Below are 109,328 nucleotides of genomic sequence, written 5' to 3'. Positions count from 1 at the left end.
CTCGATCTCGAAGCCGACGTGCTGGTAGAAGTCGATGGCCCCCTGGTTGGTCGTCCGTGCGTGGCAGGTCACCGAGGAGTGGTCGTCGGCGACGGCGGCGACGAGCTGTTCGCCGAACCCCTCGCCCTGCCAGTCCGGGTCGACGGCGAGGAAGAGGACGTAGCCATCGCGACGGGTCGCGGCGAACCCGACGAGTTCCTCGTCCGGCCCGGACGCGATGAGGGCGTACACCGTCGAGCGACGGTAGGCGTCGACGAAGAACCCCCGGCGCTGTTTGAGCACGCCGTGTCGAGCGCGGATGCGCTCTTTCAGCTCCCACGCGTCCCCCGAGAGGTCGTCCTTGCCAGGGCCGACGACACGGAGCTCGATATTGACGCTCACTACCACTTCCATAGGTTCTCGACCGGATATAATTCCACCGCCAACACGCGCCGCCCGGGGCCACCGCCCGCGGGCGGTCCGGCTAGGGCGCCGCCCAACGGCCACGACGGGCGGCGAGCGCCCCGGGCCACAACCCCTTAGGTGCGTGGCCACGCAGTCGGCAGCAATGAGCGCGCTCGACCCCGACGACGCAGAGATCGTCGGGCGGCGGCAGTCTCCGAAGGAGGTGCTCCGGAAGTCACTCGTCACCGGCGCGGCCATCATCCTCCCGCTGGCCGTCACGCTACTGGTCCTCAGCTTCGTCGTCAACTTCCTCTCGAACGCCCTGAGCCCCATCTCGCAGACGGCCGTCTCGCAACTCCCCTTCAACAACGAGAACATCGTGCGGGCCATCACGGTCGTGGTACTGCTGGTCGTGATGCTGGTCGTCGGATTCCTCGCGGAGTTCACCGAGGGCGGCTCCTCCATCGGCAACCGGTTCGACCACTTCATGGAGTCCATCCCGGGAATCGGTTCCGTCTACACCAGCTTCAACGAGATGTCCGAGCTCCTGCTCGACTCGGACACGGAGTCGTTCCAGGACGTGAAGCTGGTCCAGTACCCCGTCGAGGGGTCGTACACGGTCGCGTTCAAGACCGCCGACACGCCCGCGACGCTGGAATCGGATACGGGCCACGACGAGATGATAACCCTGTTCATGCCGATGGCCCCCAACCCCGTCATGGGTGGGTTCGTCATCCACGTCTCCACCGACCGGGTCGTGGACACGGACATGACCGTCGAGGAGGGGATCCGCAGCATCGTCACCAGCGGGGTCGCCATCGGCGAGACCAGCCCGACGATGCGGGGCCTGAGCGAGGAGCAACTCGAGGAACTGGGCCGTCTCCGCCGGGTCGAGGACGGCAGCCAGCCCGAATCCACCGGCTCCGTCGACGCCAGCCGGGACAAGCAGGCCCAGTACGAGCGCGACGTGGCCCCGGAGTTCTCCGATACGCCGGACAAGATCGAGCGACGCACGGAGGGCGCCGGCAGCGACGCGAGTACGCCCGCCGACCTGGAGCGTGGCGAGGGCTCCATCGGTGACACCGCCGGGACCCCGGCGGAGGCTAGCCGCGCCGACGAGCGGACCCGTGGAACGACCCCCCAGCCGCCGGCCGAACGGGCCGGGCACCGCCGGGGTGACAGCGCGGGGAGTGCCGACGTACCCGACGATATCGCCGACGACAGGGACGCCGGCGACGACCCCGGCGGGAGCGGCGACCGGAACGGAGGTGACGCCGGCGAGGGGAAGACGACCGAAGGAGACACCGGGGGAGAGGAGACGACCGAAGGTGGCACCGACGGGGACGCCGACGGTGGTGAGAGCGAAAGCGAGAGCGACGAGGTGTTCCCGACCGACAGCGACGAGTGGACCGACGAGGAGGACCCGTGAGCTTCGAACTCCGCGACCACACCGCCGACGTGGCGGTGGCGGCCGAGGGCGAGAGCCTGGGTGAGACGTTCGCCGCGGTCGCCGACGGGCTCGCCGCCGCGATGTGCGACGAGGTACCGGCCGGCGGCGAGCAGTACCCCGTCGGCGTCCACAGCGAGGGCAAGGAGTCGCTCCTGTTCGACTACCTGGACGACCTCATCTACCAGCGCGACATCGAGCACGTCCTGCCCGTCGACAACGCCTGCGAGGTGTTCTTCAAGCGCGGCAAGTGGGTCCTGCGTGGGTCGTTCCGCGGCGTGCCGCTCGACCGCGTGAGTGCCCGCGAGGTGAAGGCGGTCACCTACTCGGACATGCGGGTCGAGCGGACCGCCGACGGCTACGAGGCGTACGTCGTGCTGGACGTCTGAGGGGCCGGTGGCGAACGTGGAGGCGAGCCGCGGCGGCCGCGTCGCTTATTCGCTCCCGCGACGTACCCCGGGTGATGTTCGTGGGCCACGGACTGCTGGCGTTCGCGCTGGTCGCGGCGCTCGCACGCGCACGCGGCTGGTCGGCCGAGCGTGCGCTCTCGCTTGGCCTGCTCGCGGGCGCGTTCGGCCTCGCGCCCGATGTCGACATCCTCTACGCCCCCGTCGGGGTCCTCGGGGCGAGTGGCCCGCTCGACGCCGCGGCGGGCTTCTGGATGGCCGGCAACGAGGTCCACCGCGCGGTGACCCACTCGCTGGTCGTCGCCGCCGTCGCGAGCCTCGCCGCCGGCGCCTGGGCGACCGGCACCCGACGGGGGCGCCTCGGCGCGACCTTCGGGGTCGCGGGGCTCGTCGCCGTCGCGTTCCTCGTCTCCGGGGCGCTGGGGGCGGTCGTGCTGGCCGCGTTCGGCGTGGCCGTGTTCGGCCTCGCCCGGGTCGGGCGGGTCCGCCTCCGTCACACACCGCTCGCCATCGCGGCCGCGGCGGCGGTCGGAACGCTCACGCACCCGTTCGGCGACCTGTTCACCGGCGAGCCGCCCGCGCTGGCCTACCCGTTCGACGTGACCCTCCTCACCGAGCGCGTCGTGCTCTCGCCGGACCCGACGCTACATCTCCTCGGAGCCCTGTTCGTCGAACTCGGGACCGCCTGGCTCGCAGCGCTCGTGCTGGTGTGGCTCCGCGACGACGCGCTCCCGACCTGGCCCGCGCCGGGGGCGCTCGCCGCGCGCATCGACCGCCGGGCCGGCCTCGGCCTGGGGTACGCCGGCGCGGCCGCCCTCGTCCCGGCGCCGACGCTCGATGTCTCCTACCACTTCGTCTTCCCGCTGCTCGGGATCGGCCTCCTCGTGACGGCCGCCTCGGCAGTCCGGGAGGTCCGTACCGCTCCGGACCGCTGGCACGGGGTCGAGCGGGCGGCGCTCTCGGGGCTCGCGGCCGTCACGCTCGCAGCCGTCGCGTACACGGCGGGCTACCTGCTGCTGGGTTGAGGCAACTGGATGGACGCCCCCGACTGCCAACGATGCAGCGTCGGGAACAGGCAGTCCTCGGGCAGCCGGTGGACGACGAGCAGAGACGAGTTCAGGGAAGCGTATCCAGACGCTCGCTTTCGGCTCGGATGTCCGAGTACCGTTGTTCCAGCCAGCGGGTGGCGTCTGGGGCTCCAGTCACGATACATCCGAGGAGTTCCCGCTCCGTGGAGTGAACGATGACAGCACCTTCCGCTCCCGATTCGGTGTCGACAACGATGAGTGAGTAGTCGGGCCCGTCCGTCGTCTCGTAGCCCGTGAACTTCTCCAGTTGTGACAGCGTCTCGACCTCGTCGGGGATATCGGAGCGCAGTTCCCTGACCAGTTCCCGGTCGAAGATGATCTCGACGTCGAATTCCGCCGAGAGCCGCGTCGCCAGTTCGATACCACGCGGGTTCGTGAACGTCGGTACGTACACTCGCACCTGCCCGCTGGCGCGCTCCAGCAGTGCCTCGATGGCATGGTAGGGCTCGTACGGGCTCGAACCCCTGGGCACACTCACCTCTGCGTCCGCCAGTACCTTCGGGGAGAACTCCGCGTCCAGCGGGAACGAGGCGAGCAACTGCCGATGCGTCAGGACGTCGGCAACCCCTCGTACGTACGCATCGTACTGCTCGGCCAGGAGCGAACCGACGACGGTCGCCTGACAGCCGCCTGGAGCGTCGTCGACCAGTCCCGCATCCGTGAGCGCCGTAATCGTTCGGTTGACCGTCGATCGGGAGTAGTCGAGTTCCTCCGCTATCGTCCGCTTCCGTACGCGCTCACCGTCCAGAAGCCTGAGAACGTCGATCCGCTTCGCGACGAGGTCGAGTACCGCTTCGACGTCCGAATCCGACGACATACTCGTGCCTACACGATGGGTCGGCCTTTTATTTGCTCATGTCGTGAGCAGATCTCCAGCCAGTAGTAATATCTCGCCTGTCCCGGCGTTAGGTGACAGGGCATGCGACCAAAGTCGCGGAACCGGTCTGTGAGAGGAGCATCGACCCGACAGCAGCCGACGACCGGCACCGTGGGTGGTGCAGTGTGACCGAGGAGAGTCCCAGGCGCCGGGTGCTGGCGTGTCTCGGGACCGGTCTCGTGGTCGGTCTCGCCGGCTGTTCGAGTGGCGGAGACGGGACGACCGACGATGGCGGTCCCGACGACTCCGGGGACGGCAGCGACGAGACGACGGATAGCCAGACGGGGGCGTCCCCGTCCGACACCACCGGCCAGGGAAGTGGGCTCACAGCGACCGGGGAAAGTGCAGTCGAGGGACTCGAGATAGTCGACCTCGAACGACAGGGAGGGAACAGCAACAAGATCCTCATGTTCACCACGGTCCGCAACACGGGAGACCAGACCACGGACCTCTCGGAGTACAACTACGAGATGTCGTTGTACGACAGCGAAGGGGACACGATTCAGGGCAGCAGGGGGTACGCCAAGGGCGACGAGGTCGCGCCGGGGGACTCGGGCACGATCAACGTCAGCCACTCCGTCGAGGGCGATGTAGCCGACGTTGCTCGCGCCGAGGTCTCGATCAACTGTAACGGTGCGCTGATCGACGGCGCGTACTGCCAGTCGTGACGGGGGGCGCAGGGGGATGCACGCAGGCGGCTCTAGGGGATGCACCGACAGCTCTGGGGGATGCACGCAGGCGGCTCTAGGGGATGCACCAGCAGCTGGGGGATACACAGAGGGTTCCGAGAGAGACGCCACTCCGTGACTCCGGACGGTGAATCGCTCCCGGTCCGTTCCAGTCGACCATCCGAACGCCGCCCGGCCGGTTCCCCCGAACGCTTTGTGCGCTCGGGGCGGAGTACCGCTGATGGCTACAGAGCTGGACCGGTTCGTCGAGGACGAACGCCTGAACGCGTTGCTCGCGTGGGCGCTCGTCGGATTCGTCCTGCTGGTCGCGGTCGGGAACGCCGTTATCGGCGAGTTGGCGTGGGCAGCCTTCGCCGCGTCGGTTGCGATACTCGCGCTGCAGCCACCCGTCCGGTTCAAGAACCCGCTGGCGATGCTGCCGTGGGAGGTCCTGGCGCTGGCGGCGCTGCCGCTGCTCGCCAGACCGTTCACCATCCTCGCGGGTATCGGGACGGGCGCGCTGGCGACGTACCTCGCGGTCGCGGCGGTCGCGCTCATCGTCGCCGTCAACCTCCACGTCTTCACGCCGGTCGAGATGAACGCTGCATTCGCCGTCGTCTTCGTCGCCATCGCGACGATGGCCGCGGCGGGCGTCTGGGCGGTCGTCCGGTTCGGCGTCGATACGCTGCTCGGAACGACGTTCCTCCTGAAGCCGGGGCTCGACGAGCACGTCATCGAGCGGAACGTGATGCTGGAGTTCGTCTACTCGACGGTCGCGGGCGTCGGTGCCGGCGTCATCTTCGACCTGTACTTCCGGCGCCGGCGGGCCCGCCACGAGCGGCTGCCGGCCGACGTGGAGGCCGAGCTGCGGGCCGACAAGGAGTCCTTCGAGCAGACCGTCGCCGAGCAATCCGTCGACTCGCCTCTCACCCGAGCCCGGAACCGTGACGGGCGCCAGGGGGGAGACCAGTGAGACTCCGCGACCACCTCGGCATCGACACCGACACGCAGGCGCGCCTCGCCTGGGCGATGGAACTCGTCCTCGTGGGCATCCTGCTCGTCGGCATCTGGGACCGCGACACCGGCATCATCGTCAACACGGCGGTCGGCCTCGCCGTGACACAGCTCGTCCCGCTGCTGGAGCGGGACTACGGCATCCCGATGGACCCCGCGCTGACGCTGTGGATCACCGGCGCGGTGTTCCTCCACGCCGTCGGGGTCGTCGGCTTCCCCGGCTCGCCACAGAACCTCTACGCCAGCGTCTGGTGGTACGACCACGTCACGCACGCGCTCTCCGCGTCGGTCGTGGCCGCGGCCGGCTACGCGACCGCGCGGGCGGTCGACCTGCACACCGACGAGATACGGCTTCCCCCACGCTTCATGTTCGTCTTCATCCTGCTCGTGACGCTCGCGTTCGGCGTCCTCTGGGAGGTCATCGAGTTCACCATCGGCGAGGCCGCCGCGCTGACCGGCAGCGACGCCGTCCTCACACAGTACGGGCTCGGCGACTCGATGCTCGACCTCGTCTTCGACAGCGTCGGCGCGGTCGTCGTGGCGGGCTGGGGAACCGCCTACCTCTCGGATGTCGCTGGCGCCATCGCGCGGCGGCTCGGCGGATAGAGCCCGGACCACGGTTCGGGCGGCTGAAGCACGACGCTGCCTGGAACCGAGACACGAGAGCGGGTTCCTTCCGCGCCCGGCACACACCTTTAATTAGGAGCCGCCGAAACCAATCGCTCGGACATGAGCGTCTACAAGAAGATAGTACTCATCGGGACCAGCGAGAAGAGCTTCGAAGCCGCCGTCGACAACGCGCTGGACCGCGCGGACTACACCATCGAGAACATCCACTGGGCCGAGGTGCAGGACATGGGCGTCGAGATGGCCAGCGTCAGCGGCCGGGAATACCAGGTCGAGGTCGAGGTCGCCTTCGAGCTGGAATAGAGCTTTTTTCCGCGGCGGGTTCGCTTGTGCGCCGGCCTGCGGCCGGCGCTCTGCGCGAACCACTTGCGCAAAGAACGTTCAGAAAAAAGGCTCGTCCTCGGCGTCGGGTTCGCCGGCCTACGGCCGGCTCACCACGCACCTCGGACGAGTGAAATCGCGCCTGCGGCGCGGTATGCACAGCATCCGAACGGACTACCGTACCACCACTATATATTGAGTTAGAGATATATTCCAGACACAAACGTGCGATTTTATATTTTATATGGGATTTTTGCATATAAGGCGAGACGTAATAGATGAAGAGGAACCCATTTTGAGATGCCAGGTTCGCTGCATACGCGCGAGCGGAGTCCTCGCGAACGAAGTGAGCGAGCGCGTTTCACCGGCCCGAGCAGAGTGAGGGCCGGCTTTTTTCTGAACGTTCTTTGCCGTGAGCGGTTCCGCGCCTCCGGCGTCCTCAGAAATCTTCGATTTCTGATGGGCTGCGGGAGAGCGAAGCTCTCCCGAACGCGGAACCCGAACGGGAAGAAAGCTCGAGTCTCAGGTCCGGAACGACTCGCCACAGCCACATTCGGAGACAACGTTCGGGTTCTCGACGGTGAAGCCCGCGCCCTGCAGGCCACCCTCGAAGTCGAGCACGGAGCCCTCGATGTAGTTCATGCTCGCGGGGTCGACGAACACGCGCAGGTCGTGATGTTCGTAGACGGTGTCGTCGTCCTCGGGCGCGTCGTCGAAGCGCATCCCGTACGAGAGGCCCGCACATCCGCCCTGCTGGACGAACAACCGGAGTCCGGCCACGTCCGTGTCCAGGTCCTCGCCGGTCAGGAGGCCGAGCGCCTGCTCGGCGGCCTCCTCGGTGACGCGGATCTCGGGGCGCTGCTCGGCCGTCTCGCCGGGGTCGGCGCCTCCCTCGTCGGCGGTGCTGCTCATATCCATCCTATTCGCGGCCGTCGGGGTAACACTTACGCCGGCGCGTGTTCCTCGGACCGACTGGACACGCGTCGACCCGGCACCCGGCTATGCCCGGTTCCGGTACAACTAACTCGCCGTCACGGGAAGGCCCGTGCGTCAGATGAAACTCCACGAGTACCAGGCGAAGGGTGTCTTCGCCGACGCCGGGATTCCGACGCCGGCCTCGCAGCTCGCCGAGACCGCCGACGAGGCGGTCGCTGCAGCCGACGACATCGGCTACCCGGTCGCCATCAAGGCACAGGTGCAGGTCGGCGGCCGCGGCAAGGCCGGCGGCATCGAACTGGTCGAGAACGCCGACGAGGCCCGCGAGGCGGCCGAGCGCATCATCGGGATGGACCTCAAGGGGCTCCACGTCGACAGCGTCCTCGTCGAGGAGGCCGTCGACTTCGTCAACGAGCTGTACATCGGCGTCACGATGGACCGCAACGAGGGCCGACCCGTCGCGATGGTCTCGACGAAGGGTGGCGTCGACATCGAGGAGGTCGCCGCCGAGAACCCCGACGCCATCGCCCGCGAGCACGTCGACCCGGCGTTCGGCCTGCACCCGTACCAGGCCCGCCGCGCGGTCTACGACGCCGGCGTCGACCGCGACGTGGCCGGCGACGTGGCCTCGGTGCTCACGACGCTGTACAGCCTCTGGGACGACCGCGACGCCACGGAGACGGAGATCAACCCGCTGATGGTCACGGCCGACGACGAGGTCATCGCCGCGGACGCGGTCATGAACATCGACGAGGACGCCCTGTTCCGGCATCCGGACCTCGCCGAGATGGAGGACGAGACCGCCGGCGACGAGCTGGAGGCCAAGGCCAACGAGTACGGCTTCGACTACGTCCGGCTCTCGGGCAACGTCGGCATCATCGGCAACGGTGCGGGGCTGGTGATGACGACGCTTGACCTCGTGGACTACTACGGCGGCGAACCCGCCAACTTCCTCGACATCGGGGGCGGCGCGAAGGCCGAACGCGTCGCGAACGCGCTGGACATGGTGTTCTCCGACGAGAACGTCGATTCGGTCGTGTTCAACATCTTCGGCGGCATCACCCGCGGTGACGAGGTCGCGAAGGGCATCAACGCGGCACTCGAACAGTTCGACGAGATCCCCAAGCCCGTCGTCGTCCGCCTCGCGGGGACGAACGCCGAGGAGGGGATGGAGATCCTGAACACGGATCTGGTCGAGGTACAGGGCACGCTCGAGGACGCGGTGCAGCGTGCCGTGGCGCGGGCCGAGGAGGTGGACCAATGAGTATCCTAGTCGACGACGAGACGCGCGTGGTGGTACAGGGCATCACCGGCGGGGAGGGCAAGTTCCACGCCGAGCAGATGATCGAGTACGGAACGAACGTCGTGGCCGGCGCCGTCCCCGGGAAGGGCGGCCAGGAGGTCGCCGGCGTTCCGGTGTACGACACGGTCGCGGGCGCGGCCCGCGAGGAGGACGCCGACGCGGCCGTCGTCTTCGTCCCGCCGGCGTTCGCCGCGGACGCGCTGTTCGAGGCGCTGGACTCCCCGGTCGACCTCGTCGTGGCCATCACGGAGGGCATCCCGCAGCAGGACATGGCCTCCGTCTACAAGCGGCTCGGCGAGACGGACACCGCCCTGGTGGGCCCGAACTGCCCCGGCGTCATCACGCCCGGGGAGGCCAAACTCGGTATCCTGCCGGGCAACATCTTCTCCGAGGGCGACGTGGGTCTCGTCTCACGCTCGGGCACCCTGACCTACCAGGTCGTCGATAGCCTCACCCAGCGCGGCATCGGCCAGACCACCGCGGTCGGCATCGGTGGCGACCCCATCATCGGGACGGACTTCGTCGACGCCCTCGAACGGTTCGAGGCCGACACCGACACCGAGGCTGTCGTGATGTGCGGCGAGATCGGCGGCGAGGACGAGGAGGAGGCCGCCCGCTACATCTCGCAGTACATGGACACGCCCGTCGCCGGCTTCATCGCCGGCCGCACGGCGCCGCCGGGCAAGCGGATGGGCCACGCCGGCGCCATCGTCGGCAGTTCCGGCACCGGAACGGCCGAATCGAAGATCAACGCGCTCAACGACGCCGGCGTCCCGGTCGGGGACACGCCCGAGGAGGTCGCCGACCACATCGAGGACTTCCTGTAGGTCATCAGAAGAGGCCCTGAATTTCCAGTATATTCGTCCATATCTCTTCAGACCATACAATATATGAATTGTAGGGTGTAGAAGCCATCTGCAAAGCGCTCTCTCCCCATCCTGGAGGAAGCACCGTAGCGTGAGCGAAGCGAGCACGAGGAGCACAGTGAACCGCGGCCGGGGCGAGCGGGCGGAGGCTTGCAGGGCACTCCGGCGTAGCTGTCGTCGGTACAGGAGCGCCCGTGGACGCACAACAGGACCGGGAGAAGTGGCGGGACGCCGGCAGAAACGTCTAGTGCGACTTGGCGATCTCGGAGAGCATCCGGGCCTCGATCTTCCGGAGGTGTTCACCGACGGTCGTCGTCGAGAGGTCCAGTGCCTCGGCGATGTCCTCGTGGGTCGCACGGCGCGGCACCTCGTAGTAGCCGACATCGACGGCCGTATCGAGGATCTCCTTCTGGCGCTCGGTGAGCATCGCGGAGAGTTCCTGTGACTCGGGGCTGTACTCCGAGAGCTGTTCGAGTTCGAGGCGGATGTTCTCGGGGACGCTCTCGATGGCGCGCTGGACCGTGTCGTCGTCGCCGATGAGCCCCACACGGACGGCGCCGCTGTCGTCGGCATCCCATCGGATGGGCGTGTCGATGACGAACTCGTACTCGCGGGTGAGCCGGAGCAGGGCCTCGGTCGTCTCGTTGGGCGTGAAGTGGATGTAGGTCTGGATGCCGTCGTCGGTGTCCAGTACCTCGAAGTCGAGCACGTCCCCGCTCCCGCCGAGGATCTCCCGGAGTCGCTCGGAGTCCCCGCGGTGGGTCGCGAGCGACACGGCCGTGCCGTCGTCGAGCAGGTTCAGGTGGAGGATGGCCTCCTCCTGGATATCCGGGTCGTTCCTGAGCCGCTCTTCTGCCGGGTGGAGCCCGCCGGACTCCGGGATGAGGACGATCTTGACGTACCGCATGGCCGAGAGGTACGGTGCGTCTCACAAATAACTACCGTGTGAAATGGTGATATGTTTTATATGCTGTTAAGTGGGGTCGAGTGTGTAATCATCCACATATCGCCCGACGGCCGGCGGATGGCTGTCGGACAGCCGGCAGACGGCCGGAGTCAGTGGACGGGCGGAGAGAGGGTCGACGGACGGCAGGACCGGGACGATCCCGGTGCCGGCACTTGAATCCGGGGACACACCCGGGACAACCGTTTTGGGTGGGTCACCGGGAGTCACGGTTGTGACTGGCACGCACACACGTCAGGTCGTCTCCCTCGCCGTCGTGGCGGTCGCACTGGCCGCGGTGGCGGGGGGACCGGTGTCCGGGGCGGCAGGAGGACCAGCGCCCGGGACGACGGGGGGACAGGCCGCGACGACGGGGCACGGGGGAGACGGCAACCTGACGTGGGTGATGCTGACGCCCCAGCCGGGGCTGGAGGACGGGGACATGGAGAACTACGGCGTCCCGCCGCGGGGCTTCCGGACGGTCGACTACGTCAGCGTCACCTGGATCGACGGCGGGTTCGCCGGGTGTGGTGCCAGCAACGCCGAGGTGTTCGGCATCGACCGGGGGAACGACGACCCCGGCACGGAGGTCGACCAGAGCCTCTTCGCCAGCATCAAATCCACGAAGGTGAACGAGGACGAGTTCAAGGCGGATTTCTACGACGAGGGGGACTTCGGCGGCTCCCCGCCCACGTTCAACGAGGGGGACCAGCTGGTGGGGAAGACGACCAGCTGTATCGACACGCCCCGCGCCCCCGGCTGGTACCAGGTCAGGTCGACCATCGCCTCGAAGAACGGCAACTTCGAGGCGAGATCGCACTACTTCTACGTCTGTGACTGCGCGAACGAGCAGGAGGCCCGCCAACAGCTTGGTCCGCCGCCCTCCGAGCCCACGCCGACATCCACGACAAGCCCGACCCCGACGGCAACGCCCACCCCCACCCCCGAACCCACACCGACCCGGACGCCACCGGCGGAGGGCACGCCGTTCCCCTCCCCCACACCCACGGCGACCACGACACCCACGCCCGAACCCACGCCCACGTCGACTGCCGCAGCCACAGACGCAGCGACCGCGGCCGGGGCGGGCGCCTCGAGTGGGGGCGGCGGTGGGGGATCGGGTGCAGGCAGCAGCGCGGGCGACGGTGAGAGTGGTGGGGTCGCCGCGACCCCGACGGCGACGAATCCGGGCGACTGGTCGGCCATCGTCGAGCGCTCGCCGACGGCCTCCAGCGGCCCCGGATTCGGGGCGGTCGCCGCGGTCGCGGGCATCCTCGCCGCCGGGATACTCGCACGGCGCGAGCGGTGAGCCGGTGGCAGACGGCGGAATCACTCGGTCCGGTCCCCCTCGGAGCCCAGGCTGGCCGGCGCACTGACCTCCGGCGTCAGCTCCTCACCCGCGACGAGCTCCGGGAGGACGATACGGGACGTATGTACCACCAGCACGAGCACCAGTGGCCCGAGGAAGATGCCGTACCAGCCGAAGACGGTGGCACCGAGGACGTACGAGAGCATCGTCGCGCCGGTGTGAAGCTCCCGTCCGGCGAGATACGGCCGGATGACGGTCTGCGGGAGGATATCGAGGAAGATGAGCGCCACGACGAACAGCGCGGCGGGGTAGACGAGGAGCCCGGTGTCGTTCCCGAGCGCGGATATCACCAGCGCACCCGTCAGCGGAACGTAGACGAGTTTGCCCACGACGATGGGGACGAAGCTCGCGAGCCCGGTCGCGAGTGCGAGTGCCGTCGGAATCGGTATCTCGACGGGCGCAGGCACGAGGAAGTTGTACCCGTTGTAGACGACGGCGGCGCCGACGGCGACCAGCGCGACCGTGAAGACGTTGCCGAGGTAGACCGTCTCGAGGTCGTGGTCGACGGTCCGGAGGAAGGCGTCGAGCGTCGACTCCTCGGCGAACAGGTTCGCCCGCGACCAGCGGTAGAGCCGGTCACCGTCCTGCAGGAGGAAGTACGCGACCGCCGCCGCCACCAGCAGGACGAACAGGATGCCGCTCGCGGCCCCGACCAGTGCGAGGGCGGCGTCGGCGACCTCGCGGGCCGTCCCGGCGTTGCTGGTCAGGAAGGATATCGGCTGGTTCAGGACGGTTCGCACGGTCGTTTCGCGGGGCTCTGCGACCGAGCTGTCCAGATACGGGGCCAGCAGCGCACTCACGGTGAGCGACCGGCCCGCGAACGCCGCGAACAGTTCACGCACCGCCACGACCACGATGTAGGCCACCACCGCGACCAGCGGGAGGATGACACCCAGGAAGGTCACCGTCGCGGCCGTGTCGGAGGGTAGATGGCGGTCGACACGCTCGTTGAGCGGACGGACGACGTAGTAGATGAACAGCCCGAGGACGAGGGTCCCGAGGACGTTGAGCGCGACGAAGGCCAGGAGGGCAGCCAGCATGCCGACGGCCAGCCACCAGGCCAGCCGGTCGCGCTGCTGGTCGGCAGCGAGGTCCATGTCGGGGGCGAACACCGGCTCCCTCAAAACGAACGGGGGCAGCCACGGCGACGGGGAGCGTCGCGTGGTCACGGGGGCAGAACCGTCCGCACTTTCAACTTCCCCTCGATACAGGGGACAACCCATACCCGGGAATAGCCCCACCATCCAGCCAAGCGAGACGAACATGGACAGGACTCAACCGCTCGCGGTACTGGTGCTGGTGGCCGTCGTGGCATCGGGGGTCGTCGGACCGACGCTCCTCGGCACGTCGCTCGACGGGACCGGTGGCGTCGTCGCGGCCGGCCACGGCATCGAGGAGGGGAACTTCACCGTCCGACCGAGCCCCCAGCCCGGCCTCGAAGATGGGGAGATGAAGAGCTTCGGCGTCCCGAACCGGGACGTCCCGCAGGTCGACTTCCTCAGGGCCACCTGGAAGGAGGGTGGCTTCGCGGGCTGTGGCACCAGCAACGCCGAGGCGTTCGGCATCGACCGGGGGAACGACGACCCCGGGACGGAGATCGACGAGAGCCTGACGAAGAACGTCAAGTCCACGACGATCACCGAGGACGTGTTCAAGGCGGACTTCTACGACGAGGGGGACTTCGGCGGTTCCCCGCCCACGCTCAACGAGGGCGACGAGTTCGTCAACTACGTCACCGGGTGCATCGACACGCCCGACGAACCCGGCTGGTACCAGCTCACGTCGACCATCGCCGGGACCGAGGAGCAGACCAAGGTGAAATCCCACTACTTCTACATCTGCGACTGCGCGAACGAGCAGGAGGCCCGCGAGAAACTGGGCCCGCCGCCGTCCGAACCCACACCGACGCCGACACCGACGGCGACTCCCACCCCGACGGCAACGCCCACTCCCACGCCCGAGCCGACACCGACCCGGACGCCGCCGGACGAGGGCACGCCGTTCCCCTCCCCCACACCCACGGCGACGCCCACGCCGACGCCAGAACCGACCCCGACGCCGACCGCCGCGGCGACCGCCACCGCGACGGCCGCCGCCGGAAGCGGTGACGACGGCGAGAGTGCGAGCGCCGGGAGCGGGTCGGCCGCGGCCGCGACGCCCACGCCGACGACAGCGGGCAACTGGTCGGACGTGGTCAGGCGGTCACCGACCGCCGCCGAGGGTCCCGGCTTCGGCGCACCAGGCGCGCTACTCGGCGCGCTGCTGGCCGGCGCGCTGCTGGTGATCCGGCGGCGTGACTGACCGCTGTACGCCTGCCAGGAGTGACCTATATAACGAACCACCGTCGCCCTGATGATATATTCCCAGAATGTTTCAGTAATGTGTGGTTCTGAGAGATTCTCCGGGACGTTCACTCGTGGCCGGAGACTGGCACCGGCCGGTACGGCTCCTCGAGATGTTCGATGTCGGAGTCCGACAGCGAGATGTCCAGCGCGGCGACGGCCTCCTCGAGGTGTTCGATGCTGGAGGTCCCGATGATGGGCGCGTCGACCCGGTCCTTGTGGAGCAGCCACGCCAGCGCGATCTGTGCCATGGAGGCGTCCTTCTCGTCGGCCAGTTCCTCGACGCGCTCGTTGACCTCCCGGCCGCCGTTGTCGGCGTAGGGGTGGGCCTGGGCGTAGTCGTCCGTCTCGGCGCGGGTCGTGGTGAGGTACTCCTCGTGGGGGCGCGCGAGGAAACCACGTGCCAGCGGCGACCACGGCATGACACCGATGCCCTCACGTTCACAGAGCGGGAGCATCTCGCGCTCCTCCTCGCGGTACGCGAGGTTGTAGTGGTTCTGCATGGTGGCGAACCGCTCCAGCCCGAGCCGGTCGCTCATGTGGAGCATGTCGGCGAACTGGTGGGCCCACATCGAGGACGCGCCGAGGTAGCGGACCTTCTCGCGGCGAACGGCGTCGTCCAGCGCGCGCATCGTCTCCTCGACGGGCGTCTTGTAGTCGTAGCGGTGCGTCTGGTAGAAGTCGATGGTGTCGACGCCGAGGCGCTCGCGCGAGGCGTCGAGCTCCTGCTCGATGGACTTGCGGGAGAGCCCACCCGAGTTCGGGTCGTCGTCGTCCATCTGGAAGAAGCCCTTCGTCGCGATGACCTGCTCGTCGATGTCCTCGCCGAGCGCGTCGCCGAGGATGCGCTCGGACTCGCCCCGCGAGTACATGTTGGCGGTGTCGAAGAAGTTGATGCCGAGGTCGCGGGCGCGCTCGACGAGTTCGTGGCCGAACTCCTCGCCCCGGACCCACTCGCGCCAGTCCGAGTCGCCGAAGCTCATGCAACCGAGGCAGAGTCGCGAGACGGTGACACCGGTGTCGCCGAGGGTGGTGTATTCCATGGCGGTCGGACTCGTGGGCGCGGCAAAAATGTAGCCCGCCGATCAGACGGCCGTCCGTGTCACGACGGTGCGTTCCCGGCGCCCACCCGCGGGTCGGGCACGATGTCGACGCCGGCGAGGGCCTCGAACGCCGGAACGCCCCCGAAAGCGTAGCCGAACACCAGCAGCGCCGGAACGGCGCCCGCAGCCACGGCCCGGACGACGGTGGTGTCGTGGACGACCACCAGCCCCAGCACGAGGAGCGTGGCGCCGTAGAGCGCGGCCGCGAGCCGGATGCCGGGCACCGGCAGGGCGGCGAACACGCCCGGCGCGGCGGCGTAGGCGACCACCTGCACGGTCGCGGAGACGCCGGCACGCTCGGGGACGAACGGCCGGAGCAGGACGGTCTGGATGGCCGCGGTGAGATGCAGCAGCACCGGCGCGACGAACAGCCCCGCGACGACGAAGGTGAACACCGCCGAGAGGACCGGCCGGCCGCCGTAGACGGGGAAGAAGCCGGGCGTGAACACCCCTCGGAGCGCGACGTGGACCAGCGTGACCACGATAGCGAAGACGAGGCCGGGCGCCTGGTCACCGGGTGCGACGCCGTTCTCGAAGAACCGGCGCGGCCGCACCAGCACCTCGCCCCACGCCCGCGCGAGGCCGACAGGCCCGCGTGCGCGCCCACCCTCCGGGTTCTCGACCCAGGTTGTCACGTCCGAGGGTAGGCGCGACCGCCGTTTGAGGGTTCCGGGGTCCGGCGCGCGGACGCGGGGGACGGGGGGCGGGGCGTCATCACGAGAACCGGCAGCGGGCAGCGTCGTGGCTGATAAGTGTGCGTGTTATGCCGTGCCAACAACTACCGGCGGTAGGGCCGTTCGTTCTCCATGGCCGAGACGACCGACGGCGTCATCGAGCGTGAACTGCTGGACGAACCACACGTAGCCGGCCGTCGGGTCCCGGTCCGGGCGCTGTACACGGCGGTCGAGGAGTCGGGCGCGTCGCCGTCGGCTGTAGCCGCGCAGTTCGACATCGAACCGGCGACGGTCCACCGGGCGCTCGCGTACGCCCACGACCACCCGGAAGAGATGGCAAGCGTCCGCGCCGAGCGCGAGGCCGCCTTCGAGGCGTTCCGCGAGGAGCGCGCCGCGGCGGCCAACGGCGCGGACTGACCCGGCTCAGTCCCCGGCGCCCTTGTTCTGCACGGCCTCCGCACACCGCGGGTCCGGTTCGATGTTGGCGTACTCGACGACACGCCGACCCAGCACGTCGACGCGCTCGGCCAGCCCCTCGTCGACCAGTTCCCCGCCCTCGTACTTGCCCGAGACACGGGGGAGTCCGACCTGATGCGGGACGACCCAGGCGTTGAGCGCGCGACAGACCGACCGCAGGTGCTCCAGCGGCGTCGTCGGGAACGACCCGCCCGCCACGCAGAGTAGCCCGACGGTCGTGTCCTCGAACTCGTCGAAACCACAGTAGTCGAGCGCCGTCTTCAGCACCGAGGAGTACGACCCGTGGTAGGAGGGCGTCCCGAGGACGACCGAGTCGGCCCGCTGGACGGCGGCGGCCAACTGGGCTGCGTCGCCGGGTTCGTCCGCGTCGGCATCGTAGACAGGCAGGTCGAACTCCCGGAGGTCGAGCAGTTCGGTGGTGGCGCCGCGCCGGTCTGCCTCCCGGAGGGTACGCTCGACCGACAGGCGGGTGTAACTGTGGTCCCGGAGACTCCCGGCGATACCGACGACGTGTGGCTGCTGACTCATGACCGGGCTTACGACGGAGGTGAACTTATCTCTCAGGTGATATCGGTTTCACGAGACTCGTTGTCACCGCGCGTCCTCAATCTCCTCGATGGCGCCGGGGTTCTCGATGGACGAGAGGTCGCCCAGGTCCTCGCCGACGTGGGTGGCCTGGATGACACGCCGGACGATTTTCCCGGACTGTGTCATCGGGAAGTCGTCGACGAACAGGAGTTCGCGGGGGCGGAACGGCTTGCCCAGCTCCTCGCCGACGTGGTCGCGCAGCTCCTCGCGAAGGCCGTCGGACTCCTCGTAGCCGGACTCGAGCTGGACGAACGTCACGACCGCGGTGCCGGTCGTGTCGTCGGGGACGCCGATGGCGGCGGCGGCGTTGACGGCGTCGTGGTCGATGAGTGCGCCCTCCACCTCGGCGGGGCCGACCTTCCGGCCGGCCACGTTGAGCGCGTCGTCCGCACGGCCGTGGAGGAACCAGAAGCCGTCCTCGTCCTCCTGGGCCCAGTCGCCGTGGTCCCACATATCGTCGAATCGACTCCAGTACTCCTCGAGGTAGCGCTCGTCGCCCGACCAGAGCGATTTGGTCATCGAGGGGCACGAATCGCGCGCGACGAGGTAGCCCCGTTCGTGGCTGTCGCGGATGGACTCGCCTTTCGCGTTCACGATGTCGATATCCATCCCCAGCCCCGGCGAGCCCAGCGTACAGGGCTTGAGCGACTGACCGGGCAACGGCATCAGGAAGCAGCCGAAGATCTCCGTGCCGCCGGAGATGTTGATGATGGGGCACTCCCCGCCGCCGACGTGCTCGTGGAACCAGAGCCAGGACTCGGGGTCCCAGGGCTCGCCGGTCGAGCCGAGCAGGCGGAGGCTGGAGAGGTCGTGGTCCTCGACCCATTCGTCGCCCTTCTTGCGCAGTGCCCGGATGGCCGTCGGGGAGATGCCGAAGACGGTGAGGTCGTGCCGGTCGATCATCTCCCAGAAGCGGTCGGGTTCGGGGTGGTCGGGCGCACCCTCGTACATGAAGATGTTCCCGGCGAACGTGTGGTTCCCGATGAGGGTCCACGGGCCCATCATCCAGCCGATGTCGCTGACCCAGAAGAAGCGGTCCGAGTCCTGATGGTCGAAGCCGAAGTAGATCTCCTTCGCCGCCTGCATCTGCGCACCGGCGTGCGTGTGGACGATGCCCTTCGGCTTGCCCGTCGTCCCCGACGAGTAGAGCAGCATGCACTCGTCCGAGGCGTCGGTCTCGACCGTCTCGAACTCGTCGTCCTGCCGACCGACGGCGTCGCTCCAGAACTCGTCGCGGCCGTCGGTCATCGCCGGGTCCGAGTCCTCGAACCGTCGGTAGACGACGACGCTCCCCACGTCGGTGTCGGCCTCCTCGATGGCCTCGTCAGCGGGGTCCTTCAGACCGACCTCGCTCCCACGGCGGTAGAACCCGTCTGCGGTGAACAGCAGGTCCACCTCGGGGTCCTCGAGACGGGTGGCCGTAGCGTCCACCCCGAATCCGGAGAAGATGGGGACCGCGATGGCGCCGGCCATGAAGATGCCGTACATGATGCTGGCCACCTCCGGCACCATCGGCATGTACAGGCCCACCGTGTCGCCCTTCTCGATACCACGCTCGCGGAGGCAGTTGGCGACCTGGTTGGACTGCCGTGCGAGTTCGTGGTAGGTCGTCTCCCGGACCTCGCCGTCCTCGCCCTCCCAGGTGATGGCGACGCGGTTGCGTTCGGGGGCGTCGAGTTCGGCCCAGCGGTCCACGGTGTTGTGCGCGACGTTGATGGACCCGCCGGGGTACCACTCGGTGAACTGCGGGCCGTCGCTGTCGTCCCGGACCTCGTCGTACGCCTCGTACCACTCGACGCCGAGATGCTCCGGGAGCGCATCCCAGAACCACTCCACGTCGTCGGCCGAGGCCGCGATGAGGTCGTCGAGCGAGTCGTAGCCGTGTTCCTGTGCGAACTCGTAGGCGTTCGTCTCCTCGACGTACCCCTCGGGCGGTTCGTAGACCACCCGGTCGGTCTCCTCCAGTGTGGTGTCGGGTGCCATCGTGTCCGGTGGTGGGACCGGCCCCGACAAGAAACCTTCCGAACCGGACAACAGACAACTCGTTTAGCGTGTACCCGGCGCCGGCACCGCCGTGCCGCCGGGGACCGTGCCAGTGTGGCCCCTGCGGCCTGCACACTTTAACCATGCAGGCGTCAAGGGTCGGGCATGTACGTTCGGGACGCGCGCAACCGGGACGAGGCGTGGCTGCTGGACGGAATCGAGGCTATGGGGCTCGACGAGACCGCGTTCCGGTCACGGGACTACGTCATCGCGGTCGACGACGAGTCCGACACGCGAGCCGGGTTCGGGCGCCTGCGCTACCACCCGACCCCGAGCGACCCGGAGGTAGCCGAACTGACCAGTATCGGCGTGATGGACGGCTGGCGGAACCAGGGCGTCGGTGCCCACGTCATCGAGCGCCTCGTCGACACCGCGGAGATGGAGGGGTTCGACCGGGTGTACTCGCTGACCTCCCAGCACGAGTACCTCTCGCAGTTCGGCTTCCGCCCCGTCGAGACCGAGGACCTGCCCGACCTGCTCCGGGACCGACTCGAGGCCAAGCGCGAGGAACTCGACCCCGAGGCCATCCCGATGGCCATCGACCCCGACCGGTTCCGGATGCCCGAGGAACTGCGCGAGCGGTTCAAGCAGGCCGCCGAGGCCGTCGACGAACCCGAGGAACCGGAGGAGACCGCCGAGGACTTCGGCATCGACCCGGACGAGGCGACGTACAAGTACGACACGGGGTCGTAGCGGGGCGGCTCGTCGGTACGGTTTAGTTACCCCGGTCAGAGTGTGGGAACATGCCCTCTCGACGGCAGTTCCTGCTGAGTAGCGCAGCACTCGGCGCGGCGACCCTCCCAGGCACCGCCGCCGCCAGCCCCAGTCGCCCGACCGCCGACGTGGACGCCGCCCTGAACGCGTTCGGTTCCGGTGCCGTCAGTGGTCGCATCGCGCCCCGTTCGCTCCCGCGAATCGGTGCAGCCGCCGACCGCGTCGCGGCCGAGGCACCAGCGGTGGCCGACAACGTCGCCGGGCGACTTCCATCGACCGCCGACACGCTCGCGGCGCGTGACGGCGCACTCGGTTCGCTCGCGGACGCGCCCCTGCACGTGGAGACGGTCGCCCCGACCATCGACGGCGTCGCCACGTTCGCCGTCGGCGTCGATTTCACCACACGAGGACCCGTCGTCCGTGCGCGGGTGACGGGCTCCGAGGGCGCACCCGCCCGGGCGGAGGCGCTGGACGCGCTCGCGGCGGCCGGACTCCCGGTCGCCGCGCTGGACCCGTTCGCCGTCCGGGACGGCGACGACCTCGCGCTGTACGCCGGCGTCGCGGACCGGGACGACGAGCAACCGTTCGTCCTCGCGCTGTTACTGGTCGTCCTCGCGGCCGTCGTCGGGACGTTCGTGCTGGGGCTGGGCAGCAGTACGAGTGGCAGCAGCAGCGGGGGTGGTAGCGCGAGAGAGGTCCCACAGGTCGCGTTCTCGTTCGAGTACAGCGCCGACACCCAGCGCGTGACCATCACCCACGACGGCGGCGACAGCGTTGAGGCGAACGAACTGCAGGTGGTCTACGAGAGCGACGGGAGCAGGGCGGTCGAACGATGGCAGGACGACGACGGCAGGGTCACCGCGGGTGACTCGTTCACCACGAGCCGACCCATCGCCTCGGGCGCGACGCTCCGGGTCGTCTGGCAGAGCAGCGACGGGAACAGCGGTGCCGTGCTGGGCGAGTTCACGGCCCCGTAGGCGCGCCGACGCGATGGCTCCCGTGGCCGATGGGAGTCGGCAGCGGTCCCGACCATTCAAGCGGCCCGCCGTGGTAGGGCGGTGCATGTTCGACGAGGAGGACCTCGAGGCGATACAGGAGGGCCACGAGGAGTGGAAGGAGGAGACGTACGGCCCGACGGTCGACCGCTTCGGGGAGCGCAAGGAGACGTTCACCACCGACACCGGCGGGACCGAGGTGGACCCGCTGTACACGCCCGCCGACGTGGGCGACCTCGACTACGAGGAGGACCTGGGCAATCCCGCCGAGGAACCCTACACACGCGGCGTCTACTCCACGATGTACCGCGGGCGCCTGTGGACCATGCGCCAGTACGCCGGGATGGGGACCGCCCGGGAGACCAACGAGCGGTTCCACTACCTCATGGACGAGGGGCAGACCGGCCTCTCCATGGCGTTCGACCTGCCGACCCAGATGGGGTACGATTCGGACGCGGCGATGGCGGAGGGCGAGGTCGGCAAGTCGGGTGTCGCCATCGACTCGCTCGACGACTTCGAGACCGTCTTCGACGGCATCCCGCTCGACGAGGTTTCCACGAGCATGACCATCAACGCGCCCGCATCGGTCCTGCTCGCGATGTACATCGCCGTCGGGGACAAGCAGGGCGTGCCGCGCGAGGAACTCCGCGGGACCATCCAGAACGACGTACTGAAGGAGTACATCGCGCGGAACACCTTCATCTACCCGCCGGAGCCGTCGATGCGACTCATCACGGATATCTTCGAGTTCTGCGCCGACGAGGTGCCCAACTTCAACACCATCTCCATCTCGGGGTACCACATCCGCGAGGCCGGCTCCACGGCTGCACAGGAGATCGCCTTCACGCTCGGCGACGGTATCGAGTACGTCGAGGCCGCGGTCGAGGCCGGGCAGGACGTCGACGAGTTCGCCCCGCAGCTCTCCTTCTTCTTCGCCTCCTACAACAACATCCTCGAGGAGGTCGCGAAGTTCCGCGCCGCCCGCCGGATGTGGTACAAGATCATGGAGGAGCGCTTCGACGTCGAGAAGGACGCCTCGAAGCAACTCAAGTTCCACACCCAGACCGCCGGGTCGACACTCACCGCCCAGCAGATCGAGAACAACGTCGTCCGCGTGGCGTACCAGGCACTCGCGGCCGTGCTCGGCGGCACGCAGAGCCTCCACACGAACGGGAAGGACGAGGCGCTCTCGCTGCCGACGGAGAAGTCCGTGCGGACGGCGCTGCGCACCCAGCAGATCCTCGCCCACGAATCCGGCGCGGCCGACACCATCGACCCGCTCGCCGGGAGCTACTACGTGGAGTCGCTGACGGACGAACTCGAGCAGGAGGCGTTCGCCATCCTCGACGAGGTCGACGAGCGTGGCGGCATGCGCCAAGCCGTCGAGGCCGGCTGGGTCCAGCGGCAGATCCAGGACACGGCCTTCGAGCGCCAGCGCGAGATCGAGGCCGGCGAGCGGACCATCGTCGGCGTCAACGACTACCGGGTCGAGGACGAGGAGAAATCCGAGGACATCGAGCAGGTCTCCGAGGAGGACCAGCAGCGCCAGCGCGAGAACGTCCAGCAGCTCCGTGACGACCGCGACGACGCGGCCGTCGAGGACGCGCTCGACGACCTCCGGGCGGCCTGCGAGGGCGACGAGAACGTGATGCCCTACATCGTCTCGGCGGTGAAGGCATACGCGACGACGGGCGAGATCTGCGACGCGATGCGCGATGTCTTCGGGGAGTACCGGGGCGCGACGGTCTGACGGTTCCCGGACCGCCGGTGTCGCCGACGGTAGGGATTAGTGGCCACCCCCGGAACGGCCGGTATGCATATCGACCACGCCGGTATCGCGACCGACGACGCGGCCGGGCTCGCCGACCTGTACGCCGACCTCCTCGACTGTGAACACGTCCACAGCGAGACGTTCGACGGGATGGATGTCCACTTCCTCGACTGCGGGAACGGCTACCTCGAACTGCTGGAACCGCTGGAAGAGGAGGGTGCCATCGCGCGCTATCTCGAGAACAACGGCCCCGGCATCCAGCACCTCGCATTCGGGACCGACGACGCCGCGGACGCGCTGGACCGCGCGCGCGGCCTGGGCATCGAGTGTATCGACGAGGAACCACGCCCGGGGGCGTGGGGCCACGAGGTCGCCTTCCTCCACCCGCGGGATACGGGCGGCGTGCTGGTGGAGTTCGTCGAGCACTGAGCCGGGCTACAGCACGCTGTCGGCCGACAGGGTCCGAGCCTCGGGCACACCGTCCGCGGTCCGGTCGGGCCCGAGGACGGCACAGTCGCCCGATACCTCCTCGTCGGGGAGCAGTATCTCGCCGCCGGCCAGCAGCGGTGCCGCGGTGCCGGCCGCGACGACCCCCGGGTGCGTCAGCGGCCCCCGGACGGCGACCGTGTCGTCCGCATCGAGACCCAGCGCCTCGACTGCCTCGCGGGCCGCGTCCATGACGGCGCCGTGGCTCACGGTCCGCCCCTTGACGGCCAACAGGGCCGTTTCGGGACGGACGATATCGGGCGGCGCGGTCGGGTTCTCGCTCCAGACCTCCCGCTCGAAGTAAGCGTACGAGGGGTCGGCCGGTTCCTCACCGTACGCGACGTAGCGGGTCCCGGGGGGGTAGTCGTAGTCGTCGACCCGCGCCGTCGGCACGACCAGAGCCTTCAGCGACCCCTGCTCGCCAGTCAGCGGCGGGGCGAACTGCACGGTCGCGCCGAGCATCGACGCTCCGAGCAGCGTCAGCACGGACTCCGGAACCGGGTCCGCCGCGAGCCCGACGGTGGCGCCCTCGCGGACGCCCTCGTTCCGGAGGTAGTTGCCGACCTTCCAGGATGTGGTGCAGCAGCGCCGCCAGTCGTACGCCCGCCCGGACGAGGGATGCCGGAGCGCGGGCCTGTCACTCCGGCGCTCGCGGGCCACGCAGTCCCCGAGAACGGCGTACTCGTCGGTCATGCAGCAGGCTACGAACGGCCGGGCGAAAAGACGTGCGACGGCGGCGATGTGTCGCGTCGCTAGCGAACAGGCGGCACCGCTCCCGCGCGCCGGACCGTGGTGCCGCGCTGGCGGAACCGACCGAGGAGTGGCGTTCTCCCCGCTCGAGCCGGCGGCCCGGCGATAGCTCGTCAGGTCACGGGGGCGCTGGTCGCGGGTTCGTACTTGAATCTACGTGCCGAAGATATAAACACCAAATCAACGACCTGTTTGGCTAATATCGATACTTCATCAGAAATATGCGATCATATGAGGAAAATACCGAGGAGACTGACAATCAATAGGTTGCATCCGCGCGAGCAGGGCGGGGTTCAGTCCCGCTTGCAGTCGGACGCAGTCCGACGACGCAGCGAGCGCGGTTCACCGCTCCGAGCGGCCGGAGGCCGCGAGGAGCGGCTTTTTGGTGCAGATTTTTTCGAGGGGGGTCGCCGACGGCGACCCCTCGAAAAAAGGTGCGTTAGAAGAAAACGGTCCCGTGGTGTCGCGGCCGTTCCTCGCGGCGCTTGTTGCCACAGTAGGTGTCGAGTCGTCGTTCGAGCTGCTTGCGGAGGTCCCCGGCCGGGAGGAGTTCGTCGACCTCCATCTGACTGGCCTGCGCGCGGATATCGATGTACTTGTCGAACTCCTCCTTGGCCGATTCGATGAAGGCGTCCTTCGCGTCGCCCTCCATATCCTCGATGGTGTCGGCGAACAGGGCGTTGACAGCCGCATCGGGTCCCATGACACTGATCTCGGCCGACGGGAGCGCGAGGGTGGCGTCCGGTCCGAAGGAGGGGCCGGCCATCGCGTAGATACCCGCGCCGTACGCCTTCCGCGTGATGACGCAGAACTTCGGGACCTGCGCGTTGGAGGTGGCGTAGATGAACTTCCGGCCCTTCCGGAGGACGCCCTCCTTCTCGACCGCCGAGCCGATCATGAAGCCGGGCGTGTCACAGAGGTAGATGAGCGGGATGTTGTAGGCGTCGCAGGTCCAGACGAAGCCCGCGCCCTTGTCGGCCGAATCGGGGAAGATGGCGCCGGAGACGTGGTTGGGCTGGTTGGCGACGATACCGACCGTGCGGCCGTCGATGCGGCCGAGACCCGTGACCAGTTCCGGACGGAAGTCGGGTTTGAGTTCGAGGAAGGAATCGCGGTCGACGACACGGTCGATGACATCGTGGACGTTGTAGGCCTTGTTCGGCTCGTCCGGGATGACCTGGTCGAGTCCCTTCGGGTTCTTCTTGGGCGGCTGGCCGGGCACCCGCGGGGGCTGCTCGGCGTAGTTCTGCGGGATGAGTCCGAGGACGTCCTTGACCTTCTCGGCGGCCGTCTCCTCGTCGGGGACGACGATGTCGCAGGAGCCGGAGTGCTGGGCGTGCAGGTGGGGCCCGCCGAGTTCCTGCATCCCGGAGACGTTCTCGCCGGTCATCGCGCGGACGATGCGCGGCGAGGCGATAGCCATCCCGGAGATGTCCTCGACCATGATGAGGTAGTCACAGAAGACCGGAGTGTAGGCCGACCCCGCCACGTCCGGGCCGTAGAGGACGCCGATCTGCGGGATCTGCCCGGACATGATGCACTGGTTGTAGAACATCTTGCCGCCCCGGTAGCGGTCCATGTGGGTGTCGCCGGGCTCGCGCTCGTCGGCGTTGAGTCGGGCGCCCGTCGAGTCGACCAGCCGGAGCATCGGGATGTTCAGGTCCATCGCGCGCTCCTGGATGCGGATGACCTTCTCGACGCCCATCTGCCCGAGCGACCCGGCCTTGACGGTGTAGTCGTTGGCCGTGAACGCGACCTTCCGGCCGTCGATGGTGCCGATGCCGGTGAGGAGGCCGTCACCGGGCAGGTCGTCGTCGTCCGTGTGGCGCGCGAAGGTGCCGTCCTCGTACTCGATACGGTCGAAGATCATCTCCAGACGGTCCCGGACGAACACCTTGCCCAGTTCGTCGATCTTGTCGAAGCCGCGGTCCGGGCCGCCGGACATGATGGCCTCGATCTCCTCGCGGATGCGCTCCTCGCGCTCGGTGACGACGGCCGCCTCCTCGTCCCAGTTCTCGCCCGCGGCTGCCAGGTCGCCCCCGCCGCGGTCCCGCAGTTCGACGGGGACCCCGAGATGCTCGGAGACGGCCGTCGCGATGGCCTGTGCGATCTCCTCGTCCGTCTCGTCGTCGATGGTTATCTCCATGGGTGGATACGTCGGGCAACTGTACGCGAGTTCAAAGTTGCACCGATTCGTGTGAACAGCTACCCCCCGCGCCGGCAAATAGGTACTGGTGGGGGCGGGTTCTCGGGGGCCGACCCCCGCTGTCGGGAGCGGCCGGGATATGAACAGGGCGGCGGTTGCCGGTGTTCGGCGGGTATAGGCACTTAAATCGATAGTATTACCCGGGGAAAGAGTTAGGGCCCCATGCTAGCCTGTGAAACTATGGCATTCTCCACGCGGCCGAGCCTGCGACCCGAATCGTACCGGTGGGGTGTCCTCGGGGTCGCCTTCCTCGTCCACGCCACCTGTATCGCACTCATCTGGCAGGCCGTCCCGCCGCTGAAGAAGGCGATGGCGCCCACGCTCGGAACGGAGTGGGGCGCGGTCGTCGTCGTGTACGCCGCCTTCAGTTTCGGGATGATGCTGACCCAGTTGCCCGGCGGCACGCTGGGCGACAAGTATCCGCTCCGGTACGTAGTCGGGGCCGGGGCCGTCTTCGCCGGCGTCGCCACGGCCATCCGCGCGCTCGCCCCGACGCTGACCGGGCAGATCGTCCTGAGTCTCGTCGCCACCGTCGGGATGGGCCTGGTCAACCCGAACCTCATCAAGATCGTGACGGAGTGGTTCCCACCCGAGCAGCTCGGGCTCGGGCAGGGGATCCTCATGTCGGGCAACACGCTCGCCTCCGGCCTCGCGTTCTCGCTGTCGGCCGGCGTCATCCTCGGCGCGGTCGGGTCGTGGCAGTACGTCTTCGTCCTCTACGGCGGCCTCACGGTCGTCGCCGGCGTTCTCTGGTTGCTCACGGTTCGCTCACCGCGCGACACCGAACGCCCCACGAATCCCGAGACGGGGCTGCCGTTCCAGACCGACAGCGGTGTGCCCCTGCGCGAGTCGCTGGGGGCCGTGGCGCGCTCGCCCTCGACGCCGTGGGTCGTGCTCCTCTCTATCCTCTCGTTCTGGGCCATCATCGGCTCGCTCTCGGTCCTCCCGGAGTTCGCCGACGCGATGCCGTACGCCGTGCCCGAACTCATCCTCGGGACGCCGCTGTTCCTCGCGACGCTGGGTGCGCTCACGCTCCCGGTGCTGTCGGACCGCTTCGGCCGCGGCCCGGTCCTCCGGGTCGCCGTCGTCGGCCTCGCGACGGGCATCCTGCTCACCGGCTTCGCGCCGTCGCTCCCCGTCTTCGTCCTCGGGATGGTCGTGGCCGGCCTGTTCGGCGGCGGCCTCAACGCGATGTTCTACCTCCTCCCCGGCGCGCTCGCCGACATCGACAACGCCCACGTCGGGACGATGGCCGGCGTCATCCTCTCGCTCGGACAGATCGGCGCCACCGTCGCCTCCGTCCTCGGCGCGCAGGTGCTCGAGAACGCGGACTTCATTCCCGGCATCCCCGCGGTCGCCGAGTCCGCGATGACGGTCGCCATCCCGGTCCTGCTGGGGCTGCTGTGCGTGGGTCGCCTCCGGCTGCAGGAGGCCGTACTGGACGAGGACGGCACCGACGCGGCCGTCGACGAGGACGCCGCCGTCGAGGGGTAGGCGGCACCGCGTCCCGGCCCTGCTTCTATCCGGCACGTCGCGCCGCTCGTCAGTCGACCGGGCGCGCGCTGGCGGCTGTGCCGCAGGCCAGCCGCCGCCAGCGCGCGAGGGCCGAGGAGCGCAGTGGAGGGAGCGTAGCGACCGAAGCGAGCACCGCAGGCGGTTGGGGAGGCGTGAGGTCGACAGCTGCCGACTGACGGATACGCGGCCCTAGTGGACTCGAAGGTGAGCCGAGCGAAGCGAGGCGAACGCCGAAAGACGAAGTCTTTCGGAAGGCGAGCGCGCTCCGGGAAGCACGCCGACGCAAGCACCGAGTGAGTGAACGAAGTGAGCGACCGAGGCGCGCAGCGAGGCGCGCGACCGGAGCGTGTGAGGGCTTCGTAGCCGGTTACGTAGTCGCAGTCGGTGTCGACGAGCACCACGCGCGCATAACGGCTATATCCAGATTTGAGATATTAAATCAGTCTCTCGGCCTAAAAAGACCCAATTATGGAATTGAACCCGCATTACTCGTGCGCAGCGTCCCACTCGTCCGGTTTCTTGTAGTTCGCACACACGTTACACTGCACCCGACCCATCGAGTCCATCGCGTTGTCGAACGTCTCGCAGTTGGTGCAGTAGTAGCCCCACCGCTCCTCGCGTGCCGGCGAGGCGTACGCGACGAGGAACGGCCCCTTCTGTCCGCGTTCGGCCTCGTCGAGCGCGACGTACAGCGGCCCGTCCGGCCCCTCGTGTTCCTCCAGTCGGTCGTCGGGCGCCGGTTCGAGGTCCGGGGCCGCATCCCCCTCAGCGTCAGCGTCGGCGTCGGCATCGGTCATATGCCCCGGTAGCGGACTCGGCGGCTAAAGCCTTCCCACGCGGGGAGCGTGCGGGCCGTGTGCCCTGCGAGCCGAAGCCGTCAAACGCACCGGGCGCCTCGCTTCGTCCGACGAGACGACGATGACAGGTCCCCGGCTCCTCCACTACTCCGACATCGAGAACGCCTACGACACGCCCGAGCGCATCGGGCGGCTGGCGGGCACCCTGCGCGAGCGCCGCGCCGCTGATCCCGAGCGCGCGCTGGTCTGTGGAACCGGCGACAACATCGCACCCGGCGTGCTGGCGCTGACCACGAGGGGTGCGCAGGCGCTGGACTTCTTCGAGGCCGTCGGGACCGACGTGGAGACGTTCGGCAACCACGATTTCGATTTCGGCCCCGAGCGTACGCGGGAGCTCGTCGCCGAATCGCCACAGCAGTGGGTGACCGCCAACGTCGAGGAGGCCGGCTCGCGCTTCGCCGCCGAGCACACCCTCCCGTGGACCGTCCGGGAGGCCGGCGGCGCGACCGTGGGCTTCGTCGGCGTCACGAGCGCCCTGACGGCCTCCATCAACCCGGAGGCGAAGGACCTCGGCTTCACCGAACCCGTCCGCGCCGCCCGCGAGGCCATCGCCGACCTCCGGGCCGAGCGCGCCCCCGACTACGTGGTCGCGCTATCACACCTCGGCCGGGACGACGAGCGCATCGCCGCCGAGACCAACGTCGACGTGGTTCTGGGGGGCCACCTCCACGCCGAGACCGTCGAGCGCTTCGACGACACGATCCTCACGCGACCGGGCGTCAACGGCGCGGTCTGCTTCGAGGTGCTGCCCGAGACGGGCGAGGTCCGGCGCCACGCCGTCGACGACGGGCCGCTCCATGCCGACCTCGCCGACAATCTCCGCGAACGGATGGCCGCGGCCGGCCTCGATGAGGTGGTCGCGCACGTCGCCGACCCCGTCGAACGGACGGAGGCCGCCTGCTTCCACGGGGAGTCGCGTATCGGCAACTTCGTCGCCGACGCGTACCTCTGGGCCGGGAACCGCGCCGTCGAGGACGGCGTCGACCTCGCGCTCCAGAACAGCGGCGGCGTCCGCTCGGGCCCACCACTGGCGGGCGATGTGACGGTCGGTGACCTCGTCAGTGTCGTCCCGTTCGAGGAGCCCGCGGTCGTGCTCGAACTCGACGGGGCCGCACTCCGGGCGGTGCTGGCCGAATCCGGCGGCTCCGATGTGGGCTTTGGCGCGCCCGACTGGTGGCACGGCCACGTCGCGGGCGCCGAGCTCGTCTACGACTACGCCGGCCACGACCTCGTCGACGCGCACGTCGGCGGCGACCCCATCGACGACGACCGGACGTACCGGCTCGTGACGGCGGCCTACCTGCTCCACACCGCCGACGAGTTCCCGACCCTGACCGGGCTGGAGCGCGTCGCGACGCTGGACACGCAGTACCAGCTCCTCGTCGACTACGCCCGGGCGTGCGGCATCGACCCGACCATCGAGGGCCGGGTCGAACGGCGGGGACTGTGACGGCGCTCCCGAACGGAAAGGTTCAGGCGATACCCCACCGCAGTCCAGCACGATGACGCTCGTCGTGGTGCCGGTGCGCTATCCGCTGACGGACCACTCGAAGGCGACGCTCGCCCGCGCCATCGAGGTGGCCGAGGAGCACGACGCCGAGCTGACGGTCCTCCACGTCAACCTCTACCAGGACAGCGGCCGGGTGAGCCGGACGGAGCTGAAGCGGGCGGTCCGCCGCGCGTTCGGCGATCTCCCGGATGTCCGCTTCGTCGTCCGGTCCGGGTTCCTCGTCGAGGAGACCATCCTCGAGGAGGTGGCCGCCGAACGCGCGGACTTCGTCGTCATCGGGCAGAAGCAGGCCGGGCGCTGGCGGCGGATGCTCCGCAGCCTCGTCGACGACCCGGACATCGAGACCTACCTCCGCGAGAAGCTCGACTGCACCGTCGTCACCGCGACCGCGACGAACTGACCTACTCCTCCCGGCTCCCGCCACCGTCGGCGGAATCGGACTCCTCCGGCCGCGACTCCACGCGACCCCGCGGCTGCTCGCCCTCGGCGTCGTGCTCGATGGCAGCTCCCCGGAGGTCGCCCGGCGCACCGTTCCCGTTCGCGTCGGCATCGGCCGACCGTGTCGCGACCCGCATCTCGCCGCTCGTGTCGTCGAAGACCAGATGCGAGTGCGGGTAGGCGATCTCCACGTCGGCGTCCGCCAGCCGCTCCCAGACCTGCGTCTGCACGTTCGAGCGCAGCGTCAGCAGCTTGTACGGCTCGGTCGCCCAGTAGCGCAGGCGCAGGTTGACGCCGTGGTCCGCGAAGTTCTCGATGTAACAGGTCGGGCCCGCCGGATACCGGGCGCTCCCGATACGGATGTCCGGCCCTCCCTCGACGACCTTGTCGACCTGCCGGGCCGACTCCTCGATGAGGTCGCGGGCCGCCTGGATGTCTGACTCGTAGGTGACCAGGATATCCAGCGAGAGCCGGGTCCGGGAGTCCTCCGCCGAGAAGTTCACCACATCCCGCTCGCGGATGTTGCCGTTCGGGATGATGAGGAAGGTGTTGTCCAGCGTGAACACCTTCGTGTACCGCAGCGTGACATCCTCGACGAAGGCGTACACGTCCGTCTCGGGGAGATGGATCATGTCGCCGATCTCGTAGGGCTGCTCGCTGAGGACGAACAGACCGTTGACGACGCTCCCGATGATGGGCGCGAGGACGAACCCGGCCACCGCAGAGAAGACGGTCACCGACAGCGCGAGGTTGCCGATAGGGACCTGCAGGATACGCAGCGCGATGAGGATACCGAGCAGGATGACCGCGCCCTGGATGCCCCGCAGCACCGTCCGGGTGAGCGACGGCCGGCGGAACCGGCGGGCGATTCGCCGACCGAGCAGCTGCTGGACGACCGTCGAGGCGTAGTAGAAGACCACCAGGACCACCAGCGCGGCGATGAGCCGGGCGAGCGGGTCCGGGAACCACGGCGGGAGCAGCTGGAGCCCATCGTTGATGGCCTGGTTACCAGCCTGCAACAACCCCCAGCCGCCTGTCATGGCCACGACGACACCGGGACCGGGCAAGAGGGTTTCGACGACGGACAGGAGCGCGACCGGACGACCGGGGCGCTCGACGCTCCGGTCGAGGGGCCGGGGACCCCCCGACGCCCTCCGGTTGCCGCAGTCATATACGTCCGCTCCCCCTGCGTACTGACATGAGTGCACAGTCGCGCGTGGGACCGCCGTCGCTCCCGCGCGACCGCCTCGAGAACGACGGCTGGTCGCTCGTCGAGGACGAGGTCGAGGTCCTGTTCAGCCTGTCGGCGGCACGAGTGGAGGGCCACACGCAGGTGTTCGAGGACGCCGCCCTCCGGGCCGCAGTCCGGGAGGCGACCGGCGTCGACCACATGTGGCGGTTCTTCTTCGCGACACGGGTGTCGTTCACGCCGTCGCTCGCTCCGGGTATCGCGCCGCTCATCAAGTCGCGTGTCACCAGCGAGGCCCGGTCCTCGTTCGCCGATGACCTGCTGGACCGTGGCTTCGAGAAGGTCGCGAAGGGCGAGCGGAAACGGGCCCGGGTCCGGAGCGGCGCCCGAGCGGAGTTCACGCCGTTCAAGGCCCGCTTCGAACTCCCCAACGGCCGGATACTGGACATGGAGGGGTTCCTCGCGGTCTGGTTCGACGACGGCTTCGTCATCGCGGGCGGCGCCTACCCCGCGGACCTCGACGCAGTGCTCGACGAGGACCGCGGCGTCGAGGCGGATGCCGACGCCTACCGGGAGGAGCTACTGGACCTCATCCGGTCGGTCGGCACCTGAGGGGCCTGGCCGGGGGTAGAGCACCAGGGGCGGCCTCAGAGCCCGAGGCCGGCGAAGAGGAGTTCTCGCGGTGCGACCGAGACGTGCTCGTAGCCGAGATGCTTCAGCGGGCCGTCGGCCTCGGCCCCCAGCGTGGCGACCTCGCGCGAGTCGATGCGTGCGATGGCCGTCAGGTCCGCCGCCGCGAGCGTCGCGGGGAGCGACCCGCTTGCACCCGGCCCGGACCCGCCGGCGCTTCCGTGAGCCGAGCGGAGCACGTCGACAGCGACACGGAGCGACGGGAAATCGACGAACACACGGTCCGTGTACGCCTCGACCGACAGTTCGTGACCGTCGACCCGGACCGTGAGGTCCGCACTCACGTCGAGGCCGAGTGGCATCTCCGCGACGCGTCTGATGGCCTGCACCAGCGACGCCGCGTCACCAGCGTCACTCACGTTCCCGCGTCGAGACCCGCAGGGTCCCGTCGATGCGCCAGTGGGCGTGTTCCGCGTCCGGACCCGTCCGGTTCGGGACGGCGATCTCCATGTCGTCGAACTCGTAGGTGATCTCCGCGCCGCGCCCGGTCAGCCGGTCGTAGATGGTGATCGCCAGCTCCGGCCACGTCGTGGTCTCCTCGGTCTCGGGGACGGCCTCGCTCATACCACCGAGTAGGGCCGTCCCGGCCTTATACCCGGTGGCAGGGGCGAACCGCACACCCGGTCGGAGGACGGCCCGTCGGCACCCTCAATCGCCGTCGGTCGTCTCCGTCGAGTCGTCCACGAGGTTCGGCGCGTCGGGCGCCCGCGCGACCGTCAGGAACCCCGTGTGGCCGACGGGCGCGGTGTCCGGACGCGACCCGCGCTCGCCATAGCTGAACTCCCGCTGGATGGTCTCGTGAGTCGTCACGTCGACCAGCCCGGCCTCCTCCGCGGCGAGGGCAGCCTCGCGCGAGCCCTCGACGAACGGCACGTACATCGCGAGATAGCCGCCGGGAACGAGTAGCTCGTCGGCACGCGCCGCGACCGTCGGCGCGTCGGCAGTATCGAGTGTGATGACATCGAACCCCCGAGCCGGGGCCACGTCGTCGCTCCCGTCGACCAGCGCGTCGAGGTCGTCGGTCACGTCGCCGGTCCGAACCTCGACGGCGTCGGCGATGCCGGCCATCGCCATGTTCTCGCGCGCGACATCGGCGAACTCGGGGTCCTGTTCGTACGTGAGCACCTCGGCCCCGGTCCGCGCGAGATACGCCGCCAGGACCCCCGTCCCGGTGCCAGCGTCGAGGACACGGTCGCCGGTGCTGGCCCCCGTCTCACCGAGGACGAGGCCGATGTCACGGGGCACCATCGGCGCGCCCGTCCGCTCGAAGTGGTGGAACAGGTCCGGCCCGCGCAGGCGCCGGACGACGAACGCCGTCTCGAGATGTGTCTCGACGGTGTCGCCCGGCTGGACGTCCTCCGGGACGCGGAGGATACCGAGGTCGGTCTCCATCCGTTCCCCCGGCTGGAGCAGGTACTCGCGGTTCTCGCGGACGAGCAGGACCGGGGACCGGGCGGCCTCGGTGGCGTCGGCGGCATCGGCATCGCCGGCGCCGTCCGCCTCGGTGGCGTCGGCTCCGGTCGTCGGCGGGTCCGCCGTCGGGTCGGTGTCGTTCACTCCAGCTTCTCGACGGCGGCCGCGAGGTCACCGTCCGTCGCTTCGAGCGCCTCGCGGGCGTCGGCCTCGCTCGCACCCGTCCGCGCGGCGACGATCTCCACGTCGGAATCCGGAATCGCCGTGCCGCCGGCATCGTCCCCGCCGGCGTCAGCGTCCCCGGTATCGGCCTCGGCGGCGTCGCTCGCGACGGCGGCCGCGGCACCACCCTCCCCGCGCGGGCGGGACTCCGGCGAGCCGACGACCTGGTAGGTGGCCTGGCCCTGGGCGTCCATCTTCTGGACCTGCGCGTCGGTGAACACGAGGTCCTCGTCCTGGGTCCGGATGATGACCTCCTCGGCGTCGAGTTCCTCGAGGTCGATACCCATCTGCTCCATCATCTGCTTCATCTTGCGGGGGTTGAGCCCGCCGCCTCCTCCGAACATACGAGTGGGGAGCATCCCTGCCATCAAAAGCGTACTGTCGTGAAGACGGGTTCGGCCGGCCCACCAGCCACCACCGGCTCGTACGAACGACGGGCCCACAACCCGTCGTGCGGGTGCACCCCGCCCCTCTCACGTCGAGACCCCGCTGGCACCACCACCAGTGACACCGGCACTGGGTCAGCCTCTGACCCCGTCCATCTCTTGTATGGCATAGGATAATGCCGTTTCGAGCGTTTTCACCGCGTGATAACGGTAGAGTACACTGGCAACACACCACATGAAGTACGGGCGTTCGGTTCGAACTGTCGCTACTCATCGTTTCTGCGCAGAATAGGATAGAAACCGCCGAGACAATCGAGGAACCGCCGTCAGTAGAACTCGCGGACGAGGTCCATCGCGTCGTCGGGAGCCCCGTCCGGGATGTCGGCCATCGACTCGGTGATGCCCTCGCGCTCCTCGAAGCCGACGGAGCTCTCGTCCTGGTAGATGACGCCCTGGTACTCCTTGTCCGCGTCGAGGATCTTCTCCTTGGCGTCGTCGTAGTCCGTCGGGTCGTGGTCCGTGTCCTCGAGGTCGACGATGGTGTCGCGGAAGTAGTCGTACGTGTCGACGTCGTTGAACGTCACGCACGGGCTGTAGACGTTGACGAAGCCGAAGCCGTCGTGCTCGATGGCCTGCTGGACGATCTCGGCGTGGCGCTGGGCGTCCGAGGAGAACGACTGCGCGATGAACGTCCCACCGGCCGACAGCGCGAGCGCGAGCGGGTTGACCGGCTGCTGCTTGGTGCCCTCCGGGGACGTGGAGGTCTCGAAGTCCTCGCGCGAGGTCGGCGAGAACTGACCCTTCGTCAGCCCGTAGATGCGGTTGTCCATCACGATGTAGGACATGTCGACGTTCCGGCGGACGGCGTGGACGAAGTGGCCGGCCCCGATGGAGTAGCCGTCGCCGTCGCCGCCGGCGACCATCACTTCGAGGTTGGGGTTGGCCATCTTCACGCCGATGCCGACCGGGAGCGCGCGCCCGTGTACGCCGTGCAGCGCGTACGAGTGCATGTACGTCCCGATCTTGCCGGAACAGCCGATGCCGGCGACCACGAACGTGTTGTCCGGGTCGTTGCCGGTGTTCGCCAGCGCCTTCATCATCCCGTTCATGGTGCCGAAGTCGCCGCAACCGGGGCACCAGGTGGGCTGTGCGTCGGACTTGAAGTCGGTGAATCTGATATCGGAGCTCATTCTGCTTCCACCTCGGCGGTCTCGCCCGCCAGTTCCTGCTTCACCCGCTCTGCGAGTTCGTCGGCCTTGAACCGCACGCCGGTGTACTTGTTGATGCGCTTGACCCGCTCGAGGGCGTCGTGTTCGAGCACGTCCGCCCACTGGCCGGTCGCGTTACACTCCACGACGATGACCTCGTCCGCGTCGCGGATGTCCTCGGCGAGATCCTCGCGCGGGAAGATGTAGGGACAGGAGAGGAAGCGTACGTCGACGCCCTCGTCCTCGAGGATGTCGATGGCCTCCAGCATGGCGCCCTCGTTGGAGCCCCAGGAGATGACGAGGCTGTCCGAGTCGGGGTCGCCGAACTCGCGGGGCGACCAGTCCTCGCGCTCGAGGGCCGTCTCGACCTTCCGCTGGCGCTTGTCCACCTGCTCGACGCGGATCTCCTCCTCCTCGGTCCGGCGCCCGAGCTCGTCGTGCTCCAGCCCGGTCGTCATGTGGGCGCCGCCCTCGACACCTGGGAAGGTGCGGGGCGAGACGCCGTCGTCCGTCGCGGCATGAGGCGTGAACTGGTCCTTCTCGTTGGTCCACTCCTCGACGTCGTCCTCGCCGACGACGCGCCCGCGCTCAATCTCGACGGCGTCCATGTCGAACTGCTCGGGCTCGTAGGTCTGCTCGGTGACCGCCATCGCGAGGTCGCTCACCAGGAAGACCGGCGTCTGGTACTTCTCGGCGAGGTTGAACGCCTCGATGGTCTTGTGGAAGCACTCCGCGACCGTGGTCGGCGCCAGCACGAACCGCGGAATCTCCCCGTGCCCGCCGTACAGGGTCATGTTCAGGTCGCCCTGCTCCTGCTTCGTCGGCATCCCCGTCGAGGGACCCGAGCGCATCACGTCACAGATGACCAGCGGCGTCTCGGTCTGGGCGATGAGGCCGAACGTCTCGGTCATCAGGTCGATACCCGGCCCGGACGTGGCGGTCATCGACCGTGCGCCAGCGCGGGCCGCACCCAGCGCCATGTTGATGGCCGACAGCTCGTCCTCGGCCTGCACCACCTTCCCGCCGTAGCGGTCCACGCGTCCGGTGAGGTACTCCATCACGTCCGTCGCGGGCGTGATGGGATAGCCCGAATAGAACCGGCAGCCGGCGGCGATGGCGCCCATCCCGATGGCCTCGTCGCCGTTCAGCAGGACGTAGTCGTTGTCGGTCGTCTCCAGCGCGTAGTCGATGGGCAGCTCGTACTCGTCCTGGACGTACTCCTGGCCCAGGCGGGCGGCTTCCTTGTTCGTGTCGACGATGGCCGAGCCCTTGTCGCTGAAGCGCTTCTCCAGGGCCTCGTCGAGGTTCTCGATGGGGAAGCCCGCGACCTCGCAGGCCGCTCCCAGCGCGACGATGTTGCGGACGATGGCCCCACCAGCCTCCTCCGCGAGTCGTTTCAGGGGCACGTCGAGGCCGGTCATCTCGCCCGGCGCTTCGAAGTCCTTCATCATCGTGCGCTCGCCGTCGAAGATGATGACCGAGTCGTCGTGGAGTTCGTCCATGTTCTCATCGACCGTCCGCTCGGTGAGCGCGATGAGGATGTCGAGTCGGTCGACGACGCTCTCGACACGGTCGACGGCGGTCCGGACCTTGTACGCGGTGTACCCGCCCCGGATCCTGGACGCGAAGTCCTTCGAGGTGAAGACGTGTCGACCCGCCCGGGAGAGTGCCTGTGCGAAGATCTTCCCGGTGGAGTCGATCCCATCGCCGGCTTCGCCGCCGATGGCCCAGTTCAGGTCGTCTGGCATAACTATGACCCGGTTCCGGTGGACGCACGTTAAGCCTTCTGAATATTGCCGTAACCACCGGCTTCGGGGCTATCGGTCCGCCAGCACGCCGGAACGGTCCGGCTGCCGGGCGCCCTCGCCACGAGGGGGGCCAGCACCGGCGCCCTCGCCACGAGGATGACGGCCCCGACCGCCGTGAGAGCGAACGGGAAACGAAAGGTCGTTGCCGGTGCCGCACCGAGCATCGCCATGGACGAAACCGAGCTTCGTGTCGTCGCCGTTCGCGAGTGCGGCCCGGACACGGTCGCCATCGAGTTCGAGACGCCGCCCGAACTGGACGCCCAGCCGGGGCAGTTCGTGAAACTCACCGCCGAGGTCGAGGGCGACGCCGTCTCCCGGTTCTACACCATCTCCTCACCCGATGTCGAGGGGACGTTCGAGATCACGGTCGGCTACGACCCCGACGAAGGCGGCCCGTTCAGCGAGTACCTGCTCGCCCTGGCGGCCGACGACCGCGTGCTGATGGCCGGACCGTTCGGGAGCGACTTCTACGAGAACGAGGCGCGCGCGGTCGTGCTCGCCGGCGGCCCCGGTATCGGCCCCGCGGTGGGAATCGCCGAGCGCGCGCTGGCCGAGGGCAACGAGGCCGCCGTCGTCTACCGTGACGACGCACCGGTTCACGAGGAGCGCCTCGCCGCGCTCGCGGCCGCTGGCGCGGCGGTGTACGTACTCGGCGCCGACGAGCCGCTGACCGACGCCGTCAGCGCCGTCGTCACGGGCGAGCCGGGCGAGCAGCTGTTCGTCTACGGCTTCGAGACGTTCCTCGACGCCGCCACCGACGCGATGGCCGCTGTCGGCGCCGCGCCCGACGACGCCAAGGTGGAGAACTTCGGGTGACCGAACGGAACGGTCCGGAGGTCGGGTAGACGGCCCGAACGGCCGGAGAGGTTATAAATCACCGATAGTAACCACCAGTGTCTTTAAGCGACTCCTGTACCGCATGCCAGTAGAGACGACCGTAGCGCATGACAGGACACAACGACAACCCGTCGGGGACGCCCGGTGGGGACGATAACGGGGACGACGGAGACGGGGGTGAGTTCGAGTTCGGCAATGCGCCGGAGTCGAACCCACCACCAGGCACAGGCGGGCCGACCGACCACGATGGCCTGGCCGGCGACGGTGGTGAGCCGGTCGGAGCCGGTCCGAGTGGTGGGTCCGGCGGGAACGGGTTCGACTTCAACCAGTGGATGCAGAACGTCGACCCGCGAGAGAGCCCGGGGGCGGGCGAAGGGGAGGACGGTGCTCCCGACCCCATCTACCGACCCTCGGAGCTTCCATCCAGCGTCGGGCTCGGCGGCGAGGGACCGCGTGTCGTCACCTTCGGGCGCGACCGGGCGGAGCTCCCGTCCGGCCCGAAGGCCATCCCGCTGCTCGTCATCGGATTCATCGGTGCCATCGTCGTCGAGGCGCTGAGCCGCGTCATCGGCGCCATCCCCGGCACCTCGAGCAGTTCGGGAAGCACGACCACGACGGACCCACAGCACGCCGACGCCGCGGAGTCGTTCGAGTTCGAGAACGGTGGCTTCGACTTCGATGGCTGGCTCGGCGCCGAGTCGCTCGACACCGCAGAGACGGAGACGGTCGCGGAGACCGGAGCCGCCACGGAGACCGCAACGGCCGGCGCCACGGCAGCCGCCGGGACCTTCGAGTTCGAGAACGGTGGCTTCGACTTCGATGGCTGGCTCGCGGTCGGTGACAACGAGTTCACCGCCCCCGAACCCGAACCGGCGCCGGCCGCCGAGGCCGAGCCCGCTGGTGCGGCAGCGACGGGCGCTGCGGCCGGCGCAACCGCCGGTGCCGCGGAGAGCGCGGCCGCGAGCGGCCCGACCGCGTCCGACCCCGGCTTCGGCGAGCCCTCGCCGACTGCCGGAACGGGCGACGAGATGCCGCCCATCAAGCTGGCCGCGTTCGCCCTGTTCGCGGCGAGTGCGGTGGCGGTCGCGTTCACCGTCCTGAGCGCCGGCGGCGTCGTCGCCCCCGGCCAGGGCGGCGTCCAGGCGAACCCCGGCTCGGCCGGTGGTGGCGGTGCTGCGAACGCGACTGCGACGCCGACCGCGACGGCAACAGCGACGGACTCGCCGACGCCGACAGCGACGGACTCGCCGACGCCGACAGCGACGGACTCGCCGACGCCGACGCCAACTGCGTCGCCGACGCCGACCGCGACGCCGACACCCACGGCCACGCCGACGCCCACGCCGACGGCTACCCCGACGCCGACGGCCACCCCGTCGCCCACGCCGACCGCGACGCCGGAGCCCACGCCGACCCCGACCCAGACGCCGATCGGTGGTGGCATGATCGGTGGTGGCGGCGGTGACGGTGGCGACAGCGGTGGTGACGGCGGCCTGCTCGGCTGACCACACAGAACCGCACGACCGACCGGTTCCCCGCTTCTTTCGCGCGGTACGACGACGCAGTAGCTACTGCGAACGAGCACCACCGGGAAGCAGATCGGAACAAGACCCGGCGATACGGCGTATGCGCCCGGAGAAGAGGGTTCTCGACGGATACCCGCGCAACGCTCGACTACTGCAGGCCGAGGTCGGCGCTCATCGAGTTGCCGGCGCGCGGGACCCCCTTCACCGTGTACGTCTCGCCGTTGACGAAGGCGGCGGCCGGTGAGGCGAGGAACTGGACCACATCCGCGATATCCTCCGTGTGCCCGATGCGGCGGTCCACCTGGTCGCGCGGCGGCATGTCGGACTCGTCGATGCCGAGCGTGTCCGCGACGCCGGGCGTCTGGATGAGGCCGGGCGCGACGCAGTTGACACGGATCGAGTGGTCGGCCCACTCGACCGAGAGCGTCTCCGTGAGCCGGATGATGGCCGCCTTCGAGGCGGAGTAGTGGCTCTCGTTGGGCGCAGCGTGCTGACCGTTCACGCTGGACATGTTGATGACGACGCCGCCGGGGTGCTCGTCGTCCTCGCGCATCGCCTGGCCCGCGACCTGCGTGCAGTGGAACGTACCGTGCAGGTTGAGGTCGACGATGGCCTCCCAGCCGTTCGGGGAGATATCGTCGAACGCGGCGACGAACTCGCCGCCCGCGTTGTTGACGAGGATGTCGACCCCGCCGAGTTCCTCGACGGTCGCCTCGACGAACGCCTCGACCTCCTCGCGCTCGCGGACGTTGCATTCGACGGCCAGGCAGTCGCCCGCGTCGGGGTCCTCGTTGATGCCCTCGGCGACCGGGTCGACCCGGTCCTGCGAGCGCGAGCAGATGGCCACGTCGGCCCCGCCGGCCGCGAGCGTCTCCGCGATGGTGCGGCCGATACCCTGACTCGCGCCGGTCACGATAGCGCGCTTCCCTTCCACGCCGAACTCCGCGCTGTGGAGTGACATGGACGGGTCGGCGGCCGGTGGGAGGAAGTGTCTACCGGAAGGGGCGACCTACTCGTCGCCGGTCGTGTCGTCCGCCGACCCGTCCTCGTCGGTCGACTCCCGGTCACGACGGCGGCGGCGACGGCGCCCGAAACCGAAGAGCCCGCCGAGCGCATCGAGTTCGTCGATGGCCGTCTCGGAGACGTTCGACTCCCGGACCCGGCGCGCGAGTTCGTCCTCCACGTCGGGCACCTCGATGGCGCCGCCCGTCGCGGTCTCGATGGGCTCCCGGATGAACTCGTCCTCGGCCGCGTCCACGAGCTCCGCGGCGCCCTCGTTCAGCTCCAGCACGTCCGCGATGAGCGTCGGGTCGAGACCAGCCCCTGTCACCGAGAGGTCGTCGCCGACGGTGACCCGTTCGAGCTCGACCTCCATCTCGGGGGCATCGGTTCCATCGGTGGGTCCGTCGGCACCGACGCCGGTGTCGGTGACGCGCCGACCCGAAGACACGTAGGCCACGGTGACGAGGAGGATGAGGAGCTCCACGGCCCGCCGCCACCGGGGACTGGTGGTGCGCATGCTGCCCGCTTCGAGGTACTGCAGGGAGAAAAATCCGGCCGTTCAGGCGCCCCCGTCGTCGGTGCGCTGCTGGTACTCCTCGCGGGCGGCCTTCAGACCCGCGACGAGGATGTAGACCGCGTCCACGATGTCGATCTCGTCGAAGCGACCCTCGACATCCGTGTCGACCGGGAGCGCGTCGGTCGCGTCGCCGCCCGATTGCCCGGGAACGGAGTCGATGTCGGTCGACGGCGTTTCGCCCGTCGTGTCGTCCTCGTCGCCGTCGCCACCACGGAGCGCACGGACCAGAAGCACGACCCCGACCACGAGCACCGCGCCGATGGCCAGTTTCTTGCCGCCGATGCCGCCAGCCTCCTCGGTGTCGTTCGTCATGGCTCCCCGTTCACCCCCGTACAACTTAAACGGTTCCGGGTCGGCGCCCGCCGGATGCGCGCCCGGCTCGTCTCGCGGCCGTTCGGGGCTCCGTTCCGCCGGTTTTTAACGGCCAACGGCCGTCGAACCGGGCAATGAGTGCTGCAGGCGCCCCCGGACGCTGGTTCCTGCTGACCGGCAACCGCCGGGCCGTCACGCTGCTGTTGCTCGGGGTGGTGTACGTGGCGCTGGTGCCGATGGCACTCGTCTTCCTGGGCTCCGAACAACTGCTCGCCGCGCGCGGGACCATCGCCAGCCTGCTGAACACGCTGCTCTCGGGCGTCATCCTGCTGGTCTCCATCGTCGTCTCCGTCACGTCGCTGTTCGTCTCGCAGGAGCTCAGTCCGGTGGGGCGCCAGCGCGAGCGTGTCGAGCGCGCCCGCGAGTTCCGCGAGGAAACCGAGAATGTCCTCGACCGCGAGGTGTCCCCCGCTCGGCCGTCGGCGTTCCTCCGGGCGGTCACGCAGGGCATCCTCGACCGGACCCAGGACCTGCAGGACGCCGTCGACGCGATGGCCCCGGGCCACCCGGGGCTCGACGAGGGGACCGAGGGGGAACCCGCGGCGGAGATGGACGCGTTCCGCGAGCGCGTCGCCGCGGATGTCGAGGCGGTCAACCGGCGGCTGTCCGACGGTGCGGGCACCTTCGGCATCCTGCTGGCGGGGCTGGAGTACGACTACGCCGGCCAGCTGTACGCGCTGCGGCGCTTTCGCTCCCGTCACGGGACCGAACTCACGGAGGAGGTCGATGCCCGGCTCGAGGACGTGGTGGCCGCCCTGGAGTTCTTCGTCACCGCCCGCGAGTACTTCAAGTCGCTCTACTTCGAGCGGGAGTTCGCCACGCTCTCGCGGGACCTGCTGTTCGTCTCGCTTCCCGCGCTGGTGCTGGTCTCGTATGCCATCCTCGCCATCGACGCGGAGATGGTCGGTGGCACCACGGTCGGCGTCTCGCGGCTCCTCCTGCTTGCCGGCGGCGCGTACACCCTCGCGCTCGCGCCGTTCGCCGTCCTCACGGCGTACGTCGTCCGCGTGTCGACCATCGCTATCAGTACCCTCTCGGCCGGGCCGTTCGTCCTCGCCGACGACGACCCGGACGACCTCGTGGAGTGAGGCGGCGGACCGGGCGGACCGGACAGTCCTCGTAGAGTGAGGCGGCGGACCGGGCGGCCCTCATCCTTGCGGCGAAAGCCCCTTTATACCCCGGCGTGAGGAAGGGGTATGCGCCAGGCGACGTTCGTCATCAGTGCCGGACGGGGAGGACTCCACCCTGCGGACGCCGCCATCGCCGCCGAGCCGAACATCCAGCGGCTCTCCATCCGGCAGATCGACATCCTCGACGACGGCACCGGCATCGTCCTCTACGCGTCGCGTGGCGACCTCGAACGCGGGAAGCAGCTGCTGGAGGGCCGCGACGACATCTACGATGTCGACTACGTCGGTGAGACCAACGGCGTTACCCTCGTACATTTCGAACCCAACGACACCGTCCGCGACCTGCTGGCGGTCGGCCGGAGTCAGGCCATCGCGCTCGACCTCCCCATCGAGTGCCTGCCCGACGGCGGCGTCCGCGTCACCGTCATCGGCAACGACGCGGCCATCAGCCAGGCCGTCGACGATATGCCCGAGTCGCTGGCCCTCTCGCTGGAGTCGATGGGCGCCTACGACCCGGACCGCTCGGACCCGTTCGCCTCGCTCACCGAACGCCAGCAGGAGATCCTCCTGACGGCGCTGGAGCTGGGCTACTTCGAGACGCCCCGCGAGACGAACCAGGAGGAGATCGCCGACGCACTGGACGTATCGACGGCCACCGTCGGCGAACACCTGCGCCGCATCCAGGCGAAGCTGATTCCCTCGGTCGTGCCCCGCGCACTCTGGGAGTAGCGGCCCGCAGTTCTGTCCGGTCTCGGTCGTCAGTCGTCCGCGACCGGCTGGACCGCCTCGGGTTCGGCCCGCCCGTACCGGACGATCGCGTCGAAGGCCTCGACCGGGAGCCGGTCGTCCTCGGGGATGCCGCGCGCGTCGACCGTCTCGAGGTGCTCGCCGACGAACCACTCCGCGACCAGCGCTTCGCGGGCGTCGTCGGCCTCGTCGAGTCGCCACGCCGCGCGCTCCAGCAGGAGGACGCCCGCGGTCACGTCGAAGACGTAATCGGCCAGCTCCTTCGCCGCGAGCTGGGCACCCTCCTGCCCGGCCGTGCCGATGGCTGCGAACGCCTCAGCGAGGCCGTCGAGTTCCTCGGCCACGGTCGCCGCTGTGTCCGCGAGTCGGGGGTCGTCGATGGCGTCGAGGCGCTCGCGAAGGTCCGAGAGCAGGGCGTCGTGGCTCCCCTCCGTGAGCATCGACCGGAGGACGTCCAGCGCCATCACGTTCGAGGGGCCCTCCCAGATGGGGCTGACGTGAGCGTCCCTGACCATCTGCGGGTGGACCTGCTCCTCGACGTAGCCGTCGCCGCCGCGGATCTCCATCGCGTAGGTCGTGGCGTCGACGGTCATGCGCGCACAGCGGTACTTCGCGACCGGCGTGAGGATGCGCATGAGTCGGTACGCCTCCGAATCGGTGTCTGCCGCGCCGTCACTCGCGCGGCGGGCGCGCTCACGCCGCGCGAACTGCTCGGCGGCCTCGAACGTGACCGCCATCGCCGCCTCGTGCGCGACGGCCATGTCGACGAGGTCCCGGCGCATCAGCGGCTGGTCCGCGAGTCGGTCGCCGAACGCCTCGCGCTCGGCGGTGTGGACCTTGGACTCCAGCAGCGCGCGACCGATGCCGCCGACGCTGCCCAGCGCGTTGTAGAGCCGCTCCATGTTCAGCATCTCGGACATGTACTTGAACCCGCGCTCCGGCTCGCCGACGAGCTGGGCCTCGGCCCCCTCGAACTCCACCTCGCCCGTCGGCACGCTCCGCGTGCCGAGTTTGTCCTTCAGCCGCCGGAAGAGGATGGTTTCGGGGTCGGCGTCGACGGTCGAGAGGCAGAACAGCGACAGGCCCTCGGTCCCGTCGGGTGCGTCGGGCCGGCGCGCGAGGACGAGTGCGGCCTCCGAGTCGATGTTCGAGCAGAACCACTTCTCGCCGTACAGCCGGTAGACGCCCGCCTCGTCGGTCGGCTCCGCGCGGACCTCGTTGGCGCCCACGTCGGAGCCGCCCTGCTTCTCCGTGAGGAACATCGCCCCCGTCGCGAGGTCGTCGTACTCGCGTGCGGTCAGGCCGTCGTAGTAGTCGGCCAGCGTGCCATCGTCGAACTTCTCGAGGACGAGCGCCGCGCCGCCGGTCATCGCGCCCGGGCAGGTGAGGCCCGTGTTCCCGCCGATGGTCAGGAGCGTGAACTCCGCGAAGTGCGGGAGGAAGTCCAGCGGCTCGTCGCGGCCGGGCGGCGCCTCGAACGCGTCGGCGAACAGGCCGTGCTCGTAGACGAGCTGCTCGTTCTCGATGTGGGCCGGGTGGTGGGTGACCTCGTTGACGCGCTCGCCGTCGGCGTCGTAGGTCCGGAGTTCGGGGTCGTTATCGGCGACGACCTCGGTGTTGGGCGCGATCTCGTGGCCCATCACCTCGCCGAACGAGGCGAGGCGGTCGCGGAGGGAGTCGTCGGGGTCGCAGCGTCGTTCGACGGTGCGCTGGAGGGCCACGTCGTGGGTCCAGTAGTTGACGTGTTTGCCCGCGTCGAGCGCGGTGTAGTCGATGGGGTCGGTCATGCGACGGGTGTCTGCGGGTTCGCACGTTAATGTTTGCCAGCGGGTACGGCGCTGGTGGACGCGGGGATCTCTGTGGAGGTCGCGCGTTCTCGCGTGAATACGACCTCGGCGACGATAGAGGCAGCTACGAAGCCCTCGCGCTCTCTCACGGTGTCAGCGACGATGGAGACGGCTACGAAGCCCTCGCGCTCTCGACCGGCCAGGACTTGCTGCGCGCGCTCGCTTCGCTCGCGTGCTTGCGGCGTCCGGGCCGGGTCGAGGAGCGCTCGCCCTTCGAGTCCACCAGGGATGCGGCTGGTGGCACGGGCGCTGTGGCCCTGCCCTTCCCCGGGTCGCGCGGGTTCGCCCGCTTCGGGGCTCACCACGCGCTCCCGGCCGGAGAGTGGTTGGTCGGCCAGCCGGTTCCGGGACCAGGAAGCGCGCGAGCGCCCTGGCCGTGGAGACCCCGAGCGCCAGCGAGGGGGTCGGAACACACGGCGCTCGCGCGGGGAGGTGTGGGGGCACCCTGCTAGCCCGGAACCACCACGTGCATACACTCGACCGAACGGGCAACAGGGCGGGACTGAAAGGGGCCGCCCGCTCGACCGTCCCGGACGACGCAAGGACCGCAGGGAGCGCAGCGACCGAGGACCGCAGCGAGTCCCGGACGGTCGAGCGAGCGGGGGCTTTCTCCTCGGTTGTGTCGTAGCTGCCATCGCTGCTGCCGTAGCAAGAGCGGGCGGGGGCTTTCTACTGATCAAGGTAACTTATATATGGGAGATATAATAGGAATTTTATGATTATTATGTGGAAGGGTTGAATATTCAAATATTATATTGCGTATATTCTATTTATGCGTAAAGTAGACCACAAGATCGTCATCCTCGAACGCATCGAGCCGGCAGAAACCCACGCGCTCGAACTGGAGCAGGTCGTCCACCTCGTACCCCTCCACACCGGGTTCAGCGTGCCCCTCGACGTCGCCGTCCATCGTCCGCATCGTGACGGGCACGTTCTCGTCGGCGTCGACCCAGTGGACCACGTCCACGCCCTCCTCGCGCACCACGTCGATACCCTCGTCGGTGAACTCGAGCGTCCCGCCGTCGTTCCGGACCGGGCCCCAGCCCTTCAGCCAGACGCGTTCGCCGTCTGCCGGCACGTCGTCGGCCTCCAGCAGCACCGCGTCCCCGAGCGGCACGTCCCGCCGGCCGCGGTCCTCGTGCTCCGGATGCACCGGCGGATGCCCCTCGTCGGGGCCCCCCTCGACCGGCAGGCGCTCGCCGTCCCGGACGAGGAACGCGCGGTCGGTCTCGTCGTCGACGCGGTCGCGGTTCGCCGAGTAGACCGAAGACATCGCCAGGTCCGCGTTCGTGGTGGAGACCCCGAGGTCCGTCATCGCTTCGACGACCGCGTCACCGCGGATACCCCGGCGCTGGAGCGACGCGAGCGTCGGTGCGCGCGGGTCGTCCCAGCCGTCCAGTTCGCCGTCGGCGATGAGCTGCTTGATGCTCGACGTCGAGAGCGGCACGTCGTACTCGTCGACCTCGATGCGGCCCCAGTGGGTGACCTCGGGATACTCCCAGCCGAAGTAGTCGTACAGGAAGCCCTGCCGCTTCGCGGAGTCCTGCAGGTCGATGCCGCGGATGATGTGGGTAACGGCGAACAGGTGGTCGTCGATGGCGGACTGGAAGTCGAGCATCGGCCAGCAGCGGTACTCGGCGGCTTCCTCGCGCGGGTGTGGCGTGTCGACCATCCGGAACGCGACCCAGTCGCGCAGTGCGGGATTCTTGTGCTCGATGTCGGTCCGCACCCGGAGGACCTTCTCGCCCGAGTCGTACTCGCCGGCGACCATCCGGTCGAACTCCTCGTGGGTGGTCTCGGCGTCCTGGTCGCGGTGCGGACAGGGCTCGCCGCTGTTCTTCAGGTTCGAGAACTCCTCCTGGGGGCACGAGCAGGCGTACGCGCCGCCCTCGTCGATGAGGTCGCGGGCGTGCTCGTAGTAGGTCTCCACCCGGTCGCTGGCGCGGACGACCTCGTCGGGCTCGAAGCCGAGGTAGTCGATGGCGTCGAGGATACCGTCGTACGCATCGAGGTCCGGCCGCTTCGTCTCGGGGTCCGTGTCGTCGAACCGGCAGAGCATCCAGCCGTCGTACAGCTCCTTGTAGGAGCCGATGACGGCGGGCATCCGGGCGTTACCGAGGTGCCACGGCCCGTTCGGGTTCGGCGCGAGCCGCATCCGCACCTCGTCGTACTCGTCGGCGTTCGGGAGGTCCGGAAGGAGCTGGTCGTCTTCTTCGTCCTCGGCCTCCAGCTCGGCGACGGCGTCGGGGTCGAGTTCCGCGAGGCGGTCGCGTTTCTCCTGGTCCGAGAGCCCGTTGACGCGCTCGCAGACGGGCGCGACGATGCCCGGAATCTCGTCGCCGTGCTCGCGGAACTCGGGATTCTCGCCCATCATGGGGCCCATGATGGCGCCCACCTGCGCGTCGCTGCCGTGCTTGAGCGCGTTGAACAGCGCGGCCGTCTCGGCCTCGCGCTCGACCCGCTCGCGAAGGTCGTCGTTCATGTTGTCCGGGACTTCGCGGGTGGGGGTGAAAACGGGTGTGGATTGTGCGGGGAGGCCGACGCCACCGGCTACCGGCGCTACGCCACCCGCACGACCCGTACGTCCAGTTCCTTCGCCGCTCGCGTGACGTGCGCTCGGTCCGTGTCGCTGACGTATACGAGTTCGTCGACGGTCCAGCCGGGCCAGTCGGCCCGGATCAACTCACGAGCGGCCAGCAGGTCGCCGACGGTGCCGACGCGGGCGGCGCCGGGGTCGAACGCCACCAGCGTCACCGTCTCCTCGGCGAACCTCTCCGTCCCGCGCAGCGTCTCGAACAGGTCGGCCTTCGTCACGCCGAACGCCTCGTCCGCCTCCGGATTGACGTACTCCGTGCCGGCGTGGGCCGTGTACACCTCCGGGAGTTCCTGTTCGCGGTCGGTGAGACAGACCGCGTCGACCGTGTAGTGGTCGCCCTCATCGCCCAGCGAGAGGCCGGCGGGCACGTCCACCCACCACTTGCCGTCGGGCGAGGCATCCGATTCGATGAACGCGCGCCGGAGGGAACCGCGTGCGTCGGTCATGGTCGGGCGACGGGTCGGTGGCGGACGACAAATCTCCGTCGGTAGCGGGCGCGGCCCTCAGTGCTCCTCGACGGCCACCACCTCGGCATCCTCGTCCATCGTCACCCGCAGTTCGTCGCCCTCGTGTCGGACGGTCACCTCGACCCGGGGTGGGTCTGCCGAGACGACGCGCTGCTCGTTCCGGGTGGCGAGTCGGTCACGCCGGCGTATCTGCTCGAACTCGCCGTGGCTGTAGCCGACCTCGACACCCCGCTCGTAGTAGAACGCGACGACCGCGGGGTGGTGCAGCACGAGACTCCGTGGCGACGATGCGTGGTAGTTCTTGCAGACCGTACACCCAAGGATGACGAGCGCGGCCGGCGTGCGGCCACACGTCTCGCAGACGCCGTCCTCGTCGTGGTCCTCGCACACCTTGAGCCGCAGATTCACCGGCCCGGAGCACTCGTTGCAGACGCCCTCGAGCATCGTCTTCATGTCCTGGTAGCCGCGGCTCAGGGCTGCCGCCCACAGCTCCTCCGGCGACCGGTCGCCGAACCCCGCCGGGTCCAGCGCCGCGCCGGAGAGGTAGCCGTCCGGCTGCTCGTTGGTCCCCGCGAAACCACCCTCGCACTCGGTACAGACGTGGTAGAGCCACTCGTCGTCGTACAGCACTGCGGTCTGACCCCCGCAGTACGGACAGGGCACGTCGATAGGCGTGCGCTCCAGCGTCGGCTCCTCGATGCCCGCGCCCGCGATGACGGTGCGGACGAGCTTCTGGCCGGCTCGCCGGAGGAGGTAGCCATCGTCGACCTTGCGGACGAACTGCCCGACCAGCTGTTCGAGGTGGTAGTTGAACTGGCCGGAGTCGGTGGTGCCGACCCGCTCGCGGAGGTCCGAGAACGAGATGCCGTCTTCGGGGTTCACGGAGTCGTGGGCGTCCCAGAGCGCCAGCAGGATTGCCAGCCGCGTCTCGTTGCTGAGCACGGCGAACGCATCCGTTGCACGCTCCATGTCGCCCCCCACCGCCGCCTCCAGCGGTGACGCCGCCGGATTCTCGCTCATAGCGGACACGAGCGACGGCGTGGTCATAAGCCATCGGGCGAGCCAGCTACGAGTAGAACAGCGGCGGCCGGCGCTCGTCGGTCTCCTCGGGGGCGAGCGCCCGCTCGTCCGCGTCGTCGAGCAGGTGGTCGAGCACGTCGACGGCGGCCTCGCGGTGGAGCGGCCGGTTGTCGTTGCCGCAGTTCTCGTCCATCACGCAGGCCGGGCAGCCCTCCGTCCGGGCGCAGGTACAGGCCGCGATGCGCTCGCGGGTGCGGCGCGCGAGCGCCTCGAACGACTCGTAGACGGCCCGGGAGAAGCCGAGCCCGCCCTCGACACCGTCGTAGACGAACCAGCCCGACGCCGAGCGCTCCAGGGCCCCCTCGCGCTGGCGGGCCTCGAGCGCGGTGCGGACTGCCTCGACGCTGCCGGGGTCGTCGCCGTCACCGGCTGCGCTTGTGGCTCCGCCTTCGTCGACGCTTCCCGCGCGCTCGGCCTCGGCAAGATGCCCGTCGAGCACGAGCGTCGAGAGGCCGCCGAGGTCGCCGGGGTCGAGCATCAACTCGAGCGGCGCGGCGCCAATCATCCCGTGCTCGGCCGCGTGGAGCCCGCCCATGTAGCCCAGATGCGGTGACTGTTGCTCCTCGGGGAGGTCGGGCACCCGGTAGTCGGCGTACCGCTCGACGAGCCCGCGCTCGACCTGCTCGGGAACTTCGACCCAGCAGAGCTGTGTGTCCATCGTTAGCGGCGGCAACTCGGTGGGGATGGGCGTGCCGATGCGCTCGTTGTCGCTGATGCGGACGCGGTCGTACTCGGCGTGGTGGACGAGGACGCTCCCGGTGCCGAAGTGGAGTCGGAAGCCGTTCACCTCGCGCGAGTCCTCGCTCTCGGCGTCGAGGACCGTCACCTCCGAGCGCGTCCGGGTGTAGTAGTCCACGTCGACGGGCTGGAGGCGGACGTACGGCTGGCTGGTGCCGCCATCGCGCCCGTGCTCGATATCGACGACCTCGTACTGCTGGTCGCCGTGGACCCGGACCGCGCCCTCGTGGTAGTCCCGGAAGGCCCGCTCTCGCGCGAGCGGTTCGAGGTCCGGCTCCTGCTCGGGCGGCGTGTCCTCGGTCACGCGCACCTGATACTGCTCGTCGTCGGTCGCGTAGAGGTTCACGTCGGTCTGCGGGCGCGGCGGGCCGACGTAGGAGACGCCCGTCTCCAGGTGCCCCGTCAGCTTCCCGGCGCGGCGCCACATCTCGACCGCGCGGTCGAGGCGGTCGCGGTCGGCGAACGCGTCGTCGGGGCCCTCGCCCGCGTCGGTCTCGTCGAGGGCCACCTCGTCGGCCGCACAGAGGAGGTGCTGGGCGAACACGCGGTCGTTGGTGGTGTCGACGACGGCGTCCTCCACGTCGCCCTCGAGCAGGTACGCCGGGTTGTCGACGATGTACTGGTCGAGCGTCGCGTAGTCCGCAACGAGCACGGAGAGTGCATCGGCCGCGTCGCGCCCGGCGCGGCCGATGCGCTGCCAGAAGGACTGGCGCTGGCCGGGATAGCCCATCAGCAGCGTGGCGTCGATCTCGCCGACGTTGATGCCGAGTTCGAGGGCGGACGTGGCGGCCACGCCGTCGAGCGCGCCGGATTTGAGCGACTGCTCGGTCGTGTGGCGCTTGCGTTTGCCCTGGCCCGCGTGGTACGGTTCGATGGCGCTGGGCTCGCTGGCGGTGTAGTAGCGTGGGTACTCGCGGCGGTGCTCGCGGGCGCGCCCGACGGACAGCTCCGCGAGCTTGCGCGACGGCGCGAACATGAGCGTGCGCACGTCGTGGTACGTCAGGTGCGAGAAGACGCGCGGCGCCTCGACGGAGGCGGGCTGGCGCTCGAAGGATTCGTCCGCCGTCCCATCCTCGTCGCCGTCGCCGTCGGCAGCGGACCCATCGTCCCGGCGCTCGGTCGGCGGTGGGTTCCAGAGCACGAGGTCCCGTCGCCCGCGCGGGCTCCCGTCCTCGTCGACCACGGTGACCGGCTCACCCAGCAGCGCCTCGCTGTGCTCGCCCGGGTTGCCGATGGTCGCCGAGGAGCAGACGAACGACGGGTCGCTCCCGTAGTAGTCGAGGACGCGCTTCAGCCGGCGGAGTATCCACGCGACGTGCATCCCCTGCACGCCGGTGTAGGTGTGGGACTCGTCGACCACGACGAGGTCGCAGGCGTTGAAGAAGCGCGACCACACGTCGTGGTTGTGGAGGTACGTGTTGACGCCCATGAAGTTCGAGATGACGACGTCGGCCTCCTCGCGGATGCGCCGCCGTGTCTCGCCCAGCTCCGTGTCGCCGTCGTAGACGGCCACCTCGATATCCAGCCCGAGGTGGTCGTACAGTGCCGACAGCTCCCGTTGCTGGTCCTGTGCGAGGGCCTTCATCGGGTAGACGACGTACGCCGTCGACTCGGCGTCCCGAGCCCGCGCGTCGAGGACGTTCCGGGCGACCTGCAGGGCGTACACGTCCGTCTTCCCCGAGGACGTGCTCGTGGCGACGCAGACGTTCTCCCCCCGTTCGAGCGCGTCCAGCGCCCGCGCCTGGTGGATGAACGGGTCGTACGGGTAGTTCGCGGCGAGTGCGGGGCGCAGCACCTCGTCGGCCGGAACCGTGCGGGCCTCGCGTGGCTCCAGTTCGCGGACGGAGGCGTGTTCCTCGAGGTCGGCGTAACGTGGGAACGTCTCGAGGAGTTCGCGACCCGTCAGTGCCAGAGCGTTCTCGTCGGCCATCAGAAATCACCCAGTCCGGCCTGTTCGGAGTCGGTCGTGCGCTCGCGCTCGGCGGCAACCCCGTCCCGACGGTCAGCCTCCCGAAGCGCCTCGTAGACGTGCCAGAGCGCGCGGCAGTCGTCCTCGCAGTACGCCTCGTGCCGGTCCCAGTCGAGCGGCTCTCCGGTGCGCATGAATCGGCCGTACGCGGCGGCGGTCGCGGCCCCGTCGAGGCCGGTGTCGGCACCCGCGTACCCCAGCTTGCGCGCGACGTGGTCGAGCTTGTTCGTCCGCCCCGGCAACAGTGCGTTGTCCTGCCGGACGGCCCAGTCGTAGAGGTCGTGCTTCCAGTAGGCGTCCCACTCGGCCGCGTACTCGGGGCAGTGGCGTTCGACGAAGCTCGTCAGGTGGCGGTAGTCGAACCGGTTCCCGTTCCACGTGACGAGGTCACGGTCCGGGTGTTCGGCGAGCAGCCACGTCAGGAACGCCTCGATGACGCGCCCCGGGTCGTCCGGGTCCTCGCGCTCGGTGAACGCGTGGTGCTCGTCGGCAGCAGGGTCGTAGACGCCGACCTGCCAGATGACCGTCGGCGAGAGCCCGTCCGTCTCGATATCGAGACAGAGCGGTGGCGCCGCGGCCGGTTCGCCGGGCAGCGCGCTCGTGCTCAGGCGGAGTGGTTCACCCGAATCCAGCACCTCCGCGTGCCGTGTCGCGCGCTCGGCGGTGTCGCGTCCGACACCGGTCACGTCGGTCAGCCCCCGGAGCGGCGTCCGGCGCACGTCCTCGCGCGAGCGGACGCCCGCCTCGCGGAGACGGTCGGCGGTCCGTGGGCCGACGCCCTCCAGCGCGCGCAGGCCGAACCGGTCCGCACCCACGCGCTCGGTGCCGACCGCGCCAGAGGGTGAGAGGGTGAGACAGGCCACGTCGCGGCTGCCGTAGCCCTCCGTCGCGCCGAGGCCGTGGATGCGCACCGCGACCGTATCGCCGTCAGGCGCCTCCAGCGTCCACTCGTGGTCGTAGTCGGCCGGGAGCAGGTCACTCAGGACGACCACCTGTCCGGGTGCGGTCGAGGCGAGGGTGGCGAGGGCAGCGGCAGCCGGGAGCGTGGCGACGAGCTGGGTCGCGTCCACCTCGACCGCCACGGGACAGACGACGAACGTCGTCGTATCGGGGACGACGCCGATGGCGCCGTCCCGGAGCTGTCGCCCGACATCGGGGAGCACCGCAGGGTCGCCGACGCTCACCACGTCCACGCCGTCACCGCTCCCCAGTCGGTCGTGGCGTGGGTCATCGTCGCGCGCGAGCGGCGTGTGGACGACCGGCATCTCGGTCCCAGCACCGCCCGTTGCCGAGCGCACGGTCGCGTGCGCTCGCGGTGCGCGCTCGGTCGCCAGCACCCAGACCCCGTCCGGGTCGAAGTAGTCACGGGCGTCCGCGACGGCGTCGGGCGAGCGGTCGGCGACGACTGCCGGGGGGAGTGCGAGCAACCGGGCCGACGCTCCGTCCATCGTGCCACGGGACGCGAGCGAGCCGCTTCAACGTTCGGTCACCGGGCCGGAAGTGGTCGCGGCCGGACGGGAAGTGTGCGCGCGCGAGAGTAGCGGCGCGCAGAGCAGCCTCAGGTGTCCTCGGCGAGCTGGACGTTGAGCCGTTCCTCGAGCGCCGTGATGAGCGCGCCACCGACGCCCGCGCGGGTCGCGCGGCCCTGTTCGACGGCCAGCACGTCGGCCTCGTCGACGCCGAGTTCGCCCGCGAGTTCCGCGGTCTGGAGGCCGGCCTCCTGCCGGGCCTCCTCCAGCCGGTCACCGTAGTTCTTGACCAGGTACGGCAGCGGGTCGTCGTCGTAGTCCGTGCCGCCCTGCTCCCAGTGCTCGGGGTTGCCCTTCCGGGCGTCGTTGAGCTTCGCGGTGTTGCGCGCGGCCTCCCGCCGACGTTCCTGCTCGTCGTCGTCCTGCCCGCGGTCGTCGTCGTCCTCGGCGTGCCGGGCACACTCGCCGCAGACATCCAGTTTCGCTCCCGCCACGGTCGCCGTCCGGAGGTCGCGGTCCTCGGCGCCGCACAGTTCGCAACTGTCGCTGGCGCCCCCGCTGCTGCCCCCGGTCGAGTACTTCGCCATGGCGCCACTGAACCGACCCAGACACTTCAAATTCGCGTTCGGCCCGATTCTCCGGACGATTCCAGCCGCCCGCCGGCACCGTGTCACACTACCTCGCCCCGCCCGTGGAACGAAAACCATATCAGCAAATCTCTCGTCGGTCCGATTGGCTTCGGCACGCAGCAGCGTGCGTGGGTAGCCAAGCCAGGCCAACGGCGCAGCGTTGAGGGCGCTGTCCCGTAGGGGTCCGCCGGTTCAAATCCGGTCCCACGCACTGCCCGACGCGCTCTGCGCGTCACCCAGTGCAGGTGACGTCCCTTTGGGACGGCACCCACGCAAACTTCCTACCGATGATAGCCGGACAGCGACAGTAGCGTCGCTCGGCTCCAAGCCGACCCCCGACGCGCACTGAGGGCATTGTCCCGGAGGGGTCCGCCGCCGAGCGCCCGCAGGGCGCGAGGGTCGTCGTGGAGCGAGCGAAGCGAGCGGAACGACGGAAGTTCAAATCCGGTCCCACGCACTGCCATAACCTGGGGCGTCGCCCCAGGCAGTGCAGGTGCCATCCCTTTGGGACGGCACCCACGCAAACTCTCTCCGAACGCTACTTCGACAGCCGCGGCTACGGCACGGGGTCAGGCCTGCCTGACCCGGATCAGGTGCTCGTCGGGCGTGTACGACACCCCGTCGTCGTTCTCTCTGGTTGCCTGCAGCCGCAGGATTCCGGTCGTATCGGCCACGACCGTGGCCGTCCCATCGGCGTCCGTGACCACCTCGCCCCCATCGGGGAATCGCACTACGGCGCCGGCGACGGGGACGCCGCGCTCGTCCCATACCTCGACCGTAATTTCGTCACCGGATTGATAGATATCCTCGTCCGTCTCGAGACGGAGTGCTCTCGTTTCGCTCATCGGTTATCGAGTTATGGCGATTATTATACCAGAATTGGAGACATAGCTGGAGGACCGAATCTATCTGCCCCAGGAGCGGCCAGTATCTCGCCTGTTTCGGCTGCTCGACGACTCACCGGTCACGCGCGACGCCGAGGTTCGTGAGGTAGCCGCCACATTTGGGGCAGAGGCGGCCATCCACGTCCGACGGACGGTCACCGCAGTCCATACACTCGTAGATGGGGTCGTCGGCGTGGTGCGGGTCTGTGTACGTCATCCCTCGTGTGTCGTCGTTGCTGCCCAGTCATGATAAATGTTGGCACACGTCTCACGGCACCGATAATCCCCCCGCCCGTACGGCCAGACATGACCACCTCCGAGTCGGGGCAGGGGTCGCTCCTCCCCCGGGACCGCGTGCCGGAAGCCACGGCGCTGTTGACGGTCGTCTCGCTGGCACTCGTCTTCGCGGCCGCGCTCGGGGTCGTCCCACGTGGCCTGCTCCCCCGAGCGCCCGACAGCGTGCTGAGGGCCATCCCGCCCGTGAACGCCGGCATCAGCCTCGTCGCCATCGGCACCATCTCGGCCGGATGGCGGGCCATCCGCCGTGGCAACGTCCAGCGCCACGCGCGCCTGATGGTGGCGAGCTTCGGCCTGTTCGCGACCTTCCTGGTGCTGTACCTCTACCGGGTCGCGCTACTGGGTCCGACCCCGTTCCCCGGGCCGGCGGCCGTCGAGCGGTTCGTCTACTTCCCGATGCTGGGCATCCACATCCTGCTCGCCATCGTCTGCGTGCCGCTGCTGTACTACGTGCTCCTCGTGGCCGGGACGCGGCCGACGAGCGAGGTGTTCGGCTCGCTCCATCCGCGCGTCGGCCGCGTGGCGGCGGCGCTGTGGCTCGTCTCGTTCTCGCTGGGCATCGGCGTCTACGCGATGCTGTATCTGGTGTACTGAGCGGGCAGGGTCCGGGGACGACGCGGTCCCCGGGAGCTAAGAGGCGTGCCGCCGCATCATCGCGCATGAACCTCGGTGCCGAACTCGCGGAGCTCCGCGAGCAGTTCCGCGAGCACCCCCGGGTGGTGGTCCGCGGGCTCGGCGAGCTGGCCACCGTCGCGGTCCTGCTCGTCGGGACGTTCGTCCTCCTGCCGCAGGGTGTCACCGACGGGACCCGGCCCTTCTGGGTCGCGCTGGTGGCGCTGGGGACGGCGTTCGTCCTGCTACCGACGCTGGTGGACCCACTGCGACACGAGTACCGGCGGCTGACGGACGGGGAGGCGTGATGGAGAACGGGTATCGACCGGGGGTCAGTCGTCGGCCGCCGCCGGCTCGCTGCCGATGACGGGGCGGTCCACGTCGCGGTCGGTCGTCTCGCCCTCGATGTCGTAGGGGTACTCGCCGGTGACACAGCCGAGACAGAGGTCCGCACGTGACTGGTCGAGCGCGTCGGCCACCGCGTCGATGGAGAGGTACTCCAGCGAGTCGGCGGCGATTTCGTCGCCGATTTCCGGGACCGTCCGGTCGGACGCGATCAGTTCCTCGCGCGAGGCCATGTCGATGCCCATGTAGCACGGCGCGATGATGGGCGGCGCGCCGATGCGGACGTGGACCTCGTCGGCACCCACGTCGCGCATCAGCTGGACCAGCTGCGTCGAGGTGGTCCCGCGGACGATGGAGTCGTCGATGATGGTGACGGTCCGGTCCTCGACGACGTCCTTGATGGGGTTGAGCTTCAGGCGCACGGCGCGCTCGCGTGCGTCCTGGGTGGGCATGATGAACGTCCGCCCGACGTAGCGGTTCTTCATCAGCCCCTCGGCGAACTCGACGCTGGCGTCCTCCTCCTGAGCGGCCTCGGCGTAGCCCGAGGCGAACGCGCGCCCGGAGTCCGGCACGGGCATCACAACGTCCGTGTCGACGCCGCTCTCGTCCCAGAGCGCGCGCCCCAGGTCACGCCGGACGTCGTAGACGAGTTTCTCGTCGATGACCGAGTCCGGGCGTGCGAAGTAGACGTGCTCGAAGAAGCAGTGTGCAGTGTTCTCCTGCTCGAACAGCTGGTAGGCGTCGAACCCCTCGCCGTCGGGCTGGAGGATGATGAGTTCGCCCGGCTTCACGTCGCGGACGAGTTCCCCGTCGAGCACGTCGATGGCCGCCGACTCGGAGGCCAGCACGTAGCCGTCGTCGATCTCACCGATGCAGAGCGGCCGGTTGCCCTGCGGGTCGCGCACACCCATCACCGTGTCGTCGTGCATGATGGTGAGCGAGTAGGAGCCGTGGATGCGGCTCATCGTGCGCTTGACCGCGCGGACCAGGTCCTCCTCCAGCAGGTTGCGCGCGAGGTCGTGGGCGATGACCTCCGTGTCGCCGTCGGAGGTGAACGCGTGGCCCAGGTTCGCGAGTTCGTCGCGGATCTCGCCCGCGTTGACGAGGTTGCCGTTGTGGCTGAGCCCCAGCGAGCCGGACTTGAACGAGACGGAGAACGGCTGCGCACAGGAGGCGTTGACGCTCCCGGCGGTCGGGTAGCGGACGTGTCCGATGCCGACGGGCCCGTTCAGCTGGTCGATATCGTCCTCGTCGAAGGCGTCGCCGACGAGGCCCATCTCCACGTGCGAGTGCTGCTGGAAGCCGTCGTGGGTGACGATTCCGGCGGACTCCTGCCCCCGATGCTGGAGCGCGTACAGCGCGTAGTAGAGCGGGCGCGCGGCGGCCCGCTCGTCCAGGGACACCCCGACGACACCGCACTTCTCCGTCGGGCCGCCCAGGTCCCGGTGGTCCCGGCCTGTCATTGTGCGGAGGGAGCGACCGGACCGGCAAAAAGATTCGCAACTGGGTCGTTCCAGGTGACACAGCCGTCACCGGGCACTGCCGGCAGGTCCGTACATGCCGGAGAAGCCACGGCTGTCGGTGGTAGCCGCGAACAGAAGGGTCGCGGTTCGGTCGTCGTGTGGCCCGCGTTCAGTTGTCGCCGGTCTTGCCCTGCCACTCGTAGTCCCGTCGCTTCGCGGACTTCCCGAAGCCACAGGACGCGCACTTCTTCTTCTGCTTGTGGTAGGACTTCTCGCCGCAGCGGCGGCACTTCACGTGGGTCGTCTTGTTCTTCTTCCCCTGAGAGGGCGTGCCGGCTCCAGTCATGGTTCTGGTTGAATCGAGACGACGTTATCGCCGCGGATAATCGTTGTGTTCTCCCCGTCGGCCACGACGAGGTTCATGTGCTGGTCGTACCCCTCGAGGACGCCGTCGTACACCTCGCCGCCCTTCAGGTGAACCGTCACTTCGTCTCCGAGCGTCTCTTCGAGCACGTCGAGCGGTCGCCCCGGCATACAACAGAGCGCGCGGGCCGACCGGATAAACGCACCGACACCCGGTCTCCAGTGGGTCCGCGCGGCATGTCGGCGTACCGCCGGACGCAGGCGCGCAGGCACGCCGACCAGAATGCCCCACAACCGCTAAACCCTCGCCGACTGAATCCCGACCATGGTCGACATCACGTTCCTGGAGGTCCACGTACAGGACGCCTCCTTCACCAAGGGGGAAGACGGGCGCGACGCCGAGGACGTCTCGTTCGAGGCCGCGGACGAGGACACCCCGCCGGGGAGCGGCGGCAGCTCGAAGACGGCGGTCGTGGGCGCACTCGTCGGACTGGTCTTCCTCGCGGTCGTCGCCTACCTGGTGAAGACGCGGTTCCTGAGCGACGAGGACGAGGAGGACGCGGAGTTCGAGTTCGACGACTACGACTGACCGCCCCTGGAGGTCGTGTCAGGCGGGAGGTCGTCGCAGACAGGGAGTATCAGGCGGGCCCACCAGACGTGCGCTCGCCCTCGCGTTCGAGCGCGCGCCGGGTCCGTTCGTCGAGTTCGACGAGGTGACAGAGCGGGTTGCCCGGGTAGACGAGCGGGTTCTCCAGCACGCCGACGAGGAGTCCGGTGAACGGCGCCTCCACGACCGTCGAGTCCGTCTTGAACGGGTTCGTGATGGTACAGACCGCATCGCCCTCGTAGACGAGCGAGCCGCGCTCGTGGTGCATCTCGACGAGTCCGCCCGCGTCCGCGCGGAGCCAGGTCTTCTCGGCCGAGCCGTCGACGACGGTCCGCCAGCCGGGCCACGCGACCGCCTCCTCGTCGCGCAGGCCGAACTCGGCCATGACCGACAGCGTGCCCGCCAGCGCGCGGTCGATGAGGCCGCGCTGGAAGCGGTGGGCCTCGCCCATCTCGACCGTGATGGTCGGGACGCCGGCCTCGGTCGCCTCGCGCCGGAGCGACCCCGACGGTCCCTCGCCCGCGATGATGACGTTCGAGGCGAAGGCGTTGGCGACGCGCGCGGTCCGCTGGTGCTCCATGTCCGCGCGGACGTGGAGGGTGTTGGTCCGGCCACGGGTGGAGGTGTGGAAGTCCAGCCCCAGGTCACAGGGCTCGAGGAAGTTCCGGTGGATGCGGTGGGCGATGCGCTTGGCCGACGTGCCCTCGGGGTCGCCGGGGAACGAGCGGTTCAGGTCGCGGTCGTAGATGGGGAGGTAGCGCTGCTGGGCGATGAACCCCGGGACGTTGAGGACGGGCAGGCAGACCAGCGTCCCCGCGAGGTCGGTGTGGTCCCACTCGTGGGCCACCTCCCGGACCACCTCGATACCGTTCAGTTCGTCACCGTGCGCGGCCGCCGAGAGGAACATCGTCGGACCGGCACGCGCACCGTTGACGATGGTGACCGGGACGCGGATGGGTTCGCCGAGATAGGTCTCGCTGACGCCGTAGCGGACGTTCTGGGTCTCGCCGGGGTCGACCCGTCCGCCGTCGTAGGTGAACGGCTCCGGCTCGGCCTCGGATCCCGGAAGGGGAGCAAGCCCCTCGTCGTCCGCGGTGGCGTCGTCGGTCATGCCCGTACCGGAGACGTGCAACTACAAAAGCCCCCGACTCACGGCCAGGGGCTCGATGCCTGGAGGTCCGGAACGTCTTAAGCAACCCCTGTTGCCCGGCGCAATCGCCACGTCGGTTCCTGCTCGCACTCCGTGTACGACCGGCCGTGCCGTCGCCGTCCCGACCGGGGCCGGCACGGACCACGCGACCACACCAGCCATGACCGATGACCCCCAGCGAACGACCGACGGCGTAACGCGACGACGCTACCTGACACTCACCGCGGCGAGCGGGGCCGCACTCGGCCTCGGAGCCGGGGCGGGTGCGGCCGCACAGGACCACACCAGCGAGGATGTCACGATCACGAGCGACAACTCCCCCCACCCGGTCGACATCGCCGCGACGGTGTACCGACCGGGAGGGGCGTCGGCCGACGACCCCGCGCCGATGATCCTCCACTCGCACGGGTGGGGCGGCTCGCGGACCTCCAGTGAGGGCGCGTTCGGGACCGAACTGGACGCCGGCTTCGGCGTGCTGAGCTTCGACCAGCGTGGCCACGGTGCATCCGGCGGGCAGGCGTACGTCCAGAGCCCGGAGCGCGAGGGACAGGATGTCATCGCGATTCTCGACTACGTCGCCGACCTGCCGTGGGTCGCGCGCAGCAAGCCGAAGGGTATCCCCATCCCGAAGAAGGACAACCCGACCGTCTTCGCGATGGGCCGGAGCTACGGCGGCGGCTACCAGCTCGTCGGCGCGCTCACCGAGACGGCCGAGAAGGGGTACACCCGGTTCGACGCGCTCGCCCCGCAGATCACCTGGTACGACCTCACGGAGTCGCTCGCGCCCGAAGACGTGGTCCGCTCGACGTGGGTGCTGGCGCTGTACACGCTCGGCGCGGGGATGGTCCCCCAGCACGTCCACGAAGGGCTGGCCTACGGCGCCACGACGGGCCAGTGGCCCGACGGCGAGCCGCTCGGCGAGCCCGACCTCGACAGCCGGTTCTCCGACAACGGCACCGTCGGCTTCGTGGACCGTGACATCCGGCTCAACGTGCCCGTCCTGTTCGGGCAGGGGCTCTCGGACAACCTGTTCAACTTCAACCAGGCGTGGAAGAACTTCGAGCGCGGGCTTACCGACCGCGCCCGAGCGAAGAGCGCCGTCGTCGGCTACAACGGCGGCCACGCGCTCCCCAACGTCCTCCCGCTGGGGAGCAACCTGGCGTCCCTGTCGGGCGTGGCGACGCCGCCGGCCACGTTCGCGGAGCGGCGGCTCGCGTTCTTCGAGGCGATGCGTGACGACGACGGTGACGCCCGGTCGGTCGTCGGCGCGCCGTACGAGCTCCAGACCGCCTCCGGCGAGCGCCGGGTCGCCGTCGAGACGGTCGACGACCGAACCGACTTCGGCGAGGTCGACCTCTCGGTGTACGGTGACGGCGCCGGCGGGCTGGGAGTCGCGAACACGAGCACCGTCGCCTCGACCACCGGCGTCGGCGCGCCGGTCCACCTGCCGCTCGCGAACGGGCCACTGACCGTCGCCGGCGTCCCCGACCTGTCGGCGACGGTCACGGCCCTCGGCGTCGACCAGCGGCTGTTCTTCGGGCTCTCGGTCGGCGAGAGCCCGGCCACAGCACAGGTCCTCCAGAACAACGTGATGCCACTGCACGAGGCCGACCCGGTGATGGGTGTCGAGCGGACCGTCGAACTGCCCGGCGTCGCTGCGGATATCGGCCCACGCGAACAGCTCTACCTCACGGTCACCGCGGTCTCGGACATGTTCCCGATACACGGCTCCATCCGCACCCCCGGGACGGTCGTGCTCGAAGACCTCTCGGTCGGCGTCCCGCTGACTGAGAACTGACGGACGAATGGCGCTGTCCCACGACAGTGCGGCCGTACGCACCGTCAGGATTAGGGTCCGACCCCCGAACGGCTAGAGGTATGAGTACGGGAACCCCGCCCGGTGGCGATGCCGGCGAGACGACGGTCGGTGTCCTGAGTCTCCACAACTCGAAGGAGACGAAGGCGATCCTGAACGCGGTCGATGATCTGGGCTACGGGGCGGAGTGGCTCCGGGCCGAGAACCTCGCGGTCGAGATCGAGGACGGCGAACCACGGCTCGAGCCGGACGTGGACGTGGTCGTGAACCGGCTGCTGCTGTCGAAGGAGGGGTACCCGGCCGAGCTGCTGGGACTCGCCGCGACCGTCGAGCGGCTGGCGCCGATGCTCAATCGGCCGCCCGCGACGCTGACGGCGCTCCACAAGTTCGCCAGTGCCGCGGCGCTGTCCGACGCGGGGCTCCCCGTCCCGGACGCACTGATGGCGCTCTCGAAGGACCGGATGGAGGAGGGCCGGGACCGGTTCGACCCGGAGTTCGTCTACAAGACCGCCATCGGCACGCACGGCGGCGGGACCTGGAAGCTCGGCGAGGAGGACACCATCAACCCGAAGGTCGGGACACGGCAGGCGTTCATCCAGCAGTTCCTCGAACGCGACCCCGAGAGCCACACCGACCTCCGGGTGTACGTGGTCGGCGGCGAGGTGGTCGGGGCGATGCGGCGACACGCTCCGGAGGACGACTGGCGGACGAACGTCGCGCTCGGCGGCGACGTCGAGAACGCCGGCGACGCGCTCACCGACGAGGTGGTCGACATCGCGACCCGTGCGACGGACGTGGTGGGTCTGGACTACGCCGGCGTCGACCTCGTGGAGGGTGACGAGGGCTGGTTCATTCTGGAGGTGAACCCCACGGCGGGGTTCAAGGGGCTGTTCGAGGCGACCGGGCGCTCGCCGGCACCGCACATCGCCCGGCTGGCACTCGACTGCGCCGGCGCGACCGTCGACGAGGAGGCCGTCCGACGGCTGGAGACCACGCTCGACGACTCCCGGCCCTCCTGTGCGCCGCGCATCGAGACAGAGGAGGCGAGCGAACCCGCCGTCATCGGCTACATCGAGGAGGTCGACGTCATCGGCACCAGCGGGCGCAAGTCCATCATGGCCAAATCCGACACGGGCGCCACCAGGACCAGCATCGACGCCCGCCTCGCCGCCGATGTCGGGACCGGCCCCATCAAGGACATCGTGAAGATCAAATCGGGCAGCCTCAAGTCCGGCAAGTCCCGTCCCGTCGTCGACGTGGTCGTCGGCGTCGGGGGCACCCAGCACACCGTCGCCGCGTCCGTCGAGGACCGCTCGCACATGGACTACCCGATGCTGCTGGGCCGGGACATCCTCGAACACTACCGGGTCGACGTCCGGCGGCGCGCGGACAGCGACCTCGGCCCCGGGGAGAACGCCGAAGAAGAGGAGCTCGCAGAAGAGTAGAAGTCAGCGTTCCAGATTCCGACCTACGGCAGAAATTTGGCCCTGAACTCGATTGTTCGACGATTATCAGAATTATTCTCCACCAGCCACGCCGGCGCGGCCCCACACCGTCCGAGATCTGAAGGCAGATTCCGGGACCAGCGCCCCCATGCCCTGACGAGTCGCTCCCGGACCGCCGACCCGAGCGGGAAGGACGCCACTCCCCGCTCGGTTCCGCCGGCGCGGCACACGGTTCGGGACGCTGTCGTGCCGCCTGTTCGCCACGAGCGAGAGGCATATCCGCCCCGGCCACCGAGTCGGCGTCGATGGCCCCCGACGCCGACGATGACGACGCGGTCTCCCACGGAACCTCCGATGAGCCGCAGGACCCGCACGCTCACCTCGCCGGCGACGAGACGCTGGCACCGCTGGTCGAGTCGTACGGCCCCCTCGAACTCGACCCGACCGGCGACCCGTTCGAGCGGCTCGTCGTCTCGCTGGTCAACCAGCAGCTCTCCTCGGCCTCCGCGGCGGCGATCCGCGAGCGACTGTTCGACCGCTTCGAGGTGACATCCGAGGGCCTGCTCGCGGCCGACGAGGACGCGCTCCGGGATGTGGGACTCTCCCGGCAGAAGGTCGACTACGTGCAGAGCGCCGCCGAGGCCGCACGGGAGGGTCGCCTCGACCGCGACCGCTTCGCAACGATGGACGACGCGGCCGTCGTGGACGACCTGACCGACATCCGCGGCGTCGGCGACTGGACCGGCAAGATGTTCGCGATGTTCGCCCTCGGCCGTGAGGACGTGTTCCCCGTCGAGGACCTCGGCATCCGGCGCGCGATGGAGTCACTGCACGGGGACCTCACTCGCGCGGAGATGGTCGAGCGCGCCGAGCCATGGCGGCCGTTCCGGTCGTACGCCGCGCTCTACCTGTGGCACCACCATGAGGACGGGAGTCCGAACGTGCCGACCGACGGCTGACGCGTGTCAGTTGTGGCCGCCGGTCGAGCGCTGGTCCTGTCCCACGCCCGGCCGGGGGGCGTCGTCGATGAGGAGCGAGTGGACGATGACGGCCAGGCCGGCAGCGGTGCAGAGACTCTGGATGGTCTGACTCTCGGCCAGCGACAGGGCGCCGGACATGTGGAGGAGTCCGGCAGCGACCGCCCCGGTAGCCAGCAGGCCGAAGCCGAGAGCGAGCGCACGGAGCGACTGGTTGCCGGTGCGACGGTATGCCCGATGGGCGACCACCGCGATGACGCTGCCGAGCGCGAGCGTCGCCAGTTTGGTGGCCACCAGCAGGGGTTCGCTAGGGAACATATCAGAGTAGATGCCACGTGAGGTAATAGCACGGGCTGCCGGCTCCCAGCCGCTGGGAACGGGCGCCGGGGCCGCGGCGATCACTCCTGGTACAGCGAGTACGTGATGACGCCGAACCCGATGGCCGTGATGACGCTCTGGACCAGCACGCTGGTCCGGAGGTCGACGATCCCCGCGAGGTCACCGACCCCAGCGATGACGCCGCCCATGGTGATGATGCCGAAGCCGATCGCGAGCGCTCGGAGCGACGGGGCTCCAGTCCGTCGATACGCCTTCGCCGTCATGTAGGTGATGAGCCCGCCCAGGAGCAGGGTCACCGTCTTCGCTACTGTGATTCCTATCGGATGTACCATGGTCAGGTTTCCCTCCGTACCTCCTTCCACATCGCCGCCAGCTGTTCGTCCGCCGACCGTGTCGGCCGGTCGATACCGACCTCGAGCGAGCGGTCCTCGTCGAGTGCGATGACCACACGCTCGAAATCGACCTCGTACAGCGTCGTGTGGTGGCCGTCCGGCCGCACCTCGGTCGCCTCACGGAGCAGGTCGGCCTCCGTCAGGAGGTCGAGCTTCCGGTAGGCCGTCGATGAGGGGATGTCGCACCGCTCGGACACCTCTCCCGCGGAGAGCGGTTCGTCGAGCGCTCGGATGATCGCCCGACAGTCCGCGTCATCGAGCGCCGTGAGGACATCACCGAGAGGTGGGTCCGGCTCCGAGCGCGGGTTCCGCGCCATAACGACTACTCGAAGCCCCGGTTGAAAACCCATGCGAAGGCAGCGGGCGGGGCCCCTCGACTCGCCTGGCGGCGGGCACGCGCGTCTGCGAAACCGACACCGGCGATCCCCAGGCGAGTCCGCTTCCCGCCCGGACCGGCGGCGCCGTGTGGGACGCTATCAGGCCGCGAGCGACGCTGAGGCCACTTATTCCCGTCCGTCGAGAACCGGGAGCAGCTTCATGATGCGGGCCCCACAACGATAGTGTATGACCCCCAACGCCACAGGCCTCACCGACACACCACCCGGTGCGGAGGCGCCGGCCGAAGGGACAGCCGCGGCACAGACGACGACCGTCGATGTGCGCGCGTGTGGCCGGTTCCGGCGACAGTTCGATGAGAACCGCTTCGAGTTCACCTTCGAGGGGGACACGCTCCGCGAGTTCGTCGGGGCGCTCCTCGGCGAGCGGCCGGAGCTGGCCGACCTCCTCATCGGGGAGACGCGTCGTGAGGACGACGCCGGCTGGACCGACATCCGGGACGACCTCGAAGCGGGGAAGCGCCCGTTCGTCCGCGTGATGGTCAACGGGACGTTCAACGAGTACCGCGGCGGCGCCGAGGCCGAGCTGTCCGACGGCGACCGTATCGAGCTGGTCGAACCGCTCACCTGCTGAGACACGCCACTGGGGGCCGCTTCTGCTGTTTCTCGGGCTCGTTCTCGGCCCCTCGCCCCTCGAATCGCCGCCAGTGCCGCCCCCCTCCCCGAACATATTCGGGAGAATAGACAGGCGGATGTCGCCGGAACGCTCCGTCATGAGCACGACCACCGACGCGGCGGGCGAGCAGGCGGTGACGACCACGGTCGACGTGAAGGCGACCGGTCACGTCCGGCGTGAACTCGGCGAGCACCGCTTCGACTACACCTTCGAGGGAGATACGCTCCGCGAGTTCCTCGACGCGCTGTTCGCCGAGCATCCCGAGCTGAAGGAGATGCTCGTCGCGGAGACCGAGGCCGAGGCCAGTACGGAGGGCTGGGTCGATATCGATGATCTCCCGGGCGACTGGGCGAAGAACCCCGAGGGCGAGCAGACCCGCCCCTACGTCCGTGTCGTCGTCAACGGAACGTTCAACGAGCATCTGGACGGGTTCGATACCGAACTCGAGGACGGGGACCGCGTCGCGCTGATGTTCCCGTTCATGTTCTGCTGCTGACGGCGGGCCGCCCCCGCCCGCTCAGTCGGCCGGCTCCGCGGGACAGTCGGGGCCACAGACGGCCAGTTCGTCGCCCTCGGTGACCTCGTCGGCGGTCTCATCGGCATCAGCCGTGTCCCCGGCGTCGATCCGTCGGGCGGGATTCCCCGCGACGGTTGCGCCGGCAGGCACGTCCTTCGAGACGACCGCGCCGGCACCCACGGTGGCACCCTCGCCGATGGTGATATCGCCGATGAGCGTCGCGTTTGCGCCCAGCGTGACACCGTCCTCGACGGTCGGATGGCGCTTCTCCCGCCGTGGCGAGTCGCCGCCGAGCGTCACGCCGTGGTAGCAGGCCACGTCGTCACCGACCTCGGCCGTCTCGCCGACGACGACGCCCATGCCGTGGTCGATGAAGAACCGGCGACCGATGTCGGCCGCGGGGTGGATCTCGACGCCGGTGAACAGCCGGACCAGCTGTGAGACCAGCCGGGCGGCGAAGGAGTGCCCCCGGTCGGAGAGCGCGTGAGCCAGCCGATGGCACCAGACGGCGTGCAGGCCGGGGTAGAGCAGGACCTCGGCGGTGCTGGTGGCGGCAGGGTCGGTCTCGCGGGCGGTGCGGATATCCTCGCGGATGCGGTCGAGCATGTGGTGGGTGTAGGGGTGTCGTGATCAGCGGATGATACGGTGACAGCGGAACCGGGGGAAGACGGACAGAAGAGTCAACAACAGCAACACGGCGCCGCACGGACCGCGGGCTGGCGGACGCTGCGGGGTCGACGCGGGTGACGCGTGCTGCCCATGGCTACCCGACCGTGGCTGCCCAGCGGCTAAAACGTGTCGCCCCGGAACGCAGCCTTCGGGCGGGCGACTCCGGTGGTCGGCGTCGGGCGTTCCGGGGGTCAGTGGTCGTCCTCGCGCCACTTCTTCCCGCAGTCGGTGCAGGTGAAGAAGCGCGTCTCGGACTCGTCGGCAGCGCGGATCTGCTTCATCTCGTAGCGGGCGCGGTCGTGGCCACACTCCGGACAGATGACCTTCGTCGTCGGGCCGATCTCCTCGTCGTCGACCTCCGACATGTCGACGGGGCCGCTGTCGGTGTCCTGTCCCTCGGTCGTGGTCATCGCCGCGTCCCGGGCACTGTCGCGGGGCTTCGTGGCGCCGCAGGACTTGCAGACCCACTCGCTGTCCTCCGTGTGCATCATCGAACCGCACTCGTCGCAGAACTCCATGATGGGCGCCCTTGTCGACTCCCGGTACTAAACGCACCGGTCCCGCGGAAGCAGGGCGGGAACGGACCCCGACCCACCCGGCCGGCGATGGACACCATCCGGAATCGGACAGGTCTAGCGTCCGACACCGATTTAACGCATGGTCGTATACTCGTCTCCAATGATAGAGGCCACGAGCGCGGGAGCCATCCTCTTTCGTGACACCCGTGGCCGTCGTGAGTACCTCCTGCTCAAGTCGCGTCCGGGGGACTGGGAGTTCCCCAAGGGCGGTATCGAGGGCGAGGAGGAGCTACAGCAGACGGCGATCCGCGAGGTGACGGAGGAGGCCGGAATCGAGGATTTCCGGCTCATCGATGGCTTCCGCGAGGACTACGACTACGTGTTCGAGGCGAACGGCAAGACCATCCACAAGACGGTCCACCTGTTCATCGCGAAGTCGTTCGAAGCGTCCGCCGAACTGTCGAAGGAGCACCGCGACCTGCAGTGGCGCGACTACGAGCAGGCGATCAACACCATCACGCAGGACGGCCCCCGTGACATCCTCCGGGAGGCCCACGACTTCCTCGACGAGGTGCTGGAGGAGGACGAGGCGGACGGGGCAGACGAGGCGGATGAGGCGGATGAGGCGGATGAGGACGACGAGGCTGAGGCAGACGCGGAGGTCGAGACCGAGGGGGCAGCCGAGGCCGACGGGGGCGAGCGCGACGGGGAATCGTAGCGCCGCCCGGCCCGGCACGCCCACCGACCACGGTCCGGAGGCCGCCGACGGAACCGTTTAGCCACCCGCCCGCCTCGGGCCAGCCGTGACCGACGCCGCAGTCGGCGGCTGGCCGCTCCCGGACCGCGAGTTCCCCTTCGAGCTCCGGGTCTGTCGGTGGGCCGAGGCGCGCTGGTCCCCTGGCGGTGACCTGCCGGAGGACCGCGTCGCCGTGGTCGCCCGCCAGCTCGGGGTCCAGAACCGCCGGTGGGACACGCTCGTGCTGGAATGCGACCGGGAGCAGCTCGCCGCGCGCGCGGTGTTCGGCGCCCGGGCGCTCGACTCGGACCTGCTGCACGTCGTCCGCAATGCGCCGGCCGACTGGGCGTGGTACCGGGACGCGCTCCCCGAACCGGACTACCCCTGGCAGTACGTCCGCGAGGCGGTTCACACCGCCGCAGACCGGGACCTCGTGGAGAGACGCAAGCGCGGCAACCGTATCGAACTCCGGCGGCGGTGGCGCTACCCGGAGTGGGTCGAACGGGTCGTCGCCATCGAGAACAAGCCGGACCTCGACGCGAGCGCCGCGCGGGTGCTGGGCGACCAGCTCGAGCGCGACGTGGCCCTGGGGCTCGCCGACGAGGTGTGGGTGGCGACGCGCGCCGCCACGGGCGACGGAAGCGGCGATGACGACGGCGATGGCACCATCGGACGCGATGGCGTCGAACCCGCGTTGCTGGAGCGCCTCCCAGCCGAGGCCGGAATCCTCGTCGTTCGCGAGGGGGAGGGCCCCGCGGGACTCGACGTCGAACCGGTCTGGCACCCCCGGTCGCTGGCCGTCGACACCCCCGGGACTCGCATCCTCGAACGGCCCGACGGCGGCGCGCACGACCAGTCGGCCGCCCGGTTCGAGTACGCCGACGCCGAGTGGAAGGCCGGCAAGCGCCGGGAGATCGCCGAGCGCGCCTACGAGCGGGGCTGGCGCGGCTACATGGACCAGGTCCGGACTGACTGCCGGCACTTCCGGCTGGCCGACGCCGAGGCACCGCTCCCGGCCTGCGCCGCGAAGGGCCGCTGTGTCACGGCCCGCGAGTGCTCGGGGTCGTGCCCTCAGTTCGAGCCGGAGCCACCGGCATGGCGGGCGAATGGCTGGCCGATCGACGGTGGGCCTGGAAAGGGGGCGAAGCGGCTGCTGGAGCGACAGCGGGAGCGGTTTCGAGAATAGCAGAACAATACACAGCAAGCCGCAGAACTTTCCCAGTTATCCGGCAGATATCTGTCCTGAACTCCATATATCCCTGTTGCCACGAACGGGCACCGTCCCCGCGGTGGCGGGGAGCAGCGTCAGTCCACGACCATCCGCGACGGCGATTCGGACCTGATGAGGGCCGCGAGGTTCTCCAGGTCCTCCGCCAGCACGACGACGAGGTCGTCGAGTGTCACGATGCCGCGCAGGTCCCCGTCCTCGACGACGGGGACCCGTCGGACCCCTTCCTCGCGCATCATCCGGGCGAGTTCGTGCGTGTCCGTGTCCGGCGAGACCGTGAACACGACGGGCGAGAGTACCTGGTTGACGACCGTCCGCTCCAGCGTCTCGACGAACTCCTGGCCGAACACCACGAGGTCGCGGTCGGTGACGATGCCGCAGACCTCGCTGTCGGCGTTCAGTACCACCGCACTGCCCACGTCACGCTCGCGGAACACCTCGGCGACCTCAATGACGGTGTCGTCGAGGTCGACCGTCACGACATCCGTCGTCATCACTGATTCGAGTCCCATACCGGAGAGAGGGCACCGAAGATAGTGGGTGTATGGCTAGTTCTCGCCAGCCGGGAACACGGGCCGGCACGGTGACGGCCCGGAACGCCGTCAGTCGTCCAGTCGCTCGACCTGCAGGTCGTCACGCGACATCGCGAGTCGGTAGGTCGGCACGGTGAGCTGGACCTTCTCGACGACGCCCTTGTTGGCGAGCGAGCGGAGCGCCTCCCGGATTCCGTCGTTGTCCGGGTCGAGCCCCTCGTCGAGGGCGCGCACGGCCTGCAGGACGCCTACGACGCTCTGTGGCTCCTCGTCCTCGTCCGCGAGGACCCGGAGCACGTGGTACTGGAGGTCCGGGACGCGGACGACGCGGCTACCGTCATCGTTCTCGCTGATACCGGGGTCGACACCCGATATCTCGGCGGCCTCCTCGGTGGCCCGGATGAGGCTGTTCTCGTCCCGGAAGTAGTAGTCCTTCAGATGGTTCTCGAGATAGGAGTGGACCTCGCTGCCGCCCTCCAGCCCCCAGCGGTCAGCGAGCTCCGAGTTCTTCGTGGGCTGGAGCGCGACCACGTCGCCCAGTCGTTCGCGCTCCTCGTCGGTGAGGTCCCCGTCCGTCATCGGGCGACGGTTCGGCGGGGCACTTGAAACGGTTGCGGGTCGCGGTCGCTCGAGGAGTGCGAACGCCTCGCTCGGACGGGGGCAGCTTTTCGCCGGGGCGGGCCGAGCGCGCGTCGCTGGCCGACGAGGACTGCCCGTAGGACGGGAGGGCCGCTGGCTCGACCGTTCAGCCCGGCAACCGACGGATGCGTCCCTCGTGGAGCCACTCGCCGTACCGCTCACGGAGGCCACGCTCGTCGCGGAGCCGGCAGCAGGTGTGCGGGAACCGCCCGGGGAGCATCACGTCGAGTGTCCGGAGGGGCTCGTCGGGCAGTCCTCCGTTCTCGCGCCGGTCGTCGGCGAGCGTTGGGAACTCGCTTCCGAACGACGGTGCGTGGCCGGCCTGGTGGACGCGGACGACGCGCGGCGTCCCGGGGCAGACGTACACGTCGTCGCCGAGGGTGTAGCCGCGGAGACAGTTCGACTGCCACCACGCGTCGAGGCCGTGCCAGAGGTCGCCGTGTTCGGGCCCGTCGCCGGGGGCCGCGGGAACGCCGTACGATTCGGGGTCGCCGTGGTGGGCGTGGAACCCGCGGAGGTAGTCGTACCAGCCGCGCTCGTGCTCGACGACGGCCGGTTCCGGCCCACCGTCGGTCGCGACCGGCGCTCCCGACGGCCCGGTACCGGGGCGGGCGATTCGGAGGAGGGCGTGCCACACGTGGAAGCCGAGGAGGGAGACCACTGCGGCAGCGATGCGGAGCTGTCGCATATCGGGGCCTGCGACAGCGCGGTATGAGTGCTTTGTGTGGGCGTCGGACTGAAGTCCCGGCAGGTCGGGAGACGGTGTGTGCGCGTCGTCCTGGCGACCAGCGAGGAGCCGCTCTACCTCCCCGAGTACCTCCGGCCGGTGTTCGAGGCCCACGCGGACGCCATCGAGGGCGTCGCGCTGGTGCCGTTCGAGGGTGGGGCCGTCGAGCAGCTCCGCGAGCAGGTCCGTGCGTGGGGGCCTCGGGGCACGGTTCGGCTCGGTGGCCGCTTCGTCGGTGGTCGACTCGCCGGCGCACTCCCGGGACCGGTCCAGCGACGGCTCCCAGGCGGCTACCGGTCCGTCGAGCGCCTCGCCCGGTCGTACGACCTCCCGGTCCGACAGGTCCCCGACGCGGGCGCTCCTGCGTTCGCGGACTGGATACGCGAACGGGACCCCGACCTGCTGCTCTCGGTCGTGGCCGGGCAGTTGCTCCCGGAGCCGGTCCTGGATGCCGCGAACCTCGCGGTGAACTGCCACGGCTCGCTCCTGCCGAAGTACCGCGGCCGTGCGACGGCGTTCTGGCCGCTCTACCACGGCGACGACGAGACCGGTGTCACCGCACACCTGATGACCGAGGCGTGGGACGCGGGACCCATCCTCCGACAGCGCTCGGTCCCCATCGCAGCCGACGACTCGATGCACGACGTGAACCGGAAGCTGGCCGAGACGGGCGCTTTCCTCGTCGTCGACCTGCTCGCTGACCTCCGGGCCGGCCAATCGCCCGACCCGCGACCGAACCCGACCGAGGCGTACGAGTACCGTTCATTGCCGACACCCGCGGAGCGCCGCGAGTTCCGCCGTCGCGGGAACCGGTTCGTCTGAGCAGGGTGTCGCGCCAGCGCCCGCGCGCATCGCGGCTTTGAATACCGGGCGCCGCCGCGGTTGGGACATGACAGAGGTCATCGACGGGAACGCCGTCGCCGCCGACATCCGGGACGGGCTCACGGGCGCCATCGAACGGCTCGCGGACGCCGACGCGCGGCCGGGGCTCGCGACGGTCCTGATGAGCGACGACCCCGCCAGCGAGACGTACGTCTCCATGAAGCAGCGCGACTGCGAGGAGGTGGGCATCACCAGCCACCACGTCGAGATCGACCCCGAGGCACCCGCCGAGGAGCTGTTCGACACCATCGCGGACCTCAACGCCGACGACGCGGTGAACGGCATCCTCGTGCAGATGCCCGTCCCCGACCACGTCGACAAGCGTCGTGTCCTCCGCGCCATCGACCCTGCGAAGGACGTGGACGGCTTCCACCCGGAGAACGTCGGGCGGATGGTCGCGGGCAACGCCCGGTTCAAGCCCTGCACGCCCCACGGTATCCAGAAGCTCCTCGAAGCCTACGACGTGGAGACGGAGGGCGCCGAAGCGGTCGTGGTCGGTCGCTCGGACATCGTCGGCAAGCCGATGGCGAACCTGTTCATCCAGAAGGAACCCCTCGGCAACGCGACGACGACGGTCTGCCACTCCCGGACGAAGGACCTGGCGGCACACACCCGCGAGGCCGATATCCTCGTCGCGGCCGCTGGCGTTCCCGAGATGATCGACGGCTCGATGGTCAAAGAGGGCGCGACGGTCGTCGACGTCGGAATCAACCGCGTCGACGCGGACACGGACAAGGGGTACGAGCTCATCGGCGACGTGGAGTACGAGAGCGCGAAGGACGTGGCCGGCGCCATCACGCCGGTCCCCGGCGGCGTCGGGCCGATGACCCGCGCGATGCTCCTCTACAACACCGTGACGGCCGCGAGCGAGCAGGCGGGCGTAGACGTGGACCTGCCCTGAATCGTGAGCGACGACACACGGGACGGAGCAGAGGGCGACGACACCGACCCGGTTATCGACGACACGGACCCGGAGACGACGGTCCGGACCTGGCGGAAGGACGGCGAGTACCGTCGCGAGCGGGCGCACCGTCTGGACGCCGAGGAGTTCGCCGAGGCCCGCGAGCGCATCCGCGGCGATGACGGGCTGGAGTGGGGCGTCGGTGCGCTCGTCGAAGCCGACGGGCGCGTACTGCTCGTCCGCGAGGATGGCCGATGGCTCCTCCCAGGCGGCGAGGTGGAGGCCGGCGAGGACCACGACGAGGCCCTGGTGCGTGAACTCAGAGAGGAGACCGGTATCGACATCACACCGGGCGAGCGGCTGGCCATCGTTCGGAACATCCTCCGGCATGGCGACGATGGGCTGTCGTTCCGATTCGCCATCCACCGCGCGACTGCCGAATCGACAGCACTCGGCGACGACCCGGGGCTCCCGGACGAGGATATCGAGGCCATCCGGTGGGTCGAGGAGCTCCCGGAGAACACGCTCGACCGCGACCTCCTGTGCCGGCTCCTCGGCGACGGCTGGGACTGAAGTTCAAGTACCGGGCCGGGACCAGCGTCCCCGTGACCTGACGAGCCATCTTCGGGCCGCCGGTCCGAGCGGGGGGAACGCCACCCTCCGGTCGGTTCCACCAGCGCGACGCACGGTCCGGAGTTCGGTCGCGTCGCCTGTTCGCTAACGTACGCGCTCGTCCACCTCGACAGAGCCCTCAGATGACCCCCTGCTCCCGGAGGTCGTCCAGTGTCTCCCCGTCCAGCCCCAGCTCCGCTCCGTACACCGCCTCGTTGTGCTGTCCCCGTCGCGGCCCGAGGTGCTCGACCGCGCCCGGCGTCCGCGTCAGCCGTGGGACCACGCCGTGGGTCGTAATCTCCCCGACGTCCTCGTCGGTCACCTCGACGAGGTTGTCGCGGGCGGCGTACTGCTCGTCCTCGAACACGTCGCTCACGTCGTACACCGGCGCGACGACCGCGTCGCCCGCGCCCAGGTCAGCGATGGCCTCCTCGACGGTCCGCTCGGCGATGTAGGGGGCGATGTACTCGTCCAGCTCGTCGGCGTGCTCGACCCGCGCGTCGTTCGTGGCGAACCGTTCGTCGTCCAGTAGCTCCGGGTGGCCGACCGTCTCCGCGAGGTTCTCGAAGATGGACTGAGCCGAGGCCGACAGCGCAACGTAACCGTCCTGTGCCTCGTAGACGTTCCGCGGTGCGGCGTTGCTGTGGTGGTTCCCACGACGCTCGCGAACCTGCCCCAGCCGGTCGTACGCCTCCACGTCGCCCGGGAACATCCGGAACAGCGACTCGTACAGGGAGACATCGACGACCTGGCCCTCGCTGCTGCCGTCGCCACCGGGCCCGACCTCGCGCTCGAACAGGGCGAACATCGCTGCCTGGACCGCGTAGTGGCCGGCGGCCATGTCGGCCAGCGGAATCGGCGGGAGCAGCGGCTCCCGGTCGGGGAACCCGTTGACGTGCGCGAACCCGGACATCGCCTCCGCGACGGTTCCAAAGCCCGGTTGCTCGGCTCGTGGTCCGGTCTGGCCGTACCCCGAGATGCGGACCATCACGACCCCGGGGTTGACCTCGCGGAGGTCGTCGTACGAGAGGTCCCACCGTTCCATCGTCCCGGGGCGGAAGTTCTCCACGACCACGTCGGCGGTCTCGACGAGGTCCAGCGCGAGCGCGTGGCCCTCCGGCGTCGAGAGGTCGCAGGTGACGGACCGTTTCCCCCGCGCGAGTGCCTTCCACCACAGCGACATCCCCGACTCGGGGTCGAACGGGCCCCAGTCACGGACAGGGTCACCGGCCTGCGGATGTTCGACCGCCACCACGTCGGCGCCGAAGTCGGCGAGCGTCATCGTCGCGAAGCCGCCGGCGACCATCCCGGAGAAGTCCACCACCCGGAGGCCCTCGAGGGGACCCTCCCGGTGCCGGGTCGCCGAGCCGTCGGTGTCCTCGTCGGTCATACGCCCGGTCCGGCAGGCGGGTAGTTCACTCCTGTCCTTCGGGCGCTCGATGGCGCACCCGCGGGTCAGTCGTCCCGGCGGTCGACCGATTCGTGCTCCCACACGAGGTCGAAGAACCGTTTGAGTCCGGCCACGAACGACTCGTTCTCGGTGATGGCAGCTTGCCGCATGTGGTTGGGTACCTCCGGCTCCTCGACGAGGAAGATGGCCTCGCCACTCTCGCCCCCGGCCGCGTCACCCGCGTCGGCCGGCGGGTCGGTGAGCGTCCCGCGCCACGGGAGCGCCCCCGCCGCGAATCGGAACTCGACACCCGGGAACTCCTCGCGTAGTCGGTCGACGATACCCGCCTGGATGCGTCGGTTCTCGTCGCTCAGGCGGTCGGGATGGAGGAACAGCACCCGGACCGCGATACCACGGTCGAGGGCGTCACGGAGTGCCGGCTCGACGCTCTCGAGGTACTCCCACGATTTGGTGAGTACCCGGACCTCCCGTTCGGCCTCGTGGTAGAGCCGGCGCGTCTCTGATTCGCTCGGCTCGCCGACATCGACGACGTGGAACAGCTCCTCGGCCGGCCGCACGTCCTCGGTGGCGGAATCGAACTGCGGACCGAACTCCGCGAGGAACGCCTCCCGGCCGGCCTCCAGTTCCGTCGCCGTGGACTCGTACGCCTGTCGCTGGTTCTCCTTCGCCCGGTCGACGATCTCCGCGGGGGAGCGCGACTGGTACTCCTTCGGACGACCGGGAATCACCTTCACGAAGCCCCGGTCGGCGAGCGCGTCGAGAACGCCGTAGATGCGGGCTTTGGGGATGCCCGTCGCCTCAGCGAGGTTCGGGGCGGTCGTCCGTCCGAGGCGGAGCAGGTTCGAGAGCGCGGTCTCCTCGTACTCCGTCAGGTCGAGCGCGTCGAACAGGTCCGTGCCGTCCCCGTCGGGCATAGGGGGACGCTCACCCGGGGCGACCGTAAACGCGCCGGTGAATCAGCGACGAAACGGGGGAAATCTTATGTCGGTGCAGAGTTACTCACCAATCGAGTAAATGTCCGATAGTGAACCGGAGCAGGAGCATCTCTCCGATGTCGAGGATGGGTGTGGTTGCACGGAGGTCTGGGAGCATCTGAGCGAGCAGCGCGAGGAGTAGGGGGAGGCCACCACCCACGGCACCCATCACCCGTCTCGTGGCCGCGAGCCACGGCCTCGGCGCGGGCCGGAGCGCTTTTGCGGCCGCGCCGTCGACCGGGAGGTGAATGGACCGCGACGACGTCTGTGTCCTGTTGCCGACGCTGGACGAGGCCGAGACCGTCGGGAGCGTCATCGACGGGTTCCGCGACGAGGGATTCGAGAACGTCCTCGTCATCGATGGTCACTCCACGGACGGCACCCAGGAGGTCGCCCGCCAGCACGGCGCACGCGTCGTCGAGCAGAGCGGGGTCGGCAAGGGTCAGGCCGTCCGTGAGGGGCTGACCCACATCGACGAGCCGGTCGTCCTGATGGCCGACGCGGACGGCACGTACCGACCGGAGGATGCCGAGTCGATGCTCGAACCCATCTTCGACGGGCGCGCCGAGCACGTCATCGGCGACCGGTTCGCGGAGATGGAGGAGGGGGCGATGACCCGGCTCAACCGCGCCGGGAACCGCATCGTCAACCGCGCGTTCGCGACCATCCACGGCCGCGACCTGCAGGACATCCTCAGCGGCTACCGCGCCTTCACCCGAGACTCCGTCGAGCGGTACGCGCTCCGCTCGGACGGGTTCGGCATCGAGACGGAGCTCAGCGTCGAATGCGTCAAACACGGCACCGCCACCGAGGTCGTTCCCATCACCTACGGCGCCCGCCCTGACGAGTCGGAGACGAACCTCCACCCCGTCCGCGACGGGGCGAACATCTTCCTCACGCTGTACAAACTGGCGAAGACGAACAACCCGCTGTTCTACTTCGGGAGCGTCGGCAGCGTGAGCGGGCTCGTGGGGCTGTTGGTCGCGGCCTACGTCGGCTACGACTTCCTCGTCAACGACATCTCCCACGAGGCACTCGCGGTGGTCGCCGCCGCGGGCATCATCCTCGGCGTCCAGCTCGTCATGTTCGGCGTCCTCTCGGACATCATCGTCACGGTCAACCGGGAGCAGACACGCCGGCTGGAGGAACTGGCCGAGCAACTGTCAGCGGGCCGGGAATCGGCCCCGAGCGCCAGCCCCGACACCGACCAGCCACCGCGTGGCACCGCCGCGAGCGAGGATGACGGGACGACGGACCATGGCGGGGAGCACGACGACCCGGGCGGGACGACCCCGGCCGAGGTCGGCGCCGACGGTGAGGACTGACGCTCCGAAACGGTCAACACCCGCTTCTGGCTACCATCGGTCGTGTCCCCATACGATGCGGTCCTCTTCGACAACGACGGGGTGCTGGTAGAGCCACCTGCCCCCGAGACGCAGGCTGCGGCCGTGGCGGCCGCCTTCGAGTCAGTCGGCGTTGCCGACCCCGACCCCGACCACGTCGAGGCCCTCCGGCACGGCGTGACCATCGACGCGCTCCGCGAGGTGGCCGCGGCACACGACCTCGACCCAGCGACCCTCTGGGCCGCCCGCGAACGGTTCGACGAGGATTCCCAGATCGAGGCGTTCCACGCCGGCGAACGCACCACGTACGACGACATCCACGCCGTAGCCGACATCCCGACCGCGCGGGGCGTCGTCAGCAACAACCACCACAGCACCGTCGCGTTCGTGCTGGACTTCTTCGACCTCGGCGGCTGGTTCGAGACCCACTACGGCCGCCCGATGACCGTCGAGAGCCTCGACCGGAAGAAGCCGAACACGCACTATCTGAACCGCGCACTGGCCGACCTGGACGCATCGACGGCGCTCTACGTGGGTGACAGCGCGAGCGATGTGGTCGCCGCCGAGCAGGCGGGACTGGATTCGGTCTTCGTCCGGCGCCCCCACTGCCCCGCGGTGCCCGACGGGGTGACGCCGACGCACGTGGTGGACGGGCTGGACTCGGTCGCGGCCCTCGCGAGCGGGAACGGCAAGGAGAACCTCGACAGCGAGCCGGACGCGGCGTAGTCAGTCGTCGGCCGCGGCGCGGGCCTCCTGCTCGCCGTAGATGTCGTCGTACTTCCCGGTGAAGCGGTCGAGGACGTTCCGCCGCTTGACCTTCATCGAGGGTGTCAACAGGTCGTTCTCCGGGGTCCACTCGACCGGGACCATCCGGAACTCCTTGATGCGCTCGTACTTCTCGAACTGCTCGTTGACGCGGTCGACCTCCGCCTCGACGTACTCACGGACCTGGGGGTCGTTACAGATGCCCTCGTTCGTGTCCGGGATGTCGACGCCCTCGCGGTCGGCCCAGCGCCGGATGGCCTCGAAGTCCGGGACGACCAGGGCGGAGACGAACTTCTCGTTGTCGCCCATCACCATCACCTGCTGGATGCGGTCGGAGGTGGCGAAGGCGTCCTCGATGGGTCCCGGGGCGACGTTCTTGCCGGTGTCGAGCACGAGCAGCTGCTTCAGCCGGTCGTGGTAGACGAGGTAGCCGTCACTCGTCCGCTCGATGATGTCGCCCGTGCGGAACCAGCCGTCCTTCGTGAAGGCGTCCATCGTCGCCTCGGGCTTCTCCCAGTAGCCCTCGGTCACGTTGGGACCCTTCACGAGCAGTTCGCCGATTTTGCTGTCCGGGCGGGCCTTCTGGGCCTGCTCGGTCGTGATGACGGAGCTGTCGAGTTTGAGGTCGACGTTCGTCAGCGCCGGGCCCAGCGTGCCGGGACGCGGGTCCTCCGGCGGGTTCGTGGAGACGACGGGCGCGGTCTCCGTGAGACCGTACCCCTCGAGGATGGGGAGGCCCATCCCCTCGAACAGCTCGGCGAGGCGCTTCGAGAGCGACCCGCCGCCGGAGATGAAGAAGTCGATGTTGCCGCCCATCTGCTCTTTGACCTGCGAGAAGACCAGTTTGTTCGCGATGGCGTACTTCACCCGGAGCCCGAGGTCCGGGTCGTCGGTGCGGGCGTGCTCGCGGCCGATCTCGATGGCCCACTCGAAGATGCGCTCTTTGGTGTCGGACTCGGTTGCCTGGGCCCGCATCTGATCGAAGATGCGCTCGTACACCCGGGGGACGCTCGTCGCGGTGGTGGGCTCGACGAGCTGGATGTCCTCGGCGATGGTGTCGGTGGATTCGGCGTACGCGACGGTCCCACCGGAGGCGAACATGACGAAGTTCCCGGCCGTCCGCTCGAAGACGTGCGCCAGCGGGAGGAAGGACAGCGAGCGGGCCGACTCGTCCAGGACGGGCACGTCGGCGGGCTTGTCGTTGCGGGGGCCGAACCGTTTGCGGACGCCGTTGATGTTGGCCCGGAAGTTGGCGTGGCTCAGCTGGACGCCCTTCGGCTGGCCGGTCGTCCCGGAGGTGTAGATGAGGCTCGCGGTGTCCTCCGGTTCGCGGCTGTGGAGCCACTCGTCCCAGTGGTCCGGGTCGAACGCCTCGTCGCCACGGCGGTAGAGGTCGGCCAGCGTGAACACGTCCGCGCGCTCGACGTGGGCCTCGTCGTCCAGCTCGTCCATCACGACGATGAACTCCAGGTCGAGGTCGTCCTCGACCTCCAGGACCCGCTCCAGCAGTGCCTCGTTCTCGACGACGACGCCGTCGGCGTCGGGGTCGTCGAGCAGGTAGCGGACCTGCCGCGGGCTCGACTCCGTGTAGACGGTCGTGACGACGCCGCCCGCCGAGAGGACGGCGAGGTCGCTCTGGGCCCACTCCATCCGCGTGCCGGCGAAGATGCCGACCCGGTCGCCCGTCTCCATGCCGATGTCGCGAAGGCCGGCGGCCAGCCGCTGGACCACGTTCAACATCTCGTCGTAGGTCAGCGAGGCGTACTGGTCCTTCGGCGCTGCCGGCACGATGCCGTCGGCCAGCGACCGCTGGTAGATACCACCCTTGTACCACTGTGCGTCCCGGTTGGCGTGCCGGGTCGCGCTCTCGGCGAACAGCTGCGGGATGGTGTTCTCCCCGACGACCTCGTCGGTGTAGTCCCGTTCGGCCTGGAGCCACGGCGGCTCGTTCGATGTTCCGGACATACCTGTTGCCGTGATACTGCGTCCCGGGGGTAATCAATGGTGACATTCATCTGGAGGAACCACACGGCCGGGATGGCGTCCCGTTGGAGCGCCGGCCGGACGGTCATGAGCCATCAGGTTCGGCCGGGCTCGCCGTCGCGGTCTCCTTCGGCCCGCCGTCACGGTGGGGGGGAAGACAGGAGACCGCTCAGTCGATATCGATGCGGTGGCCCTCGTCCTCGTCCATCGCCTCGGCCATCGGGACGTGGATCTCGAGGACGCCGTTGTGGTACTCGGCCTCGATCTCCTCGACCACGATGTCGCCCTCGGGGAGGCGCACGCGCTCGAAGGCGCTGCGCGAGCGGGTGTAGTGCATCGCGTCGTCGCCCTCGGACACCTCGTGCTCGGCCGCGATGATGAGGAAGCCGTCGTCGAACCGGAGGTCGATCTCCTCCTTCTCGAAGCCCGGAAGGTCCGCGATGACGACGTAGCCGTCGTCGGACTCGTCGATGTTCAGGTGGATGTCGCGCCGGCCCATCCGCCCCTCGCCGCTGTAGTCGAGCCCGAGCCCGGAGCCGAACTCGTCGAACATGGTGCGGAACATGCGGTTCATGGTGCTGTCCATCTCGTCGAAGGGGGTGCGTCGGTTTACCATATCATTTACCTTACGGGGTAACTGTACGGTTCATACAGTCTTGAACTCCGCGAGAACAGTGCTGTCATACTTCTATCCACAATACCGTGGCTAGAAGTGGATAATTGGGACCCACAACTAGAAGGGAAAGACCGCCGACGCCACGGACGTGGCGACGCCGGGGGCCTTCCGGGCCGCGTAGCCGGACTTCCGGGCGGCACCCTTGACGTAGTGGCCGGCACAGCGGTGGAGCGGCGCCCGGCGGCCGTGGACCGCGGTGTCGCCGCGCCGGATGGCCGCCACCACATCGTCGGCCGTCGCGCTGCCGTCGGTCGGCAGGTCCAGCGCGGTGAACGCGCGGCCGACGGTCTCGACGCGGTGGGCGTCGCTGCCCGCGAGGTCGGCGTGGCCGTAGCGACGCGCGAACGCGGCCGCCCGGCGGTTCCGGTAGCCCGTGAACAGCCAGGCGTTGTACGTCTCGATGCCGTCGACGTCGACACCCGCGAGCCGGCGGCGCGGGACGCCGTGACGCGTGCGCTGGAACGGGTGCGGGACGACCGCCACCCCACCCATCTCGCGGACCGTCGCCACGGTGTCGGGGAGCGGCCGGCCCGGGGTCGGACACTCCTCGACGCCGATGGCGAGCAGGTGGCCGTCCGCGGTCGAGACCTCCACACCCGGGACGCCGACGAGCCCGTACGCCGGCGCCAGGCGTGCGGCGCGCAGCGACTCCTCGATGGTGTCGTGGTCGGTGACGACGATGGCATCGAGGTCGATGTCCGCCGCGTGTTCGAGGAGCAGTTCGACGGGTTCGCGGCCGTCGTAGGAGCCCTCCGAGTGGACGTGTGGGTCGATGCTGAACGGGGACTCCTCCATCGGACGGCGCTACGGCAGGGGTGTGCAAAAGTCCGCCGGCCGAGAGCGGTGGGAGAAACCGCAAGCGAGGAACCGGAACCGTCGCCCCGTGTCGTCGGAGACGGAGGACCGCCTCAGTCGGAGATGTACGAGCCGATGTAGGCGCCCGCCGCGCCGACGAGTGCCGCGGGGATGCCGCTCTCGATGACCTGCTTGCCCAGCGCCGCCTGATCGAGGGCGCCACCGCCCCCACCACCGCCGGTGGAGTACTGCGCGATGACGTTGATGGTGAGGAACAGCGTGAGGCCGGTCATCAGGTAGAACCCGACCAGCGACGCCGTTCCGCCGACGGCCGTCGCGGTGAGGGGACGGTCCGGGAGCGCCCGGCCCAGCAGCGCGCCCGCACCGATGGCCATCAGCGGGCCCACGAGGAACGGCGTGATGACGTTGTGGAGCAGCATGATGCTGACGAGCGTGCTGTCGGTCGGGCTGGCACCCGGCTCGACGAACTGCTCGATGAGGAAGCCGAGGATGAAGTTCGAACCGAGGCCGAGGCCGACGCCCGCGGCCACGAACACCGCCACGACACTCCCCACGTAGGCGAGCAGGGAGCGGCCGTGAGGGCTCAGCAGCGACTCGTCCGTCGATTCAGCGGCGGCGTTCCCGGCATCAGCCGGCGGGAGTTCGGTTCCACGGCCGAGGTCCGCGTTCGGCCGGGCGACCCCACCGTCGCTCTCGACCCGCGGCTCGGTCTTGCTGTGCCAGCCGTCCGCGGGGAACCGGTCGTCCGCACTCTCGTCGGTCATACCACCGTCCACGGGAGATTCCCCCATAGGGATGATGCCAGCAGTGCGGGGACGACTAAAACCCCCTCCCCGTTCCGGGGAGTTGTCACGGCCGTCGCCGACGGTGGTTCACGGAAGTTATTTCGGCGGCCCACGGGAGAACCCGGCATGGATATCGAGGCGGCCGCCGGTCAGTGCGAGTCGGTGCTGGAGGCAGTGACGGGGACGGTCATCGGGGAGCGCTCCTTTTTCGAGACCGTGCTGACGGGCGTGCTCGCGAACGGGCACGTGCTGCTGGAGGACGTGCCCGGAACCGGCAAGACGCTGACCGCGCGGACGCTGGCGACGGCGCTGGGACTGGAGTTCACGCGCATCCAGTTCACGCCGGACCTGCTCCCCTCGGACATCACGGGCACGCACGTCTACAACGAACACGAGGGCGCCTTCGAGTTCTCGGAGGGGCCCGTCTTCGCGAACGTCGTGCTCGCGGACGAGATCAACCGTGCGCCGCCGAAGACCCAGGCCGCGCTGCTCGAAGCGATGGAGGAGGGACAGGTGTCCGTCGACGGGGAGACGCGCGACCTGCCGGAGCCGTTCTTCGTCATCGCCACCCAGAACCCCGTCGAGCAGGAGGGGACCTTCCGGCTGCCCGAGGCTCAGGTCGACCGCTTCACGGTGAAGACCTCGATGGGCTATCCGGACCGTGACGGCGAACTCGAACTCATCGACCGCCGCGCGAGCCGGACGACACAGGCCCCGAGCGCCGAGCGTGTCACCGACCGCGAGACGGTCACGGAACTGCAGGCCGTCCCCGAGACGGTCGAGACACACGACGACATCCGCGAGTACGTCGTCGACCTGGGTCGCGAGACGCGGCAGGACAGCCGCGTCGAGGTCGGTGTCTCGCCGCGTGGCGTCCAGCGGCTGTTCGAGGCCGCGCGCGCCCGGGCCGTTCTCGAGGGGCGCTCGTTCGTCGCGCCGGACGACGTTCGGGCGGTCGTCTACCCGGTGTTGACCCACCGGCTCGTCCTCACGGGCGAGGCACAGGTCCGGGACATCGAGAAGCGGGCGGTCGTCGAGGACGTGCTGGACCGGGTTCCCGTCCCGGCGATGGACGACCTCTGAGAGCGACACACCGACCACCGCCGGTCACAGACTGTAGAGCAGTAGCGTCGCGGCACCGACGGCCAGCACCAGTGCCGCCAGCCCGACCGCCGACGGGATAGCCGCGGTCCCCGAGAGGAGCGCGCCGAGCCCCAGTGCGACCAGCACCGCCGCGATGCCGACGGCGAAACTGCCCGATGCGTGGGTCAGCTCCGCCCGCGTCGTCCGGGCGTCGGCCAGCAGTTCCTCGCCGAGGCCACGCCCGTACTCCCCGATATCCCAGGCGACGACCGCGAGCGCGGCGACACCGAAGGCCAGCACCGTCGCGCCGACCACCAGCGCCACGGCTGCCAGGACGAACGACGCGAGGCCGGCCAGTGCCGGACCGACGGCCCGCGGCGGCGCGACCAGCCAGGTCACCACACCCAGCGTCCGCAGGGCGCTCACCGCCGCCAGCAGCACCAGCGCCGCGATGCCGACACTCAGCACGTACGGGCCGAAGCCGGCGAGCAGGTCGACGAGCGAGGCGTTCACGGCCGCCAGGAGCCGCTGGCGCGTCGCCCCGGCGACGCCGGAGACGGTGAGCAGCGCCGCCACCACCGCGGCCGCGAGCAGTCCCCCCAGCGGCGGTGCGAACCGGCGGGCCAGTGATTGCGGGCTGGCCCCCCGGACGAGTGCGACGAGCCGGTAGGCCTCGGTCACGACGAGCGCCGCGGCCGCGAGCGTCAGGAGCGCCATCCGCAGCAGCGTCGAACCGACGACACCCGCAACGATGCCGGCGAGTGCGGGCGGAAGGGCCGCCCGGAGGCCGGCGAGGTCAGGCGACCCGCCGACGGCGCTCAGGACACCGAGTGCGAACAGGAGCCCGACGGCGACGAGTGCCGTCCGCGAGAGCGCCCGCTCGACGGCCGCCAGTCGCAGGGTGACCGCCTCACGGCGGTCCGGCTGGACGAGGGCGTCGACCGGGACCGTCCGGAGCGCACGCCGGCAGAGGACGGCCGTGACGCCCAGCAGCACCGGGAAGACGAAGGGTGCGAGGTCGGGCGGCGAGGCGAGCAGGTGGTCGAGGACGACACCGGCGATGTCGGCGGCCACGCCGGCCAGCTGTGCCGCGAGTCCGAGGTCCGGGAGGACGAGTGCCACCAGAAGCACCAGCGGCCCCAGCAACGCCCGGGTCGCCCGCGAGTTCGCGACGCTCAGTTGCCCCTCGTCCGGGGCGGTGGTCCCGGAGAGCGCCGCTACCAGCCCGATGGTGCCGACCGAGACGACGACGGCCAGCACCGTCAGGCTCCCCGCGAGGCTCTGCCCGGCGACGGATGCGGCCCCGCCGAGACTCGCGGTCACCAGCAGCCCGCCCGGAAGCAGCACCACCACACCACCCATCTGTACCAGCGGTCGGTCGCTGTTGAGCGCGTACACGCCGCTGGCGAGAACGATACCGGCCAGCAGCGCCTGCGCGGTGGCACCGAGCCCGACCACCAGACGGCCCACCAGCAGCGCCACCACGAGCGCGACGACGCCGCCAGCGACCGATGCCGGACGGACCCGGGCGAGCCGCCGGCGGAGGCCGCCGACCCACTGCCGGAGTCGCTCGCGACGGCCGGGCGTCGCCGCCGTCGAGAGCGGGGACGTGCTCACAGCGACCGCCCCCACGAGTCGAACACCGCCGCGAGCGCGAACGCCAGCGGCGCGTCCAGCGACCAGTCCACGACCGGCACCGCGCGCCGGGTGAGTCGGCGTCGGCGGGCCTCTCGCTGCTGTGCAGCCACCTCCCGACCGAGCGTTGGCTCGGCATCGCCAGCGGTGCGCATATCCGGCGACAGGACGGTCAGGGCGTACCCCCGCTGGACGAGCGCGTCCGCGAGACCGGCGGGGAGGTCGTCGGTCAGGGGCGTACAGCAGACCACCTGCGCCCGCGGCGGCAGCCGCTCGGCCAGCCGCCGCCCGACCGCGAGCCCGTTCCGCCGGCCGACGGACTCCGGCTCCCGTTCGGCTTCCGACGAGTCATTCGGGGCGGCGGTATCCGCATCCTCGGCCGCGTCACCGCCGTCCGTGCGAGCCCGGCCCTCGCCAGCGTCGCGGAGCGTCGCCTCGCTGGCCGCCCGGACCGCCTCGCCGCCCCCGGGCTCGACGAACCCCTCGTCGTCGGCGATGCGGCTCAGCAGGCCGACGCCGACGCGGTGGTTCTCGTCCAGCAGCGTGGGGAGCGCCCGCGAGACCGCGTACGTCGCCAGGTCGAGCGAGTCGGGGCCGTAGCCGGGCACCGACCGCTGGACCCCCGCGCGGTCGTCGACGATGAAGACGACGGTCATCGCGCGCTCCTCGCGCAGTTCGACGGTCGTCAGCTCCCCCGTCCGGGCGTAGCGGTTCCAGTCGATGCGCCCGACCGGGTCGCCGCGGTGGTAGTCACGGGTGGCGTAGAACTCGACCCCACTCCCGCCCGTGTCGGTCGGCGTCCGGCCCACGAACTGGATGGTGTGGTCCTGCAGCGGCACCGCGTCGAGCAGCGTCTGACAGGTCACCAGCCCGTCGCCCGCGGCCTCGACCGCCGTCTCCTCGACGACCGCGCCCGCGAGGCTCCGGCTCCGGGCCGTGACCTCGCCGAACTCGAACGTGCCGCGGGGGAGACTCATCTCGTACGTCAGGCTCGTCGTCTCGCCCGGCCGGAGCGCCGTCGCGAGCTGTGTCGGGCCGTCGACCGGGACCCCGCCGGGCGGGTCGTCGGCCACCCGGACGTCGGCGAGCGGCCGGTCACCCTCGTTCTCGACGGTGAGCGTGACGGTCACAGTGTCGCCCGGACGCGGCTCGGTGTCGCTGACGGCCCGCTCGACCGCGATGGTCGCCGGCGGCGCGCCGCTGAGATAGCCGAAGAGACCGTACGCGAGCGGGACCAGCCCGAGGAACAGGAACAGCGGCTCACCCGTGGCCAGCCCGAGCACGCCGGCACCGAGCGCGGCCAGCAGCCCGGGTCGCAGTCGGCCGGTGCTCACGCGGACGCACCTCCGTCTCCGGCTCCGGCTCCGTCAGCCAGGGTCTCGGTCGCCTGGTCGCCGTCGTCGCCACCGCCCTCCCCGGGGTCACCGGCCAGCAGTCGCTCGACCTCGGCGACCGCGTGGCGGACGCGGCGGCGGTAGGCGCTCCCGGTCAGCAGCAGGTCGAGCAGCCACCGGAGTCGCGAGGGGCTCGGCGCCCCGGGCCCGCCAACGAGGGCGCTCGCCCGGCGGTCCTCGGTCCACGCGCCGCTCTCGACGGCCCGGGCCGCGGCCTCCCGGTCCACGCCGGCGTCCAGCGCGTACGCCTCGACGGCGCTATCGCGGACGGTCGCCTCAACCGACTCGCGTGCGGTCAGGCGGCGCGCCCTGTCGGCGTCGAGGTCGGTCGCCGTCGCCAGCCGGTCGTCGAACTCGCTGCCCAGTTCCGTCGCGCGGGCGGTCGGCACCTCGCGCTCGACGAGCGGCTCCGGCGGGTCGGCTCGCGACCCGCGCGACCGGACCAGCAGCAGGACGACCCCGACGAACACGAGCATCGCGAGCACTACGCCCGGCGGCAGCGTCGTCAGCACGGCCCGGACCGGCGGCGGCAGCGGGACCGCACCCGGTGCCAGCACCGCCACCGCCGCGAGGAGGACCGCCAGCAGGCTACCGATGCCGAGGACCGAGTTCCGGAGGCGCACGTCGTCGCCGCTACTCATCGGAATCCCTCCTCCGTAGCCGAGTCGCTCGTCCCGGCCGCCGTTGCTGGCTCGTCGGCATCTCCCTCACCGACCGGGCCGTCGGTGTCCGTCCCGTCGACGGACCCAGCTCCGTCCATCTCGTCGGGCGTCGCGTCCCCGTCGAGGTCCAGTTCTCCGGCCGCGTCCGTCGCGGCCTCGACGTGGGCCGCGGGGTCGGCATCGCTGTACTCGACGACGCGGAAGGCGTCGGTCAGTCGCTCCACCGGCTCGGGCGGGAGCCCGCGTGAGACGCCCTGCCCCGCGACCTCGCCGGGCGTTCGCGTCCGCGCCCGCGTGAGCCCGACCCGACGAACGAACCGGCCCCAGAGCCGCTCGATGCGCTCGCGCGGGTCGACACGGTCCGCGTCGGTCGCCGCCGCCGTGGCGGCACCCGTATCGGTGCCCGTCTCGCCCCGGTTCCGGAGTCGGGCCAGCGGCGCACCGAGCGCACCGCGGACGGCGGCCCGCAACGCGGCCAGGCGCTCGCGGACGAACGCGCGCACCGACACGTCCGGCGCCGAGACGGCGGCGATGGCCGCTCGCAGCTCCTCGCGCAGGTCGGCCAGGACCTCCTCGATGCCGCTCGACAGCCCGACCAGCGCCGACAGCAGGTCCGCGGCGAGCGCCGACAGCGTCGCCCGTGCCTGCGCCAGCAGCCCGCGACCGGTCACCTCGGACTGCCGGTAGACGTAGCCGACCGCGCCGAGCAGGCCCAGCAGGAGCAACAGCGCGACCAGCGGCCCGACGAAGATGGCCTTCGACCGGGTGACCGCCAGCCCCGCCGCCGTCGTGACCGTCACGTCCGTCGTCGGTGCGAGCGGCAGCATCGCCGCGACGGTGCCGTTCGCGTCCGTCCGCCCGGCCGTACCCCCGGCGACCGCGACGCTTGCGTTCGTCACCGGCTCGCCGCCGTCGGTGACCGTGACGGTCGTCGGCTGTCCGGGAACCGCCAGGGGCACGAGCCCCGCGCCCAGGGTGACCTCGATCCGCGCGAGCGTGAGGCTCCGCGACGCCGCGAGGTCGCCACGCTCGGCCGCGACGGTCGCCGTCTCCGCGACCGGCAGCGGGACCTGCAGGCGCCCCGCGCGGTCCGTCCGTCCGACCGTCTCGCCGTCGACTCGGACGGTCGCGTCCGGCACCGGCTGGTCACCGACCAGCGTCCGGATGCCCACCGTGCCGCCGGGGTCGGGGTCGTCCGCCACCTCGATGCGCAGGTCGCTGTCGACCGTCACGGTGACCGCCCCGTCGTCGGGCTGTGCGAGCGAGTACTGCCGGTCCGCGACCGGCTGGATTGCACTCGCCGGGGCGCGCACGCCGACCGAGAGCTGGCGCACGTACGGGACGATGGCGGTGACCTCCCCGTCGGCGTCCGTCCGGCCGACCGCCTCGCCGTCGAACGTGACGACGACACCGGACGCCGGCTCACCGTCGCGCGTGACCCGCACCGTCGTCTCGCTCCCGGCGGTGAGCTTGCTGCCGAAGCAGAGCCGGTACTCGCCCGACGACAGGCAGCCGCCGTCGGCGCCGGTGCCGGCCTGTGAGCCGCCGTTATCGCCGGCGCCCCCCGAACCGCTCGAACCGCCGCCACCGAACAGGTCGCCGAGCAGCCCGCCGCCGCTACCACCACTGCTGCCGGCGCCACCGCCGCTGCCACCACCGCCGCCGAACAGGCCGCCGCCACCGGACCCGCCACCGCTACCGCCGGACCCACCACCACTACCAGCCGCGCCGCCGCTACCACCACCGCCACCACCGCCACCACCGCCACCGCCACCACTCCCTCGCGGGCCACCGACGAGGCGCAGCAGGCTCTCGACGAGTGGTGCCGGTGCGTCGCCGCCCAGCACGCCGCTGTCGCCCAGTCCGGGCCCGCCGGACCCGCCGGGGCCGCCTGACCCACCGGACCCGCCGGGCGCGCGCACTGACGGCCCCCCCTCGCCGTCCCCGGCGCCGTCGCTGGCGAGGGCGCCGATCTCGCGGGCCACATCACCGGCCGGCGCGGCAGCGCCGAACATCGGCAGGATACCCGCCGCGAGCACGAGTCCGAACGCCGCCACCAGCGCGAGTAGCGCCCGACCCGGCTGGCGGCCGCTTCCGGTCACCGTCTGACCCCCCTGGCGTCCATTCGGGTAACCGTGCCCGGGCGGCCGTTTATGCGTTGTGGACACCGGGGCTTGTTACCCCTCATCCCGGCCGCGCGCTGCGACGGTCATAACGGCGCTCGCGGCCGGTCGGTAGTCGCCCCGTCGTAACCTGCCTGAGGCATTCGAGAATCCGTTACATGAAAGTTTCGTATTTTTAACCCGAATTATGCGAATAAATGCGCAACTTATGCAGGATTGGATATTTTGAATGGATATTCACTGAGCAAGAGGATAGCCGGGGGCGATGGGATACCGTCAGTGAATCAGCCGCCGCGGGTATCGGTCACCGCTCCCGGCCTTCCTCTTCGGTCTCCCCGACATCGATGTCGTAGGCGTCGTCTCCGAGGTCGTAGACGTCGTCTCCGCCGTCCGAGTCGCCGGAGGACGACCGGCCACCGGGTCCGTCGTCGGGGCCCGACCAGCCAGCGCCACCGGCGCTCCCCGCGCCCCCCGCACCCCCGAAGCCGCCGCCACCACCTATCGACCCGAACTGGACGTTGATACTGCCGTTCTCCATCTTCTCGCGGATGTACGGGCCGACGACCCACCGCTTGAGCGCGACCCGGAGCGGGTAGCGCGTGAACGGGGCGACGAACAGGAACCCGGTCAGGTCGGTCAGCAGGCCGGGGGTGATGAGGAACGCGCCGCCCGCGAGGATGAGCGCGCCGTCCAGCAGTTCGTCGGTCGGGGCCTCCATCTGCTGGGCGCGCCGCTGGAGGCGACGGAGCGTGGCCCGGCCCTCGCTGCGGACGAGCAACGAGCCGAGCAGGGCGGTCAGTACTACCAGCCCGACCGTCGGGAGCGCGCCGATCTCCCCCGCGACGACCACGAGGAAGAGGGCATCGGCCAGCGAGAGAAGCAGGGCGAACAACAGCAGGAGGCCGAACATACCAGTGGCTCGGCGGGTGCGACGCAAAACGCTTGGCCTGGAGCCACGCCCGCGCCCGCTCCGATGTCGGCCCGCCCAAAGAGGGATAGGCTCGCCGTTTCTGGTGTGGGTATGCTGTCGGAGGTCAACAACGTCCGCCAACTGGTCGAACTACTGAGCGACGACGGGTTCACGGAGGCCATCACCCAGGCGGAGGACCTCGTGAACGATGTCAACGATACGCTGGAACGGGTCGAGCGCGTCGAGGACGAGGCCGGCGAGGCCGTCAAGGAGGCCAACCGGACGCTGGTGGCCGTCGACCGCCGCCTCGACAAGGTCGACCGGACCATCAACCTGCTGGAGGCGAAGATCGAGGCCGGGTTCAGCCTCGGCTTCTTCGTGTTCGCGGTCAACTTCTACCTCGGCGGGGACTACCTGTTCGCCATCAGTCTCGGCTTCATGGGCCTTCTGGGCGCGGGGCAGTTGCTCGTGACCATCCGGAACATCCCGCAGGTCGAGAAGCTCCGCTGGGGCGCCGCACGGGTGGCCAAGCGTCTCGGGTACCAAGACCTCGCCGACGATATCGCCGACCCTGACCAGCCGGTCGAGCAGCAGCCGGGCGAACAACAGCCGGGCGAACAACAGCCGGACGAGAACGAGCGCCGACCCCGGCGGTAGCGTTCTCGTGGTCGCCGGTCGCTGGTCGGGCCCGTCCAGGCCTGCGGTCGCCGTGCCGGACCTGCCCGTGGCGGATTCTGCCTCGTCTCGGCGGACTCACATATGGTCGTGACGCGCGACCACATGAGCGTCTGCGGGGTCGAACCCGACCGTCACCTCGCCGGTCAACGGGTCTCGCGTCCGGAGCAGGAGCTCGTGACCGGTCCAGTCGAGGTGGACCCGTGTCGTCTCGCCGAGGAACTCCGCGCTCTCGACGGTCGCGGTGAGACAGTTCGGCCCACCGCCGACCGACAGCGCCTCGGGCCGAACACAGACGGTGAGCCGGTCGCCGACCGAGACCGCCCCGCCGTCCCAGTCGGCGAGCCCGACCGACAACGGCTCCCCGCCGACCACGACCGTGGCCGTCCCGTCCGCGACGGCGCGGACTTCCCCGTCGAGGACGTTGTTGTCGCCCACGAACTCGGCGACGAACCGGGAGGCGGGCCGCCGGTAGATATCCCGCGGCCGGCCGACCTGCTCGACGGCGCCGTCGCGCATCACGGCCACCCGGTCGGAGATGGCGAGGGCCTCCTCCTGGTCGTGGGTGACGTACACCGTCGTGATGCCCAGCTCCTGCTGTATCTCCCGGACCTGGACCCGGAGCTGCTCGCGGAGGCGGGCGTCCAGCGCGCTCATCGGCTCGTCGAGCAGGAGCACGTCGGGGCCGGGGGCCAGCGCCCGGGCCATCGCGACGCGCTGTTGCTGGCCGCCCGAGAGGCTGTCGGGGTCGCGGTCGCCCGCGTCGGGCAGGTCGACCAGTTCGAGCAGTTCGGCCACCCGCTCGGCCTCGCTCACCCCGCCCGGCGGGTCCACGAAGTTCAGCCCGTACGCGACGTTCTCCGCGACCGTCATGTGGGGGAAGAGGGCGTAGCTCTGGAAGACCACGCCGGCATCGCGGTCCTCTGGCGGGACCCCGGCCACGTCGCGGCCGCCGAACCGGACCGTGCCACTGGTGGGTGCCTCGAAGCCCGCGATGAGCCGGAGGGTCGTCGTCTTCCCGCAGCCCGAGGGACCGACGAGCGTGAAGAACTCGCCCTCGTCGACCGACAGCGAGAGGTCGTCGACCGCGGTCGTGCCGCCGTAGCGCCGGGTCACGCCGTCCAGCTCCAGCGCCGGGGGCGGGTCAGAGGCCAACGCGGTCACCCCCGAACCGGTCGATGAGGAGGAAGCTCCCGCTCGTCACGACCAGCAGGACGACGCCCATCGCCGTCGCGGGGCCGAGCCGCCGGCCGATGAACCGCTCGATGGCGATGGGCATCGTGTACTGGCCGGTTCCGGAGGCGAGGACGGCCGTCGCGGAGAACTCGCCGATGGAGATGGCGGCGGCGAAGGCGGCGCCGGCGACGACCGCGGGCCACACCAGCGGGAGTTCGATGTCCAGCAATGCACGCGCCCGCGGCGCGCCCAGTGCCCGCGCGGACTCGACCAGCTGTCGGTCCAGCGACGCCAGTCCGGGCGCGACGATCCGGACCACGAAGGGGTACCCTGAGACGGCGTGTGCCGCGACGATGGCCAGCGCTCCGCCGACGGCGACGCGCACGCCGCCGAGCTCGACGCCGAAGACGAGTCCCCGGAGCAGTCCCAGCCCCACGACGATGCTCGACACGGAGAGCGGCGCCATCGCCACGGTGTCGACCAGTTCCCGGCCGGCGTAGTCACGCGTCGTCAGCACCGAGACGACGACGCCCATCGGGAGCGCCACCGCGAGCGCCGCAGCCCCGAACAGCAGCGAGTTCCGGACCGCGGGCCACGGCCGGACCTGGAACGACGCCCCGGTGGCCTGCCGCTCCAGCAGGAAGCGGTAGTGCTCCAGCGTGAACCCCGCCGGCCCCGAGAGGCTGGCGGACACCATGCTCGCGATGGGGAGACAGAACAGCACGAGCGCGACGACCGCGTACGCGGCCAGCCCGACCCGGGGGAGCAGTTCGCGGAGCGACCACGAGGGCGGGCGGAGGGGCCGACGTTCCTGTGGCCGGATGCCGCCAGCCTCGACCGTGTGCGCCGCCTCGTACCGGAGGTAGCCGTACAGCACCGTCAGGGAGATGGCCAGTTCGAGCAGCGCCAGCGCCGCGCCCTCGGCGTACGCCAGGTCGCGGATGAGCCCGTAGATGAACACCTCCAGAGTCGCCAGTTCGAAGCCCCCCAGCGCGAGCACGATGGGGAAGGTACCGAAGGTGAACACGAAGGTCAGCGCCGCGCTCATCAGCACCGCCGGGTAGACCTGTGGCCACACCACGTCGCGGAAGGCACGGAAGGGGCCCGCACCGAGGCTCCGCGCCGTCTCGACGGCACTGGCGTCGACCGACTCCCACGACGCGGTCGTGATGCGCGCGACCAGCGGCGCGTTGTAGAACGCGTGCGCGATGACGATGGCCTCGAGACTCGGCAGGAGGTCGACGGGTCCCAGCCCGACCGCGGCGAGGGCGGCGTTCAGCGTCCCGTCGGCGCCGAACGCCGCGAAGAAGCCGACCGCGACCATGATGGAGGGCAGCACGAACGGGAGGATGGTCAGCGAGCGCACCGTCCGGCGCCCGGGGAACTCGTACCGGGCCAGCAGGTACGCCAGCGGCACCCCGACGGCGACGCTGACGACCGTCGAGAGCGCGGCCTGGTACGCGGTGAAGCCGACGATGCCGAGCCGCCGATCCGGCGAGAGCAGCGCCCGGAGGACGGCCAGCGGTGAGTCGCCGGCGAACAGCCGGGCGAGTTCCCCGAGGTAGAACGGGTCCGTGAGGATGGCCGCGAACACCCGCAGCGTCAGCCGCCCCTCCACCAGTACGGCGTCGACGAACACCGTCGCGACCGGGTAGTAGAACATCACGACCAGCAGCGCGAGGACGGCAGCCGCGAGCACCGGGAGCGCCCGCCGCTCGACGGCCGCACGGACCCGGCGCAGGCTGCCGGAACGCCCGCCCGCGGGCCCCCCATCGTCGTCTGCCGACGCCTCGTCGCTCGCTGGACGCTGTCCGGTCACCGGTTCAGTTACCGGCGAACTGGCGCTCCCAGTCGGAGATCCAGTCGCTCACGTTCCCCTGCAGCTCATCGTAGGTGAACGTCACCGGTTCCGGCGGCTCCCGGGCCAGCTCGGCGTAGTCCTCGGGGAGGATGACCGTGTCGGTGGCGGGGAACTGGACGTTCCGGACGGCGATCTCGCCCTGGATCTCGGGGCGCAGGAGGAACGACATGAACTGTCGCGCCGCCTCCGGCCGGTCGCTGTCGGCGAACACGGCCATCCCCTCGGGGTTGGCGTACGCCTGGTCGTTGAGGAACCGGATCCGGTGTTCTTCCAGGTTCGCCCCCGACTCGTCCGCGAACACCCGGTCGGTGGAGTAGGAGACGACCATCGGCGCCTCGCCGCTGCTCCAGGCGCTGTACGAGTCGTCCCACGACCCCAGTACCTGCACGTCGTTGGCCTGCAGGTCCGCCCAGTAGTCGAGGTAGCCCTCCGGGCCGAACTCCTTGACCGTATGCAGGAGGAAGGCCCGGCCCGTCGAGGAGCTGCCGGGGTTCTGCGCGATGAGGTCGCCCCGCACCTCGTCGGCCAGCAGTCCCTCGAACGTCTCCGGCGCGGTCATCTCGGTACCGTCGAAGACGAGGCTGACGTAGCCCGTGTCGTACGGGAGCGCCCGCTCCTGCGGGTCGAACTGCAGTCCGGGCTTGATGTCGGACCGCCCCTCGATGTCGCCGGCCTCGGCGAACAGCGCCTCGTCCAGCTCCCGGTCGACGCGGACGAGGTCCTCGGGATTGAGGCCCATGTACAGGTCGGCCTCGATATCCACGCCCGCCTGCTGGCGCTGGACGTAGTGGCTCAGCTCGTTGCTCGGAGTCTGCCACACCAGGTCGATGTCGAACTCCTCCTCGAACGTGGATTTGAGCCACGCGCCCGGCGAGGAGGAGGGCGAGTCGATGAGGGAACTGTACGTGCCGACGACCAGGGTGTCCGTGCCGCCGTCGCCGCGGCCGGGGCTGCTGCCGAAGGTGCAGCCCGCCAGCGTGACAGTCGCCGCGCCGCCCGCCGCCGCGAGGAAGTTCCGTCGGTTCACTACCGCGTGGTCACACCTCGTTGTATATAATCGACCGGGTCGCGGATGCCGCCCGTCGGGGCGGGGCCGCGTGGGACGGGAGACGCGACGCTCCTTCACGAGTGACCGGTCAGCAAGTGGGTCGGGGCGGAGTTGAACCGGAGCCACTTCGCTCGCTCCGCTCGTTCGTGGCAGGGTTCGGAATCCGCCGAGCTCATCCGCTCCTCACGTTCGTTCGTCGCAGGATGGGTCGGGGCGGATTCGAACCGCCGGCCTGCTCCGTGTGAAGGAGCCGTCATAACCGGACTAGACCACCGACCCGTATCCCGAGGTAGCGGTGGCGCGAACCTTAAGGGTTGCCGATTGCCCCCATCGGCCGACGTGCGCCGTCGCCTGCGACCCCACGAGAGGGCGAACGACACCGACAGCACCCACTACACAACATATACACACCTAATCGCCAAATATAATTTTGAATGTCCATATCTTCAACAGCTACCGGAACTATCGTCGCAATCATCTGCTACAAGTGCACCACTCGTCGAATATCTCTCTGTGAATCGTCGAGTCGTGGTGTCGTATCCGGTCCCGGCGTCGTCCCGTTCGGGCTCAGGAGGTAGCACCGACCGCAATCCGGTGGTATCCAGTGTCGTTCCGTGCCAGTTCCCCATGGAGGGAGGGAGCTGATGGGGCAGACTCGGAACCGGCGTGTCGGTGGCACCGACCGGGGTGCCGAGGGAATCCGACGGAGCGTCGAGGTGGAGTACTGGGTCGTCGACGAGCGGGGACGGCTGACCGAGCCGGGGGCACTGGTCGAGGCGGCGCCCGGCGTCGAGCGCGAGTTCGTCGAGCCGCTGCTGGAGGTGAAGACCACGCCGTGTACGAGCGAGGCCGAACTACGGACCGAGCTGCTGGGCCGGCTCGGGGCGGTCCTCGACCGCGCGGACGAACTGGACCGCAGGCTCGTCCCGCTGGGAACGCCGATAGCGGCCGAGTCGGTGGCCGAGCTACCGGCCGAACGGACGCGCATCCAGAACGAGGTGGTCGGCGAGGCGTTCGCGCACGTGCGCCACTGTGCGGGCACCCACATCCACGTCGAGCAGCAGCCGGGGTCGGCAGTCGACCAGCTGAACACGTTCGTCGCACTCGACCCGGCGCTGGCGCTGGTCAACTCCTCGCCGTACTTCGAGGGGCAACGGCTGGCGGCCGGGGCCCGGTCGGAGCTGTATCGGCGGCTGGCCTACGACGGCCTCCCGCACCAGGGGCGGTTGTGGCCGTACATACGGAGCGTCGAGGAGTGGCGACGGCGGCTGGAGCGGCGCCACGAGGCCTTCGTGACCGCGGCGCTGGAGGCTGGGGTCGACCGGACGGCCGTCGCCGGCAGCTTCGATCCGGAGAGCGCCGTCTGGACGCCCGTCCAGTTCCGCGAGACGTTCGGCACCGTCGAGTGGCGGTCCCCCGACACGGCCCTGCCGAGCCAGGTGCTTCGGCTGGCGAGCCGGCTCGCGTCGGTCGTCGACGCGGTCCGCCGGGGGACGGTCCGGATGGGCGCCGGCGAGGGGCGCATCGACGGGTCGGAGGTCGTACTCCCCCCGTTCGAGGTGGTGCTCGAGCGCGTGGACGAGGCCATCCACGAGGGGCTGGACGCGGCGCCGCTCCGGTCGTACCTCGACCGGATGGGGTTCGACGTCGACGCCTACGACCCGCTCGCGAACGAACTCGACGGCCGGGACCCAGTCTCGCCGTCGACCGCCCGCGACCTCCGGCTGGAGTACGCCGACCGACTCCATCGGGATGTCCGCCGGGCCCGTTCGCTCGATGCCGACTGACATGAGTCCCGTGAGCGAGCCCCGTATCGCCCTGCTGAACGCGGCCCACGAGGCCGAGGCGACGAGCCGGAACTTCCGGCGCGAACTCGATGCCGACATCGTCGAGTTCCACTGCCCGAGCGGCGAGTTGCCCGACGGGTTCGCGTTCGACGGGGTCGTCGTCACCGGCTCGCGAGCGTCGGTCTACTGGGACCGGGAATGGATCGGCCACCTCAAACGCTGGGTCCGGGAGGCGGTGGCGGCGGGCGTACCGGCGCTGGGTGTCTGTTACGGTCACCAGCTCCTCGCGGACGTGCTCGGGGGCCGTGTCGAGCCGATGGACGAGTACGAGATCGGCTACCGGACCGTCCAGCAGGACGGCGAGAATCGGCTGCTCGATGGGGTCACCGACGACTTCACCGTCTTCACGACCCACTCCGACAGGGTGGTCGACGCGCCGCCGGGGGCGACCGTCTTCGCCCGCAACGACTACGGCATCCACGGCTTCCGGAAGGGGCGGGCGTTCGCCGTCCAGTTCCACCCGGAGTACGACATGGAGACGGCCGCCACCGTCACCCGGGGCAAGGCGGACCAGCTCGCGGACGAGCGGATCCGGCGCGTGCTCGACGGGATCACCGTGGCGAACTACGAAGCGGCGCGCGAGGCCAGCCGGCTGTTCGACAACTTCCTCGACTACGTCCGTGAGGTCCGGACCGACCGGGCCACGACGGGGTGAGCGGGTCACCGGTTGGGGTGGATTTAGGCGCCGGGGGGACGACCGTCCGGGCGGATGCCGTACGAGCGCCTCGCCGAACACCTCACCGACCCCGACGGGAGCCTGCCGGTCGTCTGTCTGCCGGACGGGAGCGTGGACACGCTGTGTCGGGTGTACGACGGGGGGGAGGCGCCGGTAACGTCGCGCGAGACGTTCGGTCGCCACGTCGCGAACGGGGACACCCGGTCGGTCCGGCTGGAGGAGTACGACAGGCAGCCGGGCGGCCAGGCGGTCAACGCCGCACGGCAGGCCCACGCGCTGGGCGACGAGGTGACGCTGTTCGGCCACCTCGACGACCCGCTGCTGACGTTCCCGTTCGAGACCTACTCGATGGGGACCCCCGCCGAGGTGACGGTACTCTCGTTCGACCGGACGGACCTGATGCTCTCGCGGACGCCACCGACCATCCGCGACTGGTCGTTCGCGAGCCTCCAGGAGAACGCGGCCCCGTTCCGTGACCGGGTGGAGCGGGCGGGCGCGGTCTGCCTGGCCAACTGGGTCACGTTCCGGGAGCTGACACCAGCGATGCGGACGCTCGCGACCTACGACCTGGACTGTCCGGTGGTGCTTGACCCGGGAGACCTGGGCGGGAGCGCCGCCAAATCGGTACACGACCTGCGCGACGCGATGCGACGACTGGACGAGACCACGCCGGTCGTGTTGAGCGCGAACGGAGGGGAACTCCGGGCGCTGGCGGAACGCCTCGACGTGGCCCCGGAGGCCCGCCCGGCCCGGGAGCGCGAACTCCGCACGGCGCTCGACATCGCGGGGGTCGTCCGCCACGAGGAGGCGGCGGCGCTGGCGGTCACCGACGAGCGGTTCGACGGGAGCACGACCCGAGTGGAGAACTTCGACGCCCGCTCCATCACCCGCCGGACGGGCGCTGGCGACCGGTTCACTGCCGGGCTGGCACACGCCCTCGGGAACGGACTCGGAGTCGAGGCGGCGCTGGCGCTCGGCAACTCGTGTGCGACCTACTTCATCGAACACGGCGAGACGGGCACACACGAGGCGCTGGCCGAGTTCCTCGCGGAGCGGCCGGCACCGGGGGCCGACGACTGAGTCACCGCCGGCCGACGCAGGCCGCGACCCGCCTCCGTCAGTAGGCCGCGTGGCCGGTCAGCTCCGACCCGACGATGAGCTTCTGGATCTCCGTGGTCCCGTCGGGGATGGTGGTCGTCCGGGCGTCCCGGAGGTAGCGCTCCACCGGGTAGTCCGTCGAGAGGCCGTTGGCCCCGTGGACCTGGACCGCCCGGCTGGCCACATCGACGACCGTCTCGCAGGCGTATCCTTTCGCTAGCGAGGAGAGCAGCCGGGCGTCGGCGTGCCCCTCGGCGACGTGCGTGGCGGCGTGGTGAGTGAGCAGCCGTGCGGTCTCGACGCCGGCCTTCATCTCGTAGAGATGGTCCTGCACCAGCTGCTTGCCGGCGATGGGCCCGCCGCCGACGGTCCGCTCGGTGGCGTAGTCCAGCGTCGCCTCGAACGACGCCTGCATGATGCCGACCGCCATCGACGCCATGCCCGTCCGCATGTAGGCGAACATGGCGTTCTGCGGGTCCTGGGTCCGGAATATCGGGTTCTCGAGCACGTTCGTGCCACCCTCGCTCGCCATCCGGCCGACGGCGTTCAGCAGCCGGTTCTCGACCGGAATCCGGCACTCGTCGAGGAACAGCTGGCCGGTCGGGGACCCCTTCCACCCCAGCTTGTCCAGCTCCCGGGACTCCAGGCTCGTCGTCTCGGCGTCCACGAGGAAGAAGTCCCGCGCGCCGGTGTCCACGTCGGTCGCCAGCACCAGCGCCACGTCCGCGATGGTCGCGTTCGACACCCACGTCTTCTCCCCGTCGATGACGTACTCGTCGCCGTCCCGCTCGGCGGTCGTCGCGGGGCTGGTGGTGTCGCTGCCGCCCGCCGGTTCCGTGACGGCGAGACAACCGACCAGTTCGCCCGCCCGCGACCGGTCACCCAGCGCCTCGCGGGTCCGGTCGCCGGCGTACGGCACGAGTGCCGCCGGGAACGGGAACCCCATCGTGATCATCATGACGAGGCTGGGCCACACCCGCGCGATCTCCTCGATGGTCACGGCGTAGGTCACTGGGTCCTCGAACGAGGCATCCTCGCCGGCACCCGGACCGACGCCGAGGTCGCCCAGGTCACGCTGGTAGGTCACGGCCTGCTCCTTCGAGACGGGCTCGTGGTCGGCCTCGGGCAGGTCCGGCGCGACCTCGCGCTCCAGGAACTCCCGGAGGGTGTCACGGAACATCCGGTCGGACTCGTCGAGTCGCATAGGAGCCCGTCACCAGCCCGGGGCAAGTAGCTTCGCCCGGTCTCTCGGGGTCAGTCCCAGTCTCCCTGCTCCCACGCTTCGAGTGTCCCCTCGCGGTCCCACGAGTCCAGATACGCCGACTGCAGGTCCGTCGGCGAGTCGATATCGATACCCATCGCGTCGAGTTCCAGCTCGGCCACCTCGCGGTCGAGGTCGTCGGGCAGGTCGTGGACGCCCGGCTCGGGCACCGGGCCGTCGGCGAGGTCGCGACCGGCGACGAACATCGCGCCGAAGGTGGTGTCCATCACGGCCGCCGGGTGGCCCTGGCTGAACGGGCCCGTCAGGTTGACCAGTCGCCCGCGGGCCAGCACGTCCAGCCGCCGGCCGTCGGGGAGGTGGTAGCGGGTGATACCCTGGTCGGTCTCGGTCACCTCGACAGCCCGCTCGCGGAGCGCGTCGAGGTCGAGTTCCACGTCCATGTGCCCGACGTTCGCCAGCATCGCCTCGTCGGGCATCCGCTCGAAGTGCTCGTCACGGATTACACGGCAGTTGCCCGTCGCGGTGACGAACAGGTCGCCCTCGGCGGCGGCCTCGGCCATCGGCACCACCCGATGACCGTCCATCCGGGCCTTCAGGGCCTTCCGGGGGTCGATCTCGGTGACGACCGTCTCGGCACCGAGGTCGCGGGCCTTCCGGGCGACCCCCTTCCCGACGTAGCCGTAGCCCGCGACGACGACGGTGCGCCCGGCGATGATGGTGTTGGTTATCATCGCGATGTTGGTGAGGGCGGACTCGCCGGTGCCGTGGACGTTGTCGAACTGGTGTTTCATCGGGGTGTGATTGACCCGATAGACGGGGACGCGGAGCCGGTCGGCGTCGGCCATCGCCTCGACCCGACTGACGCCGGAGGTGGTCTGCTCGGCGGCCGCCCGGACCGCGCCGGCCACGTCCGACACGTCGTCGTGGGCCTTCACCACGAGCTCGGCGCCGTCGTCCAGCAGGAGCTCGGGCTCGCGGTCCAGCAGCCGGCGATGGGCCGCATCGAGCGCGTCGTCGTCCATCGAGGCGTCGGCGAACGTCTCCACCCGCTCGAGCGAGTCGAGGTGGTCGACGACATCGTCGTGCGTGCTGTCGGCCTGGCTGGCCGTCGCCAGTACCTCGGCGCCGGCCTCGTGGAGCGTCTCGATGAAGAACCCCGTCGAAGGTTCGAGATGCGAGGCGACGCCGACTGTCGTCCCGGCGAGTGGCTCCCCCGCGGCACCGAGCGTCCGCAACACCGGCATCTGTTCGCGCATCCACGACAGCGGGTCGGCCTCGTCCATCCGTGGGCGGTCGACCATGGGGGGTCAGGGGCCGGCGACGGCAAAGGTGTCGGGGACGTCGGCCCCTGCCTGGTGTATCAGGGACCCTCGCGAACGGCCCCCTATACTTAAGGTGAGCGGGAGGTACCGGCCCGCATGGATTGGCGCCAGGCCGAAGCGGAGTACACGGACGAGGTCATCGGGGAGACGACCATCCCGAGGGCGTTCTTCGACGCCGTCGAGCGGCACGGCGAGCTGGACTGCCAGCTCTACAAGGGCGGCATCTACGACCGGTCGCTCGTAGCCGGCGGCATCGTCCCGGCGGCACCGTCGGGCGAGTACGCCGCCATCACGTACGAGGAGGTCGGCGACATCGTCGCCCGGCTCGCGACCGGCTTCCGCGAACTGGGTGTCGAGGCCGACGACCGGGTGAGCATCTACGCCGACACGCGGATGGAGTGGGCCCATGCCGACTTCGCCATCCAGACCGCCGAGGGCGTCGCGACGACCGTCTACACCGAGTCCAGCCCGCGGCAGGTGAAGTACCTCCTCGACGACCCCGGCTCGATGGGCGTCGTCGTGGAGAACGCCGACCTGCTGGAGACGCTCGCGGAGGTCGAGACCGAACTGCCGCTCTCCTTCATCGTCACGCTGGACGAGGTACCGGCCGAGGCCACCGAGCCGTTCGACGCCGACGTCCACACGCTCGCCGAGGTGTACGAGCTGGGCAGCGAGGAGTTCGACCGCGACGCGGTGGAACGCTGGCTCGACCGTCGGGACTGGACCGAGCTCTCCTCGCTCGTCTACACCTCCGGGACGACCGGGGACCCGAAGGGCGTGATGTTGCAGCACAAGCACTGGCGGAGCCTGATGAACGCCGTCCGCAAGCGGCTCGGCCCCCGGCCGGACAAGCCCGAGGACATGCCGAAGTTCGAGCCCGGCAAGACCTCGCTGGCCTTCCTGCCGCTGGCGCACGCCTTCGAGCGGTCGGGGCACTTCCAGTCGCTCGCCTCCGGCATCACCATCGGCTACGCCGAGTCGACCGACACCATCGCCGACGACATCCAGCAGGTGCAACCACAGGTGGCAAACTCCGTCCCGCGGGTGTACGAACGCATCTACAACGGGATGCGCGAGCAGGCCAGCGACTCGCCCGTCTCGAAGCGCATCTTCGAGTGGGCAGTCGAGACCGGGAAGGCGTACGACGAGGCCGAGTCGCCGGGGCTCGGCCTCCGGACGAAGATGAAGCTCGCAGATAGACTCGTCTTCTCGAAGGTCCGCGAGGCGCTGGGCGGCAACATCGAGATGTTCGTCTCCGGCGGTGGGTCCCTCTCGGAGGACCTCGCGAAGCTCTACCGGGCGATGGGTATCACCATCATCGAGGGGTACGGCCTGACCGAGACGGCACCGGGGCTGGTGTTCAACCCGCCCGAGGAAATCAAGGTCGGGACGATGGGGCCGCCGCTCCACGATGTCCAGCTCAAGCTGGACCGGAGCGTCGTCTCACCCGAGCAGAAGGAGGCCGCCGATGGCGAGGTCGGCGAGCTGCTGGCGAAGGGCCCCAACGTCTTCGAGGGGTACTGGCAGAAGCCCGACAAGACCGAGGAGGCGTTCACCGAGGCTGGCTGGTTCCGCACCGGCGATATCGTGGCCCGGGACGAGGACGACTACTACTCGTTCGTCGACCGCCGGAAGAACCTCATCGTACTGGACACGGGCAAGAACGTCGCCCCCGAACCGATCGAGGACGAGTTCGCCACCTCCGCGCGCATCGACCAGGTGATGGTCGTCGGCGACAACGAGAAGTTCATCGGTGCGGTCATCGTGCCGAACTTCGAGCAGTTGCGGGAGTGGGCCGACGAGGCGGGTATCGACCTGCCCGAGGACCCCGAGGCCGTCGCGAACGACGAGCGCGTCCGCGAGTGGGTCGCCGAGGACGTCGAGGCCGTCAACGAACGGCTGGGCCACCACGAGACCATCAAGGAGTTCCGCCTCGCTCCCGAGGAGTGGACCGCGGACAACGACGCGCTCACGCCGTCACTGAAGAAGAAGCGCCGCATCATCCGGAGCCGTCACGAGCACCTCATCGACGACATCTACGGGCGGATGCCGGCCGAAGGGGACGCCGACGCCGAGGCCGCCGCGGACGACTGAGGCCGACACCTCCTGCGGACGACCGAGGCCGACACCTCCTGCGGACGACCGAGGCCGACATCCCCGCGTTCCGTCTTCGGAGTCAGTAACTCGGCGACTCCTCGGGGACGCCGTCGCGCTGGTTGACGACGCGGCCGAAGACGAACAGCGCGTCCGAGAGCCGGTTCAGGTAGGCGATGGCGGTGGCGTTGACGGGCTCGTCCGACGCCAACTCCACGGAGCGTCGCTCGGCCCGCCGGACGACCGCGCGGGCGTGGTGGAGGTGCGCGCCGGCCTCGCTGCCGCCGGGCAGGATGAAGTTCTCCAGCGGCTCCAGCTCCTCGTCGTAGGCGTCCATCCAGTCCTCCAGTTCGTCGACGTGCTCTTCCTCCAGATGTGGCGCGTCGTCGTCGTCCAGGTCGGGATTGGCGAAGTCGGCCTGCACGATGTGGAGGTGGTTCTGGATGGCCTCGAGCTTCTCGTCGATGTCGTCGTGGCCCGAGGGACGGACCATCCCGACGACGGTGTTGGCCTCGTCGACGGTGCCGTACGCTTCGATGCGCGGACTCGTCTTCGACACCCGGCTCATGTCACGCAGGTCGGTCATCCCCTCGTCACCGCGACCGGTGTAGATCTTCATGCATCCCGGTTCGGGCGGCGGAGACTTATAGCAGGCGGCACCGGCGGTCCGACCGCGCCGACACCTCTTTGCCGCTGAGCGGTGCAGCCTCGGTGATGGCCGAGAGCGTCACGTGGCGCCACGACGCGACGACCGAGCGGTGGCTCCGGGTCCTGTTCCTGCTCGCCGCCGCGCTGCTCCACGGGGTGGGAGTGGTGGTCGTCGGTGGCGGGCTCGCCCTGCTCGGACTCACCCTCTGGACCGGGAGCGCCGGAACCCGGGCGCTGGTCGTCCTGCTCGCGCTGGTCGGGGGCCCCGCATCGCTGCTCTACCTGCTCCCGATGCTCCGCGACCCCGACCAGCGCCCCTCGTTCTACCCCGAGGAGATGACGATGGGGCTGGCGCTCTCGGTCCGACAGCGGGTCGCGCTCGGCCTCTCCGGTGGGGCCGTTCTCGTCGGGAGCTGGTGGCTCGACCCACGGGTGGCGGCCGCCATCGTCGGCGGCGGTGTGCTGGCCGGGCTGACGTACGCCGTGGCGGCGACCCGGGGAACCATCGACACCGAGCGTGCCGTCCTCGACACGGGCGCTCGCGAGTTCGAACTCGACCGCGTGACCGGCTACCGGTCGCGCCGGCTCGGCCCGCTCTCGCTGGTCACGCTGGCGGTCCCGAACCGACCGGGGCGGCTCGGCCGGAGCACGACCCGGCTGCTGGTCCCGACAGCACGGCTCGCCGACGTGGAGGCGGCACTCGATGCGGTCGTCGCGACAGCGGACCCGGAGACGGGCCGGGACCCGAACCCGCAGGTCCGGCTGGCCGCCGGCGTGCTGGCGCTGCTGTTCCTGGGAATCGGCGCCGCCGCGGTCGTGACCATCGACACCGGTATCGGCTGGTACGTCGCGGCGCTGTGCGGGCTGTTCGGGGTGATACTCCTGCTGGTCGCCCGGGAGGGATAGCTCGTCTTCGAGGCGTGGGGCATCTCCCGGCGGACGAGCAGCCCGTCGCTGCGACCGGGACGGATTCCGGACTCACTCCGGAGGGCGAGCCAGGTCCACCCGGATTCGGTTCCCACCGTCCCGGCGCGTCACCTCGATGCGGCCGTCGGAGAGTTCGACGACCCAGTAGACGAGCCAGAGTCCGAGCCCGGTACTGTGGTACAGCCCGTCCATGTTGTGGTGGCCGCTGAGGACCGCTTCCTCCATCTCGGGGACGGGCGGCGCGTCGTCGTCGACGAGGATGACCACCCGCTCGGCGTCGAGCTCGACGGTGACCGACACCAGCGGCGTGTCGGCATCGCTGTGCAGGATGGCGTTCTCGACGAGTTCCACGACGGCGAGGTGGAGTTCCGGCAGCGCGAGGGCGTCGGCCGTCTCGGGAGTGGAGATATCGATGTCGGCCACGAGACCGCGGTCCCTGACGGTCTCGGCGGCCGTCTCGACCGCCGCGACGACGTCGACCCGCTCCGGTCCGGTGGCCCCGATGAGCAGTTCGATGATGTCTCGGTCCTTCTCCGCACTGCGGAGGAGGTTCTCCCCGGTCCGTCGGATCACGGCGGCCCTGTCGGCCACCTCGGGTGCCTCCTGCTCGATGAGTTCGGCGTTGCCCGAGATGGTGTTGATGTCGTTGCGCAGGTTGTGTCGCAGGAGGTTGTCCAGCACGTAGAGCTGGCGCTCGCGTCGGTGCCGGTCGGTGATGTCCCGAGTGAAGCCGGTGATGCGGACCACCTCGCCGTCCTCGACGATGGGCTCGGCCTGGACCCAGACCCACGTCCGGTAGTCCTTCTCCGGGTTCACCCGGTACTCCATGTCGGCGGAGTTGCCGGCCGACAGATACGCCATCGCCTCTTCGACCGCCGCGCGGTCGTCGGGGTGGATGGTGTCCAGGAACCGCTGCGGGTCCGCCTCCAGCGCCTCGGCTGATTGGCCGTACACGTCCTCGTACGAGGGGTTGACGAAGAGGAGTTCGGACCAGTCACCGTCGAACATCCAGAGCACGTCGCCCGTCGTGGCCGACAGCTCCCGGAGCCGTCTCGTCACCGCCTCGTGCTCGCGCTGGGCCGCGACACGGTCCGTGATGTCCCGGGAGCTCACGACGTACCCGTCCAGTTCGTCGTCAGTAAGGTTCGACATCCGGCTCTCGAGGTGGACCCAGGAGCCGTCGGCTGCCCGGCAGCGGTACTCAATGGTCGTCTCGACGAACGTCTCGCTGCGGATGGTCTCCTCGAACGCCGCGCGGACCGCGTCGATGTCGTCGGGATGGATGTAGTCGAAGACGTCCTCGCCCTCGAACGCCTCGGGGGAGGCCCCCAGGATATCCTCGACGGCTCCGTTGGCGTACGTGACCCGTCCCCGTTCGTCGAGGAGGATGATCTTGTCCCTGGCATGGTCGAGGAGAACGCCCAGGGACGGGGAGGGGTCCATCTGCAGGTCCGTATCCGCTTCGTACGGAAAAACTCGCCGGCTACTGCCGGCCGTCCGGCTCCACCGCCGGTGCTGCGCCACGGCGACCCCGGCACCGCTCTCGACGGGGAGAGCGGTCACGTCGAGGGGTCCCGCCTACAGGTCCTCGTACAGCGGATAGTCCGCACAGAGCGCCTCCACCTGTTCGGAGACGCGGTCCAGCGTCGCCCCGTCGTCGTGGTCGTCGAGCACGTCACAGATGAGGTGGGCGACCTCGCTGACGGCGTCCTCGCCCATGCCGCGGGTGGTGAGCGCGGGCGTGCCCACGCGGATGCCCGAGGGGTCGAAGGGGGAGCGGGACTCGTCCGGCACCGTGTTGGCGTTCAGGACGAGGCCCGTCCCCTCCATGGCCTCCTCTGCGGTCCCACCGGAGAGGTCCGGGTGCGACTCGCGGAGGTCGACGAGGACGAGGTGGGTGTCGGTGCCGCCGGAGACGACCTTCAGGCCGTGGTCGGCGAACACCTCGGCCATCGCCTTCGCGTTGTCGACGACCTGTGCGGCGTACGCCTCGAAGTCGTCCGAGAGCGCCTCCTTGAAGCCGACGGCCTTGCCGGCGATGTTGTGCATCAGGGGGCCGCCCTGTCCGCCGGGGAAGACGGCGGGGTCGATGTCGCCGGCGTGCTCGTCGTCGGTCATGATGATGCCGCCCCGGCCGGCGCGGATGGTCTTGTGCGTCGAGCCGGTGACGAAGTCCGCGACGCCGACCGGCGACTGGTGCTCGCCGGCGGCGACGAGCCCAGTGATGTGGGCGATGTCGGCGAGATGGTAGGCGTCGACGGCGTCGGCCGCCGCCTGGACGCGCTCGAACTCGACCTCGCGCGGGTACGCGGAGTACCCCGAGACGACGATGTCGGGGTCGAACCGCTCGGCGTGCTCGCGGAGGTCGTCGTAGTCGATGTAGCCCGTCTCCGGGTTCACCTCGTACTGCTCGACCTCGTAGGTCTGCCCGGTGAAGTTGGCCGGGTGGCCGTGCGAGAGGTGGCCGCCGTGGTTGAGGTCCAGCGAGAGGATCTTGTCGCCGGGGTCCAGCATCGCGAGGTAGACGCCCATGTTGGCCTGCGTGCCCGAGTGGGGCTGGACGTTGACGTGCTCGGCGCCCCAGAGCTGCTTCGCGCGGTCGATGGCGAGGCGCTCGACCTCGTCGGCGTACTCGCAGCCGGCGTAGTAGCGCTCGCCGGGGTAGCCCTCGGCGTACTTGTTGGTGAGCGCGGAGCCCTGGGCCTCCAGCACGGCGGGGGAGACGTGGTTCTCGGAGGCGATCATCGCGAGGGTTTCGCGCTGGCGGTCCACCTCACCGGCGAGGGCGTCGGCCACTGCCGGGTCGGTCTCGCGGACGCGGTCGTACATACGAGAGCGTCGGGGATGGGTATGGAAGTAGCTTCCCGTCTCCGGCAATCCGGGCGGGTAACCCGGCCGGCGGGTAAAAAGGCCCGGGCCTGCTGGGCGGTAGTTCTTTGGTCGGGCACCCGAGATTCGCTCTACGGATGGTGTGGTGTTCCACATCGGGGGGGGAGATAGTCGCGCACGGCCGCGAGGGCTCCATCCGAGTCGCTGCGGCCGCGTGGCGGGGGACACCCACCGGTTCGTCCCCGTCACTCCCGCTCCCGGTCGATACACGGACCGGCGGACGGACCACACGCCTCACGCTCCCCGGCTCGGCCGTCTCGGTGCAGGCCCCGACGAGCGCCCGCACGGCCACCGGCGAGGTCAGGCTCGACGCCGACGAGGCGCTGGTCGCGAGCGGTGGCCCTGTCGAGACAGTGCTCCGCTTCGACGGCCCGGCGCGCGTGGAGCCGCCGACACTCACCGACGGGAGCGGCACGGGAGTCGGTCCCGCCGGCGGGGAGACGAGCGAACCAGGTGGCGGCGAGCCGTCAGGTCCCCGTGCCGGCACCGAGCCGGTCCCGCGGAGCACGGTCCGCTTCGACACCCCGACGGCCGTCACGGTCGGCTTCCGCGACCGAACCGCGAACCCGCCGATGGTGACGGTCCCTCCCACGCCGGCGGGTGCCGCGACGGCGCTCACACACGCCTCGTCCGCCCTCGAAACGCTCGGGCCCGAGCGTTCCCACCCCGACCGACGCGGCCACCCACCGCTCGTCGCGTTCGGCGAGCGGGACATCCCGGCCGCGGTCCAGCGGGCCACGCCCGAATCGGGAATCGAACTCCGGCTCCCACCGTCGCTGACGACCTGTGCGCTGGCGGCCCCGCTCGCGTTCTACCTCGGAGCGACGGTACGGGTCGACGAGGGGCGGTCGCGACCGCGACTCCGGGCCCCCGAGGCCGGAATCGACCGCGCGCTCCCGGTCGAGGACGGACCGTTCGCCGACGCGGTGGCCGACCTGCTCCGGCGGGTGTTCAATCTCGACTGCCTGGCCCGCGACCGGCCGGCGGAGCGACTGGCCGGG

At 69.7% G+C, this 109,328-nt stretch carries 109 protein-coding genes, 2 tRNA genes and 1 pseudogene (2 of these 112 cut by a window edge); 49 read left to right on the top strand and 63 right to left on the bottom strand.

Going from position 1 to position 109,328, the window contains the following annotated elements; all coding sequences use genetic code 11:
- On the bottom strand, positions 1 to 381 hold the 5' portion of the coding sequence (locus tag NL114_RS15010; protein WP_254821728.1) for a GNAT family N-acetyltransferase. It extends 102 nt beyond the left edge of the window; the window shows 381 of its 483 coding nt (coding positions 1–381); its start codon is at positions 379 to 381; the stop codon falls past the left edge of the window.
- A 166-nt stretch (positions 382 to 547) separates the two neighbouring features.
- Here NL114_RS15010 and NL114_RS15005 point away from each other — a divergent pair, with 166 nt between their 5' ends.
- The 3 genes from NL114_RS15005 to NL114_RS14995 all read left to right on the top strand — a co-directional run bounded on the left by NL114_RS15005 (position 548) and on the right by NL114_RS14995 (position 3,263).
- Positions 548 to 1,813 (top strand): DUF502 domain-containing protein, encoded by a 1,266-nt coding sequence (locus NL114_RS15005; protein WP_254821727.1) that lies wholly within the window; start codon positions 548 to 550, stop codon positions 1,811 to 1,813.
- Complete coding sequence (locus NL114_RS15000) at positions 1,810 to 2,220, top strand: archease (protein ID WP_254821726.1); 411 nt, start codon at positions 1,810 to 1,812, stop codon at positions 2,218 to 2,220. The genes NL114_RS15005 and NL114_RS15000 overlap by 4 nt, the downstream gene beginning before the upstream one ends.
- Before the next feature lie 74 nt (positions 2,221 to 2,294).
- Positions 2,295 to 3,263: a metal-dependent hydrolase gene (locus NL114_RS14995; RefSeq protein WP_254821725.1), complete on the top strand. Its 969-nt coding sequence runs from the start codon at positions 2,295 to 2,297 to the stop codon at positions 3,261 to 3,263.
- A gap of 91 nt (positions 3,264 to 3,354) precedes the next feature.
- Here NL114_RS14995 and NL114_RS14990 read toward each other — a convergent pair whose 3' ends face one another.
- A complete protein-coding gene (locus tag NL114_RS14990) occupies positions 3,355 to 4,143 on the bottom strand; it encodes a helix-turn-helix transcriptional regulator (RefSeq protein ID WP_254821724.1) in 789 nt (262 codons plus the stop codon).
- Between the two features lie 185 nt (positions 4,144 to 4,328).
- On the opposite strand from NL114_RS14990, the gene NL114_RS14985 reads away from it, so the two are divergent.
- The 4 genes from NL114_RS14985 (at position 4,329) to NL114_RS14970 (ending at position 6,815) form a co-directional block, all read left to right on the top strand.
- Positions 4,329 to 4,871 carry a hypothetical protein gene (locus tag NL114_RS14985; RefSeq protein ID WP_254821723.1) on the top strand — a complete coding sequence of 181 codons (543 nt, stop codon included), beginning with the start codon at positions 4,329 to 4,331 and terminating at the stop codon, positions 4,869 to 4,871.
- A gap of 241 nt (positions 4,872 to 5,112) precedes the next feature.
- On the top strand, positions 5,113 to 5,844 hold the full coding sequence (locus tag NL114_RS14980; RefSeq protein WP_350355377.1) for a hypothetical protein: 732 nt from the start codon (positions 5,113 to 5,115) through the stop codon (positions 5,842 to 5,844).
- Positions 5,841 to 6,491: a DUF2238 domain-containing protein gene (locus NL114_RS14975; protein ID WP_254821722.1), complete on the top strand. Its 651-nt coding sequence runs from the start codon at positions 5,841 to 5,843 to the stop codon at positions 6,489 to 6,491. The genes NL114_RS14980 and NL114_RS14975 overlap by 4 nt, the downstream gene beginning before the upstream one ends.
- Before the next feature lie 123 nt (positions 6,492 to 6,614).
- On the top strand, positions 6,615 to 6,815 hold the full coding sequence (locus NL114_RS14970) for a dodecin (RefSeq protein ID WP_254821721.1): 201 nt from the start codon (positions 6,615 to 6,617) through the stop codon (positions 6,813 to 6,815).
- A 540-nt stretch (positions 6,816 to 7,355) separates the two neighbouring features.
- Here the strand turns inward: NL114_RS14970 and NL114_RS14965 are convergent.
- Entirely contained in the window at positions 7,356 to 7,745 is a 390-nt protein-coding gene (locus NL114_RS14965) for a HesB/IscA family protein (protein ID WP_254821720.1), read from the bottom strand.
- A gap of 142 nt (positions 7,746 to 7,887) precedes the next feature.
- Here NL114_RS14965 and sucC point away from each other — a divergent pair, with 142 nt between their 5' ends.
- Together sucC and sucD are read left to right on the top strand one after the other, a co-directional pair.
- Positions 7,888 to 9,033 carry an ADP-forming succinate--CoA ligase subunit beta gene (gene sucC, locus NL114_RS14960; protein ID WP_254821719.1) on the top strand — a complete coding sequence of 382 codons (1,146 nt, stop codon included), beginning with the start codon at positions 7,888 to 7,890 and terminating at the stop codon, positions 9,031 to 9,033.
- On the top strand, positions 9,030 to 9,899 hold the full coding sequence (sucD, locus tag NL114_RS14955) for a succinate--CoA ligase subunit alpha (RefSeq protein WP_254821718.1): 870 nt from the start codon (positions 9,030 to 9,032) through the stop codon (positions 9,897 to 9,899). Before sucC ends, sucD begins: the two co-directional genes overlap by 4 nt.
- A 283-nt stretch (positions 9,900 to 10,182) precedes the next feature.
- Here sucD and NL114_RS14950 read toward each other — a convergent pair whose 3' ends face one another.
- Complete coding sequence (locus tag NL114_RS14950; protein ID WP_254821717.1) at positions 10,183 to 10,845, bottom strand: helix-turn-helix domain-containing protein; 663 nt, start codon at positions 10,843 to 10,845, stop codon at positions 10,183 to 10,185.
- A 271-nt stretch (positions 10,846 to 11,116) separates the two neighbouring features.
- Between NL114_RS14950 and NL114_RS14945 the strand changes: the two genes are divergently transcribed.
- Positions 11,117 to 12,190 carry a PGF-CTERM sorting domain-containing protein gene (locus tag NL114_RS14945; RefSeq protein WP_254821716.1) on the top strand — a complete coding sequence of 358 codons (1,074 nt, stop codon included), beginning with the start codon at positions 11,117 to 11,119 and terminating at the stop codon, positions 12,188 to 12,190.
- Positions 12,191 to 12,210: 20 nt separating this feature from the next.
- Here the strand turns inward: NL114_RS14945 and NL114_RS14940 are convergent, their stop codons facing one another.
- Positions 12,211 to 13,347: an AI-2E family transporter gene (locus NL114_RS14940; RefSeq protein ID WP_254821715.1), complete on the bottom strand. Its 1,137-nt coding sequence runs from the start codon at positions 13,345 to 13,347 to the stop codon at positions 12,211 to 12,213.
- A gap of 166 nt (positions 13,348 to 13,513) precedes the next feature.
- On the opposite strand from NL114_RS14940, the gene NL114_RS14935 reads away from it, so the two are divergent.
- Positions 13,514 to 14,551 carry a hypothetical protein gene (locus NL114_RS14935; RefSeq protein ID WP_254821714.1) on the top strand — a complete coding sequence of 346 codons (1,038 nt, stop codon included), beginning with the start codon at positions 13,514 to 13,516 and terminating at the stop codon, positions 14,549 to 14,551.
- A 109-nt stretch (positions 14,552 to 14,660) separates the two neighbouring features.
- Here the strand turns inward: NL114_RS14935 and NL114_RS14930 are convergent, their stop codons facing one another.
- A complete protein-coding gene (locus NL114_RS14930; RefSeq protein ID WP_254821713.1) occupies positions 14,661 to 15,635 on the bottom strand; it encodes an aldo/keto reductase in 975 nt (324 codons plus the stop codon).
- 59 nt (positions 15,636 to 15,694) lie between these two features.
- Entirely contained in the window at positions 15,695 to 16,330 is a 636-nt protein-coding gene (locus NL114_RS14925) for a YIP1 family protein (RefSeq protein WP_254821712.1), read from the bottom strand.
- A 171-nt stretch (positions 16,331 to 16,501) separates the two neighbouring features.
- Between NL114_RS14925 and NL114_RS14920 the strand changes: the two genes are divergently transcribed.
- Positions 16,502 to 16,786 carry a DUF433 domain-containing protein gene (locus NL114_RS14920; protein ID WP_254821711.1) on the top strand — a complete coding sequence of 95 codons (285 nt, stop codon included), beginning with the start codon at positions 16,502 to 16,504 and terminating at the stop codon, positions 16,784 to 16,786.
- A gap of 6 nt (positions 16,787 to 16,792) precedes the next feature.
- Here NL114_RS14920 and NL114_RS14915 read toward each other — a convergent pair whose 3' ends face one another.
- Positions 16,793 to 17,374 carry an NADPH-dependent FMN reductase gene (locus tag NL114_RS14915; RefSeq protein WP_254821710.1) on the bottom strand — a complete coding sequence of 194 codons (582 nt, stop codon included), beginning with the start codon at positions 17,372 to 17,374 and terminating at the stop codon, positions 16,793 to 16,795.
- A gap of 63 nt (positions 17,375 to 17,437) precedes the next feature.
- A complete protein-coding gene (locus NL114_RS14910; RefSeq protein ID WP_254821709.1) occupies positions 17,438 to 19,417 on the bottom strand; it encodes an AMP-binding protein in 1,980 nt (659 codons plus the stop codon).
- A 165-nt stretch (positions 19,418 to 19,582) separates the two neighbouring features.
- On the opposite strand from NL114_RS14910, the gene NL114_RS14905 reads away from it, so the two are divergent.
- From NL114_RS14905 to mce, 4 genes are all read left to right on the top strand, one after another.
- The gene (locus tag NL114_RS14905) at positions 19,583 to 20,170 is read left to right on the top strand and encodes a GNAT family N-acetyltransferase (protein WP_254821708.1); all 588 of its coding nucleotides are present in this window, start codon (positions 19,583 to 19,585) and stop codon (positions 20,168 to 20,170) included.
- A 50-nt stretch (positions 20,171 to 20,220) separates the two neighbouring features.
- Complete coding sequence (locus tag NL114_RS14900; protein WP_254821707.1) at positions 20,221 to 21,168, top strand: type IV pilin domain-containing protein; 948 nt, start codon at positions 20,221 to 20,223, stop codon at positions 21,166 to 21,168.
- An 85-nt stretch (positions 21,169 to 21,253) separates the two neighbouring features.
- A complete protein-coding gene (locus NL114_RS14895) occupies positions 21,254 to 22,936 on the top strand; it encodes an acyl-CoA mutase large subunit family protein (protein ID WP_254821706.1) in 1,683 nt (560 codons plus the stop codon).
- 63 nt (positions 22,937 to 22,999) lie between these two features.
- On the top strand, positions 23,000 to 23,386 hold the full coding sequence (mce, locus tag NL114_RS14890) for a methylmalonyl-CoA epimerase (protein WP_254821705.1): 387 nt from the start codon (positions 23,000 to 23,002) through the stop codon (positions 23,384 to 23,386).
- Between the two features lie 6 nt (positions 23,387 to 23,392).
- On the opposite strand, the gene NL114_RS14885 is transcribed toward mce, so the two are convergent.
- Both NL114_RS14885 and NL114_RS14880 read right to left on the bottom strand, forming a co-directional pair.
- Positions 23,393 to 24,136, bottom strand: a complete 744-nt coding sequence (locus NL114_RS14885; protein WP_254821704.1) for an AMP-binding protein — start codon at positions 24,134 to 24,136, stop codon at positions 23,393 to 23,395.
- Positions 24,137 to 24,632: 496 nt separating this feature from the next.
- Positions 24,633 to 26,339 (bottom strand): acyl-CoA carboxylase subunit beta, encoded by a 1,707-nt coding sequence (locus tag NL114_RS14880; RefSeq protein ID WP_254821703.1) that lies wholly within the window; start codon positions 26,337 to 26,339, stop codon positions 24,633 to 24,635.
- A gap of 240 nt (positions 26,340 to 26,579) precedes the next feature.
- Here NL114_RS14880 and NL114_RS14875 point away from each other — a divergent pair, with 240 nt between their 5' ends.
- Positions 26,580 to 27,893, top strand: a complete 1,314-nt coding sequence (locus NL114_RS14875) for an MFS transporter (RefSeq protein WP_254821702.1) — start codon at positions 26,580 to 26,582, stop codon at positions 27,891 to 27,893.
- Positions 27,894 to 28,399: 506 nt separating this feature from the next.
- Here the strand turns inward: NL114_RS14875 and NL114_RS14870 are convergent.
- Entirely contained in the window at positions 28,400 to 28,636 is a 237-nt protein-coding gene (locus tag NL114_RS14870) for a DUF5816 domain-containing protein (protein WP_254824722.1), read from the bottom strand.
- 196 nt (positions 28,637 to 28,832) lie between these two features.
- Between NL114_RS14870 and NL114_RS14865 the strand changes: the two genes are divergently transcribed.
- Positions 28,833 to 30,221 (top strand): bifunctional metallophosphatase/5'-nucleotidase, encoded by a 1,389-nt coding sequence (locus tag NL114_RS14865; RefSeq protein ID WP_254821701.1) that lies wholly within the window; start codon positions 28,833 to 28,835, stop codon positions 30,219 to 30,221.
- A 52-nt stretch (positions 30,222 to 30,273) separates the two neighbouring features.
- Positions 30,274 to 30,681, top strand: coding sequence for a universal stress protein (locus tag NL114_RS14860; protein ID WP_254821700.1), 408 nt, complete (start codon positions 30,274 to 30,276; stop codon positions 30,679 to 30,681).
- A 1-nt stretch (position 30,682) separates the two neighbouring features.
- Here NL114_RS14860 and NL114_RS14855 read toward each other — a convergent pair whose 3' ends face one another.
- Positions 30,683 to 31,759 (bottom strand): mechanosensitive ion channel family protein, encoded by a 1,077-nt coding sequence (locus tag NL114_RS14855; protein WP_254821699.1) that lies wholly within the window; start codon positions 31,757 to 31,759, stop codon positions 30,683 to 30,685.
- A 158-nt stretch (positions 31,760 to 31,917) separates the two neighbouring features.
- Here NL114_RS14855 and NL114_RS14850 point away from each other — a divergent pair, with 158 nt between their 5' ends.
- A complete protein-coding gene (locus tag NL114_RS14850) occupies positions 31,918 to 32,520 on the top strand; it encodes a DUF6517 family protein (protein ID WP_254821698.1) in 603 nt (200 codons plus the stop codon).
- A 35-nt stretch (positions 32,521 to 32,555) separates the two neighbouring features.
- On the opposite strand, the gene NL114_RS14845 is transcribed toward NL114_RS14850, so the two are convergent.
- The 6 genes from NL114_RS14845 to NL114_RS14820 form a co-directional block, all read right to left on the bottom strand.
- Positions 32,556 to 32,957 carry a hypothetical protein gene (locus tag NL114_RS14845; protein WP_254821697.1) on the bottom strand — a complete coding sequence of 134 codons (402 nt, stop codon included), beginning with the start codon at positions 32,955 to 32,957 and terminating at the stop codon, positions 32,556 to 32,558.
- Complete coding sequence (locus tag NL114_RS14840; protein ID WP_254821696.1) at positions 32,950 to 33,162, bottom strand: hypothetical protein; 213 nt, start codon at positions 33,160 to 33,162, stop codon at positions 32,950 to 32,952. The genes NL114_RS14845 and NL114_RS14840 overlap by 8 nt, the downstream gene beginning before the upstream one ends.
- A gap of 84 nt (positions 33,163 to 33,246) precedes the next feature.
- Complete coding sequence (locus NL114_RS14835; protein WP_434084095.1) at positions 33,247 to 34,155, bottom strand: methyltransferase domain-containing protein; 909 nt, start codon at positions 34,153 to 34,155, stop codon at positions 33,247 to 33,249.
- Complete coding sequence (locus NL114_RS14830; protein ID WP_254821695.1) at positions 34,152 to 34,577, bottom strand: nascent polypeptide-associated complex protein; 426 nt, start codon at positions 34,575 to 34,577, stop codon at positions 34,152 to 34,154. The genes NL114_RS14835 and NL114_RS14830 overlap by 4 nt, the downstream gene beginning before the upstream one ends.
- 368 nt (positions 34,578 to 34,945) lie before the next feature.
- Positions 34,946 to 35,809, bottom strand: coding sequence for a 2-oxoacid:ferredoxin oxidoreductase subunit beta (locus NL114_RS14825; protein ID WP_254821694.1), 864 nt, complete (start codon positions 35,807 to 35,809; stop codon positions 34,946 to 34,948).
- Complete coding sequence (locus NL114_RS14820; RefSeq protein WP_254821693.1) at positions 35,806 to 37,575, bottom strand: 2-oxoacid:acceptor oxidoreductase subunit alpha; 1,770 nt, start codon at positions 37,573 to 37,575, stop codon at positions 35,806 to 35,808. The genes NL114_RS14825 and NL114_RS14820 overlap by 4 nt, the downstream gene beginning before the upstream one ends.
- 228 nt (positions 37,576 to 37,803) lie before the next feature.
- Here NL114_RS14820 and NL114_RS14815 point away from each other — a divergent pair, with 228 nt between their 5' ends.
- Positions 37,804 to 38,451, top strand: a complete 648-nt coding sequence (locus NL114_RS14815) for an FAD-dependent oxidoreductase (protein ID WP_254821692.1) — start codon at positions 37,804 to 37,806, stop codon at positions 38,449 to 38,451.
- Positions 38,452 to 38,579: 128 nt separating this feature from the next.
- The gene (locus NL114_RS14810) at positions 38,580 to 39,977 is read left to right on the top strand and encodes a hypothetical protein (RefSeq protein WP_254821691.1); all 1,398 of its coding nucleotides are present in this window, start codon (positions 38,580 to 38,582) and stop codon (positions 39,975 to 39,977) included.
- Between the two features lie 169 nt (positions 39,978 to 40,146).
- Here the strand turns inward: NL114_RS14810 and NL114_RS14805 are convergent, their stop codons facing one another.
- From NL114_RS14805 to NL114_RS14795, 3 genes are read right to left on the bottom strand one after another with little or no spacing between them, the layout of a single operon-like run.
- Positions 40,147 to 40,959, bottom strand: coding sequence for an SDR family NAD(P)-dependent oxidoreductase (locus NL114_RS14805; RefSeq protein WP_254821690.1), 813 nt, complete (start codon positions 40,957 to 40,959; stop codon positions 40,147 to 40,149).
- Positions 40,960 to 41,007: 48 nt separating this feature from the next.
- Positions 41,008 to 41,517 carry a hypothetical protein gene (locus tag NL114_RS14800; RefSeq protein ID WP_254821689.1) on the bottom strand — a complete coding sequence of 170 codons (510 nt, stop codon included), beginning with the start codon at positions 41,515 to 41,517 and terminating at the stop codon, positions 41,008 to 41,010.
- A gap of 42 nt (positions 41,518 to 41,559) precedes the next feature.
- Positions 41,560 to 41,889 carry a hypothetical protein gene (locus NL114_RS14795; protein WP_254821688.1) on the bottom strand — a complete coding sequence of 110 codons (330 nt, stop codon included), beginning with the start codon at positions 41,887 to 41,889 and terminating at the stop codon, positions 41,560 to 41,562.
- A gap of 134 nt (positions 41,890 to 42,023) precedes the next feature.
- Here NL114_RS14795 and NL114_RS14790 point away from each other — a divergent pair, with 134 nt between their 5' ends.
- The gene (locus tag NL114_RS14790; RefSeq protein ID WP_254821687.1) at positions 42,024 to 43,037 is read left to right on the top strand and encodes a DUF7972 family membrane protein; all 1,014 of its coding nucleotides are present in this window, start codon (positions 42,024 to 42,026) and stop codon (positions 43,035 to 43,037) included.
- 108 nt (positions 43,038 to 43,145) lie between these two features.
- On the top strand, positions 43,146 to 43,808 hold the full coding sequence (locus NL114_RS14785) for a helix-turn-helix domain-containing protein (RefSeq protein ID WP_254821686.1): 663 nt from the start codon (positions 43,146 to 43,148) through the stop codon (positions 43,806 to 43,808).
- Positions 43,809 to 43,837: 29 nt separating this feature from the next.
- On the opposite strand, the gene NL114_RS14780 is transcribed toward NL114_RS14785, so the two are convergent.
- The 7 genes from NL114_RS14780 to NL114_RS14750 form a co-directional block, all read right to left on the bottom strand.
- Complete coding sequence (locus tag NL114_RS14780; protein ID WP_254821685.1) at positions 43,838 to 45,613, bottom strand: acyl-CoA dehydrogenase family protein; 1,776 nt, start codon at positions 45,611 to 45,613, stop codon at positions 43,838 to 43,840.
- An 826-nt stretch (positions 45,614 to 46,439) separates the two neighbouring features.
- Positions 46,440 to 48,155 carry a glutamate--tRNA ligase gene (locus NL114_RS14775; protein WP_254821684.1) on the bottom strand — a complete coding sequence of 572 codons (1,716 nt, stop codon included), beginning with the start codon at positions 48,153 to 48,155 and terminating at the stop codon, positions 46,440 to 46,442.
- Positions 48,156 to 48,232: 77 nt separating this feature from the next.
- A complete protein-coding gene (locus tag NL114_RS14770; RefSeq protein ID WP_254821683.1) occupies positions 48,233 to 48,715 on the bottom strand; it encodes a hypothetical protein in 483 nt (160 codons plus the stop codon).
- Positions 48,716 to 48,772: 57 nt separating this feature from the next.
- Complete coding sequence (locus tag NL114_RS14765) at positions 48,773 to 49,756, bottom strand: DUF7351 domain-containing protein (protein ID WP_254821682.1); 984 nt, start codon at positions 49,754 to 49,756, stop codon at positions 48,773 to 48,775.
- A gap of 46 nt (positions 49,757 to 49,802) precedes the next feature.
- Positions 49,803 to 52,484 carry a DEAD/DEAH box helicase gene (locus tag NL114_RS14760; RefSeq protein ID WP_254821681.1) on the bottom strand — a complete coding sequence of 894 codons (2,682 nt, stop codon included), beginning with the start codon at positions 52,482 to 52,484 and terminating at the stop codon, positions 49,803 to 49,805.
- On the bottom strand, positions 52,484 to 53,971 hold the full coding sequence (locus NL114_RS14755) for a ribonuclease H-like domain-containing protein (RefSeq protein ID WP_254821680.1): 1,488 nt from the start codon (positions 53,969 to 53,971) through the stop codon (positions 52,484 to 52,486). Before NL114_RS14755 ends, NL114_RS14760 begins: the two co-directional genes overlap by 1 nt.
- Before the next feature lie 110 nt (positions 53,972 to 54,081).
- Complete coding sequence (locus NL114_RS14750; RefSeq protein ID WP_254821679.1) at positions 54,082 to 54,579, bottom strand: helix-turn-helix domain-containing protein; 498 nt, start codon at positions 54,577 to 54,579, stop codon at positions 54,082 to 54,084.
- Between the two features lie 168 nt (positions 54,580 to 54,747).
- On the opposite strand from NL114_RS14750, the gene NL114_RS14745 reads away from it, so the two are divergent.
- A tRNA-Leu gene (locus NL114_RS14745) sits at positions 54,748 to 54,832 on the top strand.
- 358 nt (positions 54,833 to 55,190) lie between these two features.
- On the opposite strand, the gene NL114_RS14740 is transcribed toward NL114_RS14745, so the two are convergent.
- On the bottom strand, positions 55,191 to 55,466 hold the full coding sequence (locus tag NL114_RS14740) for an Ig-like domain-containing protein (RefSeq protein ID WP_254821678.1): 276 nt from the start codon (positions 55,464 to 55,466) through the stop codon (positions 55,191 to 55,193).
- Between the two features lie 112 nt (positions 55,467 to 55,578).
- Complete coding sequence (locus tag NL114_RS14735) at positions 55,579 to 55,722, bottom strand: rubrerythrin-like domain-containing protein (protein WP_254821677.1); 144 nt, start codon at positions 55,720 to 55,722, stop codon at positions 55,579 to 55,581.
- 89 nt (positions 55,723 to 55,811) lie between these two features.
- Between NL114_RS14735 and NL114_RS14730 the strand changes: the two genes are divergently transcribed.
- Entirely contained in the window at positions 55,812 to 56,396 is a 585-nt protein-coding gene (locus NL114_RS14730) for a DUF420 domain-containing protein (protein WP_254821676.1), read from the top strand.
- 65 nt (positions 56,397 to 56,461) lie between these two features.
- Positions 56,462 to 56,722, top strand: coding sequence for a hypothetical protein (locus NL114_RS14725; protein ID WP_254821675.1), 261 nt, complete (start codon positions 56,462 to 56,464; stop codon positions 56,720 to 56,722).
- A gap of 24 nt (positions 56,723 to 56,746) precedes the next feature.
- Here NL114_RS14725 and purF read toward each other — a convergent pair whose 3' ends face one another.
- From purF to NL114_RS14710, 3 genes are all read right to left on the bottom strand, one after another.
- Positions 56,747 to 58,222: an amidophosphoribosyltransferase gene (purF, locus tag NL114_RS14720; RefSeq protein WP_254821674.1), complete on the bottom strand. Its 1,476-nt coding sequence runs from the start codon at positions 58,220 to 58,222 to the stop codon at positions 56,747 to 56,749.
- Between the two features lie 169 nt (positions 58,223 to 58,391).
- A complete protein-coding gene (locus NL114_RS14715) occupies positions 58,392 to 58,568 on the bottom strand; it encodes a 50S ribosomal protein L37e (protein ID WP_254821673.1) in 177 nt (58 codons plus the stop codon).
- The gene (locus NL114_RS14710; protein WP_254821672.1) at positions 58,565 to 58,756 is read right to left on the bottom strand and encodes an LSM domain-containing protein; all 192 of its coding nucleotides are present in this window, start codon (positions 58,754 to 58,756) and stop codon (positions 58,565 to 58,567) included. The genes NL114_RS14715 and NL114_RS14710 overlap by 4 nt, the downstream gene beginning before the upstream one ends.
- A 154-nt stretch (positions 58,757 to 58,910) precedes the next feature.
- On the opposite strand from NL114_RS14710, the gene NL114_RS14705 reads away from it, so the two are divergent.
- A complete protein-coding gene (locus NL114_RS14705) occupies positions 58,911 to 59,174 on the top strand; it encodes a hypothetical protein (protein WP_254821671.1) in 264 nt (87 codons plus the stop codon).
- A 49-nt stretch (positions 59,175 to 59,223) separates the two neighbouring features.
- Here NL114_RS14705 and NL114_RS14700 read toward each other — a convergent pair whose 3' ends face one another.
- Complete coding sequence (locus NL114_RS14700; RefSeq protein WP_254821670.1) at positions 59,224 to 60,303, bottom strand: succinylglutamate desuccinylase/aspartoacylase family protein; 1,080 nt, start codon at positions 60,301 to 60,303, stop codon at positions 59,224 to 59,226.
- A gap of 199 nt (positions 60,304 to 60,502) precedes the next feature.
- Here NL114_RS14700 and NL114_RS14695 point away from each other — a divergent pair, with 199 nt between their 5' ends.
- From NL114_RS14695 to NL114_RS14685, 3 genes are all read left to right on the top strand, one after another.
- Positions 60,503 to 62,140, top strand: a complete 1,638-nt coding sequence (locus tag NL114_RS14695) for an alpha/beta hydrolase (protein WP_254821669.1) — start codon at positions 60,503 to 60,505, stop codon at positions 62,138 to 62,140.
- 80 nt (positions 62,141 to 62,220) lie between these two features.
- Positions 62,221 to 63,603 carry a RimK family alpha-L-glutamate ligase gene (locus tag NL114_RS14690; RefSeq protein WP_254821668.1) on the top strand — a complete coding sequence of 461 codons (1,383 nt, stop codon included), beginning with the start codon at positions 62,221 to 62,223 and terminating at the stop codon, positions 63,601 to 63,603.
- Between the two features lie 305 nt (positions 63,604 to 63,908).
- The gene (locus NL114_RS14685; protein ID WP_254821667.1) at positions 63,909 to 64,562 is read left to right on the top strand and encodes a DNA-3-methyladenine glycosylase family protein; all 654 of its coding nucleotides are present in this window, start codon (positions 63,909 to 63,911) and stop codon (positions 64,560 to 64,562) included.
- Between the two features lie 6 nt (positions 64,563 to 64,568).
- On the opposite strand, the gene NL114_RS14680 is transcribed toward NL114_RS14685, so the two are convergent.
- The 3 genes from NL114_RS14680 to NL114_RS14670 all read right to left on the bottom strand — a co-directional run bounded on the left by NL114_RS14680 (position 64,569) and on the right by NL114_RS14670 (position 65,628).
- Positions 64,569 to 64,898: a DUF7521 family protein gene (locus tag NL114_RS14680; RefSeq protein ID WP_254821666.1), complete on the bottom strand. Its 330-nt coding sequence runs from the start codon at positions 64,896 to 64,898 to the stop codon at positions 64,569 to 64,571.
- An 80-nt stretch (positions 64,899 to 64,978) separates the two neighbouring features.
- On the bottom strand, positions 64,979 to 65,251 hold the full coding sequence (locus NL114_RS14675; RefSeq protein WP_254821665.1) for a DUF7521 family protein: 273 nt from the start codon (positions 65,249 to 65,251) through the stop codon (positions 64,979 to 64,981).
- A 2-nt stretch (positions 65,252 to 65,253) separates the two neighbouring features.
- On the bottom strand, positions 65,254 to 65,628 hold the full coding sequence (locus NL114_RS14670) for a winged helix-turn-helix domain-containing protein (RefSeq protein ID WP_254821664.1): 375 nt from the start codon (positions 65,626 to 65,628) through the stop codon (positions 65,254 to 65,256).
- Between the two features lie 247 nt (positions 65,629 to 65,875).
- On the opposite strand from NL114_RS14670, the gene NL114_RS14665 reads away from it, so the two are divergent.
- Positions 65,876 to 66,280: a MoaD/ThiS family protein gene (locus NL114_RS14665; RefSeq protein ID WP_254821663.1), complete on the top strand. Its 405-nt coding sequence runs from the start codon at positions 65,876 to 65,878 to the stop codon at positions 66,278 to 66,280.
- 139 nt (positions 66,281 to 66,419) lie between these two features.
- Positions 66,420 to 66,818, top strand: a complete 399-nt coding sequence (locus NL114_RS14660) for a MoaD/ThiS family protein (RefSeq protein WP_254821662.1) — start codon at positions 66,420 to 66,422, stop codon at positions 66,816 to 66,818.
- A gap of 21 nt (positions 66,819 to 66,839) precedes the next feature.
- On the opposite strand, the gene cysE is transcribed toward NL114_RS14660, so the two are convergent.
- Positions 66,840 to 67,445: a serine O-acetyltransferase gene (gene cysE / locus NL114_RS14655; protein WP_254821661.1), complete on the bottom strand. Its 606-nt coding sequence runs from the start codon at positions 67,443 to 67,445 to the stop codon at positions 66,840 to 66,842.
- A 254-nt stretch (positions 67,446 to 67,699) separates the two neighbouring features.
- Positions 67,700 to 68,026: a transcription factor S gene (locus NL114_RS14650; protein ID WP_254821660.1), complete on the bottom strand. Its 327-nt coding sequence runs from the start codon at positions 68,024 to 68,026 to the stop codon at positions 67,700 to 67,702.
- A 160-nt stretch (positions 68,027 to 68,186) separates the two neighbouring features.
- On the opposite strand from NL114_RS14650, the pseudogene NL114_RS14645 reads away from it, so the two are divergent.
- A pseudogene (locus NL114_RS14645) lies at positions 68,187 to 68,618 on the top strand (bis(5'-nucleosyl)-tetraphosphatase); the annotation flags it as partial.
- 211 nt (positions 68,619 to 68,829) lie between these two features.
- A complete protein-coding gene (locus NL114_RS14640; RefSeq protein WP_254821659.1) occupies positions 68,830 to 69,948 on the top strand; it encodes a DUF5787 family protein in 1,119 nt (372 codons plus the stop codon).
- A gap of 119 nt (positions 69,949 to 70,067) precedes the next feature.
- Here NL114_RS14640 and NL114_RS14635 read toward each other — a convergent pair whose 3' ends face one another.
- The 3 genes from NL114_RS14635 to NL114_RS14625 form a co-directional block, all read right to left on the bottom strand.
- The gene (locus tag NL114_RS14635; RefSeq protein ID WP_254821658.1) at positions 70,068 to 70,502 is read right to left on the bottom strand and encodes a CBS domain-containing protein; all 435 of its coding nucleotides are present in this window, start codon (positions 70,500 to 70,502) and stop codon (positions 70,068 to 70,070) included.
- Between the two features lie 90 nt (positions 70,503 to 70,592).
- The gene (locus NL114_RS14630; RefSeq protein ID WP_254821657.1) at positions 70,593 to 71,102 is read right to left on the bottom strand and encodes a DUF5797 family protein; all 510 of its coding nucleotides are present in this window, start codon (positions 71,100 to 71,102) and stop codon (positions 70,593 to 70,595) included.
- Between the two features lie 166 nt (positions 71,103 to 71,268).
- Entirely contained in the window at positions 71,269 to 71,850 is a 582-nt protein-coding gene (locus NL114_RS14625) for a hypothetical protein (RefSeq protein WP_254821656.1), read from the bottom strand.
- Between the two features lie 78 nt (positions 71,851 to 71,928).
- Between NL114_RS14625 and NL114_RS14620 the strand changes: the two genes are divergently transcribed.
- The 3 genes from NL114_RS14620 to NL114_RS14610 all read left to right on the top strand — a co-directional run bounded on the left by NL114_RS14620 (position 71,929) and on the right by NL114_RS14610 (position 74,245).
- Positions 71,929 to 72,711 (top strand): methionyl-tRNA formyltransferase, encoded by a 783-nt coding sequence (locus NL114_RS14620; protein WP_254821655.1) that lies wholly within the window; start codon positions 71,929 to 71,931, stop codon positions 72,709 to 72,711.
- Positions 72,712 to 72,778: 67 nt separating this feature from the next.
- The gene (folD, locus tag NL114_RS14615) at positions 72,779 to 73,672 is read left to right on the top strand and encodes a bifunctional methylenetetrahydrofolate dehydrogenase/methenyltetrahydrofolate cyclohydrolase FolD (protein ID WP_254821654.1); all 894 of its coding nucleotides are present in this window, start codon (positions 72,779 to 72,781) and stop codon (positions 73,670 to 73,672) included.
- A 3-nt stretch (positions 73,673 to 73,675) separates the two neighbouring features.
- Complete coding sequence (locus tag NL114_RS14610) at positions 73,676 to 74,245, top strand: NUDIX domain-containing protein (RefSeq protein ID WP_254821653.1); 570 nt, start codon at positions 73,676 to 73,678, stop codon at positions 74,243 to 74,245.
- A gap of 178 nt (positions 74,246 to 74,423) precedes the next feature.
- Here the strand turns inward: NL114_RS14610 and NL114_RS14605 are convergent, their stop codons facing one another.
- Positions 74,424 to 75,674 carry a CaiB/BaiF CoA transferase family protein gene (locus NL114_RS14605; protein ID WP_254821652.1) on the bottom strand — a complete coding sequence of 417 codons (1,251 nt, stop codon included), beginning with the start codon at positions 75,672 to 75,674 and terminating at the stop codon, positions 74,424 to 74,426.
- 65 nt (positions 75,675 to 75,739) lie between these two features.
- Complete coding sequence (locus NL114_RS14600; RefSeq protein ID WP_254821651.1) at positions 75,740 to 76,609, bottom strand: TrmB family transcriptional regulator; 870 nt, start codon at positions 76,607 to 76,609, stop codon at positions 75,740 to 75,742.
- Between the two features lie 100 nt (positions 76,610 to 76,709).
- Here NL114_RS14600 and NL114_RS21875 point away from each other — a divergent pair, with 100 nt between their 5' ends.
- The 3 genes from NL114_RS21875 to NL114_RS14590 all read left to right on the top strand — a co-directional run bounded on the left by NL114_RS21875 (position 76,710) and on the right by NL114_RS14590 (position 78,738).
- On the top strand, positions 76,710 to 76,811 hold the full coding sequence (locus NL114_RS21875; protein ID WP_491543632.1) for a DUF8595 family protein: 102 nt from the start codon (positions 76,710 to 76,712) through the stop codon (positions 76,809 to 76,811).
- A gap of 106 nt (positions 76,812 to 76,917) precedes the next feature.
- Positions 76,918 to 77,994, top strand: a complete 1,077-nt coding sequence (gene aglJ / locus NL114_RS14595; protein ID WP_254821650.1) for an S-layer glycoprotein N-glycosyltransferase AglJ — start codon at positions 76,918 to 76,920, stop codon at positions 77,992 to 77,994.
- A gap of 42 nt (positions 77,995 to 78,036) precedes the next feature.
- A complete protein-coding gene (locus NL114_RS14590) occupies positions 78,037 to 78,738 on the top strand; it encodes an HAD family hydrolase (RefSeq protein WP_254821649.1) in 702 nt (233 codons plus the stop codon).
- Here NL114_RS14590 and NL114_RS14585 read toward each other — a convergent pair whose 3' ends face one another.
- From NL114_RS14585 to NL114_RS14570, 4 genes are all read right to left on the bottom strand, one after another.
- Complete coding sequence (locus tag NL114_RS14585; RefSeq protein ID WP_254821648.1) at positions 78,739 to 80,742, bottom strand: AMP-dependent synthetase/ligase; 2,004 nt, start codon at positions 80,740 to 80,742, stop codon at positions 78,739 to 78,741.
- Between the two features lie 187 nt (positions 80,743 to 80,929).
- On the bottom strand, positions 80,930 to 81,376 hold the full coding sequence (locus tag NL114_RS14580) for an Hsp20/alpha crystallin family protein (RefSeq protein WP_254821647.1): 447 nt from the start codon (positions 81,374 to 81,376) through the stop codon (positions 80,930 to 80,932).
- A gap of 117 nt (positions 81,377 to 81,493) precedes the next feature.
- Complete coding sequence (locus NL114_RS14575; protein ID WP_254821646.1) at positions 81,494 to 82,231, bottom strand: CehA/McbA family metallohydrolase; 738 nt, start codon at positions 82,229 to 82,231, stop codon at positions 81,494 to 81,496.
- Between the two features lie 113 nt (positions 82,232 to 82,344).
- Positions 82,345 to 83,016 (bottom strand): hypothetical protein, encoded by a 672-nt coding sequence (locus NL114_RS14570; protein ID WP_254821645.1) that lies wholly within the window; start codon positions 83,014 to 83,016, stop codon positions 82,345 to 82,347.
- 147 nt (positions 83,017 to 83,163) lie between these two features.
- On the opposite strand from NL114_RS14570, the gene NL114_RS14565 reads away from it, so the two are divergent.
- The gene (locus NL114_RS14565; protein ID WP_254821644.1) at positions 83,164 to 84,120 is read left to right on the top strand and encodes an AAA family ATPase; all 957 of its coding nucleotides are present in this window, start codon (positions 83,164 to 83,166) and stop codon (positions 84,118 to 84,120) included.
- 24 nt (positions 84,121 to 84,144) lie between these two features.
- Here the strand turns inward: NL114_RS14565 and NL114_RS14560 are convergent, their stop codons facing one another.
- From NL114_RS14560 to NL114_RS14540, 5 genes are all read right to left on the bottom strand, one after another.
- Positions 84,145 to 85,737, bottom strand: a complete 1,593-nt coding sequence (locus NL114_RS14560; protein WP_254821643.1) for a DUF7519 family protein — start codon at positions 85,735 to 85,737, stop codon at positions 84,145 to 84,147.
- Positions 85,734 to 87,089 carry a DUF58 domain-containing protein gene (locus tag NL114_RS14555; protein ID WP_254821642.1) on the bottom strand — a complete coding sequence of 452 codons (1,356 nt, stop codon included), beginning with the start codon at positions 87,087 to 87,089 and terminating at the stop codon, positions 85,734 to 85,736. The genes NL114_RS14560 and NL114_RS14555 overlap by 4 nt, the downstream gene beginning before the upstream one ends.
- Positions 87,086 to 87,790, bottom strand: a complete 705-nt coding sequence (locus NL114_RS14550) for a DUF7269 family protein (RefSeq protein ID WP_254821641.1) — start codon at positions 87,788 to 87,790, stop codon at positions 87,086 to 87,088. Before NL114_RS14550 ends, NL114_RS14555 begins: the two co-directional genes overlap by 4 nt.
- Positions 87,787 to 89,913, bottom strand: coding sequence for a DUF4129 domain-containing protein (locus NL114_RS14545; protein WP_254821640.1), 2,127 nt, complete (start codon positions 89,911 to 89,913; stop codon positions 87,787 to 87,789). Before NL114_RS14545 ends, NL114_RS14550 begins: the two co-directional genes overlap by 4 nt.
- 325 nt (positions 89,914 to 90,238) lie before the next feature.
- The gene (locus tag NL114_RS14540) at positions 90,239 to 90,844 is read right to left on the bottom strand and encodes an FxsA family protein (protein ID WP_254821639.1); all 606 of its coding nucleotides are present in this window, start codon (positions 90,842 to 90,844) and stop codon (positions 90,239 to 90,241) included.
- Positions 90,845 to 90,955: 111 nt separating this feature from the next.
- Between NL114_RS14540 and NL114_RS14535 the strand changes: the two genes are divergently transcribed.
- Entirely contained in the window at positions 90,956 to 91,501 is a 546-nt protein-coding gene (locus NL114_RS14535; RefSeq protein WP_254821638.1) for a hypothetical protein, read from the top strand.
- A 96-nt stretch (positions 91,502 to 91,597) separates the two neighbouring features.
- Here the strand turns inward: NL114_RS14535 and NL114_RS14530 are convergent, their stop codons facing one another.
- From NL114_RS14530 to NL114_RS14515, 4 genes are all read right to left on the bottom strand, one after another.
- The gene (locus NL114_RS14530) at positions 91,598 to 92,674 is read right to left on the bottom strand and encodes an ABC transporter ATP-binding protein (protein ID WP_254821637.1); all 1,077 of its coding nucleotides are present in this window, start codon (positions 92,672 to 92,674) and stop codon (positions 91,598 to 91,600) included.
- On the bottom strand, positions 92,664 to 94,436 hold the full coding sequence (locus NL114_RS14525) for an ABC transporter permease (RefSeq protein ID WP_254824720.1): 1,773 nt from the start codon (positions 94,434 to 94,436) through the stop codon (positions 92,664 to 92,666). Before NL114_RS14525 ends, NL114_RS14530 begins: the two co-directional genes overlap by 11 nt.
- Positions 94,437 to 94,518: 82 nt before the next feature.
- Entirely contained in the window at positions 94,519 to 95,583 is a 1,065-nt protein-coding gene (locus tag NL114_RS14520; RefSeq protein ID WP_254821636.1) for a thiamine ABC transporter substrate-binding protein, read from the bottom strand.
- Positions 95,584 to 95,808: 225 nt separating this feature from the next.
- Positions 95,809 to 95,883: transfer RNA gene (locus tag NL114_RS14515), tRNA-Val, on the bottom strand.
- Between the two features lie 365 nt (positions 95,884 to 96,248).
- Between NL114_RS14515 and NL114_RS14510 the strand changes: the two genes are divergently transcribed.
- The 3 genes from NL114_RS14510 to NL114_RS14500 are packed head-to-tail and all read left to right on the top strand — an operon-like array spanning position 96,249 to position 99,207.
- Positions 96,249 to 97,391, top strand: a complete 1,143-nt coding sequence (locus tag NL114_RS14510) for a glutamate-cysteine ligase family protein (protein ID WP_254821635.1) — start codon at positions 96,249 to 96,251, stop codon at positions 97,389 to 97,391.
- Position 97,392: 1 nt separating this feature from the next.
- Positions 97,393 to 98,106: a type 1 glutamine amidotransferase gene (locus NL114_RS14505; RefSeq protein ID WP_254821634.1), complete on the top strand. Its 714-nt coding sequence runs from the start codon at positions 97,393 to 97,395 to the stop codon at positions 98,104 to 98,106.
- A 54-nt stretch (positions 98,107 to 98,160) separates the two neighbouring features.
- Complete coding sequence (locus NL114_RS14500; RefSeq protein ID WP_254821633.1) at positions 98,161 to 99,207, top strand: carbohydrate kinase family protein; 1,047 nt, start codon at positions 98,161 to 98,163, stop codon at positions 99,205 to 99,207.
- A 37-nt stretch (positions 99,208 to 99,244) separates the two neighbouring features.
- On the opposite strand, the gene NL114_RS14495 is transcribed toward NL114_RS14500, so the two are convergent.
- Both NL114_RS14495 and NL114_RS14490 read right to left on the bottom strand, forming a co-directional pair.
- Positions 99,245 to 100,429, bottom strand: coding sequence for an acyl-CoA dehydrogenase family protein (locus NL114_RS14495; protein ID WP_254821632.1), 1,185 nt, complete (start codon positions 100,427 to 100,429; stop codon positions 99,245 to 99,247).
- 50 nt (positions 100,430 to 100,479) lie between these two features.
- A complete protein-coding gene (locus NL114_RS14490) occupies positions 100,480 to 101,748 on the bottom strand; it encodes an adenosylhomocysteinase (protein ID WP_254821631.1) in 1,269 nt (422 codons plus the stop codon).
- A 117-nt stretch (positions 101,749 to 101,865) separates the two neighbouring features.
- Between NL114_RS14490 and NL114_RS14485 the strand changes: the two genes are divergently transcribed.
- On the top strand, positions 101,866 to 103,863 hold the full coding sequence (locus NL114_RS14485; RefSeq protein WP_254821630.1) for an AMP-dependent synthetase/ligase: 1,998 nt from the start codon (positions 101,866 to 101,868) through the stop codon (positions 103,861 to 103,863).
- Between the two features lie 82 nt (positions 103,864 to 103,945).
- Here the strand turns inward: NL114_RS14485 and NL114_RS14480 are convergent, their stop codons facing one another.
- Positions 103,946 to 104,482 (bottom strand): cob(I)yrinic acid a,c-diamide adenosyltransferase, encoded by a 537-nt coding sequence (locus tag NL114_RS14480; protein ID WP_254821629.1) that lies wholly within the window; start codon positions 104,480 to 104,482, stop codon positions 103,946 to 103,948.
- Between the two features lie 95 nt (positions 104,483 to 104,577).
- On the opposite strand from NL114_RS14480, the gene NL114_RS14475 reads away from it, so the two are divergent.
- Positions 104,578 to 105,417, top strand: coding sequence for a hypothetical protein (locus tag NL114_RS14475; protein WP_254821628.1), 840 nt, complete (start codon positions 104,578 to 104,580; stop codon positions 105,415 to 105,417).
- Between the two features lie 72 nt (positions 105,418 to 105,489).
- On the opposite strand, the gene NL114_RS14470 is transcribed toward NL114_RS14475, so the two are convergent.
- Together NL114_RS14470 and glyA are read right to left on the bottom strand one after the other, a co-directional pair.
- Entirely contained in the window at positions 105,490 to 106,881 is a 1,392-nt protein-coding gene (locus NL114_RS14470) for a PAS domain-containing sensor histidine kinase (RefSeq protein WP_254821627.1), read from the bottom strand.
- 135 nt (positions 106,882 to 107,016) lie between these two features.
- Positions 107,017 to 108,267, bottom strand: a complete 1,251-nt coding sequence (glyA, locus tag NL114_RS14465) for a serine hydroxymethyltransferase (protein ID WP_254821626.1) — start codon at positions 108,265 to 108,267, stop codon at positions 107,017 to 107,019.
- 320 nt (positions 108,268 to 108,587) lie between these two features.
- Between glyA and NL114_RS14460 the strand changes: the two genes are divergently transcribed.
- On the top strand, positions 108,588 to 109,328 hold the beginning of the coding sequence (locus tag NL114_RS14460) for a hypothetical protein (protein ID WP_254821625.1). It continues 1,284 nt past the right edge of the window; 741 of the gene's 2,025 nt are visible here — the first part of the coding sequence; it begins with the start codon at positions 108,588 to 108,590; its stop codon lies off the right edge, out of view.

Source organism: Haloglomus halophilum (assembly GCF_024298885.1).
GTDB lineage: Archaea > Halobacteriota > Halobacteria > Halobacteriales > Haloarculaceae > Haloglomus > Haloglomus halophilum.
Note: the sequence above shows the minus strand (reverse complement) of the source record. Positions and strands in the feature narration are given on the sequence as shown.

Excerpts from the sequence above, each read along its gene's own strand:
- purF (WP_254821674.1), bottom strand. The coding sequence starts at position 58,222 with ATGACAGGCCGGGACCACCGGGACCTGGGCGGCCCGACGGAGAAGTGC.
- NL114_RS14635 (WP_254821658.1), bottom strand. The coding sequence starts at position 70,502 with ATGGGACTCGAATCAGTGATGACGACGGATGTCGTGACGGTCGACCTC.
- NL114_RS14625 (WP_254821656.1), bottom strand. The coding sequence starts at position 71,850 with ATGCGACAGCTCCGCATCGCTGCCGCAGTGGTCTCCCTCCTCGGCTTC.
- NL114_RS14920 (WP_254821711.1), top strand. The coding sequence starts at position 16,502 with ATGGCCGAGACGACCGACGGCGTCATCGAGCGTGAACTGCTGGACGAA.
- NL114_RS14705 (WP_254821671.1), top strand. The coding sequence starts at position 58,911 with ATGGTCGACATCACGTTCCTGGAGGTCCACGTACAGGACGCCTCCTTC.
- NL114_RS14470 (WP_254821627.1), bottom strand. The coding sequence starts at position 106,881 with ATGGACCCCTCCCCGTCCCTGGGCGTTCTCCTCGACCATGCCAGGGAC.
- NL114_RS14880 (WP_254821703.1), bottom strand. The coding sequence starts at position 26,339 with ATGGAGATAACCATCGACGACGAGACGGACGAGGAGATCGCACAGGCC.
- NL114_RS14760 (WP_254821681.1), bottom strand. The coding sequence starts at position 52,484 with ATGGCCGACGAGAACGCTCTGGCACTGACGGGTCGCGAACTCCTCGAG.
- NL114_RS14550 (WP_254821641.1), bottom strand. The coding sequence starts at position 87,790 with ATGAGTAGCGGCGACGACGTGCGCCTCCGGAACTCGGTCCTCGGCATC.
- NL114_RS14930 (WP_254821713.1), bottom strand. The coding sequence starts at position 15,635 with ATGGAATACACCACCCTCGGCGACACCGGTGTCACCGTCTCGCGACTC.
- NL114_RS14690 (WP_254821668.1), top strand. The coding sequence starts at position 62,221 with ATGAGTACGGGAACCCCGCCCGGTGGCGATGCCGGCGAGACGACGGTC.
- NL114_RS15005 (WP_254821727.1), top strand. The coding sequence starts at position 548 with ATGAGCGCGCTCGACCCCGACGACGCAGAGATCGTCGGGCGGCGGCAG.
- NL114_RS14570 (WP_254821645.1), bottom strand. The coding sequence starts at position 83,016 with ATGACCGACGAGAGTGCGGACGACCGGTTCCCCGCGGACGGCTGGCAC.
- NL114_RS14510 (WP_254821635.1), top strand. The coding sequence starts at position 96,249 with ATGGGGCAGACTCGGAACCGGCGTGTCGGTGGCACCGACCGGGGTGCC.
- NL114_RS14535 (WP_254821638.1), top strand. The coding sequence starts at position 90,956 with ATGCTGTCGGAGGTCAACAACGTCCGCCAACTGGTCGAACTACTGAGC.
- NL114_RS21875 (WP_491543632.1), top strand. The coding sequence starts at position 76,710 with ATGTCCGATAGTGAACCGGAGCAGGAGCATCTCTCCGATGTCGAGGAT.
- NL114_RS14800 (WP_254821689.1), bottom strand. The coding sequence starts at position 41,517 with ATGCGCACCACCAGTCCCCGGTGGCGGCGGGCCGTGGAGCTCCTCATC.
- aglJ (WP_254821650.1), top strand. The coding sequence starts at position 76,918 with ATGGACCGCGACGACGTCTGTGTCCTGTTGCCGACGCTGGACGAGGCC.
- NL114_RS14725 (WP_254821675.1), top strand. The coding sequence starts at position 56,462 with ATGAACCTCGGTGCCGAACTCGCGGAGCTCCGCGAGCAGTTCCGCGAG.
- NL114_RS14600 (WP_254821651.1), bottom strand. The coding sequence starts at position 76,609 with ATGCCCGACGGGGACGGCACGGACCTGTTCGACGCGCTCGACCTGACG.
- NL114_RS14710 (WP_254821672.1), bottom strand. The coding sequence starts at position 58,756 with ATGCCGGGGCGACCGCTCGACGTGCTCGAAGAGACGCTCGGAGACGAA.
- NL114_RS14505 (WP_254821634.1), top strand. The coding sequence starts at position 97,393 with ATGAGTCCCGTGAGCGAGCCCCGTATCGCCCTGCTGAACGCGGCCCAC.
- NL114_RS14840 (WP_254821696.1), bottom strand. The coding sequence starts at position 33,162 with ATGAGCGAGGCCGTCCCCGAGACCGAGGAGACCACGACGTGGCCGGAG.
- NL114_RS14675 (WP_254821665.1), bottom strand. The coding sequence starts at position 65,251 with ATGGTACATCCGATAGGAATCACAGTAGCGAAGACGGTGACCCTGCTC.
- NL114_RS14825 (WP_254821694.1), bottom strand. The coding sequence starts at position 35,809 with ATGAGCTCCGATATCAGATTCACCGACTTCAAGTCCGACGCACAGCCC.
- NL114_RS14630 (WP_254821657.1), bottom strand. The coding sequence starts at position 71,102 with ATGACGGACGGGGACCTCACCGACGAGGAGCGCGAACGACTGGGCGAC.
- NL114_RS14580 (WP_254821647.1), bottom strand. The coding sequence starts at position 81,376 with ATGGTAAACCGACGCACCCCCTTCGACGAGATGGACAGCACCATGAAC.
- NL114_RS14775 (WP_254821684.1), bottom strand. The coding sequence starts at position 48,155 with ATGAACGACGACCTTCGCGAGCGGGTCGAGCGCGAGGCCGAGACGGCC.
- NL114_RS14820 (WP_254821693.1), bottom strand. The coding sequence starts at position 37,575 with ATGCCAGACGACCTGAACTGGGCCATCGGCGGCGAAGCCGGCGATGGG.
- NL114_RS14605 (WP_254821652.1), bottom strand. The coding sequence starts at position 75,674 with ATGACCGACGAGGACACCGACGGCTCGGCGACCCGGCACCGGGAGGGT.
- NL114_RS14770 (WP_254821683.1), bottom strand. The coding sequence starts at position 48,715 with ATGACCGACGCACGCGGTTCCCTCCGGCGCGCGTTCATCGAATCGGAT.
- NL114_RS14695 (WP_254821669.1), top strand. The coding sequence starts at position 60,503 with ATGACCGATGACCCCCAGCGAACGACCGACGGCGTAACGCGACGACGC.
- cysE (WP_254821661.1), bottom strand. The coding sequence starts at position 67,445 with ATGCTCGACCGCATCCGCGAGGATATCCGCACCGCCCGCGAGACCGAC.
- NL114_RS14490 (WP_254821631.1), bottom strand. The coding sequence starts at position 101,748 with ATGGTCGACCGCCCACGGATGGACGAGGCCGACCCGCTGTCGTGGATG.
- mce (WP_254821705.1), top strand. The coding sequence starts at position 23,000 with ATGCATATCGACCACGCCGGTATCGCGACCGACGACGCGGCCGGGCTC.
- NL114_RS14780 (WP_254821685.1), bottom strand. The coding sequence starts at position 45,613 with ATGACCGACCCCATCGACTACACCGCGCTCGACGCGGGCAAACACGTC.
- NL114_RS14670 (WP_254821664.1), bottom strand. The coding sequence starts at position 65,628 with ATGGCGCGGAACCCGCGCTCGGAGCCGGACCCACCTCTCGGTGATGTC.
- NL114_RS14765 (WP_254821682.1), bottom strand. The coding sequence starts at position 49,756 with ATGAGCGAGAATCCGGCGGCGTCACCGCTGGAGGCGGCGGTGGGGGGC.
- NL114_RS14735 (WP_254821677.1), bottom strand. The coding sequence starts at position 55,722 with ATGACGTACACAGACCCGCACCACGCCGACGACCCCATCTACGAGTGT.
- folD (WP_254821654.1), top strand. The coding sequence starts at position 72,779 with ATGACAGAGGTCATCGACGGGAACGCCGTCGCCGCCGACATCCGGGAC.
- NL114_RS14850 (WP_254821698.1), top strand. The coding sequence starts at position 31,918 with ATGAGTGCACAGTCGCGCGTGGGACCGCCGTCGCTCCCGCGCGACCGC.
- NL114_RS14495 (WP_254821632.1), bottom strand. The coding sequence starts at position 100,429 with ATGCGACTCGACGAGTCCGACCGGATGTTCCGTGACACCCTCCGGGAG.
- NL114_RS14475 (WP_254821628.1), top strand. The coding sequence starts at position 104,578 with ATGGCCGAGAGCGTCACGTGGCGCCACGACGCGACGACCGAGCGGTGG.
- NL114_RS14485 (WP_254821630.1), top strand. The coding sequence starts at position 101,866 with ATGGATTGGCGCCAGGCCGAAGCGGAGTACACGGACGAGGTCATCGGG.
- NL114_RS14900 (WP_254821707.1), top strand. The coding sequence starts at position 20,221 with ATGCCCTCTCGACGGCAGTTCCTGCTGAGTAGCGCAGCACTCGGCGCG.
- NL114_RS14980 (WP_350355377.1), top strand. The coding sequence starts at position 5,113 with ATGGCTACAGAGCTGGACCGGTTCGTCGAGGACGAACGCCTGAACGCG.
- NL114_RS14905 (WP_254821708.1), top strand. The coding sequence starts at position 19,583 with ATGTACGTTCGGGACGCGCGCAACCGGGACGAGGCGTGGCTGCTGGAC.
- NL114_RS14875 (WP_254821702.1), top strand. The coding sequence starts at position 26,580 with ATGGCATTCTCCACGCGGCCGAGCCTGCGACCCGAATCGTACCGGTGG.
- NL114_RS14715 (WP_254821673.1), bottom strand. The coding sequence starts at position 58,568 with ATGACTGGAGCCGGCACGCCCTCTCAGGGGAAGAAGAACAAGACGACC.
- NL114_RS14805 (WP_254821690.1), bottom strand. The coding sequence starts at position 40,959 with ATGTCACTCCACAGCGCGGAGTTCGGCGTGGAAGGGAAGCGCGCTATC.
- NL114_RS14795 (WP_254821688.1), bottom strand. The coding sequence starts at position 41,889 with ATGACGAACGACACCGAGGAGGCTGGCGGCATCGGCGGCAAGAAACTG.
- NL114_RS14810 (WP_254821691.1), top strand. The coding sequence starts at position 38,580 with ATGACAGGACACAACGACAACCCGTCGGGGACGCCCGGTGGGGACGAT.
- NL114_RS14585 (WP_254821648.1), bottom strand. The coding sequence starts at position 80,742 with ATGTCCGGAACATCGAACGAGCCGCCGTGGCTCCAGGCCGAACGGGAC.
- NL114_RS14970 (WP_254821721.1), top strand. The coding sequence starts at position 6,615 with ATGAGCGTCTACAAGAAGATAGTACTCATCGGGACCAGCGAGAAGAGC.
- NL114_RS14915 (WP_254821710.1), bottom strand. The coding sequence starts at position 17,374 with ATGAGTCAGCAGCCACACGTCGTCGGTATCGCCGGGAGTCTCCGGGAC.
- NL114_RS14785 (WP_254821686.1), top strand. The coding sequence starts at position 43,146 with ATGCGCCAGGCGACGTTCGTCATCAGTGCCGGACGGGGAGGACTCCAC.
- NL114_RS14815 (WP_254821692.1), top strand. The coding sequence starts at position 37,804 with ATGGACGAAACCGAGCTTCGTGTCGTCGCCGTTCGCGAGTGCGGCCCG.
- NL114_RS14865 (WP_254821701.1), top strand. The coding sequence starts at position 28,833 with ATGACAGGTCCCCGGCTCCTCCACTACTCCGACATCGAGAACGCCTAC.
- NL114_RS14830 (WP_254821695.1), bottom strand. The coding sequence starts at position 34,577 with ATGTTCGGAGGAGGCGGCGGGCTCAACCCCCGCAAGATGAAGCAGATG.
- NL114_RS14665 (WP_254821663.1), top strand. The coding sequence starts at position 65,876 with ATGACCCCCAACGCCACAGGCCTCACCGACACACCACCCGGTGCGGAG.
- NL114_RS14990 (WP_254821724.1), bottom strand. The coding sequence starts at position 4,143 with ATGTCGTCGGATTCGGACGTCGAAGCGGTACTCGACCTCGTCGCGAAG.
- NL114_RS14965 (WP_254821720.1), bottom strand. The coding sequence starts at position 7,745 with ATGAGCAGCACCGCCGACGAGGGAGGCGCCGACCCCGGCGAGACGGCC.
- NL114_RS14700 (WP_254821670.1), bottom strand. The coding sequence starts at position 60,303 with ATGACCGACGACGCCACCGCGGACGACGAGGGGCTTGCTCCCCTTCCG.
- NL114_RS14480 (WP_254821629.1), bottom strand. The coding sequence starts at position 104,482 with ATGAAGATCTACACCGGTCGCGGTGACGAGGGGATGACCGACCTGCGT.
- NL114_RS14680 (WP_254821666.1), bottom strand. The coding sequence starts at position 64,898 with ATGTTCCCTAGCGAACCCCTGCTGGTGGCCACCAAACTGGCGACGCTC.
- NL114_RS14940 (WP_254821715.1), bottom strand. The coding sequence starts at position 13,347 with ATGGACCTCGCTGCCGACCAGCAGCGCGACCGGCTGGCCTGGTGGCTG.
- NL114_RS14500 (WP_254821633.1), top strand. The coding sequence starts at position 98,161 with ATGCCGTACGAGCGCCTCGCCGAACACCTCACCGACCCCGACGGGAGC.
- NL114_RS14910 (WP_254821709.1), bottom strand. The coding sequence starts at position 19,417 with ATGGCACCCGACACCACACTGGAGGAGACCGACCGGGTGGTCTACGAA.
- NL114_RS14855 (WP_254821699.1), bottom strand. The coding sequence starts at position 31,759 with ATGACAGGCGGCTGGGGGTTGTTGCAGGCTGGTAACCAGGCCATCAAC.
- glyA (WP_254821626.1), bottom strand. The coding sequence starts at position 108,267 with ATGTACGACCGCGTCCGCGAGACCGACCCGGCAGTGGCCGACGCCCTC.
- NL114_RS14895 (WP_254821706.1), top strand. The coding sequence starts at position 21,254 with ATGTTCGACGAGGAGGACCTCGAGGCGATACAGGAGGGCCACGAGGAG.
- NL114_RS14540 (WP_254821639.1), bottom strand. The coding sequence starts at position 90,844 with ATGTTCGGCCTCCTGCTGTTGTTCGCCCTGCTTCTCTCGCTGGCCGAT.
- NL114_RS14885 (WP_254821704.1), bottom strand. The coding sequence starts at position 24,136 with ATGACCGACGAGTACGCCGTTCTCGGGGACTGCGTGGCCCGCGAGCGC.
- NL114_RS14790 (WP_254821687.1), top strand. The coding sequence starts at position 42,024 with ATGAGTGCTGCAGGCGCCCCCGGACGCTGGTTCCTGCTGACCGGCAAC.
- NL114_RS14575 (WP_254821646.1), bottom strand. The coding sequence starts at position 82,231 with ATGGAGGAGTCCCCGTTCAGCATCGACCCACACGTCCACTCGGAGGGC.
- sucD (WP_254821718.1), top strand. The coding sequence starts at position 9,030 with ATGAGTATCCTAGTCGACGACGAGACGCGCGTGGTGGTACAGGGCATC.
- NL114_RS14730 (WP_254821676.1), top strand. The coding sequence starts at position 55,812 with ATGACCACCTCCGAGTCGGGGCAGGGGTCGCTCCTCCCCCGGGACCGC.
- NL114_RS14995 (WP_254821725.1), top strand. The coding sequence starts at position 2,295 with ATGTTCGTGGGCCACGGACTGCTGGCGTTCGCGCTGGTCGCGGCGCTC.
- NL114_RS14755 (WP_254821680.1), bottom strand. The coding sequence starts at position 53,971 with ATGGACGGAGCGTCGGCCCGGTTGCTCGCACTCCCCCCGGCAGTCGTC.
- sucC (WP_254821719.1), top strand. The coding sequence starts at position 7,888 with ATGAAACTCCACGAGTACCAGGCGAAGGGTGTCTTCGCCGACGCCGGG.
- NL114_RS14650 (WP_254821660.1), bottom strand. The coding sequence starts at position 68,026 with ATGGAGTTCTGCGACGAGTGCGGTTCGATGATGCACACGGAGGACAGC.
- NL114_RS14565 (WP_254821644.1), top strand. The coding sequence starts at position 83,164 with ATGGATATCGAGGCGGCCGCCGGTCAGTGCGAGTCGGTGCTGGAGGCA.
- NL114_RS14685 (WP_254821667.1), top strand. The coding sequence starts at position 63,909 with ATGGCCCCCGACGCCGACGATGACGACGCGGTCTCCCACGGAACCTCC.
- NL114_RS14750 (WP_254821679.1), bottom strand. The coding sequence starts at position 54,579 with ATGGCGAAGTACTCGACCGGGGGCAGCAGCGGGGGCGCCAGCGACAGT.
- NL114_RS14740 (WP_254821678.1), bottom strand. The coding sequence starts at position 55,466 with ATGAGCGAAACGAGAGCACTCCGTCTCGAGACGGACGAGGATATCTAT.
- NL114_RS14950 (WP_254821717.1), bottom strand. The coding sequence starts at position 10,845 with ATGCGGTACGTCAAGATCGTCCTCATCCCGGAGTCCGGCGGGCTCCAC.
- NL114_RS14935 (WP_254821714.1), top strand. The coding sequence starts at position 13,514 with ATGGACAGGACTCAACCGCTCGCGGTACTGGTGCTGGTGGCCGTCGTG.
- NL114_RS14660 (WP_254821662.1), top strand. The coding sequence starts at position 66,420 with ATGAGCACGACCACCGACGCGGCGGGCGAGCAGGCGGTGACGACCACG.
- NL114_RS14860 (WP_254821700.1), top strand. The coding sequence starts at position 30,274 with ATGACGCTCGTCGTGGTGCCGGTGCGCTATCCGCTGACGGACCACTCG.